The organism is uncultured Erythrobacter sp. (assembly GCF_947499705.1).
Taxonomy (GTDB): domain Bacteria; phylum Pseudomonadota; class Alphaproteobacteria; order Sphingomonadales; family Sphingomonadaceae; genus Erythrobacter.
Genome location: NZ_CANMPJ010000002.1, coordinates 1 through 112,525, shown reverse-complemented (window position 1 = coordinate 112,525; position 112,525 = coordinate 1). Strand labels below are relative to the sequence as shown.

At 60.0% G+C, this 112,525-nt stretch carries 114 protein-coding genes (1 of these 114 cut by a window edge); 59 read left to right on the top strand and 55 right to left on the bottom strand.

Features of this window, described 5'->3' with window-relative positions:
• From rpoB to Q0837_RS13315, 3 genes are all read left to right on the top strand, one after another.
• Positions 1–2,793 carry the 3' portion of a DNA-directed RNA polymerase subunit beta gene (rpoB, locus tag Q0837_RS13325; protein WP_298470162.1) on the top strand. It extends 1,404 nt beyond the left edge of the window, so 2,793 of the gene's 4,197 nt are visible here — the last part of the coding sequence; the start codon falls outside the window, past its left edge; it ends in the stop codon at positions 2,791–2,793.
• A gap of 65 nt (positions 2,794–2,858) precedes the next feature.
• Entirely contained in the window at positions 2,859–7,139 is a 4,281-nt protein-coding gene (gene rpoC / locus Q0837_RS13320; RefSeq protein WP_298470161.1) for a DNA-directed RNA polymerase subunit beta', read from the top strand.
• A 143-nt stretch (positions 7,140–7,282) separates the two neighbouring features.
• Positions 7,283–7,984: a hypothetical protein gene (locus Q0837_RS13315; protein WP_298470160.1), complete on the top strand. Its 702-nt coding sequence runs from the start codon at positions 7,283–7,285 to the stop codon at positions 7,982–7,984.
• 70 nt (positions 7,985–8,054) lie between these two features.
• Here the strand turns inward: Q0837_RS13315 and Q0837_RS13310 are convergent, their stop codons facing one another.
• A complete protein-coding gene (locus Q0837_RS13310) occupies positions 8,055–9,089 on the bottom strand; it encodes a polysaccharide lyase family 7 protein (RefSeq protein WP_298470159.1) in 1,035 nt (344 codons plus the stop codon).
• Positions 9,090–9,260: 171 nt separating this feature from the next.
• On the opposite strand from Q0837_RS13310, the gene Q0837_RS13305 reads away from it, so the two are divergent.
• On the top strand, positions 9,261–9,701 hold the full coding sequence (locus tag Q0837_RS13305) for a DNA-directed RNA polymerase subunit beta' (RefSeq protein ID WP_298470157.1): 441 nt from the start codon (positions 9,261–9,263) through the stop codon (positions 9,699–9,701).
• A gap of 18 nt (positions 9,702–9,719) precedes the next feature.
• Here Q0837_RS13305 and Q0837_RS13300 read toward each other — a convergent pair whose 3' ends face one another.
• On the bottom strand, positions 9,720–10,643 hold the full coding sequence (locus Q0837_RS13300) for a hypothetical protein (RefSeq protein ID WP_298470155.1): 924 nt from the start codon (positions 10,641–10,643) through the stop codon (positions 9,720–9,722).
• Between the two features lie 38 nt (positions 10,644–10,681).
• Between Q0837_RS13300 and gltX the strand changes: the two genes are divergently transcribed.
• On the top strand, positions 10,682–12,010 hold the full coding sequence (gltX, locus tag Q0837_RS13295) for a glutamate--tRNA ligase (protein ID WP_298470154.1): 1,329 nt from the start codon (positions 10,682–10,684) through the stop codon (positions 12,008–12,010).
• A gap of 5 nt (positions 12,011–12,015) precedes the next feature.
• On the opposite strand, the gene Q0837_RS13290 is transcribed toward gltX, so the two are convergent.
• From Q0837_RS13290 to pyk, 4 genes are all read right to left on the bottom strand, one after another.
• A complete protein-coding gene (locus Q0837_RS13290; RefSeq protein ID WP_298470152.1) occupies positions 12,016–12,699 on the bottom strand; it encodes a cytochrome b/b6 domain-containing protein in 684 nt (227 codons plus the stop codon).
• Between the two features lie 4 nt (positions 12,700–12,703).
• Entirely contained in the window at positions 12,704–13,204 is a 501-nt protein-coding gene (locus tag Q0837_RS13285) for a cytochrome c (protein ID WP_298470150.1), read from the bottom strand.
• A 144-nt stretch (positions 13,205–13,348) separates the two neighbouring features.
• Positions 13,349–13,762 (bottom strand): hypothetical protein, encoded by a 414-nt coding sequence (locus Q0837_RS13280; protein ID WP_298470148.1) that lies wholly within the window; start codon positions 13,760–13,762, stop codon positions 13,349–13,351.
• A gap of 97 nt (positions 13,763–13,859) precedes the next feature.
• Complete coding sequence (gene pyk / locus Q0837_RS13275) at positions 13,860–15,341, bottom strand: pyruvate kinase (protein WP_298470146.1); 1,482 nt, start codon at positions 15,339–15,341, stop codon at positions 13,860–13,862.
• A 75-nt stretch (positions 15,342–15,416) separates the two neighbouring features.
• Here pyk and Q0837_RS13270 point away from each other — a divergent pair, with 75 nt between their 5' ends.
• The 5 genes from Q0837_RS13270 to ruvC all read left to right on the top strand — a co-directional run bounded on the left by Q0837_RS13270 (position 15,417) and on the right by ruvC (position 17,904).
• Positions 15,417–15,734, top strand: coding sequence for a DUF1244 domain-containing protein (locus Q0837_RS13270; protein WP_298470144.1), 318 nt, complete (start codon positions 15,417–15,419; stop codon positions 15,732–15,734).
• A gap of 108 nt (positions 15,735–15,842) precedes the next feature.
• Complete coding sequence (locus tag Q0837_RS13265) at positions 15,843–16,079, top strand: DUF2312 domain-containing protein (protein WP_142787856.1); 237 nt, start codon at positions 15,843–15,845, stop codon at positions 16,077–16,079.
• 64 nt (positions 16,080–16,143) lie between these two features.
• Positions 16,144–16,491 carry a heavy metal-binding domain-containing protein gene (locus Q0837_RS13260; RefSeq protein ID WP_298470139.1) on the top strand — a complete coding sequence of 116 codons (348 nt, stop codon included), beginning with the start codon at positions 16,144–16,146 and terminating at the stop codon, positions 16,489–16,491.
• A 93-nt stretch (positions 16,492–16,584) separates the two neighbouring features.
• Positions 16,585–17,331, top strand: coding sequence for a YebC/PmpR family DNA-binding transcriptional regulator (locus Q0837_RS13255; protein WP_298470137.1), 747 nt, complete (start codon positions 16,585–16,587; stop codon positions 17,329–17,331).
• A 105-nt stretch (positions 17,332–17,436) separates the two neighbouring features.
• Positions 17,437–17,904, top strand: a complete 468-nt coding sequence (gene ruvC, locus Q0837_RS13250) for a crossover junction endodeoxyribonuclease RuvC (protein WP_298470135.1) — start codon at positions 17,437–17,439, stop codon at positions 17,902–17,904.
• Positions 17,905–17,937: 33 nt separating this feature from the next.
• Here the strand turns inward: ruvC and Q0837_RS13245 are convergent, their stop codons facing one another.
• Positions 17,938–18,225 (bottom strand): hypothetical protein, encoded by a 288-nt coding sequence (locus Q0837_RS13245; RefSeq protein ID WP_298470133.1) that lies wholly within the window; start codon positions 18,223–18,225, stop codon positions 17,938–17,940.
• A gap of 97 nt (positions 18,226–18,322) precedes the next feature.
• Here Q0837_RS13245 and Q0837_RS13240 point away from each other — a divergent pair, with 97 nt between their 5' ends.
• From Q0837_RS13240 to Q0837_RS13230, 3 genes are read left to right on the top strand one after another with little or no spacing between them, the layout of a single operon-like run.
• Complete coding sequence (locus tag Q0837_RS13240; RefSeq protein WP_298470131.1) at positions 18,323–18,679, top strand: ArsC family reductase; 357 nt, start codon at positions 18,323–18,325, stop codon at positions 18,677–18,679.
• Complete coding sequence (locus tag Q0837_RS13235) at positions 18,649–19,698, top strand: glycerophosphodiester phosphodiesterase family protein (protein ID WP_298470129.1); 1,050 nt, start codon at positions 18,649–18,651, stop codon at positions 19,696–19,698. The genes Q0837_RS13240 and Q0837_RS13235 overlap by 31 nt, the downstream gene beginning before the upstream one ends.
• A gap of 14 nt (positions 19,699–19,712) precedes the next feature.
• Complete coding sequence (locus Q0837_RS13230) at positions 19,713–20,132, top strand: thiol-disulfide oxidoreductase DCC family protein (RefSeq protein ID WP_298470127.1); 420 nt, start codon at positions 19,713–19,715, stop codon at positions 20,130–20,132.
• A gap of 6 nt (positions 20,133–20,138) precedes the next feature.
• Here Q0837_RS13230 and ubiG read toward each other — a convergent pair whose 3' ends face one another.
• A complete protein-coding gene (ubiG, locus tag Q0837_RS13225; RefSeq protein WP_298470125.1) occupies positions 20,139–20,879 on the bottom strand; it encodes a bifunctional 2-polyprenyl-6-hydroxyphenol methylase/3-demethylubiquinol 3-O-methyltransferase UbiG in 741 nt (246 codons plus the stop codon).
• Positions 20,880–20,946: 67 nt separating this feature from the next.
• On the opposite strand from ubiG, the gene Q0837_RS13220 reads away from it, so the two are divergent.
• From Q0837_RS13220 to Q0837_RS13190, 7 genes are all read left to right on the top strand, one after another.
• Positions 20,947–22,212, top strand: coding sequence for an aspartate kinase (locus tag Q0837_RS13220; RefSeq protein ID WP_298470123.1), 1,266 nt, complete (start codon positions 20,947–20,949; stop codon positions 22,210–22,212).
• A 98-nt stretch (positions 22,213–22,310) separates the two neighbouring features.
• Entirely contained in the window at positions 22,311–22,997 is a 687-nt protein-coding gene (locus tag Q0837_RS13215; RefSeq protein ID WP_298470121.1) for a helix-turn-helix domain-containing protein, read from the top strand.
• Between the two features lie 237 nt (positions 22,998–23,234).
• Positions 23,235–24,206: a sensor domain-containing diguanylate cyclase gene (locus Q0837_RS13210; protein WP_298470119.1), complete on the top strand. Its 972-nt coding sequence runs from the start codon at positions 23,235–23,237 to the stop codon at positions 24,204–24,206.
• A gap of 11 nt (positions 24,207–24,217) precedes the next feature.
• Positions 24,218–25,396, top strand: coding sequence for a formate-dependent phosphoribosylglycinamide formyltransferase (gene purT, locus Q0837_RS13205; RefSeq protein ID WP_298470117.1), 1,179 nt, complete (start codon positions 24,218–24,220; stop codon positions 25,394–25,396).
• A 20-nt stretch (positions 25,397–25,416) separates the two neighbouring features.
• Positions 25,417–26,427, top strand: coding sequence for a nitronate monooxygenase family protein (locus Q0837_RS13200; protein WP_298470115.1), 1,011 nt, complete (start codon positions 25,417–25,419; stop codon positions 26,425–26,427).
• A 1-nt stretch (position 26,428) separates the two neighbouring features.
• Positions 26,429–27,295 (top strand): formyltetrahydrofolate deformylase, encoded by an 867-nt coding sequence (gene purU / locus Q0837_RS13195; protein ID WP_298470113.1) that lies wholly within the window; start codon positions 26,429–26,431, stop codon positions 27,293–27,295.
• Between the two features lie 55 nt (positions 27,296–27,350).
• A complete protein-coding gene (locus Q0837_RS13190) occupies positions 27,351–27,752 on the top strand; it encodes a VOC family protein (protein WP_298470111.1) in 402 nt (133 codons plus the stop codon).
• On the opposite strand, the gene Q0837_RS13185 is transcribed toward Q0837_RS13190, so the two are convergent.
• Entirely contained in the window at positions 27,742–28,200 is a 459-nt protein-coding gene (locus Q0837_RS13185) for a protein tyrosine phosphatase family protein (protein ID WP_298470109.1), read from the bottom strand. The two genes, Q0837_RS13190 and Q0837_RS13185, sit on opposite strands and share 11 nt — an antisense overlap.
• Entirely contained in the window at positions 28,197–30,362 is a 2,166-nt protein-coding gene (locus Q0837_RS13180) for a PQQ-dependent dehydrogenase, methanol/ethanol family (protein ID WP_298470107.1), read from the bottom strand. The genes Q0837_RS13185 and Q0837_RS13180 overlap by 4 nt, the downstream gene beginning before the upstream one ends.
• A gap of 108 nt (positions 30,363–30,470) precedes the next feature.
• On the opposite strand from Q0837_RS13180, the gene Q0837_RS13175 reads away from it, so the two are divergent.
• Both Q0837_RS13175 and Q0837_RS13170 read left to right on the top strand, forming a co-directional pair.
• On the top strand, positions 30,471–30,938 hold the full coding sequence (locus Q0837_RS13175; protein ID WP_298470105.1) for a hypothetical protein: 468 nt from the start codon (positions 30,471–30,473) through the stop codon (positions 30,936–30,938).
• Positions 30,939–31,013: 75 nt separating this feature from the next.
• Positions 31,014–31,898 (top strand): dienelactone hydrolase family protein, encoded by an 885-nt coding sequence (locus Q0837_RS13170; protein WP_298470103.1) that lies wholly within the window; start codon positions 31,014–31,016, stop codon positions 31,896–31,898.
• Here the strand turns inward: Q0837_RS13170 and Q0837_RS13165 are convergent, their stop codons facing one another.
• Entirely contained in the window at positions 31,899–32,867 is a 969-nt protein-coding gene (locus tag Q0837_RS13165; protein ID WP_298470101.1) for a complex I NDUFA9 subunit family protein, read from the bottom strand.
• Positions 32,868–33,110: 243 nt separating this feature from the next.
• On the opposite strand from Q0837_RS13165, the gene Q0837_RS13160 reads away from it, so the two are divergent.
• Positions 33,111–34,124, top strand: coding sequence for a nodulation protein NodZ (locus Q0837_RS13160; RefSeq protein ID WP_298470100.1), 1,014 nt, complete (start codon positions 33,111–33,113; stop codon positions 34,122–34,124).
• Between the two features lie 20 nt (positions 34,125–34,144).
• On the top strand, positions 34,145–34,978 hold the full coding sequence (locus tag Q0837_RS13155) for an FkbM family methyltransferase (RefSeq protein ID WP_298470098.1): 834 nt from the start codon (positions 34,145–34,147) through the stop codon (positions 34,976–34,978).
• Here Q0837_RS13155 and Q0837_RS13150 read toward each other — a convergent pair.
• The 13 genes from Q0837_RS13150 to Q0837_RS13090 form a co-directional block, all read right to left on the bottom strand.
• On the bottom strand, positions 34,975–35,694 hold the full coding sequence (locus tag Q0837_RS13150) for a hypothetical protein (RefSeq protein ID WP_298470097.1): 720 nt from the start codon (positions 35,692–35,694) through the stop codon (positions 34,975–34,977). The two genes, Q0837_RS13155 and Q0837_RS13150, sit on opposite strands and share 4 nt — an antisense overlap.
• On the bottom strand, positions 35,691–37,085 hold the full coding sequence (locus tag Q0837_RS13145) for an O-antigen ligase (RefSeq protein WP_298470095.1): 1,395 nt from the start codon (positions 37,083–37,085) through the stop codon (positions 35,691–35,693). The genes Q0837_RS13150 and Q0837_RS13145 overlap by 4 nt, the downstream gene beginning before the upstream one ends.
• 88 nt (positions 37,086–37,173) lie before the next feature.
• Positions 37,174–37,446, bottom strand: a complete 273-nt coding sequence (locus Q0837_RS13140) for a hypothetical protein (RefSeq protein ID WP_298470093.1) — start codon at positions 37,444–37,446, stop codon at positions 37,174–37,176.
• Positions 37,447–37,590: 144 nt separating this feature from the next.
• On the bottom strand, positions 37,591–37,980 hold the full coding sequence (locus tag Q0837_RS13135) for a lasso peptide biosynthesis B2 protein (RefSeq protein ID WP_298470091.1): 390 nt from the start codon (positions 37,978–37,980) through the stop codon (positions 37,591–37,593).
• 156 nt (positions 37,981–38,136) lie between these two features.
• Entirely contained in the window at positions 38,137–38,415 is a 279-nt protein-coding gene (locus Q0837_RS13130) for a PqqD family protein (RefSeq protein ID WP_298470089.1), read from the bottom strand.
• A gap of 84 nt (positions 38,416–38,499) precedes the next feature.
• Complete coding sequence (locus tag Q0837_RS13125) at positions 38,500–39,654, bottom strand: 50S ribosomal protein L11 methyltransferase (RefSeq protein ID WP_298470087.1); 1,155 nt, start codon at positions 39,652–39,654, stop codon at positions 38,500–38,502.
• Complete coding sequence (locus Q0837_RS13120; RefSeq protein WP_298470085.1) at positions 39,651–40,535, bottom strand: hypothetical protein; 885 nt, start codon at positions 40,533–40,535, stop codon at positions 39,651–39,653. The genes Q0837_RS13125 and Q0837_RS13120 overlap by 4 nt, the downstream gene beginning before the upstream one ends.
• Positions 40,536–40,643: 108 nt before the next feature.
• Positions 40,644–40,784 carry a hypothetical protein gene (locus tag Q0837_RS13115; protein ID WP_298470083.1) on the bottom strand — a complete coding sequence of 47 codons (141 nt, stop codon included), beginning with the start codon at positions 40,782–40,784 and terminating at the stop codon, positions 40,644–40,646.
• Between the two features lie 182 nt (positions 40,785–40,966).
• The gene (locus Q0837_RS13110) at positions 40,967–41,104 is read right to left on the bottom strand and encodes a hypothetical protein (RefSeq protein ID WP_298470081.1); all 138 of its coding nucleotides are present in this window, start codon (positions 41,102–41,104) and stop codon (positions 40,967–40,969) included.
• A gap of 53 nt (positions 41,105–41,157) precedes the next feature.
• The gene (locus Q0837_RS13105; RefSeq protein ID WP_298470080.1) at positions 41,158–41,295 is read right to left on the bottom strand and encodes a hypothetical protein; all 138 of its coding nucleotides are present in this window, start codon (positions 41,293–41,295) and stop codon (positions 41,158–41,160) included.
• 10 nt (positions 41,296–41,305) lie between these two features.
• The gene (locus Q0837_RS13100; RefSeq protein ID WP_298470079.1) at positions 41,306–43,195 is read right to left on the bottom strand and encodes an asparagine synthase-related protein; all 1,890 of its coding nucleotides are present in this window, start codon (positions 43,193–43,195) and stop codon (positions 41,306–41,308) included.
• A 16-nt stretch (positions 43,196–43,211) separates the two neighbouring features.
• Positions 43,212–44,873 (bottom strand): ABC transporter ATP-binding protein, encoded by a 1,662-nt coding sequence (locus Q0837_RS13095; protein WP_298470077.1) that lies wholly within the window; start codon positions 44,871–44,873, stop codon positions 43,212–43,214.
• 7 nt (positions 44,874–44,880) lie between these two features.
• Positions 44,881–46,143: a nucleotidyltransferase family protein gene (locus Q0837_RS13090; RefSeq protein WP_298470075.1), complete on the bottom strand. Its 1,263-nt coding sequence runs from the start codon at positions 46,141–46,143 to the stop codon at positions 44,881–44,883.
• 77 nt (positions 46,144–46,220) lie between these two features.
• Between Q0837_RS13090 and rfbA the strand changes: the two genes are divergently transcribed.
• From rfbA to Q0837_RS13065, 5 genes are read left to right on the top strand one after another with little or no spacing between them, the layout of a single operon-like run.
• Positions 46,221–47,111, top strand: coding sequence for a glucose-1-phosphate thymidylyltransferase RfbA (gene rfbA / locus Q0837_RS13085; protein ID WP_298470074.1), 891 nt, complete (start codon positions 46,221–46,223; stop codon positions 47,109–47,111).
• A complete protein-coding gene (rfbC, locus tag Q0837_RS13080; protein WP_298470073.1) occupies positions 47,108–47,653 on the top strand; it encodes a dTDP-4-dehydrorhamnose 3,5-epimerase in 546 nt (181 codons plus the stop codon). The genes rfbA and rfbC overlap by 4 nt, the downstream gene beginning before the upstream one ends.
• Positions 47,650–48,507 (top strand): dTDP-4-dehydrorhamnose reductase, encoded by an 858-nt coding sequence (gene rfbD / locus Q0837_RS13075; RefSeq protein ID WP_298470072.1) that lies wholly within the window; start codon positions 47,650–47,652, stop codon positions 48,505–48,507. Before rfbC ends, rfbD begins: the two co-directional genes overlap by 4 nt.
• Complete coding sequence (gene rfbB / locus Q0837_RS13070; RefSeq protein ID WP_298470070.1) at positions 48,500–49,552, top strand: dTDP-glucose 4,6-dehydratase; 1,053 nt, start codon at positions 48,500–48,502, stop codon at positions 49,550–49,552. Before rfbD ends, rfbB begins: the two co-directional genes overlap by 8 nt.
• Positions 49,549–50,307: a sulfotransferase family 2 domain-containing protein gene (locus Q0837_RS13065; protein WP_298470068.1), complete on the top strand. Its 759-nt coding sequence runs from the start codon at positions 49,549–49,551 to the stop codon at positions 50,305–50,307. Before rfbB ends, Q0837_RS13065 begins: the two co-directional genes overlap by 4 nt.
• Here the strand turns inward: Q0837_RS13065 and Q0837_RS13060 are convergent.
• Positions 50,290–51,579 carry an oligosaccharide flippase family protein gene (locus tag Q0837_RS13060; RefSeq protein ID WP_298470067.1) on the bottom strand — a complete coding sequence of 430 codons (1,290 nt, stop codon included), beginning with the start codon at positions 51,577–51,579 and terminating at the stop codon, positions 50,290–50,292. The two genes, Q0837_RS13065 and Q0837_RS13060, sit on opposite strands and share 18 nt — an antisense overlap.
• Positions 51,580–51,708: 129 nt before the next feature.
• Between Q0837_RS13060 and Q0837_RS13055 the strand changes: the two genes are divergently transcribed.
• The gene (locus Q0837_RS13055; protein WP_298470065.1) at positions 51,709–52,344 is read left to right on the top strand and encodes a sulfotransferase family protein; all 636 of its coding nucleotides are present in this window, start codon (positions 51,709–51,711) and stop codon (positions 52,342–52,344) included.
• Here the strand turns inward: Q0837_RS13055 and Q0837_RS13050 are convergent.
• Both Q0837_RS13050 and Q0837_RS13045 read right to left on the bottom strand, forming a co-directional pair.
• Positions 52,341–55,094 carry a hypothetical protein gene (locus Q0837_RS13050; protein ID WP_298470064.1) on the bottom strand — a complete coding sequence of 918 codons (2,754 nt, stop codon included), beginning with the start codon at positions 55,092–55,094 and terminating at the stop codon, positions 52,341–52,343. The genes Q0837_RS13055 and Q0837_RS13050 overlap by 4 nt on opposite strands.
• Positions 55,094–55,363, bottom strand: a complete 270-nt coding sequence (locus Q0837_RS13045; RefSeq protein WP_298470063.1) for a hypothetical protein — start codon at positions 55,361–55,363, stop codon at positions 55,094–55,096. Before Q0837_RS13045 ends, Q0837_RS13050 begins: the two co-directional genes overlap by 1 nt.
• A gap of 210 nt (positions 55,364–55,573) precedes the next feature.
• On the opposite strand from Q0837_RS13045, the gene Q0837_RS13040 reads away from it, so the two are divergent.
• Complete coding sequence (locus tag Q0837_RS13040) at positions 55,574–56,161, top strand: acyltransferase (RefSeq protein WP_298470062.1); 588 nt, start codon at positions 55,574–55,576, stop codon at positions 56,159–56,161.
• A gap of 61 nt (positions 56,162–56,222) precedes the next feature.
• The gene (locus tag Q0837_RS13035; protein WP_298470060.1) at positions 56,223–57,605 is read left to right on the top strand and encodes an O-antigen ligase; all 1,383 of its coding nucleotides are present in this window, start codon (positions 56,223–56,225) and stop codon (positions 57,603–57,605) included.
• On the opposite strand, the gene Q0837_RS13030 is transcribed toward Q0837_RS13035, so the two are convergent.
• Genes Q0837_RS13030 through Q0837_RS13015 form a run of 4 tightly spaced genes read right to left on the bottom strand, consistent with a single transcriptional unit; the run spans position 57,602 to position 62,440 of the window.
• Positions 57,602–58,600: a glycosyltransferase family 2 protein gene (locus Q0837_RS13030; RefSeq protein ID WP_298470058.1), complete on the bottom strand. Its 999-nt coding sequence runs from the start codon at positions 58,598–58,600 to the stop codon at positions 57,602–57,604. The genes Q0837_RS13035 and Q0837_RS13030 overlap by 4 nt on opposite strands.
• A gap of 5 nt (positions 58,601–58,605) precedes the next feature.
• Positions 58,606–59,481 (bottom strand): glycosyltransferase, encoded by an 876-nt coding sequence (locus Q0837_RS13025; RefSeq protein ID WP_298470056.1) that lies wholly within the window; start codon positions 59,479–59,481, stop codon positions 58,606–58,608.
• 18 nt (positions 59,482–59,499) lie between these two features.
• Positions 59,500–61,710: a polysaccharide biosynthesis tyrosine autokinase gene (locus Q0837_RS13020; protein ID WP_298470055.1), complete on the bottom strand. Its 2,211-nt coding sequence runs from the start codon at positions 61,708–61,710 to the stop codon at positions 59,500–59,502.
• Between the two features lie 7 nt (positions 61,711–61,717).
• Positions 61,718–62,440, bottom strand: coding sequence for a polysaccharide biosynthesis/export family protein (locus tag Q0837_RS13015; RefSeq protein WP_298470053.1), 723 nt, complete (start codon positions 62,438–62,440; stop codon positions 61,718–61,720).
• A 242-nt stretch (positions 62,441–62,682) separates the two neighbouring features.
• Between Q0837_RS13015 and Q0837_RS13010 the strand changes: the two genes are divergently transcribed.
• The gene (locus tag Q0837_RS13010; RefSeq protein WP_298470051.1) at positions 62,683–63,237 is read left to right on the top strand and encodes a hypothetical protein; all 555 of its coding nucleotides are present in this window, start codon (positions 62,683–62,685) and stop codon (positions 63,235–63,237) included.
• Here the strand turns inward: Q0837_RS13010 and wecB are convergent.
• The 6 genes from wecB to Q0837_RS12980 form a co-directional block, all read right to left on the bottom strand.
• Positions 63,212–64,324: a non-hydrolyzing UDP-N-acetylglucosamine 2-epimerase gene (wecB, locus tag Q0837_RS13005; protein WP_298471748.1), complete on the bottom strand. Its 1,113-nt coding sequence runs from the start codon at positions 64,322–64,324 to the stop codon at positions 63,212–63,214. The two genes, Q0837_RS13010 and wecB, sit on opposite strands and share 26 nt — an antisense overlap.
• 26 nt (positions 64,325–64,350) lie before the next feature.
• Positions 64,351–65,652: a UDP-N-acetyl-D-mannosamine dehydrogenase gene (wecC, locus tag Q0837_RS13000; protein WP_298470049.1), complete on the bottom strand. Its 1,302-nt coding sequence runs from the start codon at positions 65,650–65,652 to the stop codon at positions 64,351–64,353.
• A 120-nt stretch (positions 65,653–65,772) separates the two neighbouring features.
• Positions 65,773–67,074 carry a Gfo/Idh/MocA family oxidoreductase gene (locus Q0837_RS12995; protein WP_298470047.1) on the bottom strand — a complete coding sequence of 434 codons (1,302 nt, stop codon included), beginning with the start codon at positions 67,072–67,074 and terminating at the stop codon, positions 65,773–65,775.
• Entirely contained in the window at positions 67,071–68,126 is a 1,056-nt protein-coding gene (locus tag Q0837_RS12990) for a Gfo/Idh/MocA family oxidoreductase (RefSeq protein ID WP_298470045.1), read from the bottom strand. Before Q0837_RS12990 ends, Q0837_RS12995 begins: the two co-directional genes overlap by 4 nt.
• A gap of 40 nt (positions 68,127–68,166) precedes the next feature.
• Complete coding sequence (locus tag Q0837_RS12985) at positions 68,167–68,649, bottom strand: glycosyltransferase (protein WP_298470043.1); 483 nt, start codon at positions 68,647–68,649, stop codon at positions 68,167–68,169.
• Complete coding sequence (locus Q0837_RS12980) at positions 68,646–69,104, bottom strand: glucuronosyltransferase (RefSeq protein WP_298470041.1); 459 nt, start codon at positions 69,102–69,104, stop codon at positions 68,646–68,648. Before Q0837_RS12980 ends, Q0837_RS12985 begins: the two co-directional genes overlap by 4 nt.
• A gap of 195 nt (positions 69,105–69,299) precedes the next feature.
• On the opposite strand from Q0837_RS12980, the gene Q0837_RS12975 reads away from it, so the two are divergent.
• From Q0837_RS12975 to Q0837_RS12955, 5 genes are read left to right on the top strand one after another with little or no spacing between them, the layout of a single operon-like run.
• On the top strand, positions 69,300–70,379 hold the full coding sequence (locus tag Q0837_RS12975) for a CaiB/BaiF CoA-transferase family protein (protein WP_298470039.1): 1,080 nt from the start codon (positions 69,300–69,302) through the stop codon (positions 70,377–70,379).
• 3 nt (positions 70,380–70,382) lie between these two features.
• The gene (locus Q0837_RS12970) at positions 70,383–70,832 is read left to right on the top strand and encodes a MaoC family dehydratase (protein WP_298470037.1); all 450 of its coding nucleotides are present in this window, start codon (positions 70,383–70,385) and stop codon (positions 70,830–70,832) included.
• Between the two features lie 55 nt (positions 70,833–70,887).
• A complete protein-coding gene (locus Q0837_RS12965) occupies positions 70,888–72,804 on the top strand; it encodes a DUF3604 domain-containing protein (RefSeq protein ID WP_298470035.1) in 1,917 nt (638 codons plus the stop codon).
• A 9-nt stretch (positions 72,805–72,813) separates the two neighbouring features.
• Positions 72,814–73,623, top strand: coding sequence for a peptidylprolyl isomerase (locus tag Q0837_RS12960; RefSeq protein WP_298470033.1), 810 nt, complete (start codon positions 72,814–72,816; stop codon positions 73,621–73,623).
• 11 nt (positions 73,624–73,634) lie between these two features.
• Positions 73,635–74,612, top strand: a complete 978-nt coding sequence (locus Q0837_RS12955; protein ID WP_298470031.1) for a HupE/UreJ family protein — start codon at positions 73,635–73,637, stop codon at positions 74,610–74,612.
• Here the strand turns inward: Q0837_RS12955 and Q0837_RS12950 are convergent.
• The 4 genes from Q0837_RS12950 to Q0837_RS12935 are packed head-to-tail and all read right to left on the bottom strand — an operon-like array spanning position 74,609 to position 78,934.
• On the bottom strand, positions 74,609–76,033 hold the full coding sequence (locus Q0837_RS12950; RefSeq protein ID WP_298470029.1) for an efflux transporter outer membrane subunit: 1,425 nt from the start codon (positions 76,031–76,033) through the stop codon (positions 74,609–74,611). The genes Q0837_RS12955 and Q0837_RS12950 overlap by 4 nt on opposite strands.
• A gap of 4 nt (positions 76,034–76,037) precedes the next feature.
• Entirely contained in the window at positions 76,038–77,051 is a 1,014-nt protein-coding gene (locus tag Q0837_RS12945; RefSeq protein WP_298470027.1) for an efflux RND transporter periplasmic adaptor subunit, read from the bottom strand.
• A gap of 21 nt (positions 77,052–77,072) precedes the next feature.
• Positions 77,073–77,822, bottom strand: a complete 750-nt coding sequence (locus Q0837_RS12940; RefSeq protein ID WP_298470025.1) for an ABC transporter ATP-binding protein — start codon at positions 77,820–77,822, stop codon at positions 77,073–77,075.
• Entirely contained in the window at positions 77,819–78,934 is a 1,116-nt protein-coding gene (locus Q0837_RS12935; RefSeq protein WP_298470023.1) for an ABC transporter permease, read from the bottom strand. The genes Q0837_RS12940 and Q0837_RS12935 overlap by 4 nt, the downstream gene beginning before the upstream one ends.
• A 127-nt stretch (positions 78,935–79,061) precedes the next feature.
• Here Q0837_RS12935 and Q0837_RS12930 point away from each other — a divergent pair, with 127 nt between their 5' ends.
• The gene (locus Q0837_RS12930) at positions 79,062–79,703 is read left to right on the top strand and encodes a TetR/AcrR family transcriptional regulator (protein WP_298470021.1); all 642 of its coding nucleotides are present in this window, start codon (positions 79,062–79,064) and stop codon (positions 79,701–79,703) included.
• Between the two features lie 114 nt (positions 79,704–79,817).
• Positions 79,818–81,779: an ATP-dependent zinc metalloprotease FtsH gene (gene ftsH, locus Q0837_RS12925; protein WP_298470019.1), complete on the top strand. Its 1,962-nt coding sequence runs from the start codon at positions 79,818–79,820 to the stop codon at positions 81,777–81,779.
• Between the two features lie 63 nt (positions 81,780–81,842).
• Here the strand turns inward: ftsH and Q0837_RS12920 are convergent, their stop codons facing one another.
• The 3 genes from Q0837_RS12920 to rpoZ form a co-directional block, all read right to left on the bottom strand.
• Entirely contained in the window at positions 81,843–83,117 is a 1,275-nt protein-coding gene (locus Q0837_RS12920; RefSeq protein ID WP_298470018.1) for a DUF3667 domain-containing protein, read from the bottom strand.
• A 90-nt stretch (positions 83,118–83,207) separates the two neighbouring features.
• Positions 83,208–83,939, bottom strand: coding sequence for a ParA family protein (locus tag Q0837_RS12915; protein ID WP_298470017.1), 732 nt, complete (start codon positions 83,937–83,939; stop codon positions 83,208–83,210).
• Between the two features lie 211 nt (positions 83,940–84,150).
• Positions 84,151–84,495 (bottom strand): DNA-directed RNA polymerase subunit omega, encoded by a 345-nt coding sequence (rpoZ, locus tag Q0837_RS12910; protein ID WP_298470016.1) that lies wholly within the window; start codon positions 84,493–84,495, stop codon positions 84,151–84,153.
• A gap of 107 nt (positions 84,496–84,602) precedes the next feature.
• Between rpoZ and Q0837_RS12905 the strand changes: the two genes are divergently transcribed.
• Positions 84,603–85,787: a phosphatidylserine/phosphatidylglycerophosphate/cardiolipin synthase family protein gene (locus Q0837_RS12905; protein WP_298470015.1), complete on the top strand. Its 1,185-nt coding sequence runs from the start codon at positions 84,603–84,605 to the stop codon at positions 85,785–85,787.
• Positions 85,788–85,790: 3 nt separating this feature from the next.
• Here Q0837_RS12905 and Q0837_RS12900 read toward each other — a convergent pair whose 3' ends face one another.
• Positions 85,791–87,299, bottom strand: a complete 1,509-nt coding sequence (locus tag Q0837_RS12900) for a replicative DNA helicase (RefSeq protein ID WP_298470014.1) — start codon at positions 87,297–87,299, stop codon at positions 85,791–85,793.
• A gap of 138 nt (positions 87,300–87,437) precedes the next feature.
• On the opposite strand from Q0837_RS12900, the gene Q0837_RS12895 reads away from it, so the two are divergent.
• From Q0837_RS12895 to Q0837_RS12885, 3 genes are read left to right on the top strand one after another with little or no spacing between them, the layout of a single operon-like run.
• A complete protein-coding gene (locus tag Q0837_RS12895) occupies positions 87,438–87,944 on the top strand; it encodes a UPF0262 family protein (RefSeq protein WP_298470012.1) in 507 nt (168 codons plus the stop codon).
• A gap of 6 nt (positions 87,945–87,950) precedes the next feature.
• Positions 87,951–88,673, top strand: coding sequence for a glycoside hydrolase family 25 protein (locus tag Q0837_RS12890; RefSeq protein ID WP_298470010.1), 723 nt, complete (start codon positions 87,951–87,953; stop codon positions 88,671–88,673).
• Positions 88,652–89,101, top strand: coding sequence for a cytidine deaminase (locus Q0837_RS12885; protein ID WP_298470008.1), 450 nt, complete (start codon positions 88,652–88,654; stop codon positions 89,099–89,101). The genes Q0837_RS12890 and Q0837_RS12885 overlap by 22 nt, the downstream gene beginning before the upstream one ends.
• Here Q0837_RS12885 and Q0837_RS12880 read toward each other — a convergent pair.
• The 3 genes from Q0837_RS12880 to Q0837_RS12870 form a co-directional block, all read right to left on the bottom strand.
• A complete protein-coding gene (locus Q0837_RS12880) occupies positions 89,098–89,799 on the bottom strand; it encodes a DUF4197 domain-containing protein (protein ID WP_298470006.1) in 702 nt (233 codons plus the stop codon). The two genes, Q0837_RS12885 and Q0837_RS12880, sit on opposite strands and share 4 nt — an antisense overlap.
• A gap of 106 nt (positions 89,800–89,905) precedes the next feature.
• Positions 89,906–91,042, bottom strand: coding sequence for a M14-type cytosolic carboxypeptidase (locus Q0837_RS12875; RefSeq protein WP_298470004.1), 1,137 nt, complete (start codon positions 91,040–91,042; stop codon positions 89,906–89,908).
• Positions 91,039–91,671, bottom strand: coding sequence for a DUF4136 domain-containing protein (locus tag Q0837_RS12870; RefSeq protein ID WP_298470002.1), 633 nt, complete (start codon positions 91,669–91,671; stop codon positions 91,039–91,041). The genes Q0837_RS12875 and Q0837_RS12870 overlap by 4 nt, the downstream gene beginning before the upstream one ends.
• 112 nt (positions 91,672–91,783) lie before the next feature.
• Between Q0837_RS12870 and galE the strand changes: the two genes are divergently transcribed.
• From galE to Q0837_RS12855, 3 genes are all read left to right on the top strand, one after another.
• Positions 91,784–92,797, top strand: coding sequence for a UDP-glucose 4-epimerase GalE (gene galE / locus Q0837_RS12865; RefSeq protein ID WP_298470000.1), 1,014 nt, complete (start codon positions 91,784–91,786; stop codon positions 92,795–92,797).
• Between the two features lie 87 nt (positions 92,798–92,884).
• Positions 92,885–93,010, top strand: a complete 126-nt coding sequence (gene ykgO / locus Q0837_RS12860) for a type B 50S ribosomal protein L36 (RefSeq protein ID WP_007165381.1) — start codon at positions 92,885–92,887, stop codon at positions 93,008–93,010.
• Positions 93,011–93,117: 107 nt separating this feature from the next.
• Positions 93,118–93,720, top strand: coding sequence for an HAD family phosphatase (locus Q0837_RS12855; protein WP_298469998.1), 603 nt, complete (start codon positions 93,118–93,120; stop codon positions 93,718–93,720).
• A 407-nt stretch (positions 93,721–94,127) separates the two neighbouring features.
• Here the strand turns inward: Q0837_RS12855 and Q0837_RS12850 are convergent, their stop codons facing one another.
• Positions 94,128–94,469 (bottom strand): hypothetical protein, encoded by a 342-nt coding sequence (locus Q0837_RS12850; RefSeq protein WP_298469996.1) that lies wholly within the window; start codon positions 94,467–94,469, stop codon positions 94,128–94,130.
• A 188-nt stretch (positions 94,470–94,657) separates the two neighbouring features.
• On the opposite strand from Q0837_RS12850, the gene Q0837_RS12845 reads away from it, so the two are divergent.
• Both Q0837_RS12845 and recQ read left to right on the top strand, forming a co-directional pair.
• Positions 94,658–95,212 carry a helix-turn-helix domain-containing protein gene (locus Q0837_RS12845; protein WP_298469994.1) on the top strand — a complete coding sequence of 185 codons (555 nt, stop codon included), beginning with the start codon at positions 94,658–94,660 and terminating at the stop codon, positions 95,210–95,212.
• Positions 95,213–95,278: 66 nt separating this feature from the next.
• Entirely contained in the window at positions 95,279–97,063 is a 1,785-nt protein-coding gene (gene recQ / locus Q0837_RS12840) for a DNA helicase RecQ (RefSeq protein ID WP_298469992.1), read from the top strand.
• A gap of 21 nt (positions 97,064–97,084) precedes the next feature.
• Here recQ and Q0837_RS12835 read toward each other — a convergent pair whose 3' ends face one another.
• The 4 genes from Q0837_RS12835 to Q0837_RS12820 all read right to left on the bottom strand — a co-directional run bounded on the left by Q0837_RS12835 (position 97,085) and on the right by Q0837_RS12820 (position 100,826).
• Positions 97,085–97,921 carry a hypothetical protein gene (locus Q0837_RS12835; RefSeq protein WP_298469990.1) on the bottom strand — a complete coding sequence of 279 codons (837 nt, stop codon included), beginning with the start codon at positions 97,919–97,921 and terminating at the stop codon, positions 97,085–97,087.
• A 123-nt stretch (positions 97,922–98,044) separates the two neighbouring features.
• Positions 98,045–98,749 carry a cyclic nucleotide-binding domain-containing protein gene (locus Q0837_RS12830; RefSeq protein ID WP_298469989.1) on the bottom strand — a complete coding sequence of 235 codons (705 nt, stop codon included), beginning with the start codon at positions 98,747–98,749 and terminating at the stop codon, positions 98,045–98,047.
• A 3-nt stretch (positions 98,750–98,752) separates the two neighbouring features.
• The gene (locus Q0837_RS12825) at positions 98,753–100,249 is read right to left on the bottom strand and encodes a YifB family Mg chelatase-like AAA ATPase (RefSeq protein WP_298469988.1); all 1,497 of its coding nucleotides are present in this window, start codon (positions 100,247–100,249) and stop codon (positions 98,753–98,755) included.
• Positions 100,250–100,280: 31 nt separating this feature from the next.
• Positions 100,281–100,826: a hypothetical protein gene (locus Q0837_RS12820; RefSeq protein WP_298469987.1), complete on the bottom strand. Its 546-nt coding sequence runs from the start codon at positions 100,824–100,826 to the stop codon at positions 100,281–100,283.
• A 159-nt stretch (positions 100,827–100,985) separates the two neighbouring features.
• On the opposite strand from Q0837_RS12820, the gene Q0837_RS12815 reads away from it, so the two are divergent.
• The 6 genes from Q0837_RS12815 to yihA all read left to right on the top strand — a co-directional run bounded on the left by Q0837_RS12815 (position 100,986) and on the right by yihA (position 105,772).
• On the top strand, positions 100,986–102,017 hold the full coding sequence (locus tag Q0837_RS12815; RefSeq protein WP_298469985.1) for an alpha/beta hydrolase: 1,032 nt from the start codon (positions 100,986–100,988) through the stop codon (positions 102,015–102,017).
• A 127-nt stretch (positions 102,018–102,144) separates the two neighbouring features.
• On the top strand, positions 102,145–102,279 hold the full coding sequence (gene rpmH, locus Q0837_RS12810) for a 50S ribosomal protein L34 (protein WP_082701027.1): 135 nt from the start codon (positions 102,145–102,147) through the stop codon (positions 102,277–102,279).
• Between the two features lie 336 nt (positions 102,280–102,615).
• Complete coding sequence (gene rnpA, locus Q0837_RS12805) at positions 102,616–103,029, top strand: ribonuclease P protein component (RefSeq protein WP_298469981.1); 414 nt, start codon at positions 102,616–102,618, stop codon at positions 103,027–103,029.
• On the top strand, positions 103,026–103,235 hold the full coding sequence (gene yidD, locus Q0837_RS12800) for a membrane protein insertion efficiency factor YidD (protein ID WP_298469978.1): 210 nt from the start codon (positions 103,026–103,028) through the stop codon (positions 103,233–103,235). Before rnpA ends, yidD begins: the two co-directional genes overlap by 4 nt.
• A gap of 75 nt (positions 103,236–103,310) precedes the next feature.
• Positions 103,311–105,089 carry a membrane protein insertase YidC gene (yidC, locus tag Q0837_RS12795; protein WP_298469976.1) on the top strand — a complete coding sequence of 593 codons (1,779 nt, stop codon included), beginning with the start codon at positions 103,311–103,313 and terminating at the stop codon, positions 105,087–105,089.
• A 20-nt stretch (positions 105,090–105,109) separates the two neighbouring features.
• Positions 105,110–105,772: a ribosome biogenesis GTP-binding protein YihA/YsxC gene (gene yihA, locus Q0837_RS12790; RefSeq protein WP_298471746.1), complete on the top strand. Its 663-nt coding sequence runs from the start codon at positions 105,110–105,112 to the stop codon at positions 105,770–105,772.
• A 68-nt stretch (positions 105,773–105,840) separates the two neighbouring features.
• Here the strand turns inward: yihA and Q0837_RS12785 are convergent, their stop codons facing one another.
• The gene (locus Q0837_RS12785; protein ID WP_298469974.1) at positions 105,841–107,229 is read right to left on the bottom strand and encodes a gamma-glutamyl-gamma-aminobutyrate hydrolase family protein; all 1,389 of its coding nucleotides are present in this window, start codon (positions 107,227–107,229) and stop codon (positions 105,841–105,843) included.
• A gap of 349 nt (positions 107,230–107,578) precedes the next feature.
• A complete protein-coding gene (locus Q0837_RS12780; RefSeq protein WP_298469972.1) occupies positions 107,579–107,995 on the bottom strand; it encodes a VOC family protein in 417 nt (138 codons plus the stop codon).
• 285 nt (positions 107,996–108,280) lie between these two features.
• Between Q0837_RS12780 and Q0837_RS12775 the strand changes: the two genes are divergently transcribed.
• The 4 genes from Q0837_RS12775 to Q0837_RS12760 are packed head-to-tail and all read left to right on the top strand — an operon-like array spanning position 108,281 to position 112,279.
• On the top strand, positions 108,281–108,943 hold the full coding sequence (locus Q0837_RS12775) for a glutathione S-transferase family protein (RefSeq protein ID WP_298469970.1): 663 nt from the start codon (positions 108,281–108,283) through the stop codon (positions 108,941–108,943).
• Entirely contained in the window at positions 108,910–109,815 is a 906-nt protein-coding gene (locus Q0837_RS12770; RefSeq protein ID WP_298469969.1) for a S1/P1 nuclease, read from the top strand. The genes Q0837_RS12775 and Q0837_RS12770 overlap by 34 nt, the downstream gene beginning before the upstream one ends.
• Positions 109,816–109,860: 45 nt before the next feature.
• Positions 109,861–111,018: a succinyl-diaminopimelate desuccinylase gene (dapE, locus tag Q0837_RS12765; RefSeq protein ID WP_298469967.1), complete on the top strand. Its 1,158-nt coding sequence runs from the start codon at positions 109,861–109,863 to the stop codon at positions 111,016–111,018.
• A 4-nt stretch (positions 111,019–111,022) separates the two neighbouring features.
• Entirely contained in the window at positions 111,023–112,279 is a 1,257-nt protein-coding gene (locus tag Q0837_RS12760; RefSeq protein WP_298469965.1) for a dicarboxylate/amino acid:cation symporter, read from the top strand.
• Positions 112,280–112,525: the final 246 nt, after the last annotated feature.

Sequence of the window (112,525 nt, the reverse complement as noted above, 5' to 3'; positions counted from 1 at the left end):
AACCGCCGGGTGCGTTCGGTCGGTGAATTGCTTGAAAACCAGTACCGTGTCGGCCTGCTGCGCATGGAACGCGCAGTGAAGGAACGCATGAGTTCGGTCGACGTGTCGACTGTCATGCCGAACGACCTGATCAACGCGAAACCGGCTGTAGCTGCGGTGCGCGAATTCTTCGGCTCTTCGCAGCTGTCGCAGTTCATGGACCAGACCAACCCGCTGTCCGAAGTCACTCACAAGCGCCGCGTTTCGGCGCTCGGCCCAGGTGGCTTGACGCGTGAGCGTGCTGGCTTCGAAGTCCGCGACGTTCACCCGACCCACTATGGCCGTATCTGCCCGATTGAAACGCCGGAAGGCCCGAATATCGGTCTGATCAACTCGCTGGCGTCGTTCTCGCGCGTCAACAAGTATGGCTTCATCGAAACGCCGTATCGCACCGTCAAGGACAACCACGTCACTGGCGAAGTGATCTACCTGTCCGCGATGGAAGAGCAGAAGCACACCGTTGCGCAGGCTTCGGCTGAGCTCAACGATGACGGCACTTTCGTCGAAGAACTGATCTCGGCGCGTCAGGCTGGCGACAACCTGATGGCTCCGAATGAGCAGATCACGCTGATGGACGTTTCGCCCAAGCAGCTCGTTTCGGTCGCCGCATCGCTTATTCCGTTCCTGGAAAACGATGACGCCAACCGCGCGCTGATGGGATCGAACATGCAGCGTCAGGCCGTGCCGCTGGTCAAGGCCGAAGCGCCTTGGGTCGGCACCGGCATGGAAGAAACCGTGGCGCGCGATTCCGGCGCTGCGATTGCTGCCAAGCGCGGCGGAATCGTCGATCAGGTCGATGCGACCCGTATCGTGATCCGCGCGCAGGGCGATGTCGAAGCCGGTCAGTCGGGCGTCGACATCTACACGCTGCAGAAATTCCAGCGCTCCAACCAGAACACCTGCATCAACCAGCGTCCGCTGGTGAAAGTGGGCGAAGTGATCGAAGCCGGCGACATCATCGCCGATGGTCCTTCGACCGACATTGGTGAGCTGGCTCTCGGCAAGAACAGCCTCGTCGCGTTCATGCCGTGGAATGGCTACAACTATGAGGATTCGATCCTCATCTCCGAACGTATCGTGAAAGACGACGTCTTCACCTCGATCCATATCGAGGAGTTCGAAGTCATGGCTCGTGATACGAAGCTTGGCCCAGAGGACATCACCCGCGACATTCCGAATGTCGGCGAGGAAGCTCTGCGCAACCTCGATGAGGCGGGCATCGTCTATATCGGTGCGGAAGTGCACCCAGGCGACATTCTGGTCGGCAAGATCACACCGAAGGGCGAAAGCCCGATGACGCCGGAAGAAAAGCTCCTCCGTGCGATCTTCGGTGAGAAGGCTTCGGATGTGCGCGACACCTCGCTGCGTCTGCCGCCGGGTGTTGCTGGGACGATCGTTGAGGTCCGTGTCTTCAACCGTCACGGTATCGAGATCGATGACCGTACCCGTGCGATCCAGAATGAGGAAATCGAGCGTCTGCGCAAGGATAGCGCCGACGAACGCAACATCCTCAACCGTGCGACCTACAACCGTCTTCGCGACATGTTGCTTGGTCAGGTGGCCTCCGCTGCGCCGAAGGGCGTGAAGAAGGGCGCCGAGATCACCGAAGACATCCTGGCCGAAATCGAGCGTCACGAATGGTTCAAGTTTGCGGTTGCCGACGATGGTCGCCAGGCGCAGCTTGAAGCGATCAAGGCACAGTATGACGAAAGCGTCGGCATGATCGACGCCAAGTTCGAGGACCGTAAGGAAAAGCTCGAACGTGGTGACGAACTTGCGCCGGGCGTGCTCAAAATGGTCAAGGTCTTCGTCGCAGTGAAGCGCAAGCTGCAGCCGGGCGACAAGATGGCCGGCCGTCACGGGAACAAGGGTGTGATTTCGCGCATCCTGCCGATCGAGGACATGCCGTTCCTCGAAGATGGGACCCCGGTCGATCTGGTGCTGAACCCACTGGGCGTGCCTTCGCGTATGAATGTCGGGCAGATCTTTGAAACCCACCTCGGTTTCGCGGCTCGCGGCCTCGGCATGGATATCGCCGACAAGCTCGAAGAGTGGAAAGCGGCCAATCCGAACGCTGCCGAAGACTACAAGAACGCCAAACCACCCGAAGCGGTCGTTGAGCGTTTGAAGGACGTCTATGGCGAGCAGTATTTCGAAGATCTCGAAAGCCGTTCGGCAGAGCAGATCGTCGAGCTGGCCGGAAACCTATCGGCTGGCGTCCCGATGGGAACGCCGGTGTTCGATGGTGCGCGTGAGCCAGACGTAACCGACATGCTGGTGAAAGCCGGTATCGACTCGTCCGGTCAGTCGACCCTGTTCGATGGCCGCACCGGCGAAGCGTTCGACCGTAAGGTGACCGTGGGCATCATCTACATGCTCAAACTGCACCACCTGGTCGACGACAAGATCCACGCCCGTTCGATCGGCCCATACTCGCTCGTCACCCAGCAGCCGCTGGGCGGTAAGGCGCAGTTCGGCGGACAGCGCTTCGGTGAGATGGAGGTCTGGGCATTGCAGGCATACGGCGCCGCCTACACCTTGCAGGAAATGCTCACCGTCAAGTCGGACGACGTGGTCGGACGGACCAAGGTCTACGAAGCGATCGTCAAAGGCGACGACACCTTCGAAGCGGGCATTCCGGAGAGCTTCAACGTTCTCGTCAAGGAAATGCGCTCGCTGGGCCTCAATGTCGAACTCAAGTCGATCAGCGACGGCGAGGACGACGACGATCAGTGGCCGGAGGCAGCGGAATAACGGGAGCGAGCTTCGGCTCCTCCCACCTCCGCTCCTAGGAATTCACCCGCAAGGGAATTTGAAAAATGAACGAACTGACCAAATTCACCAACCAGCTGGCCAAGCCGGAAACCTTCGACCAGATCCAGATCGGGATCGCCTCGCCAGAGCGCATCCGTTCGTGGTCGTTCGGCGAGATCAAGAAGCCGGAAACCATCAACTACCGCACGTTCAAGCCTGAGCGTGACGGCCTGTTCTGCGCGCGCATCTTCGGTCCGGTGAAGGACTACGAGTGCCTGTGCGGCAAGTACAAGCGGATGAAGTACAAGGGCGTCGTCTGCGAGAAGTGCGGCGTCGAAGTCACCGTCACCAAGGTGCGCCGTGAACGCATGGGCCATATCGAGCTGGCCGCGCCGGTCGCTCACATCTGGTTCCTCAAGTCGCTGCCTTCGCGCATCGGCCTGCTGCTCGACATTCAGCTCAAACAGCTCGAGCGCATTCTCTACTTCGAAAGCTATGTGGTGATCGAGCCGGGCCTGACCCCGCTTGAGAAGTTCCAGCTGCTGACCGAAGACGAGCTGCTCGAAGCGCAGGACGAATATGGCGAAGACGCGTTCTCGGCCGATATCGGTGCCGAGGCGGTCAAGGTCATGCTGATGGATCTCGACCTTGAGCAAGAACGCGACGATCTGATGGAAGAGCTGGCGACTACCAAGTCGACACTCAAGCCGAAGAAGATCATCAAGCGCCTGAAGGTCGTCGAAAGCTTCATCGATTCCGGCAACCGCCCGGAATGGATGATCCTCGAAGTGATCCCTGTGATCCCGCCTGAACTGCGCCCGCTGGTGCCGCTGGATGGTGGCCGTTTCGCGACCTCGGATCTCAACGATCTCTATCGCCGCGTCATCAACCGCAACAACCGTTTGAAGCGCCTGATCGAACTGCGCGCGCCGGACATCATCGTCCGCAACGAAAAGCGTATGCTTCAGGAAGCCGTTGACGCGCTGTTCGACAATGGTCGCCGTGGCCGGGTCATCACCGGCGCGAACAAGCGTCCGCTGAAGTCGCTGTCCGACATGCTCAAGGGTAAGCAGGGCCGTTTCCGTCAGAACCTTCTGGGTAAGCGCGTCGATTATTCCGGCCGTTCGGTGATCGTGACCGGTCCGGAGCTTAAGCTGCACCAGTGCGGCCTGCCAAAGAAGATGGCACTCGAACTGTTCAAGCCGTTCATCTACGCCCGCCTGGATGCGAAGGGTCTTTCGATGACCCTCAAGCAAGCGAAGAAGTGGGTCGAGAAAGAGCGCAAGGAAGTCTGGGACATCCTCGACGAAGTGATCCGCGAGCACCCGGTTCTGCTGAACCGCGCGCCGACGCTTCACCGTCTTGGCATTCAGGCATTCGAGCCCGTGCTGATCGAAGGTAAGGCGATCCAGCTTCACCCGCTGGTTTGCTCGGCTTTCAACGCCGACTTCGACGGTGACCAAATGGCTGTCCACGTTCCGCTGTCGCTCGAAGCGCAGCTGGAAGCGCGCGTGCTGATGATGTCGACGAACAACATCCTCTCGCCCGCCAACGGCAAGCCGATCATCGTGCCTTCGCAGGATATGGTTCTGGGTCTCTACTACCTCTCCATGGAGCGGCAGGAGAAGACACCGGAATTCCTCGAAAACGAAGACGGCACCAAGGTCGAGAAACTGCCTCGCTTCGCCGATATGGCCGAAGTGCACCAGGCGCTCGAAACAAAGTCTGTCACGCTCCACACCAAGATCCTCGCCCGCGTTCCGCAGGCCGATGAGGATGGCAATGTGGTGATGACACGCTTCGAAACGACGCCGGGGCGGATGCTGATCGGTGAATGTCTGCCAAAGAACCACAAGGTTCCATTTGACATCATCAACCGTCTGCTCACCAAGCGTGAGATCGGCGACGTGATCGACCAGGTTTATCGTCACACCGGTCAGAAGGACACCGTGCTGTTCGCCGACGCCATCATGGTTCTCGGCTTCCGCCACGCGTTCAAGGCCGGGATCAGCTTCGGTAAGGATGACATGATCATCCCAGATGCGAAGATCAAACTGGTCGATGAGACCAAGGATCTGGTTGCTGGCTATGAGCAACAGTATCAGGACGGTCTGATCACGCAGCAAGAGAAGTACAACAAGGTGATCGACGCCTGGAGCCGTTGCGGCGACCAGGTTGCCGACGCCATGATGGACGAGATTAAGGCCAAGCCGATCGACAAGGACGGCAAGGAAGCGCAGATCAACTCGATCTACATGATGAGCCACTCCGGTGCGCGTGGTTCGCCCGCGCAGATGAAGCAGCTCGCCGGTATGCGCGGTCTGATGGCCAAGCCTTCGGGCGAGATCATCGAGACGCCGATTATCTCGAACTTCAAGGAAGGTCTGACCGTTCTTGAATACTTCAACTCAACCCACGGCGCGCGTAAGGGCCTCGCCGACACCGCTCTGAAGACGGCGAACTCGGGTTACCTGACCCGCCGTCTGGTTGACGTGTCGCAAGACTGCACGATCGTAGTCGAGGACTGCAAGACCGAGAACGCGCTGGAAATGCGCGCTATCGTTCAGGGTGGTTCGGTGATTGCTTCGCTTGGCGAGCGTATTCTGGGCCGCACGCTGGCCGAGGACATCGTCAACGCGTCGACCGGTGAAGTCATCGTCAAGGCCGGTACTCTTGTCGACGAGCCGATGGTGAAGGAAATCGAAGCGGCTGAAACCCAGTCTGCCAAGATCCGTTCACCGCTGGTCTGTGAAGCTGACCAGGGCGTTTGCGGCACATGCTATGGCCGTGACCTTGCTCGCGGTACGCCGGTCAATATCGGCGAAGCTGTAGGTGTTATCGCCGCTCAGTCGATCGGTGAGCCGGGCACTCAGCTGACGATGCGGACGTTCCACATCGGCGGCGCGGCTCAGCTCAATGAAACCAGCCATCTCGAGGCGATCTCGGATGGTAAGGTCGAATTGCGCGATATGCCGACCATCACCGACAAGAAGGGCCGGATCCTGTCGCTGGCACGTAACGGTGAAATTGCCGTGATCGATGCCGAGGGCCGCGAACGTGAAATGCACAAAGTGCCTTACGGTACTGTCATCATGTTCAAGGACGGACAGAAGGTGAAGGAAGGTGAGCGGCTCGCAGAATGGGATCCGTTCACCCTGCCGATCATCACCGAACAGTCGGGTGTGGTGAAGTATCAGGACCTTATCGAAGGCACCACGCTCGAAGAGCAGACCGATGACGCGACGGGTATTGCCCAGCGAGTCGTGACCGAAAACCGGGCAACTGGCCGGAAGAAGAAGGAAGAGCTGCGTCCGCGTATGACTCTTCTCGGCGAAGGTCAGACCGAAGAAGGCGAAACCGAAGCGCAGCGTTACATGCTGGCTCCGGGTACGACCCTGTCGGTTGAAGATGGCCAGACGGTTGATGCTGGTGACATTCTTGCGCGTGCTTCGCGCGAGGCTGCCAAGACCCGCGACATCACCGGCGGTCTGCCGCGTGTAGCCGAACTGTTCGAAGCGCGTTTGCCAAAGGACATGTCCGTCATCGCCAAGATTTCGGGCAAGATCGAGTTCGTTCGCGAATACAAGGCGAAGCGCAAGATCGCGATCATTCCCGAGGAAGGTGATGCAGTCGAGTACCTGATCCCCAAGACCAAGGTGATCGACGTGCAGGAAGGCGACTTCGTGAAGAAGGGCGATACGCTCATCTCAGGTTCGCCGAACCCGCACGACATCCTCGAAGTGATGGGGATCGAAGCGCTGGCTGAGTATCTCGTCAACGAGATCCAGGAAGTCTACCGACTGCAGGGCGTGAAGATCAACGACAAGCACATCGAGGTGATCGTTCGCCAGATGCTGCAGAAGGTTGAGATCACCAATGGCGGCGACACAACGCTGCTACCCGGCGAGCAGGTCGATCTGGCCGAGATGCTCGAATACAATGCGAAGCTCGGCAAGGGTAAGCAGCCAGCCGAGGGCACGCCGGTTCTGCTCGGCATCACCAAGGCGTCGCTGCAGACCCGCAGCTTCATCTCGGCAGCCTCGTTCCAGGAAACCACTCGCGTGCTCACGCAGGCGGCGGTCGAAGGGAAGCAGGACACGCTGATCGGTCTCAAGGAGAACGTGATCGTGGGCCGTCTGATCCCGGCAGGTACGGGTGCAGGCATGAACCGCATGCGCGTCACCGCGTCGAGCCGTGATGCCGCGCTCAAGGCCGCTTGGAAGAAGCAGCAAGAAAAGCTGGCAGTTGCGAATGCTGTCGAGCCAGAGCCTGCAGCCGATCCGGTTTCGAGCGAAGAAGCGATGAAAGCTGCAATGGGCGGCGGCGAGGCCCCGGCAGCGGAGTAAGCCTCACCGCGTCATCCGACGCTGAATGAAAAGACCCCCGCTGAAGCGCAAAGCTTCGGCGGGGTTTTTCTTTGCCTGTTCAGCAACGAGGCGGGTTTGCCGCTTCATATCGTTGGTCGTCTTCGAAGAAGGGGAGAACAGGAATGAAAGTCTTTGTTGGAATCGCAGCCATCGCCAGTTTCGTGCTGCCAGCAGTCGCCAACGCCCAAGTCGTCGTGACCGGAGCGCGGCAGGATCGGAGCAGCGTAAACCAATATCTGGGCAAAGATGTCTCCGCGATAGGGCTCACACGGCAGGCTGATTTCTTTGTTAAGCCACTCTTTGTCAGTTCGGATTCGCGTGACCGCGAAGCACGCCAGGCTGAAGTGACTGCTATGCTGCGCGCGACTATCGCGGCGGCGCAGCAGCAAGGCATTTCGCTGGTGGCAGGGCAATACACTCTCGAACCTGTAACCGCTGACAGATTGGACAAGCTCACGTTTGGCAGTGGATCAAGGCCGGATACGACCCGTGTGACCATCTATGCGCGGTTGCCTGTTGGCGGTGAAATCAAAAGCGCCGACGAGGCAAATGAGCGGATAGACCCGTTCGTCAAATCGGTCGTTGCCAATGGCCGGTCCTATATTGATACCGGGCGGACGAGCCTGGCAATCACCGACCCTGACCAATATCGGCTGGATGTGGTCAAGACAGTCGCGCGCGAAGCGAAGAGCTACGCAGCGCAATTCGGGTCTGACTACGGAGTTTCCATCGATGGGCTGGATTCAGACCTCTATTGGAAACAGGCCAGCGAGACCGAGGTGTTCCTCTACATCGAACACAGCTTCTCGATAAAGCCAAAGTGATCTTTGGACAGGCGAGACCAGTCGCCGTGCCATTCAAGGCGCGGCGATCGGTCTCGTCCGAAAGCGAACGCTACTTGGAAGCTTGTTGGGGTGGGTTCGAATCGCTCAGGACCAGCCGCGAGAAAGACACCTGAGCGTAGTCGCCGTTCGCCTTGTCGATGTCCCAATCGCCAGTTCCAGCGCACGCCGCATACCAGTTGCCGCCGCCGCTCTTGGTGCTGCACTGATTGTATGCGCCCGCTTTGAAATAGAGCGAGTCCCCGCCATAGGCGTAGGGATTGTCCTTCTCATCAGCCCCGCGAACCAGACTGCGGCTTTGGGTCACGGTGCCAAGCCGCTCGTTCTGGAACGTTACATACATCGTGTTGCGATGGACGTTGATGGTGTAGCTGAATTCCTCGCCCAGCTTGATTCCGGCGTCTCCGGGGTCCTCGGTGTCGTTCCAATTTCCGCCAAAGACCGGGACTGACAGATCGTTGCGGTCCGGATCGTCCTTGGCGAGATTGCGCTCATAGTTCCAGAACACCCGCCCGGATTCGTGGCCGGGATACTTCTTGTAGTAGATTTTGATGGGCTCGTTGCCGTAGCCAAAGCCGCTCTTCGTGCTCTTGTATTTGACCGCGTGTATCTGCCCGACAACCACGGAATAGGCGGCCTTGGCAGTGGGCTCTCCAGCATTCAAAGCAACGTGGTCAACGCGCAAAGTGGCATCGAGGCGCCCACCGACCGATGCAAATTTGTCGGATCCCTTGCGTGCTTCAACCGCGAAGTTGTTGCCCGGATCGTGCGTGCCGATCTTGGTGTTCGAGCCCCGAAGCATTTGGCGCAGTTCGCTGCGGGTGTTTGATGAGTTCGCGGTCGTTATCGCCTTGTTCGGAGCGGTGAAGACCATGCGTCCCTGATCGTCGAGGTAGAAGAAATCGGGGTGCTGGTATGACTTGAGCTTGGCGACCGAGATCTCGTCCGGCTTGTTGTCGGAGTTCTGATCGTCGGGAAGCGTGATCTTCCAATAGCTGAGATCGAAGGCGCTGGCTGGTGGTGGTGTGGAGTGGTCGTCCGCATAAGCCACGCCGCCCAAACCAATCGCGGCAACCGCAGCTGTCATCAAAAGAAATCGCATATCGCCTAGCGTCCCCGTGTCTATCGTCGAGCAAATCTTTGGCGCATCAAACCTGAATGAACAATGGAGAGTGAGATATCGCTATTGCGAAGCGATTGCATTAAAGCTACGGCAGCGTTGCTCACTCCCTAACCCGCAGTGCGACTCAGGAATTGTATGACTCAGCAACACACCCCATCGGCCCATTCCAGCTCTATCGTTGCGCAACTGGCTGAACCGCCCAGAATTGCCAGCATCGGCCCAATTGCCGCTCGCTTTCTATATTCGCTGAGATTGATCGCCTTGCATGAACGGGCGCGGCGCGATCCTGTGCCTGAACTCGCCGTCCGTTTGGGCAGCGTGGAAACCGCAGCGAAGTCGCTCACATTGGCTCACACCATCGGGTCCGTGTGGCCCGAGAACATCCAGGTCTCGCGGTTTTGCTGTCAGTTGCTGACTCACGATGAAGCGTCTATCGGCGCGATGATCGATGCGGCAGGCGCGCAAGATCGCACGGCGTTTGAAGGCTCAATCGAGGGGCTCATCCGTCCGGATCGCTTGCACCGGTTGTGGGATGCGGTGCTGGCGCTGATCGCGGCAGAGCATCGAGCCACTTGAAACCCCCCAAAACAAGATTCACTTTTGATGCCGATATTCGTCATGTGCTGCCTGAATTGCGGAGCGTCCAGTCAGCTTTTTGGCCCCTTTCGGCTTAAACTCAAACTCTTGAATGGCCGCCGCAAATTGCTCGGTCGCACAGGTCTCAAGTTCGACTGGTGTGAGCTCTTTGCCAGTCACGCACCTGAACCTGCCGATATGCACAGGCGTTAGGTTGGTCGGTTCTGGATTAGGGTTCTCTTCCAGAAGCAGTGTCTCAAGCTGACTCCCAAAAAATTCCGCATTTTCCTTTGCATCGGGTTCTTTGGGTAAATGTGCCTCCTTCATGACGAAGCGGAGATGCTTGAGACCCTCAGGGTAGTAACCAAGCTCACGAAGCGCATTCACAGCCCGCATGTTCATCCAGAACCATGTCTCTAGATCATCGGAATTAGTGCCTGTCGGTCGCTTCCAACCGGTGGTCTGCTTCACGAATTCAGCTTGATAACGGATCTTCCGGGGCCAATCCTCATCGGTTTGCCAAGTTGCCTGCAGCAATGCGCCAAGTTGTTCGCCAACCGGGCGTCCGATAGCGCGCTTGAGCCAAAAAAGGCGGAATCGAGGAGTGTCAATCTCACGCATCGATTGATACTCAGGCGTTGCAATGGCCTTAGCCAGCAACGCCAGTTCATCTTCTTCGAACTTGTCCTCGAACAGAATGAGTCCGTTGTCGGGGCATTCCGGGATCGGCCAAATCGCCAGTGCTCCATATGGCTTGCCGTCGGCCCTTTGGCCCCAAGTGGAATTGCTGGCCACAACTTGTGCCTTGAACTTTTCGCCACCTATTGGGCACTCGAATTTCTCTTCAAAAAATGTCGTGGCTTGGGCGCTTCCAAGAGCAAACATCGAGATACCAACCGCAGCAAGTCCACTGCAGAAGCCGACATTCATCGAGTAATTCATGGCTTTCTCCTTTGCCCAAAACAATCTAGCGGACCAATATGATCTCCACCACACGCTTTGCACCGTCGCCAACCGGGCGCCTTCATGTCGGCAATATTCGAACGGCGCTCCACAACTGGATGCTTGCCCAAAAGTCTGGTGGGCAATTCATCCTGCGCATCGACGACACCGACGCTGCACGGTCGAAAGAAGAATATGTCGATGCGATCCGCGAAGATCTGGCCTGGCTTGGGATAACGGCCGACCGGGAAGAGCGACAGTCGGAGCGGCTCGATCGCTACGAAGCGGCGTTCAACGCCCTGCGCGACGCGGGGCGGATCTACCGAGCGTACGAGACTCAGCAGGAGCTTGAACTCAAGCGCAAAGTGCTGCTCGGTCGCGGACTTCCTCCGATCTACGATCGCGGGGCCTTGGACCTGACCGACGCAGATCGCGCTGCAAAGGAAGCCGAGGGCGTTCAGCCTCATTGGCGCTTCAAGCTTGATCATGGCGAGCCGATCCAATGGGAAGATGGCGTACGGGGCACGGCCAAATTCGATCCAGCCCAGCTTTCCGATCCGGTGATCCGCCGCGCCGATGGTTCATGGCTCTACATGCTTCCAAGCACAGTCGACGATGTCGATATGGGTGTCACGCAAGTGCTCCGCGGAGAGGACCACGTGTCCAACACGGCAGTGCAAATCCAGATGTTCACTGCGATGGACGCGGCACCGCCCAGCTTTGCACATGAAGCCTTGCTGGTTGGCAAGGAGGGTAAGCTCTCCAAGCGTCTCGGCTCGCTTGGCTGCGATGCCTTTCGGGAGCGCGGGATCGAGCCCGAAGCGATCATCGCCTTGCTGTCCCGGCTCGGCACTTCGAAGCCGGTTGAGCCGATTGCGGATCGTCAGGTGCTGCTCGACACATTTGATCTCTCCACATTCGGCCGGGCACCGGCAAAATTCGACGATGCCGATCTTGAGCGGATCAACACTGCGATCGTCCACGCTATGCCGTTCGATGCGGTGAAAGATCGCCTGCCGGAAGGCATCGACGAGGCTGGCTGGCATGCGGTGCAGCCCAACATCTCCACCGTCGGCGAAGTTGGCGAGTGGTGGCGTTTGGTCACAGGTCCGATCGAACAGCCTGAGTTTTCCGAAGAGGATCGCGCGTACCTGACGGAAGCAGCGCAAACTCTGACGTGGAGCGATGATCCATGGAACGCTCTGACATCGGCATTGAAGGACAAGACGGGACGCAAGGGGAAGGGGCTTTTCCTGCCCTTGCGCCAAGCGCTCACCGGGATGAACCACGGCCCTGACATGGGCGAATTGTTGCCGCTTATTGGCGAAAACGAAGCGAGGGTTAGGCTAGCACGCGCAGCTGGCTAAACGCGTCAGCTCAGCGGCGGGCCCCCGTTCGCTACCCACATGACTAGACCTGCTGAAATGGCCGCGGTGACCAGCGCTTTGCCCCAAGGCACCGCACCTATGCCCTCGACGCCGCCAGTTACTGCCTTCTGCCCGCTTACCATCGGGCCTGTCAGATTGTTGCGCTTCACAATCGCATAGAACAGGATTGCCGCCAGATGCAGTCCGACAAGCACTACGACGACATCGAAAAACGTCTCATGCCAATCGGTCAACATATCTGCAGTCATCACTCCAACCAGCGAGTTTAGCGGCCCAGTCGCGCCGTCGAACGGGTCACCTGCGAACAGACCCATGCCGACCTGCGCAAGCATGGCGAGCAACAGAGCGATCACACTCAAAGCCCCGAGCGGGTTGTGCCCTATCGTCTTCGCGCCGCCGCCTCTCAGGTACGCCAACACCGCACCCGGACCGCGCACGAAGCTGGCAAAGCGCGCCGTGCGAGATCCGACGAAGCCCCAGATGATCCGGAAGGCGAGCAGGCCAAGCAAGATCAGCCCGAACCGTTTATGCCATGCCCATTCCGAATTTTCGGCAGTCCACCACATCGCTGGGATCAGGACAGCAAATCCCCAATGGCACAGCCGCAGCGGCAGGTCCCACACCGTGACGGTGTGATCAGGCGGCGTCGGTATCGCCGTCTCGGTCATGGTGTCAGTCGTCGTCGACGCGGAATTGATCGTGGCAACCCTTGCACGATTTGCCGAGCTCGCCGGCTGCTGCCTGGAATGTAGCTACGTCGCCAGACTGCGCTGCGGTGATGAGCCCTTCGCTCGTTTCGATCAGCTTCTGATGCGCGGCGGTGAAGTCTTCGGGTTTCTCCCAGATTGTCGCCAGCGCTTCGGTGTCGAAGCCTGCATCCATCCCTGTGCCTTCGGGGAAGTGATCGCCGATCTTTTGCGCATTGGCGTTGATCGTGGTCGCCGATGCCTCGAGCACCGCAAAGTCCGGGCTGTCGCCTTCCAACTGTCCGCGGATCGCCTTGAACGCGTCGCCGATCTCTTCGAAATTGGTCTGACGCACATCGATGATCGCCGGTTCTTCCGCGCCGGCTGCTTCTGGTTCGGAACCATCGGTCGCTTCGCCCCCGCAAGCGGAAAGCAAAGCCACGCAAGCGGCAGCGGTAAGAGTGCGTTGAGAGAAGGATCGTAGCATCGTTGGGCTCCTGCGTTGAACTTGCGGGGGGATGCTAAGCACTTTGACGCGCAAGGCAAATTCTCATTTTGCGGGGTACTGACCCATCAACCTAATCAGGCGTGCTCGCTGACTGCGACCAGCCAAAAGGCGGTCAAGCGGGCACTAGCGAGCTATCGCTTTTGCAACCTTTGTCGGCAGCTCGGCGAGACATGCGGCGAAGGACCGCTCAATCGCCTCGCTGAAGAATCCGAGATTTCCATCGGTGATGTAGCCCGTATAACCGGAATCGCACAGCTTCGCGCTCGTCAAAACCTTGCCCAGCCGATCGATTTCAAGCTCTTGGTGGCGCTGCACTTCGATATTGATATTGAAGCTGCATGCTTTGGACCACACGCCAAGACTGTTGGGGATCCCGAGCACATTGACGTCAGCGAACAGGACAAAATCAGCCCTCGACCGCTTCAATTTCAGATCTCTGGCTTTGGCAAGCTCAGTCATTGCCTCCGAAACGAGCTTATCGTTGATGCCGCAATTCTCGGTGTCCTGAATGTCCTCAACCGCCAGCTGCAAAGACATTGGCCTTGCTTGCGCAACTGCAGGGCTGACGATCAACGCCGTGATTGCCAGGATCTTCGGAGCTGCGCGAACAGCAATGCCCAGAATGTTCGGAGCCTTAGCCCTCATGCTTTTCCAGTTCGTCACCAGCCAGCGTAACAACATTCAGAAGATTGGTTGAGCCGGGCGTACCAAACGGCACCCCGGCAAGCGCAATCAAGCGGCTGCCGGCTTTGCCGAAGCCGTGCCGCAGCGCCATGCGCTTGCCCTTGGCAATCATCTCTTCGAAGCTGCCGATGTCCTTCGTCGCCACCGCATGCGCGCCCCACAGCAAAGCCACTCTGCGCGCTGTTCGCATTGATGGAGTGAGCACCAGCATGGGCGTATCGGGGCGCTCGCGGGCAACCCGGCGCGCTGTCGAGCCAGAAGATGTAAAAACGGTGATCGCGCTGATCGGGACGGTATCCGCAATGGTCATACAGGCATGTGCCAACGCATCGGATGTGGTGGCATCGGGCGGCGTTTCGAGGAAGCGGACGCGGTCCTTATACCCTTCGTCGCGCTCCACCTGTGCAGCGATAGAATTCATCATTGCGACCGACTCTTCCGGCCAATCGCCAGCCGCGCTCTCGGCGGACAGCATCACCGCATCGGCCCCGTCATAGACCGCGTTGGCAACGTCTGAGACTTCGGCGCGGGTTGGTGTGGGGCTCTCGATCATCGATTCGAGCATTTGGGTTGCGACAATCACCGGCTTGCCCGCCGTGCGACTGGCATTGACCATCCGCTTTTGCAGCGGCGGCACTTCGTGGGGTTCAAGCTCGACCCCCAGATCGCCGCGCGCGACCATGATCCCGTCGGCCAGTTCGATGATCTCGCCAAGGCGTTTGACCGCCTGCGGTTTCTCGATCTTGGCGCACAGGGCAGGGCCTTGCCCGCCAGTCGCTCCGATCAGCTTGCGCGCTTCGGCAAGATCCTCGGGCCGCTGAACGAAGCTGAGTGCAATCCAGTCTGCACCATGCTCGACTGCGAAGGACAGATCCTTTCGATCCTTGTCAGTGAGGGCGGGGATCGGAACTTCGGCATCGGGCACGTTTACGCCCTTGCGGTCCGAGATCACACCGCCGACCTCGGCGCTGCAGAAGATGCGGTTCTCGTCGGCTTCCTTGACCACCAGCCTGATCTTGCCGTCATTGATCAGCAGTCGCTGGCCGCGCTCCAGGATGCCAAACAGTTCGGGATGCGGCAGATAGACGCGCGTTTCGTCTCCCGGCGTTTCATCGCGGTCGAGCGTAAAATGGCCCGAATGGCGGATCACCGCGCTGCCATCTTTGAACGTGCCGACGCGCAGTTTCGGACCTTGGAGGTCGGCCAGGATCGCAATCGGGCGCGCAAATTCCTTTTCTAAGCTGCGTATCGCAGTGATCGCTTTTTCATGATCGGCATGGCTGCCATGGCTCATGTTCACGCGGAACGCATCGGCCCCCGCCTTAAACAGCTTGCGCAGCATTTCGGGCGAGCGGCTCGCCGGCCCGATTGTCGCCAAAATCTTGACCTTGCGACCGCGTGGGTCGATCCTTGTCGCATCTTGTTTGGCCATAGAACCCTAAAGACCCCTCCGTCCGGTTAATAGGAGCTATGACACAGCCGTTTTGCAACTCAAGGAATAGTCGCCATGAATTCGATTTCAGACCCGCTTGATGAACTCGGCGATGCGCAGGCCGCCGCGGCATTCCGCCGCCTCGTGCGCCACCTTCGCCATCGCCACGATGCTCAGAATATCGAATTGATGGGGTTGGCCGGTTTTTGCCGCAACTGCCTCGCCGACTGGATCCGCGACGCAGGTTACGATGGAGACAAGGCCGCTGCACGCGGATTGATCCACGGGATGCCGATGGAAGAGTGGAAAGCGACGAAGCAACAGCCCGCCACCGAAGAACAGATCGCAGCAATGGAGCGCAGCCTCACGCGCAACAAGCCCGATTTGCGCTGAGTTTTTCCACCTTGTGGCTGGTTTTGTGGAAAGCGCTCTTTTGCGCTCGCACCTGTCCGCGTATCCGGAGCTTTAAGTGATTCTCACCCAACCGGAGACATAAACGAGATGGCCGAAGCCACAGATGACCGCCTGCGCCTGCTGATCGAGCGCATTGAACGTCTTGAAGAAGAGAAGAAGGGCATCGCCGACGATATTCGTGATGTCTATGCCGAAGCAAAAGCGGTCGGCTACGACGCCAAGATCATGCGTCAGATCGTGCGTCTGCGTAAGATGAAGCCCGACGATCGCAGCGAGCAGGAAATCATCCTCGAAACTTATAAGGCCGCGCTTGGCATGGGCTGATCCGCTATTGAATTCTCGCCTCTCTGTATTAGATTGATAACACACCAGAAAGAGGAGAGAATCTATGGCAGGCGACTGGAAAGACGCACGCGGCGTCATCGTCAGCACCACCCCGACGATTGAGGGTCATCCGATCCAGGAATATGCAGGGATCGTCACCGGCGAAGTGATCGTCGGTGCGAACCTGTTTCGCGATCTGTTTGCGAATATCCGCGACATCGTAGGCGGGCGTTCGGGCAGCTACGAGCGAATTCTGGCGGATGCTCGTAATCAGGCGATCGAGGAATTGCAGGCTGAGGCTGCTGCCAAGGGCTGCAATGCGGTGGTCGGGATCGATCTCGACTACGAGGTGATCGGTGACACCGGATCGATGCTGATGGTCTCGGCCAGCGGGACGGCTGTGAAGCTCTAAAGCACCTCACTGGCTCATACACATTGTTGAAGCGCACGCTGGGCTGGGCTAGGCCTCGCGCGACTTCAATCCGCGAAAATTCGAAGAGTACCCATGGCAGGCCATTCCAAATTCAAGAACATCATGCACCGCAAGGGTGCGCAGGACAAAAAGCGTTCCAACCTGTTTTCCAAGCTCAGCCGTGAAATCACGGTCGCCGCGAAGATGGGTGCGCCCGATCCAGACATGAATCCGCGCCTGCGCTTGGCGGTCAACAACGCCAAGTCGCAATCGATGCCCAAGGACAATATCCAGCGCGCTATCGATAAGGCGACCACGGGAGATGACGAAAATTTCGAAGAAGTCCGCTACGAAGGCTACGGCCCGGGCGGCAGCGCGATCATTGTTGAAACGCTGACCGACAACCGCAATCGCACGGCCACTGCTGTTCGCACAGCATTCAGCAAGAACGGCGGAAATCTTGGCACCGAAGGATCAGTTCAGCACGGCTTCGAACGGCTTGGCCTGATTGAATACCCGGCAAGCGCTGGCGATGAAGACACCGTCTTCGAAGCCGCGATGGAAGCCGGGGCCGAAGACATCGAAAGCTCGGATGATGGCCATACGATCTGGACCGCTGCCGACGATTTGCACCAAGTCGCGGGCGATATCGAGAAGGCGCTGGGCGAAGCGGAGAACGTAAAGCTCGCCTGGAAGCCCAACATCACCGTTGAGATGGACGAAAAAGGCGCGGGCACTCTGCTGAAGCTGATCGACACGCTTGACGATGATGACGATGTGCAGACGGTGTGGGGCAATTACGAGATCCCCGATGCGGTGATGGAGAAGCTCGACGCTTGAGGCTGCGCGACTGGCTCTTTGCGTTGGCGCTAGGGGCCACGTTTCTCTTGGCGATTGCGTGGCGGCTCGGTTGGCTCGTCTTTCTGTGAGCCGGACAAAAGCGATATGATCATCCTCGGCCTTGACCCCTCGCTCTCTTGCACTGGCTGGGGCGTGATCCGGGCTGAGGGATCGCGCATTACCCATATTGCCAATGGGGAGATCGCGACTTCAGCGCGTGCTCCGATGGTCGATCGACTGGCCGATCTTCACCGCATCGTGTCTGGAGTGATTGCACAGCACCGGCCCGAGCGCGCCGCCTGTGAGGAAGTGTTCGTCAACAAGAACCCGCAATCGACGCTCAAACTCGCACAGGCGCGCGGAGCGGTGCTTGCTGCCTGCGGCGCAGTAGGCTTGCCGGTGGAGGAACACGCGGCGCGGGCAGTCAAGAAATCGGTGGTGGGAACAGGCGCTGCCGAAAAAGCGCAAGTTCAGGCCATGCTCAGGATCTTGCTGCCAGGTGTCGATGTGGCTGGAGCGGATGCTGCAGACGCTCTGGCGGTCGCGATAGCGGACGCGCATTTGAAGCGGTGAGGGCACCGCCTAAACTACACAACGGAGGTCAGTTCAGTTGGCGCCCGGGGATTGGTTGTCGTTACCATCATCGTCGAGATCGACCACGATCACGATGATCCCAGTTAGCCAAAGTCCTGCTAGCAGAATGCCGATGATATCGCCGGGTTCACCGCCAAGGCCTTCGCCGTCCGCAGAGCGTCCTGCACCAGGCCCTACCTGCGCGCTGGTGTACAGCGATGAACTATCGCCGGCGCGCGTATTCGCCTGCGCTGCGACCGGTGCCAAAAGAAGACCCGTCGCTGCCAAGGCAGTCATCAGTTTCTGTGCGACTTTCGACATATCAACTCCAATCTATCGTGACGGGATACGCTGAAACACTCTAAGAACCGTTAACCAATGCGTTCTAGCGGTCGAAACTTGCGGCAAAGAGAAGAATATGACGATCCATCTGTACGGAATCCCCAATTGCGACACTGTGAAAAAGGCGCGGAAATGGCTCGAAACACGCGAGCTTGAATACGCCTTTCACGACTTCAAGAAAGAAGGCGTTGATCCGGAGAATTTGCAGGAATGGATCGCAGACAAGGGCGTGGACGTGGTGCTCAACCGCCGCGGAACGACCTTTCGCAAGCTTTCCGATGCCGACAAGGCGGATATTGATGACGCCAAGGCTGTAACACTCCTGCAAGAGCATACCTCCATGATCAAGCGCCCGGTGGTCGTTCACGCGGGCGGCATATTGATCGGTTTCAAGGAAGAAGAATGGTCCGCAACCCTCTCGTCGCATTCTTGATCGGCTTGGCTGCGCTCGCTGCTCCCATCATGGCGCAGGCACAAGATAAGCCGCTGATCATCGCCCATCGGGGTGCGTCAGGTGATCGGCCTGAGCACACGCTCGCCGCCTATGAACTCGCGATCGATCAAGGCGCCGATTACATCGAACCCGATCTGGTTGCGACCAAGGATCTCGTGCTTGTGGCTCGCCATGAGACCGAGCTTTCGGGCACGACCGATGTCGCCAGCCGCGAGGAATTCGAAGACCGTCGCCGCGAAAAGACGATTGGCGAGCGCCGAGTGGCTGGGTGGTTTGCGGAGGACTTCACACTTGCCGAACTGCGGACGCTGCGTGCGCGCGAGCGTGTGCCGAGCGCGCGGCCAGCCAACATCGCCTATAACGGCCTGTATCAGATCCCGACCTTCGAAGAGGTCGTCCAACTCGTCCGCGCGAAGGAAGCAGAGACCGGGCGGTCGATTGGCCTGTATCCGGAGCTGAAGATCCCCACATGGCTGCTGCAGGAAGAGGGCATCGACACGGTCGATCTGCTGGTGACGCAGCTGCGCGACCTGAATCTCGACGGAGCTGACGACAAGGTGTTCGTGCAGATATTCGAAGTTGGCCCGTTGCAGCGGCTCGACCGGCTGATCGACACCAAACTTGTCTTGCTTGTCGCTCCCGAGGGCGGACCGTTTGACGAACCCGACATGCGCTGGACGGACATCCTCTCGCCGACTGGCCTCACAGAAGTGGCGGCCTATGCCGATGGTATCGGCCCGTGGCTCGGCCATGTGCTCGAAGAGGACGGCACGCCGACCACCTTGGTGAACAATGCGCATGCCGTAGGGCTGAAAGTGCACCCCTGGACTCTGCGCAAGGAGAACGGTTTCCTGCCGGCGGCCTTGCAAACCAGCGGCGGACCGGCGGCTGACGGCCAGTACCGACTGCTGTGGTCGAATGCGATCAAGAGCGGGGCGGACGGCTTCTTTACCGACAATGTTGGCGAGTTCGTCCAAATGGTAAGGGACGGCGAGTAGCCACTCGGAACGCTATGGAAATCCCGCGCGATCATCCAATCATCGTATTCGACGGCATGTGCGTGCTGTGTTCGGCCAACGCCCAATTTGTGCTCAAGAACGACCGTGAGGCAAAATTCCGGCTCTCGGCAATGCAGGACGAGGCTGGCGCTCAGATCATGCGCGAGAATGGCATTGATCCCGCTGATCCAGAGAGCTTTGTGCTGATTGATGCAGCCCAAGACGGCGGACGTGTTTGGAAGAACAGCGATGCTGTCTTGCATATGTGGAGCGAGCTTGGCTGGCCGTGGCGATTGGGCGCAGCCTTCAAGCTTATCCCAAGGGCGATCCGTGATCCGCTCTATCTGCTGATCGCGCGCAACCGCTACAAATGGTTCGGCGTGCGCGAAACCTGCTGGGTGCCAACAGCGGAGCAAGCAAAGCGGGTCTTGTAGGGCCGCTTAAGCCGGGCGTTTTGCACTCAGGATGTAATTTAGAGATTCGTCGCTGGCGAGGTGCAGGCCCTTGCCCGGGCGATAGGCGATCCCGCTCCGTTCCGTCACCTCAAGGCCTACCTCAGCAAGCATGCCCTCCAACTCTTCAGGCGTGACGAAATCACTCCAGTGGTGCGTGCCTTTCGGGACGTATCCAATGGCTTCAGCCGCCCCGACCAAAAGCAAACGTGATGCAGCGGTTCGGTTGGGGGTCGACATGACCAGCAGTCCGTCCGGCGCCAGCCGCGCTGCAACGTCTGTAAGGAACTGGCGCTTGTCAGCGACATGCTCGATCACTTCAACACAAGTCACCAGATCGAATGTGCCGATATCAAGGCTCGCGACTTCACCTGCCATATAGCGGATATCTAGCCCCATCGCCTCTGCATGGGTGCTGGCGACGGACACATTCTCCGCCGCCGCATCGACTCCTGTCACGTCTCCGCCAAGGCGAGCGAGCGGCTCGCACAGCAGACCCGCGCCGCACCCGATGTCGAGCGCGCTCTTGCCAGCGAGCGGCTTCACCGTTTGCCTGTCAGCGTCCCAATGCGCATCAATCGCAGACCTGATGAACTCCAACCGCACCGGGTTCACCTGATGCAGCGAGGCCATCTTACCCTTCGGGTTCCACCAATCGCGCGCGAGCGATGCGAAATGCTCAGCTTCCTCCGGGCGGATGGTTACATTTGATACGTTTGCGTTTCCCATTGCGCGACCTTAACAGCGCCGTTCGGCACTCACCAGCAGGAGCTTGAGCACCTTGGCGCGCATAGTCATGAAATTTGGCGGAACCTCGATGGCGGGAACCGAACGGATTCGCCGTGTGGCCAATATTGTGCGCAAACAGGCGGCGGGCGGCAACGAAGTGGCTGTCGTTGTGAGCGCGATGGCAGGCGAGACCGACCGTCTGGTGAACTTCTGCCGTGAAGCCAACGCGCTTTACGATCCGGCTGAATACGACGTCGTTGTATCCAGCGGTGAACAGGTGACCAGCGGATTGCTGGCGCTGACGCTGCAATCGCTGGGCTGCAAGGCGCGCAGCTGGCTCGGCTGGCAAATGCCGGTGAAGACGATTGAGGCGCATTCAAAAGCGCGCGTCGAGACGATTGATGCCCCTGAAATGAACGCCAGTATGGCGGATGGCGAGATTGCAGTCATTCCGGGCTTTCAAGGCGTCAGCGAAGAAGGCCGTATCACCACGATGGGGCGCGGCGGGTCCGACACTTCTGCCGTAGCTATTGCAGCGGCAGTGAAAGCGGATCGCTGCGACATCTATACCGATGTTGACGGGGTCTACACGACCGACCCCCGCATCGTTGCCAAAGCGCGCAAGCTCAAAGCCGTGACCTACGAAGAGATGCTCGAACTCGCTTCTGTCGGGGCCAAGGTGTTGCAGACCCGCTCGGTCGGGCTGGCGATGAAGGAAGGCGTGCGACTGCAAGTGCTTTCAAGTTTTGTCGGTGACGATGCGATTTCGGCGGACGAATTGCCTGGCACGCTGATCGTGTCGGATGAAGAAATGGACGAATTGGTGGAGAAGGGCCTGATGGAACGTCAGCTTGTGACCGGAATTGCGCACGACAAGAATGAAGCAAAGATCATCTTGACCCGCGTGCCAGACAAGCCGGGCGCGGTGGCGCATATCTTTGAGCCGCTCGCCGATGCCAGCATCAATGTCGACATGATCATTCAGAACGTTGGCCGCGACAAAGGCGAGACAGACGTGACCTTTACGGTGCCACAAGCGGACTTGGCGCGTGCACAGGCGCTGCTGGAAGATCGCAGTGACGATATTGGATACAACCGGATCATAACTGACAGCCATATCGCTAAGATCAGCGTGGTCGGCGTCGGTATGAAAAGCCATGCAGGTGTCGCGAGCACGATGTTTCGCGCCTTGTCTGATCGGGGCATCAACATTCAGGCGATCTCTACTTCCGAGATCAAGGTTAGCGTGCTGATCGACGAGGACGAGACCGAGCTGGCAGTGCGCGTATTGCACACGGCATACGGGCTGGACGCGGTCGACGAACCAGCCTGACCGCGCGCAGCGCTCAATCCATCGACGTTAGGGATATCCGCTAACCTAAACTTAACTATCAGCGTCAACTTTCGAGTCTCCATCAAGGAGATGCCCCCATGGTGCTTAAAGCCCATCTCGATCCGATTGACCTCAGCGATAGCAAACGGCGCCAGCCGCGCCGTGCCTTGCAACTCGAAACCAGCGGGGTTCTACCCGGCGGTCTCGAGGCCAATGTTACCGTCCACAACATCTCGGCGGCAGGGCTCCTGCTCGAAACCGAAATGCCTCTGTCCGAAGGCGAGAAATTCGCGATTGAACTGCCTGAGATTGGGAGGGTCGATGCGGAGATCGTCTGGGTCAGCGGCGATCTGTACGGTTGTGCCTTTGAAATGGCCCTGGGTCAGTCGGCGCTTGCCGCGACGCAATTGCGCGCCGATGCCCCGCAAAGCCGAAGCGCGGAGCCCGGGATGCTTCAGATGCCGCCTTCGGCAAACGGCATTGCCATTGAGCCATTCGGGATCAAACTCAACCGCCTGAGGCGTGAGCGCGGGATGACGCTTGCGCAGGTGGCCGACGCTCTCGGTGTCAGCAAGCCTACCGTTTGGGCATGGGAGAAAGGCAAGGCCCGCCCCGTGCCAGAGCGGCTGGATGCGATTGCCGAAGCCCTGGGCGTATCGACCGCCGAACTGGGTGAAGCCGCACAGACCGGTGAGGTCGCCGCAGTGGTCGAAGAGTGCCGCATACGTATTGCCACGGTTTGTGGAACTGAGCCTCAAAGAATACGTATCATGATTGAGGTCTGAGAGGCCTTTAGTAAAAAATACTTAGGTAAATCTGTCACGAATCAAAAAACATGGTAAAGGTTTTTCATAGTCGATTCGAATTAGTTGAGTTCAATTAACAAGACTAACATCATATTGATCAAGTATAGGGAAATTGGGGAATTTCTCTGAAAGGCTCGATCAAGTTAGTTTTACTTGAAATTGATTGATGACGAATCGGCTTGGCAATCTTACAGCCGGGGGCAAATCGGCATGAAAATGGGTCTAAGTGCTGCAGAAGGCATGATTCTGCACGGTCTGCTGGAAGAGGCAGCGGGCGACATAGTTGTAAAACTGGATAAACAGGGTTTCATCATTCACGCTTCTGCGAATTTCGCGGAACTGGGTTTCGATCTCTCGTTGTTACTGCTTCTTCCGCACGTCACGGATTTGGCTGAGCGCAGCCACGATCAAGATGTCAGCGACTACACCGGCGCGGTGTTGTCTGGTCGCGCTCTCGGTGGATGGGTCGAGTTTCCCGCGATTACGCCTGAAGCGCCGGAAGGACCGGGTTCTGCAAACAGCCAACGCTGGTATGCTTTGAGCCTGAGGCCGATCCTCGACGAGGAAGGTGAGCCGAATGGTGCGATCGGCCTGATGCGCTCGGTCCAGCACCTTCGCGCTCTTGAAGGCGAACTGCACGCATCGGTGATGACCGACCCGCTCACGGGCCTCGCCAACCGGCACGCCTTTTGCGCCAGCTTACGGCGTCATCTCACATCAGGCGGCAGTCATACCGTTGCGATCTTCGCGATCGACCGGATGCGTGCCCTCTACATGCAATATGGCCAGCGTACCGCTGATGATATCCAGTGGGGCTTCGCCAAATTCCTCGATACGATGATCCTGCCAGGGCAGGAACTGGCGCAGCTTGACGAGGAGCGCTTTGCGGTGATCATGCCGGAAATGACCACGCGGGCTGCCAATGCATGGGCTGACGATGTGCTTGAGACATTCGCCAGCTTGGCAATGGACTCTTCATCGCGCTCCGCGAAGCTGTCAGCCAGCGCTGGCATTGCTCGTATCGAGTGCACGGTTGATTGGACCCTTCGCCAAGCCGAATTGGCGCTGGTCATGGCACGTGCAGGTGGCGGAATGCGGGTTGGCAAATGCCGTCAGCTTTCGGCCAATGATCATCGTGCAGCACAAACCGCTGAGCAACTGCTTGGAGTCGCCGCCGCCGCCCGCTAGGGCCTCGGCACATGGCACATATTGCAACGATCATGCTGCTCGGCGCGGGCGAGCTCGGCCGCGAACTCGTAATCTCTGCAAAGCGGCTCGGCGCGCGAGTGATAGCCTGCGATGCCTATGCAGGTGCGCCGGCGATGCAGCTCGCCGATGAGAGTGAAGTCTTCTCAATGCTCGACGCCGACGCCCTGCGCGCCGCCGTTTTGAAGCACAAGCCGGACCTGATCGTTCCGGAAATCGAAGCAATCCGAACCGAGGTCCTGGCGGAGTTCGAAGCGGAAGGCTTTAACGTCGTCCCATCTGCGCGCGCTGCTCAGCTCACTATGAACCGCGACGCCATTCGCGATCTGGCCGCCGAAGAGCTGGGCTTGAACACTTCACGTTATCGCTATGCGGAAACTTTCGAAGAGGTTCGCTCGGCTGCGGAGCACACTGGGTTTCCCTGCGTGATCAAGCCGGTCATGTCATCGTCGGGCAAAGGCCAGAGCAAAGTCGATAGTTCGGCCGATCTGGAGGCGGCCTGGACCTATGCGACTGAAAACATGCGCGGCGACCGCGCGCGCGTGATTGTCGAGCAGTTTATCGATTTCGACTATGAGATCACCCTGCTGACCGTGCGTCACGCAAGCGGGATAGCCTTCTGCCCGCCCATCGGCCATCGGCAGGAGCGCGGGGATTATCAGGAGAGTTGGCAACCTGCGGCGATGAACACGGCAGCGATCGAGAAGGCGCAGCCCATGGCTGCTGAGGTTGTCGAAGCGCTAAAGGGTGACGGGCGAGGCTGGGGCCTGTTCGGGGTCGAGTTTTTTATCCGCGGCGAGGAAGTGATCTTCTCCGAACTTTCCCCGCGTCCGCACGACACGGGAATGGTGACACTGGCTTCGCAGCACCTGACCCAATTCGATTTGCACGCAAGGGCGATCTTGGGCCTCCCGATACCAGCGGAGATTTCTGGCCGTCCTTCTGCGTCGGCGGTCATCCTTGCCGACCGCGACAGCGAGAGCTTTGCTTTCGAAGGCCTTGATGAAGCACTCGGCGTTGACGAGTCGGCCGATGTTCGGATTTTCGGCAAACCTGTGACACGGCCCTACCGCCGGATGGGAGTTGCGCTGGCCAGTGCCGACACCACAGACGCCGCCCGCTCGCTTGCTAAATCGGCCGCAAGCAAGGTGCGGATTGCCTATCGCGACTGAGCGCCCTAATCGCTGCTCCCATGACTGACTTTCCAAAATCCGCCGAACTGATGAAGCGCGGCACCGACTTCCTTGGGTGCGAGCACGCGGTCCTCTGCGGCGCAATGAGTTGGGTGTCCGAGCGCAATCTGGTTTCCGCCATTTCCAATGCGGGCGGGTTTGGCGTGATTGCCTGCGGAGCGATGACGCCCAACCTGCTCGACACCGAGATTGCCGAGACCAAAGCGCGCACCGACAAGCCTTTTGGCGTCAACCTGATCACCATGCACCCGCAATTGTTCGACCTGATCGATGTCTGCAGCAAACATGGGGTCTCCCATGTCGTGCTGGCCGGCGGCATTCCGCCGAAGGGCAGCGTCGAGGCGATCAAGGAATTCGGTGCCAAAGTCATCGTGTTCGCCCCCACCCTCGCGCTTGCCAAAAAGCTGCTCCGCTCTGGCGGCGATGCGCTGGTGATCGAGGGTATGGAAGCAGGCGGGCATATCGGCCCGGTTTCGACCAGCGTGTTGGCGCAGGAATTCCTGCCCGAGCTCGCTCAAGACCACGTCGTTTTCGTCGCGGGAGGCATTGGCCGGGGTGAGGCGATTGCGAGCTATCTTGAGATGGGAGCCTGCGGGGTCCAGCTTGGAACACGCTTCGCTTGCGCCAGTGAAAGCATCGCGCACCCCGATTTCAAGAAGGCGTTCTTCCGCGCCAAGGCCCGCGATGCCGAAGCCAGCGTGCAAGTCGATCCGCGCCTTCCCGTGATCCCGGTCCGTGCCTTGAAAAACAAAGGCACCGAGGAATTCACCGCGAAGCAGATTGAAGTCGCAGGCAAGCTCGACCGTGAAGAAGTCGATATGGGCGAAGCGCAACTGCAGATCGAACACTTCTGGGCCGGGGCGCTGCGCCGGGCCGTGATCGACGGTGATGTTGAAGGCGGATCGCTGATGGCCGGGCAATCGGTCGGGATGGTCAAATCCGAAGAGCCGGTTGCCGATATCATCGCGCAACTGATGAACGAGTGCGAAAGCGCGTTGTCAGGGCGGTAAGATGGCCGAGACTGTGATTCTGACACTAGGCTGCCCTGATCGGCCTGGCATTACGGCGCGGGTCACGGCGTTCCTGTTCGAGCGCGGCTGCAACATTCTGGAAGCGCAGCAATTCAATGATCGCGGCGACAATGGCGGCAGCGACCGGTTCTTCATGCGCGTCGCTTTCGATCCCGATGGCCAATCGCGCGAGCAATTGCGCACAGAATTTACGGCATTCGCCGAAGAGTTCGACATGCGCTGGAAGCTGTCACTGCAGGATCGCCCGCGCCGCGTTTTGATCATGGTCAGCAAGGCGGACCACTGCCTTGTCGATCTGCTCTATCGTTGGCGCACGGGTGAGCTGAACATCGATCCCGTGGCGATAGTCTCCAACCATCCACGTGATAAAGCTATCCGGACAGATATCGGCGAAATCCCGTTCCACCATGTCCCTGTGACGCCTGAAACGAAGCCTGAGGCCGAAGCGGAGTTGCGGCGAATTGCCGAACAATCGCAGGCCGAATTGATCGTGCTTGCGCGCTACATGCAAATCTTCTCGGACGATCAATCAGCCCACTTCGCGGGGCGCTGCATCAACATCCACCACAGCTTCCTGCCCGGCTTCAAAGGCGCAAGGCCATACCACCAGGCCCATGAGCGCGGGGTCAAGATCATTGGAGCAACTGCGCATTTTGTCACAGCCGACCTCGATGAAGGGCCGATCATCCATCAGGATGTCGAACGTATCAGCCATGCCGATAGCCCCGGTGATCTGGTGCGAAAAGGCCGCGACATCGAACGCCGCGTTCTGGCTGAGGCCGTTCGGTTGTTCGTCGAAGAGCGTGTGCTGCTGAATGGCGGGCGGACTGTCGTGTTCCGGGGCTGAATGCATAACCAATTCGGCTGTTGTTCTTCGTGCTACAATCTGATCTGTTGATCTGATGATTGTAGAGCGCCTCGACCATGTGAATATCATCACCGACCGGCTGGCAGAGACTGCTCGGTTTTATGCTGAACTGCTCGATCTTGAAGAGCGCGATGGCCCGCCGCCGATGAAGCCGGACCAGGTTCGCTGGATGTTTGACAGCTCAGGCCAAGCGATTCTGCATCTCAACTCGGTCGACTTTCCGCGCGTGTATGACCGCGCTGTCGGTCCGGGTGCGGAGACAGGCGCGATCCATCATGTCGCCTTGCGATGCGGTGAGTTTGAGACGGTCAAGGAAAGGCTGGATGCGCGGCAAGCGGACTATCAAGTCAATGATGTTCCATCGATCGGCCTCAAGCAGATCTTCACGACCGATCCGAACAATGTGCTGCTCGAGCTGAATTTCTTCACTGGCTAAGCAGCTTTTGCCAAGGCAGCGTGCGCGGATCATCGCTTTCGAGCGGGTTCCAGATTTCGGCCATCCGCGCCTGTGCTTCGTGTTCGGAAACGCCATTATCCAAATCGAGCAAGTAGAAGAACGCGGCCACGCGGTAATTCATGATGCAGTGAACGTGCACCGGGGATTGTACGCGATCCAGGACAGCGCGTAGCTCGTTCACATGGCTGCGAGTGGGCGCGTCGAACGGGACCGGGATGTGAGTGTATTCGATGCCGCTGCCTTCGAGCAGCGCGCGCTCGTCTGCCAAAGCTTCGGGATGATCGTCGAGCGCCAGATTTACGACATGGCGGACACCAATCGCAGCAAGGCGGTCAACATCATTCGCCTCGAGCTTACCCGAGGTCGTGACCCTTTCGTCACGCCTCTGCCAGTTGCGGATATCGCTTGGATCGGGCGCTTCGCTCAACGACGCGCCACCTGCCCGCCGCCCTCTATTGCCTTGTCCTCATTCGCCCGGTGGATCACGAATGCGCGGATCGCTTCGATCTCTTCCTTCGAAAGCGAGCCTTCGAAAGCGACCATGCCGTTATCCTTGAGGATGCCGTCATGCACCACCGCTTGCCACGTCTGCGCGTTGCCCAGCGCGCCTGAGCGCCGGAGGTCCGGTAGCAGTGTCGAGCCAACGGCTCCCGGGGCGTGGCAGACGGCGCAGTAGCGAGCGTATTTTTCGCCGCCGAGCGCGATGGTTTCTGCCGAAGCGCGGCTGGCTGGTGGGTCAAGCGGTAGGCTGGCGAGCTCCATTTCAGCTGGCAGTTCACCATCGGCTCCGAGCTTGAAAACGAGCAGGCGTGAAACATTGCGAACCGGCCCCTGATCCTTGATCAACTCGCCATCGGCGGTGATCGCATAGGCGCCGCCCCATCCGGCCAGCACCGCGACATATTGCTCGCCATCGACCGTGTAGGTGATCGGCGGTGCAACCACACCCGTTTGCGCGGCAAAGCTCCAGAGCTTCTCGCCGGATGCAGCGTTGTAGGCGGCGAATTCGCTAGACGAATTGCCTTGGAAAACGAGGCCGCCGCCCGTCGCGAGTAGCCCGCCATTCCATGGACCGGGGAACTCGACCGTCCAGCGCGCTTCCTGCGCCACCGGGTCCCACGCCATCAGCTTGCCTTTGACGGTGCCGTAGACTTGCCGCCGAATGCCGAGATCGGGCGGCAGATCGCCCGCGCCAAGATTGAAGCCAACATTGAAGCCGCGCGCAGTGTCGGGCTTCCAGTTGGCTTCGGGCGCATAGATCGTCGCGGCTTCGAACGCCGGGATGTAGACGAGATTTTCGCCCGGATGGTATGCCATCGGGTGCCAGTTGTGTCCGCCCAGGGGACCCGGCATCACCATGGCTGGCTGTCCGGTCACGTCGATCCGTGTCTCCGGATTGAAGATCGGACGGCCATCTTCGTCGATCCCTTCGGCCCAGTTCTGCGGAATGTATTCTTCGGCGCTCAGAAACTCGCCCGTCGCGCGGTCGAGCACATAGAAGAACCCGTTCTTGGGTGCTTGCATAATGACCTGCCGTTCGTTCCCGTCGATCTCCATGTCCGCGAGGATCATGTGCTGCGTCGCGGTGTAGTCCCAAGTCTCGCCGGGAGTTGTCTGGTAGTGCCAGACATATTCGCCACTATCCGGCCGGATCGCGACGATGCTGGACAGATAGAGGTTGTCGCCTTCGCCGGTCCCGTCTTCGCCCGGTGAACGATAGGCGCGGTTCCATGGGGAGCCGTTGCCGACGCCGATATAGAGCAGGTCCAGATCGGGATCGTAGGCCATCGAATCCCATACCGTGCCGCCCCCGCCGATCGCATCCGATCCGGCCAGCACGTCGGTGTTCCACGTCTCGGCGGCTGCTTGCAGATACTCGGCAGAACTCTCGTCTTCGGTGCCTTCGGGGACGGTATAAAACCGCCACAATTCATCGCCATCGGCAGCATCGTAAGCTGCGACATAGCCGCGCACGCCAAACTCTGCTCCGCCATTACCGATGATCACCTTGCCATCGATCACGCGCGGCGCGCCGGTGACGGTGTAGGCCTGGTCCTGATCGACTGTGACCTTCTCCCAATTCACCGCACCGCTTTCGCGATCCAGCGAGACCAGCCGACCATCGAGCGTTCCGAGAAACAGATCGTCTCCCCATGCCGCGACACCGCGATTGACCACATCGCAGCAAGCCTTGACGGCGGTTTCACCGGGGACTTCGGGATCGTATTCCCATAGCGGCTCGCCGGTTGCTGCGTCGAATGCCTTCACCTTGCTCCAGGCGGTGGTGAGGTAAAGCTTGCCATCCAACGCCAGCGGAGTGGCTTCCTGACCGCGCGCTGTGTCCATATCGGCGAACCATGCGAGACCCAGATCGCCGACTGTTTCCGCGTTCACCTGATCGAGCGGGGAGAAACGCTGTTCGGAATATGTGCGCCCATGGGTGATCCAATTGGCATCGTCATCGCCCGCACCGATCAACGCAGCCGCATCCACTCCGCCAGCGCTTTCGCCGCCGAACAAATCGCCGCATCCGGCCAGTCCAAGCGTAGCGAGCAGCGCTGCGGGCAGCACCCAATATTTGGTCTGCATGAAATCCCTCTCCCTTATGCACATGTTGCCGCGATGATCCGCGCTTGTCCATTCCCGGAAAATCAGTCTATGATTCAATCAGAGGGCGCGATCACAGGGGAGTGCATCATGAGCGATAAAGCAATTCAGGAAAGCGGCGCGAAAAAGGCGCTGTCGCGTCGGCAGTTCGGCGCGATCACCGGCGCAGTCGCAGTCGCTGCGGGAACACCGGGCATCGCACAGGCGGCCAATTCGACAGCCTCTGCCCAGCTCAAGGAAAAAACGGTCAGCGTTGCTCGCGCCAGCGGTGCGGTGAACGGATACTTCATTCACCCCAGCAAGGGTGCGAACCCTGCGGTCTTGTCGTGGCGCGATGGCGGAGCATTGGCTGAGAGCAGCCGCAATGCAGCTCGTCGTCTGGCCAAACAGGGCTATGCAGTTCTCGTACTGGATCGCGACAGCGGTGATGCGGGCGCGATCGAAGGTGATGCCGATGCCGCGGTGAAGTGGCTCGAGGCCCAGCCGCACATCGATGAAAAGCGCATCGGTACGCCGGAATGGGCTGAACAGCGCATCGAGAACGGCGCACGAAACTAAGTTGCCGGGCGCGTCTGCTCGGCTCGGATAGAGTTCTATCGGGATACGCTTTCCGAGAAATTGGGGAGACGCACGATGTGCGATGAAGCCAAGCTGGAAAAATGGGCGCGCGAGGCAATCTCGCGCCGCCAATTCGGTGCGCTAACGGGCGTGGCCGCGCTCGCGGCATGTGCACCGGGTGAAGCGTCATCGAATGATGCGGAGCCTGTGCCGACGGTCGATCTTACCGAGACTGCGGTGACGTTCGATACTGCCGACGGGACGATGGACGCCTTTTTCGTTCATCCGACAGAGGGCGCGCATCCCGGCGTGATCTTCTGGCCAGATATTGCCAGCATCCGCGAATCCAAGCGCAACATGGCACGGCGACTGGCGGGAGAGGGATACGCGGTTCTGGTGCTGAACCCCTATTATCGCGATGTCGCAGGCGAGCAATATCCCGACTTTGCGACCTTCGCGGCCGATGGTGGTTTCCAGAAAGTGCGTCCGTGGCGCGGCAAGCTCGATGCTGACACGATTGGCAGTGATGCGGTCGCTGCAGCCGCTTGGCTCGATGGACAAGCGGCGGTCGATACATCCAAAGGTATCGGCACCGAAGGGTACTGCATGGGCGGCCCCTTCACCGTCTGGAGCGCAGCTGCAGTGCCTGAACGGATCAAGGCAGCGGCCAGCTTCCATGGCGGCGGGCTAGTGCGCGAGGACTACGACAAGAGCCCGCACAAGGTTCTGACCGGCACGCAGGCGAGTTATCTCAACGCGGTGGCGCAAGATGACGATGCCGAAGCGCCCGAAGAGAAGGTCGCTTTCGCTGAAGCAGCGGAAGCCGCCGGACGTCCAATTACGACCAAAGTGTATGAAGGCGATCACGGTTGGACCGTGCCCGACAGCCCAGCCTATGCGAAGCCTGCTGCTGAGCTAGCCTATGCCGATTTGCTGGAGCTGTATTCGGGCTCGCTTTGATCAGCTTGCTTTGCCGCGCTCCTTCGCGCGTTCATTGCTGAGCCCGAAACGTCCAAACTTGCGATAGCGCTCCATCCATTTGTCGAGGAACAACCCGAGTGCGCGCGGCTCAATGCCGAGTTCTTCAAAGGTCCGATGCTCACCTGAAACCGTGCTGCCGGGCTTGAGCAGCGTCCATTGGTCGCGGCTCATCGGAGTGAGCGGCATGGCAGCGAACAGGCCGGAGACGCCGTCGGGCATGGCGAGGAAACGCCGTTCGCGCCCCTGTGCCTCTGCGATGCGCTGATTGATCTCCATCATCGAAAGCTGCTCGGGTCCGCCAAGTTCGTAGATATGCCCGCCATGTTCGGCTGGGTTCTCCAGAGCGACGGCCACCGCTTCGGCGACATCATCGACATAGACCAGCTGCAGTTTCGCCTCTGGGCCAAACACCGGCAGAACCGGCATCATCTCGATCATCTGACCGAACATGTTGAGAAAGTTATCGTCCTTCCCAAACACGATCGACGGACGCAGGATCGTGGCGTCAGGAAAGGCTTCCAGCACTTTCTCTTCGCCCAGCGCTTTGCCGCGAGCATAGACAGCACTCGAATTCGCATCCGGTCCGATGGCGCTGACATGGACGAAGCCTTTCACGCCGTTCGCCTTGGCGATGCGGGCCATATTACCAGGCGCTTCACCCATCAATTCCTCAAGATCGCCTGTAAAGGCACCGACGAGGTTCACCACATAGTCCGCACCATGAAGAGCAGCCTTGAGGCTTTCCTCTTTCGTGATGTCGCAGCGGGCGAATTGCAGCTGGCCGAGATTGGCCAGCGGCTTCAGCATATGGCCCTTTTCCGGATTGCGGCTGGCGATCCGCAATCGCGCGCCGCGTTCCAGCAGGCTTTGCGCGACATAATTGCCAATATAGCCGCCTCCGCCAAATACGGTGACGAATTTGTCAGTGAGCGGCGAATTCTTGGTCATGGCCTTTGGTGATCCCGGAATCTTTTGAAGATTGCTGGTTGCCCCATGCTTCAATGCGGCAAAATCGGCAAGCGTTCCCGGCGCATCAATTGTTCGATTCAAGTGAAGCGACGGCTGTTGCGAGAGTAGGCAATTCTCTTGCCAGTATGAAATCATACTAGTGAAGACCCGGAGCAACTACGCTCGACCCAAACCGGGCGTGGATATCCGTGTTTGCCCCTACCAAGGGCCGTGAATTCGGCTATGGCCGAAGCATGGCGATCAATTGGCGGAGCCGGTGATTTGACCGCAAATGAAGAGCGGGCGCTGGTGATCAAGGCGAAGGGTGGACTGGGTAACCGCATGCTGTCGGCGGTGACTGGTTGCGTGCTCGCTGAGCTCAACGGTCGCACTCCCTACATCGATTGGCGCGATGGCATGTATGTGCCGCCGGGAGAGAACCTTTACCCCTTGCTGTTCGATGCGAGCTGGATGGGCGATCTGACAGCGTTCGACAATGCCACCGACGTCGCTCCGACACCGTGGTCCGGCCACATGGACGAACAACCGGTCGACATCATTCGCCGGGATTTCCCGAACGGGCACCGTAATCCGCTGCTCTACCGAAAACTGTCGATCGATCTCGTTGGGCCGGACCCGAGCGCCAAAGTGGGCGTGTTCTGGTCCTACCTGCCAAAGTTCAAGCGCCTCGCTTCGCGTATGGCCGCGCATCCGGGCTTTTCCGGCCGCGACATCGACCAGATCACGAGCGATCTCTTGGACCGTTTCTTCCGCCCGGTCGAAGAGGTGCGGCGCGAAGTCGACCGGATATTTGAAGGGCAGTCGGGCCCCGTCATCGGGGTGCATATCCGTTTCACCGACCGCAAGGCTCCCTTGCCAAAGATCATGCGTGAGCTGGAACGGCTCGCATCGGAATCGCCCGAAGCCGCGATCTTTCTCGCCACCGATAGTGCCGAGGCGCAGGACGCCGTGATGTCACGCTTCCCCGCCACGCTCACAATCGACAAAGCTCTCGCCAGCGATGATACCGCGCTGCACTTTTCCTCCGAAGGGTTCAGCGACCCCATTACCGAAGCGCGAAATGCGTTGATCGATATGATGGCACTGGCTCGCTGCGATAGTCTACTGCACTCTCGCCACTCTACGTTTTCAGTGACTGCCGCGCTGCTGGGCAGGATACCCAAGGCCAGGCAGGTCGATGTCGACCGGTTCAACGCCAAAGTCGCCATCAAACAATTCATTCAGGCCCGAACCTGACCGATCCCCAAGGAAGCACCATGTCATCGAACCTCAGAGCCTTTGCGAAGAAAGTCCTTCCCGGACCGCTGCGAAATTTCGCGAAGGGCATATGGGAAACCTATAAACTGTCGCAGGACAAGGCGAGTTTCCTCCAAAGCTTTCCCGGAACGCCCTATGTCGTGGTCGGCAAGGACGAGATCGCTCGTCTCCAAGGCAAGGGCTATAACGGGCAAATTGGGCAGGATTACTTCCTGGATCTTCTGTTCGAGAATGAGACTGGCCGCTTCCTCGATATCGGTGCGAACAATCCATTTGCGAACAGCAACACCCATTTCTTCGAACAGAAGGGGTGGAGCGGTTTCGCCTTCGATCCGATGAAGTCGCTGGTCGAGAAATGGAGCGAGCGGCCAGGCACGACGTTCGTCAATGCCGGCATCAGCGACCGTTCCGAGACGCGCACGTTCATTGAAATCAAGCCGCGCGTCGGCTGGGAACACCAGTTGTCATCGTTCCGCGAATTCGTGCGCGCCGAAGACATGCATGAGTTCGACTACCTCGAATACCCGGTCGAATGCGGCCCGATTTCGAAGTTCGTGCCCGAAGGGGAGGCATTCGATTTCGCTTCGATCGATGTCGAAGGGGCTGAGGCGCTGATCCTGACCGGGTTCGATTTCGAGAATGCCGCGCCAAAGGCGATAATGCTCGAGAATGTGCAGGAAATGGGCGGGCTAGATGAGCACCGGCATACGCTGACGAAGCATGGCTATCGTGTGGTCGCGCGGCTTAACGCTTCGGACGATCTGTTCGTGCATGAAAGCCACACAATCCCTGCGGCATTTGAAACAGCGGTGGCGCGTTACAATCGCGGCTAGCACTGCTCCGCGAAGGCGGCGCTGAAGCGCTCGGCTTGCGCCGCGTCGCGATTATTCAGCATTTTCGTGGTTCGGTCGATCGCCTGGCAGTCGAACTGCGCACCTTGCTCCGCCGCATCGATCACGATTGCTGTGAACGCCTCAGGCGGGATCGCACGTGCGCCGCGGCGCAGGAAGTATTCGTGCCAGCGTTCCCCGCCGCGGACAATCTCTGTGAAGGTCGACCGCGCTTCGCCATCGGGATTGACAAAGGTCCGGGTGCCAAGCTCTGCGAGCACTTCGTCTTCGGTGCGGCTGTTTAGGAGCAGCGCAGCATAGCGCCTCGCCGCCTCGGCTTCATCGCCCGCAGCCAATGCGAGCTCGAGCATCGCCTGCTGCGAAAGAATGTCGCGCCAGCCGCGCCGCGCCGCGAGCTGCACGGTAACGGCGCTCTGTTCGACCTGCTCGGCTTTGAATTGGGCATTGGCGAGCAAGCGCATGTGCTGTGCGGGCACCGGACGGCGCTCGATCAGGCGCTCGGCCTCAGCAAGAGCGCGCTCGGCATCATCACCGAGAATCGCGTTCGAGGCGATGCGCGCCTGAGCAAATGCGCGAAATGGTTCGGGCACCATCGTGGCCAACGGAGGCGATACACGCGCCTGCCGATCAACCTGAGCGGCAGCTGTTACAAGCGCCAAGGCAATCAGGATGCCGATCCAGACAATCCGCCCGATCATCGCGTCGGCTCCCTATCCGGCGCGCTCGCTACTCGGGCGAGCAGTAACAGCGCAAATGCGGCAACGGCCAGCATTGTCTGGTTGCGCAGCGGGTAGTCGGTGATCGATTGCAAGGCGACCGCCAGCAGCAATGCACCGCATCCCCACGCAGGCCAGCAGAATTGCGAGCGTCCTGCTTTCCAGCTGAGCCAGCCCACCAACAGTAGCCACCCGGCGGCAATTCCGAGACCCGGAATGCCCGCTTCGATAGCAAGCTCGAGATAATCGTTATGCGCTCGCCCGGCGCGCCGTTTGGTCAGGAATTCGAGGGATTCGTCGACCTGGAAGACCTCGTCGAAGGTCCCCATTCCTGCACCCACGGGCCAGAACCGGTCGGCGGAGTAGGCAGCATCCTCCCAGATATAGACGCGTGCATCATCGGTCGCCTCAAATCGCTCGATAGTTTCGCCGATACGGCCGGGGGCAATGGCCACGACCGACCCGATTGCGATCACTGCAAGCGCGATGCCCCCAAAGACAGCGAGTGATCCTCGCCCGGAGCCACCGCCGGATCGTGCGCCGCGCCATGCCCAGAATGCACGGGCCAGTCCCAAGGCGATCGGGATTGCGGCGAGGACGAATGCGGTGCGCGACCTCGTTAGAACCACGGCAAGCAGCAGCAGCGCGCAGATACCAAGCCGCACCGGCAATCCTGCAGGGTGAGGCCGTGCCAATGGCAGCGGAAGCAGTGCAGCAAGCGTCAATGCTCCGACAAGGAAGACACCGGTCGAGTTGCGGTTGGCAAATGTGCCGTAGAGCAAACCTGTCGGTCCGCGTTCCGCAAAAATCACCGCCGAATTGCCGCCACTTAGCACTTGCAGCACACCAAGCGCGAAACAGGCGAGCCCTAGCGCTACGATCAACCAGCCGACTGTCATCAAATGGCGTCGCGGGATGGTCCAGCCCACAGCCAGCACGGTCAGCGGCACGATCAATCCAGTGAGCGCCACCAATGTGCGCGCAGGATCGACGCTTGCAGCCCTCCAGCCACCAGAGCCAATGGCTTCGAGCGATTGAGCCACTAGATCACGTCCGGGCAATCCGCCCCACACTGCTTGGGGAAGCGGTATCAGGAAAAGCGCCGGGAGCAGAAGGCTGAGCGCCGTCAAAATGCGTAAGGGTAGGGGACTGCTCTTCCAGAACGTGAGAAACGCATCGCGGTGAAGGGCGAGAATACCAAGTGCGGTGATCTGGACCAGCAGGTTGGCGAGCCCATATCGAACACCGCCACCGCCGAAAACGAAAGCGACGATCAGCAATGCGCAGGTTGCGAGCAGCGGGCGCGGCCGAAGGAATCCGCTGGTTGGCGCAGAGCTGTTTGAACTGCCGAGTTTTCGGGTCTGTGCTGACATCTACCGCTCAAATGAAAAAGCGCACGGCAATCGATACCGCGCGCTTATCAATTTGGCGACTGACCGGGTGGGTCAATCTGGTGATTGTTCAGTTGGCGCCTGGCGACTGATTGTCTTCATCGTCGATGATGATGATGATGCCTGCGATCACCGCAGCGCCGAAGAGAATGATCAGGATACCTGAGGTACCCTTCAGCTCTTCACCGTCAGCCGAGCGGCCTACGCCTGGCTGCGATACAGCCGAACCGGAATAAAATGTGCTGCTGTCGCCGGCACGGGTGTTAGCCTGTGCAGCAATCGGCGCAAAGGCCAAGCCTGCCGCTGCTGCGGTCATGGCGAGACGAGAGGCGAATTTCATCATCTATGGGCCCTTTTCAAAAACCTACGTAAAAGCTCTTAGTGCAGTGCAACACGTTTGACAACCATACAATAAAGACAATGTCATAAGGAACTCCTACCAGGCCCGGAGCGAGGCAAAATGGCAGCTTGAGGCCCGGATTTGCGCTCAATCGCTCGGTTGAGCAGGAGTTTTTTCGGCGGAATCTTCGCTCATCAGCACCGAGAAATGCGCCACATCCCCCCCTGTGACGATCGTTTCACCGTGAACAAGCCATGCATGCGCTCCAAACTCACCGCCTTCGGGGCGTTCGACTCCGATTCGAATCTCGGTGGCGATGCCCTTCGTTGACAACCAGCGTTGCGCGGCGATGGCCTGAGGCAGACAGTCACTGCGCCAAGGCATATAGCGCGCGCAGAAAGTGACAATAAAACCAATCCGATAGATCAATTCTTTGGCTTCTGGGGCCCGGTCGCTTCGCGCGGCATGATCGATCGAGGATTTGTTCAGACGCCGAATGTCGTGGGCGCCAATGCTGCTCATTGCCTTGCGAGCCATCGCCAATTCCCAGACACCGCGCACAATCAAGTGCGGCCACTTGATCAGATCGCGTCTGCGCGGCTTTTTGGATGAATCGGTCATTGAGGCTGACAGTTGAAGCGCCGCGCGGGCTGTCTGGCAAGTGTCGTCGCGGCGCTTGCGGTCCGACCGTTCTTAGGCCTTCGTCACTAACCCTTGCTCTTCAAGCTCGCCCAAGAACCGTCGAAGGTCATCTTCGACCGTTGAAGCGTCGACGTCGTATTCCGCTGTGATCTGCTTCACAATCTCGCTAGGTGAGCTGCCGGATTTGAGGCCCTCCCACAGGAAAGTCCCGATTGTGTCGAGCCCGTAATAGGTGCCATTGCCCATGTGCAGGATCACGGTCTCATCGCCGACCTGATTCGCCACGGCGTCATCGCTGACGCTCCAGTGATGATCGAGAATGTCGGTCACGCTTCCATTTCCCCCGGAATAACCCCAAACTTTGTCCTTGCGCCTTTCGCCAGAGTTTCGGCGCGGTTGTAAAGAGCACCCATCCTAATATCGTCGCATAAGATTGGCTACGTGGTCCAGAGCGTGCTGGAAATCGGGGAAATGGCTAGCATGCCGATCCTGCAACAGCTCCGCGATCTCGCCCAAAGTCCGCCCGTCGCCGATCAGGTCAAGGCAATCCCGGTCGATTTGAACTGCCAGTGTCGGTTCCGGCACGTGCTGGTTGGAGCCCGGCCTGAGGGTCGCAGGCGGAATGACCTTTCGTTTGAAAGTCGACTGTTGAAACGCCTGCCGGGTTGCGCCGGAATTGCCATCACGCACCTTGCAGTCCCACGTCCAGATGTAGTCCTGTTCGAGAAGTCGAGCCCGGATTCGAGCCGACACGGTGTCATTCGCTTTTACCTTCACAGGCTCAGCAAACGGCAAGAACATCTGGCCGTAGACAAGAGGGGGTTCCCCCGGCGCATTCGAGTAGGTCAGTCCTTCGTCGATTTCGGCATCGAACCAGACCAGCAAGCCATGCGCAGTGTTGTCGGTGGATGCAGTCAATTCTACCATGCCGTCGACATTTGGGTCGGTCATGCTGCGATAATCGAGCGCCACGAGATCGCGCGGCTCGGACAAGAGCGCGCTCGGCTTGAAGTAGACCTTGCTGCTGTCGTTGATCGCGAATCGTTGCCCCGCCTTCAGGTCGAGGCCGAACCGGTTTGCGGTCCAAGGCGAATGCGCCGATTGATAGGTCTTGGGCGAACGGGCCAGCGCCACGCGCAGCATGTCGCGCATCGGCAGCAGCTTGCCGCCTTTTGCCAGCAACCGGTTCCGAGCATCCTCGATCGCGGCGATGTGGCTTTCGAACAGTGGCATCGTGCCTCTGAGATCCGAAATGATGACGTCCGCCTTCTTTTCCGGCTCGAAATTGGTCGAGAGGTCGCGGACAATTGTGATCTTGTCAGCACAGCCATTCGCTTCCGCCAGTTCACGTAGCAGCTCGATACTGCTGTCGGTTTCGATCGCAATGACGGAGCCAGCTCCGTATTTGCAGGCGAGCAGCGCAAAAATCCCGAATCCTGCGCCAATATCGATGACAGTGCAGCCCGGCGTGACCGCGCGTTTAAGCGCTTCGGCATAGATCGACATGCGCGGTTCGCAATCGACCATGTCTCCATAATCGGCGATACTGTATCCGGAGGGAACGCTCATCCGTTTGAACTCACAGTTCGATCCTCTCCATTCTGGTCGGCTTGCCCATGAATACGGGCCAGTATCTCCTTATGTACCTTTGGGAGAACGTTGAAATCCCAAGGGTAAGACAATTCATAGCCGGGAACCTCGCGAGCAATATGCGAGATCTTTTCCATCCGCTTTGCTGCGGCGTCAGCGTCATCCTTGTCCAGCGCGAAGCTGTTTTCAATCAAGCCGATGCAGGTGTGGCCTGGGCTGAGCGTCCTGGAACCAACTTGTCCGTCTCCGTCATCGTCGACGAGGAAGAAAAACCCACCGAGCGGGATTGGAGACAAATCGGCATCATCCAGCGCAGGCAGGCTCAGCCGCTTCTTGTCCGAGTAGTGTGCCATTGGCGCTGACAACACATCGTCGCCGAGCACCGCTGCAATCGATTCGGGATAGAGCCTCAGGCTGGGATAGACCGACCGACCGCAAAACCCGTTTGGAGACGGCGCAAGAATGGCTGCATCGTCTCCGACCAGCCGATGGCCCGCATTGTGTAGGCTGGCGGCGAGGGTCGATTTTCCGGCGCCGGTCTCGCCAAGGAACACTGCAAGTCGCCCGGCAATTTCGACTGCACTGGCGTGGATTATGAGCTCACCCGCGCCTGCCAGGATGCGAGGAGCGACATGATCATAGAGCAGGTGAGTGAGGGCTTCCGATGTTGTGTCAGCGCCGACATCGAAAATGGTCACGAGCTTGCGTGCGAAGCAGACTTCGAAGCGAGCGACGTTATCGAACGAGATGCAATAGGCATCGCCGACGCGCGAGATGCTCGAGGGATACTCGGTCGGGTTTGGGACTATTGGGAGCGGGCGACCGCGTCGCTTCGTCTCATCAGCGCTTTCGCGGACCATTTGCCAAGCAGAAAGCACGCCAGACCCGAAAGGGCTGGAATTAGAACGGAAAGCCTCCTCGGAAACCGAGGGACTAGAATTTGATGATGTCACTCAAATCGGCGAGCGTTATGGGCGACGCCTGACACCCATCATGCCCGGGCCTGTTTCAAACAGCGGGCCGCTGCCAGCAGCGGTAAGCTGCGAGAAAGCGCCATAGGTCACCAGCTTGGGTGAGGAGTATGGCTTGCTGTCAGTCCGGTCGGTCATAAATACTCCGTGAATCAATCCGGCGCGCCTGAAGCGGCCTGTTCGATTAGGTAGTTACCGCAATGCACAAGATTACGCAATCACTGATTCTTAAGGTTGAATCAGCGGCTACGCGCCCTTGAAACTGTGTCTTCACGAAACCGATAGCGCACTAAGGTTCACAAAGTGTTTCGTTGTTAAGGCTAGGCGCGGCGCATCATCGCCATTCGCATACCGGCTTCGACCACCGTGCCGCTACCGCCAGAGGTCAGCTGCGAAAACGCACCGATGACAGCGACCCTCGGCGAAGCGTAGGGCTTCTTCTTGTTGCGATCGACCATATCCGTTCTCCCTCACACTCGGGGCGCCCGGCACAGCTTTACTCAGCGGTTGATCAGGGGCGCCGGTTGGGATTCATGTTTGCACCCGTCTCGGTCTGCAGCCCGCTTCCGCCAGCGGTGAGCTTAGAAAACGCGCCGAAGATAGACAATATCGGCTGTTGGTAGGGCTTTTTTGCGATCCGGTCAGTCATGTTTTTTTCCTTATGTTTTCTTTCGAAAGTCGACTCGCCCCCATGTCGACAACCAATTCGCAAGGTATCTGGCGGAGAGACGGTGCGCAATTGTATCATCCTCCGAATCGTCGATTTCCGCCGGATTTAGCGACCTTTTACAAATGTACTGCCCAACTGTGCTTTCGAAGCTGTTGTCTGACTGAGCGGATGCGCTCTGCCAAAGGCCCGACGTAAAATCCCAACCTAGGTGTTCCTTTCCGGCTCGCCAGCGGACCGAATCGGGCAGACAGCCCTCCATCGACCGGCGCAGGATCGTCTTTGGCCAGCCGCCTTTCTGAAGCTGATCGGCGGGCAGCGAGAGACAGAACTCCATCACCCGGCGATCCAGAAATGGGTCGCGCGGCTCGATCGCCATCGCGCTTGCAACCCTGTCGTATCGTTCGCGCGCGACTGTGACATAGGGGTGGAGCATGCGCCGTGCCCGATCCGCTTGCCCGTCGCCCGTCGGCATCGTGACATGCGCGGCGTTTCGTTGCTTGCGTTCTTCGATGCCGATGCGGGCGGCGAAATCGGGATCGAGCAGCGAAGTCACGTGCGCAGCCGCGTTGCCGCGACGCCTCATAAGAGCACGCCTGGCTTCGCGAAGTGATTTCGGGACGAATGTCTGACCGGCTCCACGAAGCAACGTTTTCCAAGCGGGGTCCGGGTGTTCCCAGAATCGCTCTTCTCCGGTCGCTTCCTTCCAAGCCTGAATGAAGTGACCCCGGCGGAGATGCCATGCGATCAAGTTCTGCGTGCCGAGCGTTGTGTCGCCACCGACCCCGTCCAGCACGACCTTTCGCCCTTCTCGGCTGGCAGCCAGATACACGGCGAAAAGCAGCGTCATATGCCCGTCGAAGGGTTCGATGCAGTCACGAACAAGCCTTTGCAGGTCCTCGCGATAGGCATCCATATCGGCGAGTGACACGGATTGCGGATCGATGTGGTCGATTATCTGGGCGGCTTTGATCGTCCGCGTTTCGCGGCAATCCTCGTCGGTGCCGATGGCGGAGAATGTCTCAAGTGGGGGCTGACCGCTCTGCTTGAGCAATTGCGAGGCAACGGCGGTGACCGATCCAGAATCCATGCCGCCGGACAGCATCGATCCAACCGGGTCCGGCGAACGCAATCGCGCCCGCACAGCATCTGTGAACACGTCAAGAAACGCCTCGGCATAGGCTCCATCATTCGGAAGTTTCAGCAATGGCTGAGGAGCGAGGTCACCATATTTCCAGATCCGCAGTCCGTCATCGCGCAGGATCATTGCATGGGCGGGCGGCAAGCGGTGAATGCCATCGAAAAATGTCGAGGTAAGGTCGTAGGCCTCCAGATCTTCCAGAAAGTCCCCAATCCGGCCTTCATTTATCCGGCGCGGAACGTCGGGGTGTCGCAAGATCGCTTCCGGCTCAGTTGCAAACGCGAACAGCTTTCCCGGCTCGAGGTGGTAGTTAAGTTGCCGCATCCCGATGAGGTCGCGGGCACAGAGGAGCAATTCTTCGCGCGGGTCCCAGATCGCGAAGGCAAAATCGCCGAGCAGATGATCGGCGCAGCCGGTGCCCCATTTCAGGTAGGCGCGCAGGATCAACTCGCCATCGCCTATCGCATCGGGCGTCCCGATGGAGGCAATCAAATCTTCACGATTATCGAGCCTCGCATCGGCTGTGATCGTACAGCCGGTCGGTTGGTGTGTGAGCGGCAGTGTCTCGGTCAGGGCCTCGGGCGTGGTGGCGAGCAGCGTGTGGCCGAATGCTGTCGAACCGCTGAGCCATGCATTGCTCCGGTCGGGGCCGCGCTGCTCAAGCGCAGCGACCATTCCGCCCAGTTCGGCTTCACCTACCGGCTTCCCATTGAGCGCTACGATCCCGCAAATGCCGCTCATATCCGCCTCCCGCCGGTCAGGCCGCGCCGCGCTCGGCGTCGCCCGACGGCACGAAGCCTAGCAGGCTTGCTTCGATCACGCGGTCTGCCAAAGCAAGGCTGGCAGGGCGGTGGGTGATCAGGATGACCGTGCGATCCTTGAGGCTGCGAATGCAAGCCTCGATGAAAGCGGCTTCGCCTTCGATGTCATACATGCTGGTCGCTTCGTCGAAGATGTAGATTGGCGGGTCGCGGTAGAGTGCGCGGGCCAGAGCGATCCGTTGTCCCTGGCCGCCCGAAAGGCGAATGCCGTTATCGCCGATCTCGGTTTCCAGCCCGCGTGGCAGTCGTTCGATAAAGTCCCAGGCCTGAGAAAGTCGCGCTGCCCGCTCGATGGCGGCCATATCGGTCTCGTCTGCTCCGAAGGCGATATTCTCTGCGATAGTGCCATCGAACAACAATGCGCGCTGGGGCACATAGCCAAATTGCTGTCGCAGATCCTGAACCTGAAGCTCGGAAATGTCAGTCCCATCGAGCGCAATGCGCCCGTCATCAGGATCGTAAAACCGCAGTAGCAGGCGGATTAGCGTTGATTTGCCAATCCCGTTCTCACCGGTCAGCGCGACGATTTCTCCCGGTTCGATTGTCAGGTTAAGATCGCGCAGCACTGGATCGCGGCCCGGATAGGCGAAACTGACATTTTCGAACGCAATCCCGCCAGTCGCGCGCTCCAGCAGCTTGGTTGCGGCATATCCCGGCTCGATCTCCTTGGCGAACACCCCTTCGAGGCGCGCAAGGGCGCCCTTGGCCACCTGAAACTGACCATAAATGTTCGCGAGGTTGCCGACCGGGCGTGTAAGCAATGCGGCATAGAGCAGAAACGCGAACAATTCGCTTGGCTCGCGGGTGCCACTTTCGAGCTGTTCGCTGCCGATCATCAGGATTGCGATTGCAGCGCTGGCAGCAATTAAGGCCACAATCGGTCCGATAAAGGACACCATCCGGGCTTGCGAAACACTCAGCTGCCGGGTCTCTTCGACCGCATCGTCATATTTGCTCTGATGATGTTGCTCTGCGGCAAACACCTTGATCGCTGGCAGCATATGGAGATCGGATTCGGCGGTGGAGATCACCTCGACATAGGCTTTGCGATAGCGGCGAGAGAGAACCCGCAGTCGTCGTCCGACCAGCTTCATGACGATGTAAAACAGCGGCACCAGCACTGGCACCACGAGCGCCATGGTCGGATCGATCAGGAACAGCAGGATGACAGCGCCGCCGGCGGTGATCAGCATCGACGGGACCATCGCCAGTGTCGATGTGAGAAATGCGCTGAGTGTGTCGACTTCGTACACCATTAGCGCCAGCAGATCTCCGCTGCGGCTGCGGTCGTGATAGGAGATCGGCATGGATTGCAGCCGACCATAGGTTTCCTTGCGCAGCGCCGCGAGGATCCGACCTGACGCAATTTCCGACAGGATGGCGACCAGAATGGTGATCGCTGTCATCGCCACCAGCGCGATGGCCAGCAACATCACTGTCTGATTGAGATCGACCGCTTCCTCACCAATCACGCCGCCAAGGAATTGCCCGGCAAGCCAAGGCAGGGCGAGAGCGGCCAGCGAGCTGAGCAGCGAGAGTGCGCTGATCAGCGCAAGCCATCCTTTGAACTCCTTGGCCCAGCGCATGAGAAAACCCATTCCCATGTCAGGTTCTGCCCCCGATAAATTTGCCTAGACCTGAGAATAGCCGGCGAATGTGCAGCACGGCTAGCGGCCAGCTCTCCGCATCGGGAAAACGCTCGCGGACCAGATCTTCGCTCGGAATGAGTTTGAAGGTGATCAACCGAAGCTTGTCACGCCAAGACGGGCTTGCGGCAAGATCCAGCTTCAGCCTGTGCGTGCTCGATCCGCTCATCAGGTAATCGGTAAGCTGCGTGTCGCCTGCTTGCTGTTTCAACTGTGCCAGAACTGCCTCAGGCACTGGCGTGTTCAGGCAGCGCTGAGCCAAATCCAGCCCCGACAGAATTATGTCCGAAGAGGCGCTATCCGACGCGTTTTGAACGAGTTCCTCCCAATGCGAGGGTTCAAACGAGGATGTAAGCAGGTCAATATCGACCGCCCAGATCAAGCGATCATTTTCGAACAATCGCTCTTTGCCGATCAAATATCCGAACTTCGCATGCTGCGCCCGGTTGAGGCAGATCAGAATGAGGTTATCGACCGGCCCAATGCTCGCGGCGTTAGGCGACAATTTGGGGAGCTGTTGAATGCGCCGCCTCGGGGCATTCGCTTCGAGTAGCTCAGACACCGCCGAACTGGCGCTGATCCGCCAGTGCAAATCAATTGTGTGATCGAAGCCGAAATCTGTGCCGGAGCTCCAGGCCTCCTGGAGCGGCCTGGCATCGTTGCACAGCCTAAAGCCAGCGGCCGCAAAGACAGCTCTCGCCTTCACCCTGTTGCCGTCTTCAATCAGCAGGTCGCTATCGCCCCGGCGGCGGAGCGCGGGGTTGGGATAGTGCGAATAGGCGAGCGCGGTGCCTTTCAGGATCAACGCCTGGATGCCCGCTGCGTGCAGGGCGTCGACCAGCTCCGCGACCAATTTGGCGTGGCTGAGCTCCCAAAAGGACTGAACGCGCGCTTCCTGTTTGATCGCCTCTGCCAGCTCAGCGGGCCAGTCGGGCAGGCCGGGAGCCGCTTCGACAAGCAGCAGCGCTATCCCGTGGAAGGTAACGCGCAAGGCGGCTTCATCCGGGGAAACCTGCAGGTCCGCTGGCCAATCGGGGACGGGCTGCGAGCGCAGGAAACACTGCACGCAGCGTGCCAGATACTGATCGAAAGCGTCGGTCTTCATTGTCGTTCTGACTTCGGCAATCGCCCCTTGATCCTCAGGTTGCTCGCACATGCGGCATTTGTCGGGCTTTGGCCAGTGGACAAGCCTTGGCGCGAACACCAGCGGAAGTGCAGACATTAGCCATTGACCCTACGGAGCCATGCTGCAATGCGCCAAACCTCTCGCAGGGACCACCCACAGGACGGAAAAAGACAGTGGCACAACCACGCAAAGGGATCATCCTTGCCGGAGGATCGGGCACGCGGCTTTACCCGTTGACCAAAGGCGTTTCGAAGCAGCTGATGCCGATCTTCGACAAGCCGATGATCTACTATCCGCTGAGCACGCTGATGCTCGCGGGGATCAAGGACATCCTGATCATCACCACGCCAGAGGATGCGTCGCAGTTCCAGCGCGTGCTGGGCGATGGCTCTGATTTCGGGGTTTCGCTGAGCTACGCCCAGCAGCCCAAGCCGGAAGGTCTGGCGCAGGCGTTCCACATCGGCGCAGGCTTTGTGCGCGGCGGGCCGAGCGCTTTGATCCTTGGCGACAATATCTTTTACGGGCACGGCCTGCCTGCGTTGCTGAACAATGCGAATGGCCGTGACAGCGGCTCCACCGTGTTCGCCTACCGGGTCAACGATCCGCAGGCGTTTGGCGTTGTCGAGTTCGACAAGGATGGCCGGGCCATTTCGATCGAAGAAAAGCCTGTTCAGCCGAAATCGAACTACGCGGTCACGGGCCTCTATTTCTACGACGACACTGTGGTTGATCGCGCCCGCGATTTGCAGCCTTCGCCGCGCGGTGAGCTCGAAATCACCGACCTCAACCGACTCTATCTCGACGAAGGTTCTATGTCGGTTGAGATCATGGGACGCGGCTTCGCGTGGCTCGACACGGGCACGCATTCTTCGCTGCTTGATGCCGCGACTTATGTCCGGATCACGGAAGAGCGACAGGGCCTCAAGATCGCCTGTCCTGAAGAAATCGCCTGGCGGCAGGGCTTCATCAACGACGATCAACTGGTCAAAATCGCTGAGCCACTGCGTAAGTCTGGCTATGGCGAGTATTTGCTTGGCCTGCTCGAAAATCCGGTGCTTTCGTGAAGATCGTTGAAACCGCCATTCCAGACCTTCTGATCATCGAGCCGCGCGCGTTCGGCGATGATCGCGGGTTTTTTATGGAAACATGGAACGAGGAAAATTTCCGCGAGGCAGGACTGGACCTCAAATGGGTGCAGGACAATCACAGCCATTCGCAGAAAGGCGTGCTGCGCGGACTGCATTTCCAGAATCCCGGTGAGCAGGGAAAGCTGGTGCGCGTGTCGCGCGGCGCAGTGTTCGATGTCGCGGTCGATCTCCGAAAATCCTCGGAGCATTTCGGCAAGTGGGTTGGAGTGGAGCTGACGGCAGAGAACAAGCGGATGTTCTGGGTGCCTGAGGGCTTCGCGCACGGGTTCCTGACGCTGAGCGACGACACCGATTTCATGTACAAATGCACCGCGCCATACTCGCCGCAAACCGAGCATACTCTGGCGTGGGATGATCCGGCGGTCGGGGTCGATTGGCCCGATCTGGGTATGGAACCGATCATTTCGGAGAAGGACAAGGTCGGCCAGACGCTCGCCGAAGTAGAGGCCTTCGCATGAAGGTTCTGATCACCGGAGCGGGCGGTCAACTGGGCGGCGCATTGCAGCGCCTTGCTCCCGATTGGGCCGAGCTCAATGCGATTGATGTCGACGATGTCGACCTGACCGATATTCCGATGCTCCGCGCTCGGCTAGTGGTCGAAGCGCCCGATGTGATCCTGAACGCCGCCGCTTACACCGCCGTCGACAAGGCCGAGAGCGACGAAGAAACCGCGCGCGAGATCAACTCCGATGCGGTGCTGGCCATGGCCGAAGCGATGGAAGAGCAGGGCGGCAAGCTGGTCCATGTCTCGACCGATTTTGTGTTCGATGGCAAATCGCCGCGCGCCTATCGTCCGGATGATGAGCGGGCTCCAATCTCGGCCTATGGGCGGACCAAGGCCGAAGGCGAAGATCACCTGCGCGAAAGTGACCTGCTGATCCGCACCGCTTGGGTCTACGAAGCGGGCGGAGCGAACTTCGTGCGGACGATGATCCGTCTGATGAATGAGCGGGATGAGCTGGGTGTGGTGTCCGATCAGATCGGTTCACCGACGTGGGCCACAGGCCTGGCACAGACGATTTGGGATCTGGTTGAGAAAGGCGCGAGCGGCACGTTTCATCACAGCGACCATGGCGAGGTGAGCTGGTATGATTTCGCCGTCGCTATTGCCGAGGAAGGCCACGCGCTTGGCCTGATCGAGAGCGTTCCGACGATCAAACCGATCACCACCGCCGACTACCCAACTCCGGCAGCGCGTCCTGCGTTTTCGCTGCTGGATTGCAGCAAGACCCGCGAAGCTCTAGGCGACCAACCGGTCCCTTGGCGCACCAATCTGCGCCTCATGCTCGAACAGGAAAAGGCCCTTGGCTAATCTACTCGTCACCGGCGGTGCCGGCTTTATCGGCGGCAATTTCGTCCATTACTGGAATGCGCAGCACCCGGGCGATTCCGTGATTGTCCTGGATGCACTGACCTATGCGGGTAACGAATCCACCCTGGAAGGCGCCGACAACTGCACGCTGGTGGAAGGCGACATTCGCAATCAAGATCTGGTTGAGACGCTCCTGCGCGAGCACGGCATCTCTACCATCGTCCACTTCGCAGCAGAGAGTCACGTCGACCGCTCGATCAGCGGACCGGACGCCTTCATCGATACCAACATTCTCGGCACCAACAGTTTGCTCAAGGCAGCGCGGGCCGTATGGCTCGATGGCGATGGCAAGGATCACCGGTTCCACCACATCTCTACCGATGAGGTGTTCGGTTCACTCGGTGCGGACGATCCTGCGTTCAGTGAGACAACGGCGTATGCGCCCAACTCGCCCTATTCGGCGTCAAAGGCCGCCTCGGATCACCTGGTTCGCGCCTATCACCACACATACGGGCTGGAGGTTACGACCAGCAATTGTTCGAACAATTACGGACCGTACCAATATCCGGAAAAGCTGATCCCGTTGTTCCTGCTTAATGCCCTGTCGGGCAAGCCACTGCCGATTTATGGCGACGGTATGAATGTGCGCGACTGGCTGCATGTCGAGGATCACTGCCGAGGGATCGAAGCGTGCCTTGAGCGCGGCAAACCGGGCGAGACATACAATATTGGCGGCGGCGCGGAACTTCCAAATATGGAAGTGATCGACGCGATTTGCCGCGAGGCTGACCGCGCGTTCGAAGAGATCGACGGTCTGGCTGCCCGCTACCCAGATGCGCCTGCGGCCAAGGGCGAGAAGAGCGAAACGCTCAAGACTTTTGTCACCGACCGCGCCGGCCATGACCGCCGCTACGCCATCGATGAAACCAAGGCGCGCGGCGAACTCGATTACGCGCCCAATTGGGGCTTCGACGAAGGGCTGCGTCAGACCTTGCGCTGGTATCTAGACCGCGAAGACTGGTGGCGGCCGCTGTTGTCGGCATGAGGCTCGCGGAGCTCTCAAACAAGCTGGCTCGGATCACCAACAGAGCCGGGTTCGAGGTTTCGCTGCGCCGGGTTCTGCGCTCCACCCAGCGGCGGCGGGTGGTTTACTTCCTACATATCGGCAAGGCTGCCGGGTCGCAGGTCAAGCAGATGATGGCGCAAGTTAACCGCCAAGGCGGCAACGTGCACATGAAGGCGCAGTCGCACGATGTGACGCTGGCCGATCTGCCTGAGCCTTCGGACTACTTCTTTTCGATCCGCGATCCGATCTCGCGGTTTCGCTCCGGCTTCTATTCTCGCAAACGGCGCGGGCGTCCGCTCAACGATATTGCCTGGACGCCGCACGAAGAAACAGCGTTTGCCAATTTTGAACACGCTGCCGATCTGGCCGAGGCTCTGTTCGCTCCGGGCGAGCAAGGGTTGAAAGCCGCCTCCGCGATGAAATCGATCCGGCACACTGCGCAGGACCAGATCGATTGGTTCGCGCTGGCAGGTGATATTTTCACGGTGCGCCCGCCGGTCTGGGTGCTGCGGCAGGAGCATCTGGAAGCTGATCTCAAGGTGCTGATCGAGCGGCTCGGTCTCGACTTCACCCCTGAGCCGCGCCGCGATACCAAGGGCGCGCATGCCAACGACTATTCTGGCATCCCTGAGCTGACCGAGACAGGGATCGCCAATCTCAAGCTCTGGTACGCGCAGGATTTTGCGTTCTACGAAGCGGTCGAAACCTGGATGGCGTTAGAGCGCGGCGAGTAATCGGCGCAGAACGAGCAGCGCTCCGGCATTGCGAAGAATTGCTCCAACAGCCGAACCAATCGCTGCGGCCACCATTCCATAAGTTGGCAGCAACCAAAGCAGCAATCCGACACAGATGATCACGGTGCCGATCTCGATTATCAGCACCACCCGCTCACGCTTCATCATCGTTAGCGCCGCCCCGGCAGGACCCGCTGCGACGTTGATGAACTGTCCGACGGCCAGAATGCGCAGTGCGTCGGCGCCCTGAGTGAATTCCTCACCGAAGAGTGAAAGGATCGGCTCGGCTGCAAAGATGATGGCCAGCAGCAGCGGAGCGACTATGCCGATTCCCATTACGCTGGTTGTGCGCACAGTCTTCCAGGCGGCGCTCGCATCGCTCTGATCAAAGGCTGTCGCGAGGCGTGGGCCGGCCATGAGCGCAAAGCTGCTGTTGACGATCGAGAAGAGCAGGCAAATCTGGAAACCGACGCGGTAAATCCCTGCCTCGGCAGCGTCGCGATACGCAGTGAGCAGAAAGAGTCCAAGCCAATCGCTGAGCGCAACGAGCACGCTGAAGGCAGCGATGAACAGGCCAGTGCTGAGCGCAACGTCCCCCGTTTCTCGCTCCGCAGCGCGCATTGCGCGTCGCACCAAAACAACAGCGGCTAGAGCTACAATGGAGACCCCAATCAGATACGCCGCTGAAGGAGCTAAGTCGGCTAAGGCAACGCCCGAGGCCAGAAGCGCTCCGATGGCTACAATCGCGATGGTCGTGTAGCCGACACCATCGAGCGACTGGGATACGAGCACGCTGCCTTTGGCCCGGAGCAGGGAACTGCACGCGCGGATCAAAGGGAGGGCGATAATTGTGGGAGCCAGAAGACGAAGGTGCCATGCAACTTCAGGCTCTTCCAGCACGTGAACCGCGATCGGTTCGGCAACCAGCCAAGCCACTATCGCCAACGGCACACTCACCAGCAATTGCCGACTGCGTGCCTTAGCGAAGAAATTGAGCGCGGCACCGGGCCGGTCTTTCGCAAAGGCGGCACTGGCACTGCGCACGATCAACCGGTCGAGCCCTTGTGTCGCAATCAGAGCAAGAATTGTCACCGTCGCCAGTGCCAATTGGAAGTGCCCGAAGGTCTCCGCGCCAAACATCCGCGCGATCACCCATGTCATCGCGAAGGCTGATACAGCTCCGGCGGCGCGCATCGTCAGCCCCAGCAGCAGTTCGAAGCGCAGCCCTTTCAAAGGAATACGGCCAAGCCTTTGCGAAATCGGGTTCGGCATGCCGCGTTTGGTTCCACTGTCCACAAGGTTGAGGCCCGGTATGGGCGTATGCGAGCCGCCTGCGGCTTGGCAAGGGCGCTCACTGTTGTAGGTGGAGGACAAATACGAACAAACGCGTAAGGCCCAGCGATGTCGGAACCCCATTCGGGAAAAGTCTTTTGCATCGGATTTCAGAAAACCGGGACGTCTTCGCTGCGCGATGCGCTGGCGAAGATCGGATACCGGGTGTGCGGCGTGTTTGGCCGCGATGTGCCGCTTGAGGAACTACGCGCCACATTCGTTGAGCGCGGGCTGGAAATTGCCAAGGAATACGATGCGGTCGAAGACATGCCGTGGCCGCTGATGTTCCGCGAGCTGGATCAGGCTTTTCCCGGCTCGAAGTTCATACTCACCATTCGTGAGACCGATCGCTGGTATCGTTCGATCGCCAATCACTTCGGACCTAACCCCTACCATATCCAGCAGCTGACCTACGGCGATGACGCGCCCGCACCGGTCGGTCATGAGGCGCGCTATCGCGAGGTCTATGACGCGCATAACGAGGCGGTCCGCGCTTACTTTGCGGACCGCCCCGATGACTTGCTGGAATTCTGGCTGGAGCGCGGCCATGGCTGGGATGAGCTCGGCGCATTCTTAAGCCGGGATGACATTCCGACCGGCCAGTTTGTCCACACCAATTCGCAAAAGCAGCGCGGCAAACTGATAAATCGGATTCGCGGACGGCTGATCCGGATGGGCGTGCCGCTCAAATCGATGGACGGTTAGCTTTCCGCGACTGCGTCGGCTGCGAGCTGGCGGACGAGTTGGAGGTTGCCCGGGAAGGCGCCCTCTTCGATCACGGCGACGCGGCGAACGGTGGCATTCATCGTCCCCGATCCGCGCCCGATCCGGATTTGGCTGCGCCCAGACAGGTCGAGCCCTTCCATCAGCATTATCACTTCGCCAGCGCCGTTCACCGCATTGTGGACCTCGCCGCGCGTTGCTCGGACCTCACCGTTGACGCGAACGGTTGCCTGGTGCGCCACGCCGCTGCCCGACTGGTATTGGACATAGGTTGTGTTGGCATCGTCAGAGATAAACACGCCTGGATCGGCAGGATCGTTGACGGTCACAGCCATTGCGATGGTGAATGTGCCGCCGGCAATCGCCTGCAACACGAAGTCGTTATTCCCGTCGAAGATAGCTCCGGCTAAATCGACCGATGGCTTGCGCGAATTGACCGATTGCCTGTGGTCGTTGCCTGCGGTGGAACGGTCGGACGAAACCCAAGGTGAGCCATTCGCTGCCGTTGTATAATCATGAAAACCTGATTGCCCGCCTGCTGCGCTGATCAAGGCAATCAGATCGCCTTCGGGATCAGTGCTGCCGCTGCCGCCCGTGCTTTCGGTGAAAGCGGTGGCTTCGATCGCGATGGCTCCGGGGGCGGAGAGCGCGGGGAACTGAGAGCCGGAGATGTCCGAAGGCAGGATCGGCTCGAACCCGCTTGCAAGCAGATCAGGCGTCGGGGTGAAATCACCTGCCGCTGGATCGACAAACAGGCTGCTCGCATTGCCGCCAAACGCAACCCGGGTCGCGCCCGAAGGCTTGGTCGATCCGTCATGGAGGTGGATCGCATCGATGGTCAGGTCGGGCAGTGGAGAGCCAGCATAGACAAGCGCGCTCGCGATGTTGTTGGCGAACAGGCAATAGGGATCAGCGGTAAAACCGGGATTGTCCGAGCGCAGCAGCCAGCGCTGGTTGGCGTGGGTGTTGTGCGCAATCACGACATGGCTAGCCGCCAGATTGGTTCGGCCGAACTGCGATGAGTTTGCCTCCGGATCGTAGTATCCGTCGACACCGGGGCGAATGTAAAACGCATTGCCCAGAACCATGAGATCGCGTTCCGCGGCTATGCCTCCCGCTGCTGTAGGTGAGATGAAGATCAGCTGCGCCTGAACATCGACGCCGGTGTTGAAGGCGATGATCGCGTTCTCAAGTGTACCGGTTGCATGCTGGTAAAAGTCGCCATGACGATCGAACATCGCGGCGATGGTGAGCGGTGTGGTCAGCACATCTTGCGGGTCGAATCCTGTGCCCTTGCCGTCCACAATCGAGCCTGCACAGCAGCGGATATTGGCAAAGCTCGGATCGGTGAGTGTGGCAGACCAACCGCTGTCGAGCGCGGCGAGATCATTGTTTACCCAGTCCAGGAGGTCCTGGAATGTGTAACCATCTCCGACCAGGCCGAGGAAATATTCTTCCTGATTTCCACATTCGAACGTGGCGCTGTTCGCGCCCCAGCGAGCCGTCCAGAGCGCAATCCCGGCGTCGGCGGTTCCGTCGCGTTCAATCGTCGCGGTGGCTTCGGTGCCAGAATAGGAGATTTCCACGCATGGGTGATCGCGATACCAGAAACCGCCCCGGTGATTGGTGAGCCGGTTGAACACCGCGCAGGTGACGTCGCCGAACACATCATAGGTCATGTTGGTGAGCGTGCAGCCGCGCACGAGCGTTGCTTGTCCGCAAACGCCGGACAACTCGGAGATGTCGCACTCGGTGAAGTAGGGATTGCCGTCGATCCGCCAGCCAAAGTGGTCGGGCGGTCCGCCGCGCAGCATCTCATAGCGTCCCAATGGGTCAGTCGACGTAATCGTGATTCCGTCACACCAGAAATTGCCGTTGAAGCTGTCAATTTCGACCACGTGGCGGAAATCGAGTGTCAGGTCCGATCCCATCAGACGGATCGGTGACCGGGCAGGGACAATCTTGGCGTTGGCATCGTCGATGTAGCCGTCTTTGCCGATTGAGCACCCGGGGACACCGGCGCGGATATTGCACCAGCCTTTCTGGTCCCACCGTGTCGGTGTGCTGTCGCCAATATCGTATTTGCCCGGCTCAGCGAGTGTGACGAGATAGTTCTCCCACCCCTGCGACTTGGCATGATCGATCGCCGCTACGATGCTTTGATAGGTTGAGCCGGAGGATTCGGGCACGCCGGGCGCGACACTAAGCTGGCCATCATACAGATCGTTTTGCGGGGCAAAGAGATAGGGGCCGATGACCCGGCTTTGCATTGTCGCATCGCGCGGGGTCGCCTCGACATAGAGATGCGCATAGCCGCTTGATTGAGGGGGTTTGCGCAGCCGTACCCACCAACCGAAATAGGTCTGCGGCTGGCCGTTCACATCGACAAAGCTGTGAAGGCTCGGCGCATCGAGTGTTACGCTGCTGCCTTCGAGGTGAAAGGTAACTCCGCTGAGGCCGAGAGCGTCATGAAGCGAGCCGCCATCATTTGCCGCTGCGAAGACTCCGACGTCGAGCGTATCGGTGAAGTGCTGTTTGGGCGGTGTGATCAATTGCAGGGCTGGCTTGGCGCTCAACCGCTCCGGGTCGCTCGGAATGGCAGAAAAGCCGCTCCCTTCAGACCCGTCCCACGCGGCGGACGGTGCAAGAAGCGGAGGCACTCCTTCGGCAACTCCGCCTTGGAGCAGCGCGGTCGAAAGATTGGAGACAACACCAAGACCCAGCCAACTCATCAGGCGAGGCCTACCAGATCGGCTGCCGTGGTGCCACTGGCGCGCACAGCGCGCATGCGTACGGGAAGCACGGTGCCTGCTACGACATTGCGAAAGGTCACATCGACATCGGCATCGACTGGACGCGCAGTGATGTTGCCTCCTGTGCCGACATAGACGGCCTTGGTCGCACCGGGCAGGTCGGCATTATCATTGGGCGCGATCTCGAACGCGGTCTTGGCCGGAGCGATCAGACTATCGCTAGAATTTTCGAAAGGATCAAACGGCATTGCAAACCTCCATTGGCTGAAATTTGAAGATTGAATAACCAAATAGGTTATATGTAGGAAAATGAATTCTTCAACTGGTCAATATTCGCATCCAAGAACGTCGCCGATTAGGCGAGTGGGGATTGCGGCAAGGGCTACTGGACTTCCCTCTGCCTGCTGACCTAAGCCCAAGCGAAAGCGAGTGAGATGTTCTCCAAGGAGGCAGGGGCGATGAGCGATACCGAAATGGTGCGAAAGAATGCTCCGGCACGGTCGCAGCGCGGATTGCGGCTGATCGCGTCCCTGTTCGATCCCCGCGCGTGGCTCCACCTCGTCAAGATCGTCAATTTCTACAATTACAGCCACGTTGCCCCGCTGCGGAAGGTGACTTTCGCAGGCGAACGCAATGTCAGCCCCGATGCGGTGTTCCAGAACCCTGAGCGGATATTCATCGGCCACCGAGCGCGCATCGGTTCGCGCTGCCATTTGTGGGCGGGGCCACAAGATGGTCAGATCCGGATCGGCGACGACGTGCTCTTTGGCCCCGATGTGCTGCTGACTGCCGCCAGCTATCGCCACGATCTTGGCCATCCCGTGACGAAGCAGCCGATGGGGGAGGGCGACATAATTATCGGCAATGATGTGTGGTTCGCGACCCGCGCGGTGGTTCTGCCGGGCACGACGATCGGCGACGGATCGATTGTGGCCGCAGGTGCCGTGGTAAAAGGCGATTTCCCGCCCATGAGCATTATCGCAGGGGCGCCCGCAAAGGTGGTGAGTGAGCGAGTCATCGGCGCAGTTGAAGCAGGTGCCGGATAATCCGCTCTTCGCACCTGCGGCATGCTTGATCGGCGGCTGAAACCGTCTACCGTTCAGCGCTGTGGCTACTGCACACCGCCCTTACTACGCGCCTCCTCCGATAAGCAGGCATTCGCACGCTTCCTCTAGCGATCTGCCGGTCTATTTCGCCGTGTTGCTGGGGTACATCCTGCTGCTCCCGCCGCAGCTCAATACGACAATCCTGGGTTCGGTCCTGCCGCCGTACCGGTTCTTCCTGATCCCGGCGACGCTTTACGTCTTTGGCAGTATTTTCGGCGGACGGTTGCGACTGACCTGGCCAGATTTCTTCGTAGCAGGAGCCGCAGCGTGGACGTCATTTGCGCTGTTCATGACCAGCAAACAGATTGACGCCTTCACGTCCAGCTTTGCCCAAGTGAGCGACACCGCGCTCGCCTATTTCTTTGCGCGTGCGGTGTTTCGATCGCTCCGCGATGTGCGACTATTCCTGCTTCTGATGTTGCCGGGCCTCGCCATCATGGCAGGGATACTCGTCTTCGAATCGCTTACCCACAATCACATCCTTCAACCGTTCGTGAGCCAGTTCACCGGGCAATCGGTGAACATGCGGATCGACGAACGGCTCGGCTTCATGCGGGCTAGAGGCCCGTTCCCGCACCCAATCCTGGCCGGGATATTCTTTGCCAGTTTTCTGCCGCTCTATTGGCTCTCCGGTATTCGAGGATGGCCATTCTTTATTGGTATCCTCGCATCGGTCGCGAGTTTCTTCACCGTTAGCTCTGCTGCTCTGTTGGCGCTGGCTGCCGGAACCGGGCTGGTCGTCTACAATTTCGTCAGCGAACGGATCGCCAATCTGTCATGGAAGTTTTTCTTCCTGATCGGCGTTTTGGTGACATTCGTGCTGGAGTTCGGGACAAAAGCTGGCGCATTCAGCATGCTGATGCGGTTCGCGTCGCTGAACTCCTACAGCGCCTATAACCGCGTACTCATCTGGCGTTACGGCACGGAGAATGTGGAGAAGAATCCCTGGTTCGGGATCGGCTATGCTGAGTGGGAACGTCCCGATTGGATGAAGGGTTCGATCGATCACTATTGGCTGTTGCAGGCGATTCAGTTCGGGCTCATTCCGCCTTTGTTGATTGCCATGGCCTGCGCGGTCGGGATCTATGTCCTTGCGCAGCGCAGCTCGCATTCGAACCCGATCGATGCGCGGTTCGAACGCGGCGTTGCGATTGCCATGGCGGTGTTTGCCTTTGGGGTGGTTTCTGTAGCGATCTGGCTATCCGCGCAAGCTTGGTTCTTCATGCTGCTCGGGATCACTGTTAGCCTTGGCTATGCGGAGCGGCATCGCATCGCACCGCGCGGCCCGATGCCGGTTGACGCAATGCGACTGGCGGAACATCAAAGCCTGCCTAGTCCGAGACCTTTGCCAGCAGAAGTCGGCGACAATTCGGAAATTCGCTAACCGCGATTGCCTTTGAGCCTCGCGAGCAAACCTCGCTCCCGGTCGTAGCCGTGCAGCCAGAGATGCGGACGAAGCGCAACATCCCGGTAGCCATCTGCCATTGCTGACAGGCGCGGTCGCCACTTACCCAGCAACCGTCCCGCAGCGACCCTTTCGAATGCAGCCAGCCAGACCAGGAACCGCGCCAGAAAACTCTTTGGCACGGACCAGTGGCTCCGGACGAACTCCGCCGTGCCGGCCGCGCGGTAGAGCATCCTAAGTGGTGACAGGCCCTGACCATGAGCGACTGCATGATGGCCGCGCGCCTCTGCGATCCGCCAGAAGCGATGACCGAGCTTTTGCAGCCGGTAGTACAGATCGACTTCCTCGCAATAGAGGAAGTAGCGCTCGTCAAACCCGCTGACCTGTTCCCAAGCGCTGCGGTCAAACATCACGAACCCGCCTACGAGAACTTCGACTTCGGCATCGCGATCGATGCCGCGCATTTCGCTGTTCCCGATGATCGAACGACCCATCGCGGTGCTCACGAATTCGATCAGCGAGGGCATCGCAATCGCATTGCCGCTATCGGGGCTGCCGCCTGCATCGACCGTCACGCCGCCCCAAGCAGCCGCCTCAGGATGTGCCGCCGCCCCTTCGAGGAGAGCGTCAATCGCGTCCGGCTCCAATTCCATGTCGGGGTTGAGCAGCAGAAACCTGTCAGAACGCGCGTGTGAGGCAAGCCAGTTATTCCCCGCTGCAAACCCGACATTGCCTTTGCTTTCGACGATACGAACGTCCGGGTATTGGCTGCGGACCAGAGTTTCGGTCGTGCTGTCGCCATTGTCGACGAGCAGAACTTCATGGCTGTGCCGCCTGCAGGCAGGGCCGATGGAGTCGAGGCAGGCGGCGATCAGGTCGGTCGAGTTAAAAGCGACGATCAGGATCGAAACCGCAATCTCGGTATCGACTTCCCGGTCTACCTCGAATTTTCCCGATGGGGCGTTGGCGTCCATCGCGGTCAGACGTCGCGCGCGGTCAGGTCGCGCTCCCATTCGATTGTGTCGCTGCGGCGCTTGGTCCAGTACCCTCGAACGCGCGCGACCGCCTTGATGCCGAGATACACCGCCACATCGAATATCGTTGCGCCATCCTTCAACGCCGTGCGGATGTCGCCTGCCTGGTTTGAGCCGCCAAAATGCGGGCTTGGATGGAGTCGCAGAACCTCCTCGACGCCAAGCCTGCGGCGTGTTTCGACCCGGATTTGGTCGATGGCGCGGCGCGGCGGAGAGACCGTGAAGCTTACCGGATTGCCATTGGCATCCTCGGCAATGTTGCGGCGCTCGCCTTCGCGGAAACGCGAGTGGACCCAGATGTCGTCACCGGTGATCAGGGGGAAGTCGCCAATCGCTTCGTGGCCCGCCTGCGAGATGCCGAAGCAGCCCGATCCCACCATGTCGCGCTTCACATAGGGCTGGGTCAGCCACACACGGTAGTAAGCGCGGATCAGAGCGTTGGCCCGCGACAGGTCCATTTCGAGACGCGGAGATGCAGCCATCACGCCCGGCTGGCGGAGCGTCTCTGCCAACGCTTCGAGAGACGCATAATTGCAACGCACATCGGCGTCGAGATAGATGCGCGGGAAGTGTTTCGCTTCCGCATTCGCGGCATTCATCGCCTTGGTTTTCGAACCCTGTGGCAAATCGAGCACCAGAGCATCTGGCGCTGTCTCGCGCGCGATCTCGACCGTGCGATCGATGCACCCATTGGCCGCCACGATGATCTGCGCGCGGTCCTGATCGGGCGCGTCCGCCAACACCGTTTCAAGGCAGCGAGCGATGACCGACTCTTCATTGTGAGCTGGGATGATAATCGTGAAGGGGGCAGGTTGGGTCACGCGACCACTCCGGTCTGGTTACTTGTCCTGCCCGTACTGATAATAACCGTACTGGTAGTCGTAGCTCTGGCCTGCTTCCAGCGCGCGATACTTCGTCAGGATCACACCCAGGATATGGCCGCCTGCACCGCGTACGCGCTTGATCGCGGCCTTCGCCTGACCAAAATGCACCTTGTTGGCTTCCAGTACGAAGATCGTGCCATCGACCATCCGCGACAGCAGGGGCGCGTCGGCAAGGCCCATGACCGGGCAGGTATCGAAGATGATCAGACCGTATTCGTGACGGTTCTTCTCGATGAACTCGCGCATCTGCGGCGATGCGAGCAGCTCGGTCGGGTTCGGGCTGATCGATCCCACGGGAAGGATTTCGAGGTTTTCGTGCAGGCCTTTGACGACTGCGGATTGCAGATCGGTGTGGCCCAGGACGACTTCGACCAGACCAGCTTGAGGATCCTCGATATCGAGAAGACGCGCAACCGAAGGACGGCGAAGATCGGCGTCGATCAACAGGGTTTTGCGGCCAAGGCTCGCGAACAGTTCTGCGAGGATCACAGCCGTGGTCGACTTGCCTTCTGACGCCTGACTGCTCGTCAACTGGATCACGTTCTGGTTGCGCGGCAGGGCAAAATCGATCGCAGATCGGATCGACGCGTACGCCTCCATCAGGGCGCTGAAGCGGTTGGTCTCTTCCTTCTCGAGATCACGCGATTCCACGAATGGTGTGTGGCCAAGCATCGGCAGGCCGATCTTGTCTTCTACCTCTTCGAGCGAGCGGATCCGGTCGTCAAATGTCTCGCGCAGAACGGCGAGGCCGCCAGCCATGGCGACGCCAAAGACGAGGGCAAGCATCAGGTTGCGGGTCAGGCTCGGTGAGTACGCTCCGCCCGGCACAGTTGCCGGATCGAGCTTGCTGAGCGTGCCAGCATCGACATTCGCTGCGGTGCTGATCGTGTTGTAGCGATCCAGCAGTGCCTTCAGTTGGTCACGCAGCGCCTGCGCTTCGCGTTCGAGGACGCTGTACTGAACCTGTTTGTCCTGCTCGACCAAGGTCTCGCCGGTGAGCGCATTGAGCTCACGTTCGAGCGCCTGCTCCTGATTGCGCGCGACGGTGTACTCGTTGCGCACCGTCGCCTTGATGTCGGCGCTGCTGCTTTCGATCTGGCGATCAAGTGTCGCGATCTTCGCGTTGATGTTGACGATCTGCGGGAACTGATCGTTGTAGCGCTGCCGCAACTCGATCAGCTCGTTCTGGAGCGACGTCCGCTCTGAGACGAGCCCTTGCAGCACGGGATTGCTTTGCACTTCTGGCAGCTGACCAGCGGGGAGGTTCTGGATTGCACGCCAGCGCTGCTCGGCATCGATACGCTTGGCTTTCGCTTCGGAAACGCGCTGGTTGATGCTGGAGAGATTGGCGGTTGTGAGGGTGACGATCCCGCCGCCATCGTCGGCACCAGCGCTCGGCTGAACTATGATCCCGCTATTGCGCGCATAGGCGTTGGATGCTTGCTCGGCATCTTGCAGCTTGGTGCGGATCGACTGAATCTGTTCCTGCAGATACTCCTGTGCGTATTCGCTTTCGGCGATGCCTTCGCGGGTGTCCGATGCGACAAAGGCGTCAGCGTAGGCGTTGGCCATTTCAGCAGCGAGCACCGGATTGTCCGAGCGATAGGTGATCGTCAAAATCCAGCTGTCGCCCGGCAAGTCAGCTTCGACCGACCCCATCAGGATCGACGCTGCCATCGCTTCTTTGCTCTTGCGCCACGCTTCATCGTTCATGTTGGGCGGGCGGCTTTCGTCGACATCCTCGCCGAGGAGATCGTAACGCTCACCGAGGTTGAGGTCCGCTGCAACCGTGCTCGCGAGATTTCGGCTCTGGATAATGGCCAGCTGGGTGCCGAGAAAATCGAAGATCTGGTTACTCGCCAGACCTTGGTCGATGTCCTGACCTTCAACGATGTATGACCCGTAAGGCTCAACCTTCACTGTCGCCTGCGCCTGATACATCGGCGTGGCCATCAGCGTATAAACAAACCCGCCAATCAGCGCGAGCGTGATCACCGCCGCAAACAGCCAGCGCTGACGGAACAAGATCCCGCGGATCGCGGAGACATCGATCAATTTTGGACGCGGCTGCTGATAATGCGCGAGCTGGTTCTCAGGCAGGTACGGGTCCAACCACGTTCCACGACCCTCCGGTTCGGGGGTCTGGATGATCGAGCGGTCGTTCATAGGTTTATCAGTTGTTGTTCACGGCCACTGTCGCGAAGACACCGAGAGCCGGAATTGCTTTCAGAGCGTCTTGCCAGAAAACCGAAAGGCCATCGGTGCCGACGACAACACGGTCGTTGGGTTCGAGCACAGGGTCGAGCATTGTGCCCTGACTGACAGCACCATAGTCGAACTTGGCGACGTAGATTTGGTCGCCGCGCGTGCGGAATACCGCGACCTGGCTACGCTTGGCGACGCGCTCTGTACCTTCGGCCATTGCGATCGCTGATGAGAGACGCGCACCGGGTTCGAACGGATAGACGCCCGGTGTGGTCACAGCGCCTTCAACCGTCACGAGGTGCGAGGCATATTCAGCGACGTTGACAGCAACCATCGGCGACTTCAGCCCGGCTGCGGCGAGCCGGCGGGCCACGTCGGTTTCAAATTGTTGTGCGGTCATCCCTGCAGCGGGGATCGATCCCAGCAACGGAAGCGAGACATTGCCTTCGACGCCGACCTGGACGAGCTCCATCGAGAAGTCGGGCTCACGGAAGACATTGACCGAAATCTTGTCAGTTGGGCGCAGCAAGTAAGTCTTGGGCCGTGCGACGGAGAAACCGTCTTGTCCCAGAGCGCTTACCGGCTGCGATGCAGCCACGCCAACGACCGGTTCAGGCGTCGAAGAACACCCGGCCAGCGAAAGCCCTGCCAATCCAGAAGCAAACAGGAAATTTAGAGCCCTAGGACGCATTACGTAATCCCTCCAACCAATACGGGAAAAGCCTTAGACGCGCCTCTGCCGCAGTGCAACAGAGACACTCACAAAACTGGGCACGGGCGACCGCTGACTGCGCTGGGACGATATGTCGCAAAAAACGTGGGGCTTCAGCGGCGTGCGGCGATTGCGGCGAGTGGTGCCGATGCTATGTCTTGTGCCAAGCCCTTCGAGCCATACTCGCGAAAGCCGACTGCATGCCTTCACCCGGACCGTCTATGCTGAGCCTTGTAGCGGCTGCGCTCTATGGGGGAGTGGTTTTGTCATGTCTTGCTTCACTCGCGACCGCGCTGCTCAAGCGCCAAATCCCAGCCCATTGGCGGAGTTGGGGACTGCTGGCGCTGCTGTTCTCGGTATTGGCTGTGCTGCGGGTGCTCAATCTGGAGGAGATATGGCGGGATGAACTGCGCGAGATGCTGCTCGCGACCGACAGCTACGATGACCGGCGGGGCTTTCAGGGCATAATCGTCTTGGTGATTGCCGGGCTTGTCGGAGCGGCGGGATTTTTCTGGATATTCAGGAAAGCGCGCGGCGCACGTGGACGGCGCAATTTCACGGTGATCGCCGCGCAGGCGGCGGGGATGGCAATGGCCGCCCTGATCGCCGTTCGGATTGTTTCGTTCAGCGCGCTCGACAAGCTGCTGTTCGGCCCGCTGAAGCTCAATTGGATCATCGATATTGGTGCGTCGGTATTGGTCGCTGGATGCGCGGTCTACTACGTTTGGGTCGTGGTCCAAGGCGCGGCAATCAGGCCGCGTGACACTCGGCGATGATGTCAGCAATTTGCTGGCTGGCGGTGCCATCACCGTAGGGATTGTGGGCCTTTGCCATGCTTTCGTAAGCGGCTGGATTGTCGAGCAGGCGGCTGACCTCCGACACGATTTGCGCGGTATTCGCCCCGGTTAGCAGGGCGGTCCCCGCTGTGATGCCTTCAGGGCGCTCGGTCGTGTCGCGCATTACGAGCACTGGCTTGCCGAGGCTCGGAGCCTCCTCCTGAATACCGCCGGAATCCGTGAGCACGATCTCCGCCGCTTCCATCATCGCGACGAAGTTGAGGTAGTCGAGCGGCTCGATCAGCGCGACATTCGCGATGTCCGACAGAGCGGGCTGCATGACTTCGGCGACGTTCGGATTGGGATGCATCGGATAGATGAGCGCTGTGTCTTCGCGGCTGGCAAGCTGCCGCAGGGCTGAGGCAATCTGCTTCATCCCTTCGCCAAAGTTCTCGCGCCGGTGGGCGGTGACAGCGATAATCCGCTTGCCTTCGAACCGCTGTTTGAGCGGTGTGATCGCCGGGGCAAGCGAAGGGTCGGCAGCGATCTTGGCGCGGGCTGCGAGCAGCGCGTCGATCACTGTGTTGCCAGTGATGTGGATCGCGCTTTCCGGGACATTCTCGGCGCGCAAGGCGGCGGCGGCGTTTTCGGTCGGAGCGAAGTGCAAATCGGCCACTGCGCCTGTCACCTTTCGGTTCACTTCCTCGGGCCAGGGCGCGTAAATGTCGCCGCTGCGCAATCCTGCTTCGACGTGGCCAACAGGGATCCGGCGGAAGTAGCAGGCGAGCGTCGCCATCATCGTCGTCAGCGTATCGCCGTGGACTAAGACACGGTCCGGCTTTTCGGCGTCGAGCGCTTCGCCAAAACGGGTTATGATGCGCGCAGACAAGGCATCGAGGCTCTGGCCCGGCTGCATCAGGTCGAGATCGATATCCGGCTCGATTCCCGCCATCTGCATGACCTGATCGAGCATTTCGCGGTGCTGCGCTGTGACTGCGACACGCACATCGAAGCGGTCAGCTTTGCGCAATGCCTGCACCACCGGGAACATCTTGATCGCTTCGGGCCGCGTGCCGAAGGTCACCATGATACGCGGTCGGTTCACCGCCGCATTCACCGCTTCATCATGCCGCGCGTATCATACACCAGCTTGCCCGCGAGATCGGCGGGGGTGAGGTGTTTGAAGGCGGTGTGGTCGACAAGCACAACGATCACTTCGGCGGTGCTGAGAGCTTCGTCAAGACTGGCGAGTTGCGCTCCGGTGCCGGTGAAACCGGCGGGCAGTTCTTCGGCGAAAGGCTCTACCACCATGATCCGCTGTCCGCGTGTCTTGGCGAGGTCCAGCGCGATCTCCAGCGCAGGACTTTCGCGGAAATCGTCGATATCGGGTTTGAATGCCAGACCGAGCAATGCGACCTTGCCCGGCACTGCATCGAGCAAGGCCCGAATTCGCCGTTCGGAGTACACCGCTTTGAAATCATTGACTTCACGCGCCGTGCGGATCAGCCGCGCGACCTTGGGCGCGCTGGAGACCAGGAACCACGGATCGACCGCAATGCAATGTCCGCCGACGCCGGGACCGGGTTGCAGGATGTTCACGCGCGGGTGCCGATTGGCGAGCGCGATCACGTCCCACACATCGACGCCGAGGTCGTCGGCGATCACGCTGAGTTCGTTGGCAAAGGCGATGTTCACGTCACGGAAGCTGTTCTCGGTCAGCTTGACTGTTTCGGCGACGCGAGCATTGGTGGTTAGGCAGTCGCCTTCAACGAAGCTGGAATAGAGCGCCTTGGCTCGCTCGGCGCAGTCTGGCGTGATTCCGCCGATGACGCGGTCATTCTGCACCAGTTCGCGCACGATCTTGCCGGGCAGAACCCTTTCGGGACAATAGGCTACGGCAATATCGCCCGCTTCCTGCGAGCCATACACTGGAAGCTTCAGATCTGGACGCATTTCAGCGAGGATGTGCGCCACTCGCTCGGTCGTGCCGACCGGCGAGGTGCTTTCGACAATCACACAGGCGCCCGGTAGGATTTTCGGCGCGATGGCGCGCGCTGCAGCCTCGACGTAGCTGATATCCGGAGTGTTTTCCTCAGTCAGCGGTGTTGGGACCGCGATCATGTAGAAATGCGCAGCAGGAACTTCAGTTGAGGCCGTCAGACGACCGGAATCAGACGCCTCACGCACCAATCGGTCGAGATCTCGCTCTTCGATGTGGACGCCGCCGCCATTGACAGTTTCGACCACCTTTTCAGAGACATCGACGCCGCAGACATTCCAGCCATAACTCGCCAGAACGGCTGCTGTTGGCAGGCCGATATAGCCGAGCCCGATGACCGCAACCTGATGGTCAGGCGCTGGCTGCGTCTTGGCATCCGGCCCGAAAGCCGAGGCGGTGTCGAAAGGTGCGTTCATGTGCTCAATTGTCCTCGCGGGATTTGCGCGGGACATTGGGCGCTAAGTGCTTAAGATCGCGTTAGGCTTGTTCTGGAATCGTCACTTTTTATCGGCGCAAAGTGAAGGAACGATCGTCCTCTAATGGCGGTGCAACCGTTCGATCAGCTTTTCCGCCAATCTGCTGAGTGCGCCCGGACCGGGATAGGCCCGGGATCGGTCGCTGTCGGCAGCGAAGGTTTCAAGCGGCGGCATCGCGCAACTTGTCTTCAGCTCGATTGGCCGCCCTTCGGTGCCGGCACGGTGCATCGCCATGGTCAATTCGTTGACGTGCATCACGAAGTCGGGGGGAAGGGGACTTTCGCCGCCGGTCTCAATCGCTTTCGCCAGAAGGGCAGGCCCGAGGCACTTGTCCTGTGCGCCGAGCTGGCTCTTCTTTTGCCGCTGGACCCACGCCTTGGGACTGAATCCTCGGCGCGGCGCGCCGGGATCTGCTGGGCGTTTAACAAGCGGTACGCGCTTGCCCCCGACCCCGAAGATTTTCCGCAGCATCCCGCTGGAGCGAACGGCTCTCGCTTTGCGGGCATTGAGGGAAAGCTGGGTGAACGGTTCAAAATAGACCGGATTTTGGAAATGGCGGTAAGTGTCCGTCCACAGCTCGCCCTTGTCGCCGATCACTCTGAATCGTTGATCGTAAGGCGCAGAGATCGACATTGTGACGCGCGCAGTCACACCGCTTTCAAAGTCGAGACACGCCACGGAAAAGTCAGCGGAATCGGGCGGCTGAAGTGCCACATCCCCGGCCTTGTCGGGCACCGTCGCCTTGGAGAATGCCGTAATGCGCGCGACCGGGCCGAACATGGCGACCAGCCATGTGAGATAATAGCCGGCATGCTCGACGGTGCACCCGTGCTCATATTCGTCTTTCCACGGCCAAGGCGCGCCGGTTTTCGACCTCCAACCTTCCGGTTTCATGAGGTAAATCGGATTGTCGTCGAACTCGGCATAGACAACGCGCGGCGTTCCGACGACGCCATCGCGGACGGCGCGGCGCATGGTACTGACGGTGTCGGAAAGCATGTTGCAGGGGGCAGACGACAGATAGAGACCTCGTTCAGCGGCAAGCGCGAAGAGCGCCTGAACCTCTTCGGGGTCCTCCGTCACTGGCTTCTCGGTGTAGACGTGCTTCCCCGCTTCGAGCGCCGAGCGGATGATCTCGGCATGACTGTCGATGGACGTGAAGTTCAGAACGAGTTCGACCTCGGGGTCGGCCAGAATCGCTTCGAAATTGTCATAGACGTGCACGCCATAGGCTTCGGAGACAGACTTGGTTCGATCCGGCTTCAGGTCCGTGACACCCTTCAGCTCCAGGATCGGATGTTGATCCCAGGTGCTCATGTAGTGATCGAAGACATAGCCGCAGCCGACAATTGCAGTTTTCACGAAGCGTCTCTTTCGTCGAGCAGGCGGTCCATCAATTCGGTCAGAGCCAGGCTTTCGGACAGGGGCATGCGCGGGCTTTCGAGGTCGCCCGCCACGATCCGGGCCATCACTTCTTCCGCTTGATAGCCGTAGCCATTGCTCCGGCTGGCAGCGGAAATCCTGCGGCGCCCTTTTCGGTCCATCAGCGGCATCAAGATACGCTGCGCGCTCTGTCCCAATCCGGTCTCGCGCAGGTCGGCAAGTTTGCCGGGCGATCCACCCTCACCGCGCGCTTTGTATTGCTTCAGATGGAGCGCGGATGGTCGCCAGATGCGACCTTCAAAGCGCAACGAACCCTTGTCACCGAGGATTTCCAACGAGTTGGGCGCGGTCGTCGTCAGGCTTGCGCGTATCTGGGAGATCGCGCCGCCGGGATGGCGCAGTTGAACCCCAGTTTCTTCATCGGCACCGGATTGGCCCCGGCGGATGATGGCGGAGGATTTGTCCGGAAAGCCGAGGAAATGCGCCGCCAGCGAAAGCGGGTAGATCCCGCGCTGCCGCAAGGCGCCGCCGCCGTTCGGATCGTAGAGCGACCCTCCGGGCTTGGTGGCGATACAGACCTCACCGCGCAGAAGGCGCGGGGTTCCGATTGCGCCCGAAGCGATGAGCTTGGCCGCTTCGATGACGTTGGGCTGAAAGCGCGTCCACATCGCTTCCATCGCGAAGACCTTCCGTTCCCGGGCGGCGTCGACAATGCGCTGCGCATCGGCGAAGCTGGAGGCGAAGGGTTTCTCGACGAGGACCGGGATGCCGGCTTCGAGCGCGGCGACGGCGTTGTCCGCATGAGCATGCGCCGGGGTCGCGATATATACCGCGTCCGCTCCCGTAGCAGCAGCGTCTTCAAGGCTCGAAAATCCGACCGGAGCGCCAATGCGCTGCGCAAAGGCATCGGCACGGGATTGGTCGCGGCTGAGTGTCCAGGCAAGAGAAGCCCCTTCGACCGCACCCAGGCCAAGGGCGAACTTCCTGGCAACGTCGCCGGTCCCCCAGATGCCCCATCGAAACGCTGTCATGCGACCCGCCCTTTGCCGATACTGTGACTACTGCAAGCCATTACAGATTTCCCGTCTCGATAAAGCGCGTGATCGCCGACTGGAGCTGCTCTGCAGGCGGGGAAGGTGGCTTCGTGACCTCATTGAGGGAAAGCCCCTCGCAGATGCGATCTGCAAGTTCGGTCTCGTCCATCGCGACGAGAATTCCGGGCCTTCCCTCCAGATTGCGGACGGTGGCAAGTTGGTGGTCGTTGCGGTGTTCGCCGAGTGCGGCGCGCCGGGGCATCAGCAGGACTGGTTTGCCAAAGCGAGCTGCCGTCAGGACGGTGCCGATCCCGGCATGGCTGACGATCAGGCTCGATTGCTCGACCATCTCTTCGAAATCGGCTGGCGCAATCTTGATGCGCGCCTCCATATGCCGGGGGCTGTAGCTGCCCTTGCCAGTTTGCGCGATGATCGGCTGGTCAAGATCAGGCGCGAGCTTGTCCATCGCCTCGATAAGCCGGTCGAAACCGAGTTGCATGCCGACCGTAACGAGGATCACAGCACGGCTCCGAAATAGCGCGGGCTCGGCTCGGCGGCGAGATGCTCCCACTGGGTGAGGCATTCATGCGCGAATTTCCTGGAGAGTTTGCCGCACATCGAAAGCTGCTCACCATTGGCGACACTGTCGATCCAGAGTGTTTTCGCACCGATCATGCGCCCGAACAGAATGCAGAAAAAACCGGGGGCCGCGCCAGTCGAAATCACGACATCGGGGCGGATCTTGAGGATAATCCAGGCTGCAACGAATGCGCACATGACGGATCGCAGCGGCATATTCTGGTTGCAGTCGGGAAGCGTTTCGGCGTTCTCGATCCCATGCTGTTTCGGCAGTAGCGGCTCTGTGGTCGCAAAGCGCACGTCAAACTTCTCAAGCGCAGGCCTTAGAAGCATCATTTGCTCCCAATGGCCGCCGCCCGAAGCTGCGGCAAGCACTGTCCGTTGGCTCGTGCTCACTCATCGACCTCATTGGTTCTACAGCTGGTGCGCAGGGCGCTAACATTTTGATACGCAAATTCGCGTAGCAACGCCGCCGGTGTGGTGCAACGCACAACGCATGGCCGGTTCACAGGCTGGTTCACAGGTCCGGTTCTCAAGTCTTGCCAGTCTGTCGCTTGCGCGCCACAGGATGTGGCAAGGGAGAGTTGACAGATGAACCAGGCGAGCGGGCCGCTGACCGGCCTCAAGGTGATCGAATTTGCAGGGATCGGGCCGGGGCCGCATGTTGCGATGTTGCTGGCAGATTTGGGTGCGGAAGTGGTTCGGATCGACCGTCCCGGCAGCGCGGTGAGCAACCCCGTGGTCGAGCGCGCGCGGCACCGTGTGGCGGTCGATCTCAAGAGCAACGAAGGCAAGGCCTTCTGCCGCGATGCCTGCGCCAAGGCCGATGTGCTGATCGAAGGTTTCCGCCCCGGCGTGATGGAGCGGCTTGGTCTGGGCCCGGACGAATTGCTCGGCGCAAATGAGCGCCTTGTCTACGCCCGCATGACCGGCTGGGGTCAGGATGGGCCGCTGTCACAGGCCGCCGGGCACGACATCAACTATATCGCGATCACCGGCGCGCTCTCGGCAGTTGGCCGGGCAGGAGAAACCGCCGTCCCGCCGCAGAACCTTGTCGGCGATTTCGGCGGCGGGTCGATGTATTGCGCGTTCGGCATCCTCGCCGCGCTGTATGAGCGCGAACGCTCGGGCAAGGGGCAGGTTGTCGATGCTGCAATCGTCGACGGCGCGACCAGCCTGATGAGCTTTTTCTTCGGTGCAGGCGGCAGGGCCTTCCTCACCACTGAACGCGGCAAGGGCATGCTTGGGGGAGCTGCGCATTTCTACCGCTGTTTCGAATGTGCTGACGGCAAGGAAGTGTCCGTCGGCGCGATTGAGCCGCAATTCTATGCCGAGTTGCTGGCGAAGTCTGGCGCCCCGGCAGAGCTGGCCGACGGTCAGATGAACCCCGCAAATTGGGACGAATATGCGGAGAAGCTCGCCGCCTTGTTCAAGACCAGGCCTCAGGCGGAATGGACCCGATTGCTCGAAGGATCGGACGCCTGCTTCGCGCCGGTGCTCGAATTGGACGAAGCGCGCGATCACCCTCACATGAAAGCGCGTGAGACCTTCGTTCAGCACGAAGGCGAATGGCACACCGCGCCCGCTCCGCGTTTTGATCGGACGCCGGGTGTGCTTCGTTCGAGCGATGACAACGGCGCGGCAGTGGTCGCGAGCTGGACGAAAGGCTGACCCATGGCAGGCAAGTTCTTCGATGAATGGCAGGTCGGCGAAACGATCGAGCACGAAATCCGCCGTACCGTGACCGAGACCGACAATCTGCTGTTCTCGACCATGACGCACAATCCGCAGCCGCTGCATCTCGATGTTGAGGCAGCTAAGGAAAGCGGGTTCGGGCAAATCCTTGTGAATTCGACCTTCACGTTTTCGCTGCTGGTGGGGCTGTCGGTGGGTGACACCACGCTCGGCACGCTCGTTGCCAATCTCGGCTTCAACAATGTCGTGACGCCTAACCCGGTTTTCATCGGCGACACGATGCGGGCGCGCAGCGAAGTGAAGGAACTGCGCGAAAGCAAGTCGCGCCCGGAAGCCGGCATCGTCACCTTCACGCACGAACTGATCAATCAGAAAGACGAAGTCGTCTGTCGATGCGAACGTACCGCTTTGCTCAAAAGGTCTGCTTGACGAACCTATTCCTCCCGACGCACACTTGGCGCGGAGAGAGTTGAAGGGAGGACGCATGCGGAAAGCATGGAACACGCTCGCGCTGGCGGGTGTTGCGGCATTGGGGTTGGCTGCTTGCGATGGACTGACATCTGTCGACGAGGCGCAAAGCGGCGATGGCGAGGGCACGATCGAACTCGCTGAGTTTCCTGACCGTCCCTATTGGGGTGACACCCACCTTCACACAGACAACTCAGTCGACGCGTTCGGCTTTGGCGTGCGGCTCGGCCCGGAAGAGGCGCTTCGCTTCGCCAGCGGAGAGGAAGTCACCGCGACGACCGGTGCCAAGGCGAAGCTCGCCCGGCCACTCGATTTCCTTGTGATCGCAGACCACTCCGATGGACTGGGGGCGACCCGGCGGCTCTATGACGCACCGCGTCTTGGCGTAGTGGCGATGGGCGATGATACGCTGCTGCGCTGGTACGACATGATGCACGAAAGCCCCGAGCAATCGCAGTTGGCGATTGCCGAGCTTATTACGGCGGCAGCGAACGGCACTTTGCCTGAGGCGTTGACGGATCCCGAGCAGCAGAGGGAAGCGACGACCGAAATCTGGAACGGCCATCTCGACACGCTTGATCGCTACAATCAGCCTGGCGAATTCACCGCGCTGGCTGGCTTCGAGTGGACGCGCATGCCCGACGGCAATAATCTACACCGCGTCGTGATGTTCCGTGATGGCTCCGACAGGACCAAACAGGTGCTACCATTCCCAGGCATTGGCAGTACAGCCGAGCAACTCTGGGACTACATGGCCTCATATGCCGAGAGCACGGGCGGCCAGGCGCTTGCGATCCCGCACAATTCGAACCTGTCCAACGGGCTGATGTTCGAGATGACGATGCCCGACGGCTCTCCGATGACGGCGGAGTATGCCAGCAAGCGCGCGGCCGCAGAGCCAGTCGTTGAAGTGACCCAGATCAAGGGAGACAGCGAAACGCATCCCTTCCTCTCGCCCAATGACGAAATGGCAGGATACGGTGTTCAAGGCTGGGAGCTCGGCAACCTGCCGCTCACCGCCAAGACCGAAGACGATATGCTCGCAGGCAATTACGTGCGCGAGGCGCTGAAGCGCGGGCTGTCGCTCGAAGAACAATTGGGCGTGAACCCCTATGCGTTCGGCATGATCGGGTCGACCGATAGCCACACCTCGCTGGCGACGGGCGATGAAGACAATTTCTGGGGCAAGCACAGCGGCAACGAGCAAGCGAACACCGAGCGCGCCAATCAGGCTCAGAACCTCGGCACGCGCGTTGGCCGGTTCGGCTGGCACTATCTCGCGGGCGGCTATGCAGCTGCCTGGGCGCGGGGCAATACGCGAGCGGAAATCTTCGACGCCTTCGCCCGGCGCGAAGTCTATGCCACTACCGGCCCACGCATGAGCGTGCGAGTGTTCGGCGGGTTCGACTTTACCGAGGCCGATTGGGACAATGACTGGGTCCGCAAAGGGTATTCGGACGGCGTACCGATGGGCGGCGAACTGACCGATGGCGGCATGCCCCCGCAGATGATGATCAGCGCATTGAAAGACCCCGATGGCGCCAATCTTGACCGGGTGCAGGTGGTAAAAGGTTGGCTCGACAGCTCGGGCGAGCTGCGCGAGCAGGTCTATGATGTCGTGTGGAGCGATATGGAGAGCCGTGCGCTATCGGGCGGCAACGTCCCGGCTGTCGGCGACACCGTGAACCGCGAAGAGGCAACCTACACCAACGATATCGGCGCAGCGGAACTGCGGGCGGTGTGGACCGATCCCGATTACGAGTCGGGCCAGCGCGCATTCTACTATGTCCGCGTGATCGAGATTCCGACCCCGCGCTGGACGCTGTTTGACGCAGTGCAGTTCGGGATCACGCTCAGCGATGATGCTATGGCGAACTCGGTTGCGCAGGAACGTGCCTACACATCGCCGATCTGGCTGAAGCCCAGCGCCTGAGGTTGCTGAATGACATTGCCGGGCTGGACCCGCGAGCCGCTGGTCCATTTTCTCGTTGCCGGATTTGTCCTGTTCGCGCTGCTCGGCTGGCGCGGCGAGCCGGTTGATCCTGCCAGCAGGCTGATCGAGGTCGACCGCGACACGCAGGCACAGCTTGCCTTGCGGTTCGAGCGGACGATGGGCCGTGCACCGACCGATGCCGAACTCGATGCAAAGATCGAGCGCTTCGTCCGTGATGAGGTGCTGCACCGGGAGGCGCTAAGGCTCGGGCTGGATCAGGGCGATGCTGTGGTCCGCCAGCGGATGGTGGCCAAGATGGACATGTCGGCCAGTGCTGCTGCGGAGGGCGCGGAACCAGACGAGGCGGCATTGCGGGCATTCTTTGAGGAAAATCGGGCACGGTATTCCGGTGCGGGAGAGGTCAGTTTCGACCAGCTCTACTTTGGCGACGAGAACAGCGCGCGCGCCGCTCTGGCTAACCTGAATTCGCAGTCCGATTGGCAGAGTATTGGCGAACCGATCAGCTTGCCTGCGACAATGGACGATGTGTCTTCGAGCGAAGTCGAGAAGCGTTTTGGCGAGGCGTTCGCGGGCCAGCTTTCCGAGCTTGATTCATCCGGCGAATGGTCCGCGCCGATCCAGTCTGGCTTTGGCTGGCACTTGGTTCGTCTCCGCAACCGTGCTTCCGGCGACGGGCCAGACTTCGAAGCGATCCGCGATCGCGTGGAAAACGACTGGCGCAGCGAAGAAATCGCGCAGCGCAAGGAGCGCGCCTTCCAGGTCTTGCGCGATGGCTACCGGGTCGAGATCGATCGGTGATTCGTTGGCTCGTGGCTCTCCTCCTTGCGGTGGTGGCTGCGCCTCTCGCTGCCGATGAACTCCGGCCTGCTGTCGTCGAACTAACCGAACGAGAAGCAGGCCAGTGGACGCTCGAATGGAAACTGCCTGTCGCCGCCACGCCCGGGCAATCGGCGGCGATGCTTGCGCGGCCGGTCATTCCCAATGTCTGCACGATGGAAGGTGAGCCGGTTCAGCGCGCTGCGCCGCTCGCTCTCTATGGTAGCACGCGGTTGCAATGCTCGGGGGCGCTTGCGGATCAGAGCTTTGGCCTCACAGAACTGCTCGGTAGCGCCGATGCGATTGCGCGGATGGTGCCGCTGGATGGCGAAGTGCAGAGCTTTCGGCTGACCGCTGCTGAGCCAATTGCGACCATCGCTGCTGCGCCTGATCGCTGGCAGGTTGCGCGCGATTACTTTTTGATCGGCACCGAGCATATCCTGCTCGGCTGGGACCATCTGCTGTTCGTGATCGCGCTGGTGCTGCTTGTCGGCAAGACATGGCCGGTAGTGAAGGCCGCGACGGCCTTCACCGTGGCGCACTCCATCACCTTGGTCGCTACCACGCTGGGTTATGCAGGCCTGCCAAGCCGCGCGGTCGAAGCGCTCATTGCGCTGTCGATTGTGTTCCTCGCAGTAGAGCTGGCCGGCAAGCTGCGCGAACCGGATCGCGAAACCTGGACACGCCGCGCGCCATGGCTGGTCGCCTTTGCTTTTGGCTTGCTGCACGGTTTTGGATTTGCAGGAGCGTTAGCGGAAATTGGCCTGCCTCAAGGCGAAATTGCAGCCGCACTCGTCGCCTTCAATGTCGGTGTCGAAGCCGGGCAATTGCTGGTGATCGCAGCGGTTCTGGCGCTGCTCGCTGTGATCAACCGCGCGCTCCCCGTGATCGAAGGCCCAGCCATCCGCGCCGCGACCTATGGAATTGGCATCATCGGCAGCTTCTGGATGTTCGAGCGCGTGCTGCTTTAGCTCGTTTCGCCAAAGTCCTCGCCGCCCAAGGCCTGCCATAGCAATATCCGCGCCCGCTGTGCCCGGCCCAGGACCGCCGCTGCACGCTCTCCGCTGGCATCGGCAGCGCGGCGTGCTTCCAGCACTGTCAGGAAATCGGCAAGGCCCGCGCGGTAGCGGGTGTTGGCAAGCCGGGCCGCGCGCTCCAATTCGTCGCGTTCCTGCAGCGCCAGCTTCGCTTCGGCATCGCTTGCTTCGATCAGGCCATAAGCCGTCTCGGCATCGCCTAGCGCCTGGTAAACCGTGCCGCGATATGCCGCGAAGGCTGCTTTCTTGTTCGCGGCGGCGCCATCGATCTCGGCTTCGATCCGCCCGAAATCGAGCAATGGCCCGGCAACACCTGCCGTGAGCGTGCCCACAATGGAATCCTCGTCGAACAGATCACCGGGGCTGAAGGCCAGCAGTCCCACAACCGCCGAAAGGGTTAGCTGCGGGAAGCGCGATCGCGCAGTTGCAGCAAGGTCTTCGTCGGTCGCGGCGAGTTCTGCAGTAGCGGCAACCACGTCAGGGCGGTTGGCCAGCAATTCGGATGGGAGCGATGCCGGAGGCTGAGCCGGTTCAAGAAAGGGCCTACCTTGCGCCAAGGCGGCATTGACGCTTTGACCGTCGATCCCGGCCAGCGTGACCAGTCGCCCGATGATCCGCGCGCGGTCGCTTTCCAGAGAGGCAAGGCGCGAGCGTGAAGCGCTGGCGGCGGCTTCGGCGCGCACCCGGTCGAACCCCGGAGCCAACCCGGCATCTTCGCGCGCTTTGGCGAGATCGGCGAGCTGCTGTGCAGCGAGCACATCTTCTTTCAGCGCATCTGCGCGCGCCGACAGGGTTCGCCAATCCACCACGTTGCCTGCAATTTCCGAGATGAGCGCAATCCGGACCGCGCTAGCCGAAGCAGTTGCGGCGTCGATCCGGGCAAGAGCGGCGCGTTCTTGCGCCCGCAAACGCCCGAACAGGTCGGCGTCCCAGCTGGCGACAAGGTTCGCTCCGTAGGACACCTGCTCCGCGTCGATGAAGCCGCCTTGGCCTGCGCCATCGCCGAATTGGTTGGGATTGATCCGGTTGCCAACTACTGAACCATCGGCGCTGACACTTGGGAGACGGTTTGCTCCAGCCCCGCGTGCGCGCGCACGAGCCGTCTCTATCCGAGCTGCTGCTTCGCCAAGGCTCGGCGAGTTTTCGAGTGCTTGCGCGGCGAGTTCCAGAAATGCCGGGTCTCGCGACGGCAGCAGAGCGCTGAGAGAAGCGCTGGTTTGGCCGTCGGGTGCGTAGAGATAGTTGGCCGGCAATTGGGGCGTCGGGGTCGCGATTTCCGGAGCAGGCCCGGCGACGCATGCGCCAAGCGCGGCGGTCAGTGCGAGCGCTGATAGTATTCGGGAAAACCGGAGCATCGATCTATTCCCCGCTCGCTGGTTGCTGTGCCGGTGTCTCTTCGCCCGACGTCTTGGCCGGGATGAAAGCGTCGACTTGCTGGCCGACGCGGAACGCTTCGTTCTGCGGGAGCGCGTAGATTACCTGCAGCACGCGGACATCGACCCGCTCGGCTGCCGTGTTGGTAAGCTGCCGCTTTGGCACGACTTGCGGTTCGGCGCGGACGAACTTCGCCTTCACTTGGACCTCAGCAGCGCCGCGAGGGGAGACAGTTGCATCTGCGCCCAGATCGACGCGCGCTGCCTCGTTTTCGTCGATATCGACACGGACATGCAGCGGGTTGGTCTGGCCCATCTGGATGAAGGGTGAGGCGTTCCCGCCGCCTTGCGTCGCGACAAATTCGCCAGGCCGAATGTTCACTGCCAGGATCTCGCCCGAGATCGGCGCGCGCACGACCAGTCGCTCGATTTCGGTGCGAGCACTCGCGGCTGAAGCCTGTGCTGCGGAGAGACGAGCCTGCGCGACCTTCAGCCTACTGGCGGCAGCGGCAGCTTCGCCTTCGGCGCGGATCACTTCGGAGCGGCTGACCGCTGCGGGATCATCGAGATTGCGGAACAATGCCAGCTGCTGACCAGCAGTATCGCGAGCCGTACGCGCTTCGTTGATCGCTGCCCGGGCCTCGGCAATCGCGGCGTTGGCCTCTTGCAGTCGAGCGCGGGCGGCGCGGCCATCGACTAGAAACAGTGGCTGGCCCTTCTCGACCATGTCGCCTGTCTGGACGCGCAGATCGGTGACCAAGCCGGATAGTGCCGAACCAATATCGATGATTTCGCTGGCCGGTTCTACCAGACCTGCTCCTGCAACGCGGGCCGAATTGGCGAGCTCGCCAGTGGCCTTGGGCGGCTGCTTGTCCGGCTCGGTCGTCTCCCGGTCCGGCAGATCGCTGAAGATATAGATCGCCGCACCGACGATACCGATCAGCGCGATGATCGGCAGTACCTGGCGCGAAAAGCTGAAGTTTTGGGGAAGGAGGGCCATTGTTTGTGTCCGTCTTGGGGATCAGTGGTCGTCCGGCATTTCGGTGCCGTCATGGGTGACGCGGCCGTCCTCGAGCACGAGGATGCGGTCGGCGAGATCGAAGATACGGTTGTCGTGGGTCACGATGATGCAGGCGCGATCGGGGGCGACGGCGACTTCGCGAAGCAAGTCCATCACCCGGCGGCCCGAATTGGCATCGAGTGCGGCAGTTGGCTCGTCGCACACCACCAGTCGCGGCTCGTGAACCAAAGCGCGGGCGATGGCGACGCGTTGCTGCTGACCGCCAGATAACTGGTTGGGGAGCTTATCCGCCTGATCGCCGATATTGAGCTTTTCAAGCAGTTCCTTCGCCTTGGCGCGGGCTTCCGCGATCGGCACTCCCTTTGCGATCAAGGGCACGGCGGCATTGGCGGCAGCGTCGATCGAAGGGATCAGATTGTACTGCTGGAAAATGAAGCCGATATTGTTGAGGCGGAAATTGACCAGTTCGGTGTCTGACAGGCTGTAAATGTCGGTGCCGAACACTTTCACTTCGCCATCGGTCGGCCACAAGATGCCGCACATGATGGAGATCAGCGTGGTCTTGCCCGATCCGCTCTCGCCGACGACGTAAGTCATCTCACCTGATTTAATGTCGGTATCGATGCCGTGCAGCACGCGGATGGTTGACTGACCCGCCTGAAAATCGCGCACGATCCCGCGCGCGCAAATCGCGGCTTCCGGTGCGCAGCCTCCGATGGCGCTTGTGTCCATGGTTTCTATCTCGCTCACCGGAACACCGCCGCAGGTTCAGTGCTGAGCACGCTGCGCAAGGCGATCCAGCCCGTGATCGCGAGGATCACAATGACCGACACCAGACTGACCAGCGGTATCTGCCAGGGGATATAGAACCCCTTGAAGAACGGATTGCCTGAAAAGCCCCATAGGAAAAGGACCGTTCCGATCACTCCGAAGGCATAGCCGATTGCTCCCACCAAAGCCGCTTGGGAGGCGACCATGCCCACGATCTTGCGGTTGGTGACACCGATGGCCTTGAGCGCGCCGAACTGCTTGATGTTGTCGCGGATGAAGAGGCTGAAGGTCAGCCCGACAATCGCAACACCGACCACGAAGCCAAGCACCACCGTTATCCCGAAGTTCGTCGGGATGCCGGTGTTTTCGATGATGAAGTCGACGCCGGATTGGGCAAAGTCTTCGCGCAGGACAGCTTTCAGTCCTGTCTGCTCTTCGATCCGGGCGGCAACCTCTGTGGCGGAGGAACCTTCGCTCACACCGGCAAGCACAAAGCTCAGTCGGTTGCGCGTACCCGGCACGTAATTCAGCGCGCGGCTGTATTTGGTATAGAGCGTGACCTGACTGGTGAAGCTAGGGATGGAGTCGGCCACGCCGCGGATGACCGCGCGCTGGTCGTTCAATTCGAGCCGCTGATCGATCGGATCGAGGCCATTCTCGAACAGATTGCCGATGCCGACATCGTCGATGATCACAGAATCCGGCTCCGACAGGACGTCTTTCGATCCTTCGACCATACGCTCTGGCAGGCCGATCAACGTCGCGTCGTCGACACCGATGATCGCCACACCTTCGAGATCGCCAGTGCTGGTGCGAACTGCAGCGGCTGCGCGCAGGTGAGGAACAGCCCATTCCACGCCGCGCACTGAGCGCACTTCGTCGAGCGCGGTCGATGGCATTTCAAACTTCACGTCAGTGGTGCGACTGACTGGGTCCATCACCCAGATTTCCGCTTCGGGCGCGTTGAACACGCCGCTGGCGCCGCGTTCCACCAGGTTCACGAAAATGGTCAGCTGCTGCGTGATCAACAGTGTCGAAAAGGCGATGCCAAACAGCAAGCCGTAGAATTTCTGACTATCGCCCGTCAGCATTCTGATCGCAATCCAGAGCACGTTGGGGAACCTTTGCTTGGGGGAAGGGGTTGCTTTGGTAAGGTAGAGAGATCAATATTGAACGGTCGCGTTTAATTGAACGGAGCCGTTCACTTTGTCAAGTAGCTTGTCACCCAACGTCAAAAAGCGGCTCGGTCGGCCTTCCGATCAGGCCAAGCGCGAGGCGATTGTCGAAGCCGCCGCGCAGAGTTTTATGAACGTTGGATTCGCGGCCACGTCGATCGAGCAGGTCGCTGCCGATGCGGGCGTATCCAAGGTTACGATCTACAATCACTTCGGCGACAAGCGTGCTCTGTTCGTCGCGGCTGTTGAGCGCGAATGCCAGAAAATGCGCGGCTATTTTACAATCGACGTGATGCCCGCCGGATCGATTCGCGACCGCCTGACCACAATCGGCAAAGCCATGTTCGCATTCCTCTCACGCCCCGAAATGATCCAGTTCGAACGCCGCATTGCAGCCGAGACCGAAAGCGAGCCTGCGGTTGGATTTGCGTTCCTCGAAGCGGGGCCTTGGCGCATGAAGGAGGACTTCAGCGCTTTCTTGCAACATGCGGCAGAATGCGGCGAACTCAATGTCGACGACACCTATCTGGCCGCCGAACAATTCGTCTCGATGTGCAAGGGAATGGGCGATCTGGAGCACCGCTTTGGCTCTCAGGTCTCCAAGGAAGACAGCGAGAAACGCATTGCCGGGGCAGTCGATGTTTTCCTCGCTGCCTATGCAGCCGAACCGGCCCAGCACGCGTAGATCGATAAATCGCACTACTGTGTTCGGAAATTCGCACCAAACACTCGGCCCCGCATTATCTTGCCATTCACCCGTGCTCTCCTACATTAGCCGGGTGAGAAAGGAACTATCCGCATGAGCGAGCAGAACGATCCGCAACAAGAGCCACCCGAGGGTCAGAACCCGTGGGTGAAGCAATTGATGATCTGGGGCGGCATTTTCCTCGCGCTGCTGCTGGTGGTTTCCCTATTCGGCAATGCCGGGCAGAGCACCGGCACGTCGATCACCTATTCGGAATTCCGCGACGCTGTGACCGAAGGCAAGGTCGAAGAAGTGCAGTTGGGGCAGGACCTCATCACCGGCACGCTCAAGAATAACGAGCCGTTCTCGACCATCCCGGTTCCGACAGACACCAAGATTACGGAACTGCTCGAAGAGAACGACGTCAAGTTCTCGGGTAAGGAACGCGATCAGCCCAATATGCTGCTCTACATCCTGATCCAGTCGTTGCCCTTCATTCTGATCCTCGGCATCGCGTTCTTCGCGCTGCGGCAGGTGCAGAAAGGCGGCGGAGGCGGCGCGATGGGCTTTGGCAAGTCCAAGGCCAAGATGCTGACCGAACGCTCTGGCCGTGTGACCTTCGACGATGTCGCCGGTATTGATGAAGCGCGCGAAGAGCTGGAAGAAGTCGTCGAGTTCCTCAAAGATCCGCAACGCTTTTCAAAGCTCGGTGGTCAGATTCCGAAGGGCGCGTTGCTCGTCGGCTCGCCCGGTACTGGTAAGACACTGCTCGCCCGCGCGATCGCAGGCGAAGCGGGTGTACCGTTCTTCACGATCTCGGGTTCGGACTTTGTCGAAATGTTTGTCGGCGTCGGCGCGAGCCGCGTGCGCGACATGTTCGAACAGGCCAAGAAGAACGCGCCGTGCATCGTCTTCATCGACGAAATCGACGCCGTCGGCCGTTCGCGTGGCCATGGACTCGGCAACTCGAACGACGAGCGCGAGCAAACGCTCAACCAGCTGCTGGTCGAGATGGACGGTTTCGAAGCGAACGAAGGCATTATTATTGTCGCGGCGACCAACCGCCCCGACGTGCTTGACCCTGCGCTGCTGCGTCCGGGCCGGTTCGACCGCCAGGTTGTGGTGCCGATTCCAGATATCGATGGCCGCGAGAAAATTCTCGGCGTTCACATGAAGAAGGTGCCGCTGGCTCCCGACGTGAACCCGCGCACTATTGCGCGCGGCACGCCGGGTTTCTCAGGCGCCGATCTCGCCAACCTCGTCAACGAGGCAGCCTTGCTCGCAGCGCGTCGTAACAAGCGCCTTGTCGCGATGCAGGAATTCGAGGACGCGAAGGATAAGGTCATGATGGGCGCAGAGCGTCGCAGCATGGTCATGACCGACGATGAGAAGAAGATGACCGCCTATCACGAAGCGGGCCACGCGCTGGTCAGCGTCAACGAAGAGGCGTCGGACCCGATCCACAAGGCGACCATTATCCCGCGCGGCCGTGCGCTGGGCATGGTGATGCGCCTGCCGGAACGCGACAATTACTCATATCACCGCGACAAGATGCACGCGAACCTCGCGGTCGCGATGGGTGGCCGCGTCGCCGAAGACATCATCTTCGGACACGACAAGGTATCGTCCGGTGCGTCGAGCGATATTCAGTATGCGACCGATCTGGCGCGCAACATGGTCACCAAATGGGGCATGAGCGAGAAGCTCGGGCCGCTGATGTACGAGCAGAGCCAGGAAGGCTATCTCGGCATGGGCCAGACCTCGCGCACGATGGCCGGTGCAGAAACCAACAAGATGATCGATGCCGAGATCAAGGATCTGGTCGAAGGCGGTCTGAAGCGCGCCGAGGACATCCTGAAGAGTCAGGAAGACAAGCTTCATCTGCTCGCGCAAGCGTTGCTCGAATACGAAACGCTGACCGGCGATGAGATCACGACCCTGCTCGACACCGGCAAGATCGACCGTCCGGATGAGCCCAAGGGACCGAGCATCACTCCGCCGACCCATGGCTCCGCTATCCCGAAAGCGGGCAAACGCTTTGGCGGCAGCGGTGATGAGGCCCCGCAGGGGGCCTAAGGCTTAGAACTTGCGAAATTGAAGGCGTCCGGAGGCGATCCGGGCGCCTTTTTCGTGCGCGGTTCAAAATGCGCCCAGTACCAGTAGCGCTTGCAGGAACAGCACCAGAATTATGATGATGCACACCAGGAGCACCAAGAAGCGCCAAATCGTCGAGAAACGCGAAAGGTCATAGGTGTGCTTCAGGTGTTTGTAGACATGCAGCGGGGCGACTGTCGCGAAGATCGTGAATGCCCAGCCTCCTGTGCCGTCGAGAGAGCTAGCGGCGAGCAGTGAGATCACAATGAACAAGAGCGACATGAAGCTAAGCGAGTAGGTCACGAAAATGGCGTGATCGTATGCCTTGAAGCGCCGTCGCCAGGCGAATGTCAGCCAAACGAACGGGATTGATAGCGGGATCAGCAACCAGCTGAATTTATAGCCATTCGCCTGGAGCTTGTAGAGCATCAGGCTAGGGTTCTTGTTCCACTTGTCCAGGAGTGAATCCAGAAAACCGACGCCAGTCTCGGAAACCTTCAGGGAACCATCTTCCGTTGTGACGAAGAGATTCGCATCTCCAAGCTGCTGCAGACGCGTGATGCCATCTTCAGCCGATGCGATCTCTGCTGCCAGGTTGGCTCGTTCGGAAGACCCTTCGGGCAAAGTTTCCAGCCTCGCTTTTGCCGCGCTTAACTGGTCCTCGCCCGCCGCCTCTAGGTCGCCGAACAACTCTGTTTCGCCCGAAGCCAGCATACGAGTGAGATTTTGTCCGCGCGTTTCGAGCAAGGCGAGATCGGATTCCAGCCCCTCGCGGCGAGTCTCCAGTTCCGCTCGGCGAGCCTCATCAAGATCGGGTTTGGCCAGTTCTTTATCGACCTCCGCGATTTGCGCCGTGACTACGCGGCTCTCAGCTTCGACCATGTCCGTGACCTGCGCACGGGTGTCGCCAACAAGATCGGTTGGTGCGGTCAGCCCGACTGCCTGGAACACCGCAAACATCGCGAACACGCTGAACAGGAACATCGCCATCGGACTGACGAACTTGGCGCGCTCGCCATCGATATAGCGGCGGGTAAGCTTGCCCGGTTTGAAAACCAGCAGAGGCAGTGTGTGCCACAGCTTTCCGTCGAGATGGAGCACGCCGTGGATCAGATCGTGCATGATCGCCGATATGGTGCGGTGGATGTGGCGCTTTTGCCCGCAATCGGGGCAATAGGTCGCAGTGACCGTGGCCCCGCAATTTGAGCAGGCAGTGGGGTCGGCTGAATGTCCGCTGCCTTCCCCATGAGCAGGTTCGACCGCGCGTCCAGCCAGCGCGCCTTCAATCGCTCCACCGATGCCTTCGGTCACATCGCTCATCGAAACAGGCCCCTTGTGCTGCAAAGCCCATAAGCCGGGCAGCGGCTGCGATGCAATGCGCCGTCTGTGCTGAAGCTCTATTCGGAGCGCTTACTTCTTTGCGAGCTTGCGTTCGATCGCGGTCCACAATTGCGCGAAGCCACGCGCGGCTGGTGAACGCGGCGCGAACTCACCGACCGGTTTACGCTCGACTGCGCATTGCTCGATTGCGCTGGCGAGCGGGATGACGGGCCATTTCCTGTTGGCCTCGCGCGCCTCGCGGTGCAGCGTCCGGCGCATGTCGATCATCGACAGGACCGGCAGGATGGGAGGATGGCTTTTGCCGCTGCCCCGCACTTCCTCGACCACCTGATCAAGCGCCCGCGTCGAAAGCGGCGATGGCGGTAGCGGAACAATCACGAGGTCGGCTGCGCGCATCACCTGCGTGCTGATTTCGTTGAGCACCGGCGGGCAATCAAAGATGATGCGGTCATATTCCTTGGTCAGCTGCTCGGTCAGCTTGGCCAGCCGTTTCTTCTTGCCGATCCGGTCGAATTGCCGCCCGAGCGTCCGGATGCTCTCATCGGCGGGAAGCAGGTCGAGATTGGCGTAATCGGTTTTCTGGATCAGCTTGGATGGCTGGCGATCAGCCGAGAACACCGATTCCGCTGTGCGCTTCTTCTTCGGATCGACGCCGAGCAGATAGCCCGAACCATTCGACGCATCGAGGTCCCACAGCAGAGTCTTGCGGCGCGAAATGCTGGCGGCGCACCAGGCAAGGTTGACCGCAAAGGTCGTTTTGCCGACGCCGCCTTTCACACTGTAGATCGCAATCGATGCCATGGTGTTCGCTATTAAGTCCTTCGCCGATCAGCTTTATGACGGTTTGGTTACAAGAGACGGTGTTACACGCACGGCAAATTCAGGCAAGACCTGCGATGCCGCGTTAGAATAGTGTCACGTCGCGCACGAAAAAGGCCGCCAAAGTGGCGGCCTTTTCCAAAACGGGACAGTTTCTGTCTCTTGCGCTGGCGGCTGGGCCTGCGCCGCAAAATCAGCCTTCGTAGTCGGCCCCGATCGAGGTCGAACGGGTCGGCGCCGATGCGGTGATGCGCAGCGCTTCGGCCGACTGGCTCAGCGAACCGATGTCATCCGCTTCGTCTTCATCGTCCGGCAGAATCTTCTGCAGGCCGGTTACGAGCGACTCGCTCAGTTCCTTCGGCTTGATGGTCTGTTCCGCAATCTCACGCAGAGCCACAACCGGGTTCTTATCCCGGTCGCGTTCGAGCGTCAGTTCGCTGCCACCGGAGATCTCACGCGCACGCTGTGCGGCAAGCAATACGAGGTCGAACCGGTTGGGAACCTTGTCGACGCAATCTTCAACGGTAACGCGTGCCATCGTGGGCCTCTTGAATCTGAATTGTCTGAAAGAGCGCTGCACCTAGGCACGAGGGGGCGCAGAGTCAAGAAATTGCAACTTCGCACGCAGTCGCGCATTGGCTGATTATGGATATGGGAAATGCCCCCGACCCGGCCACGACGCCGCAAAGCGATTATCAGGATGCGGATAGCTTTCAGCTGGAGGCGCAGGGCCATGCCTTCACGTTTTATCCGCGCGGCTCGGATCGTCTGGCGGCCCTGATCGACCACATCGAATGCGCGCAGTGTTCAGTCTATGTATTCTATTACATGTTCCAGCACGACCATGCGGGAACACGGGTAAGGGACGCGCTGATTGAGGCCGTGAAGCGCGGTGTGGAAGTCCACCTGATCATAGATGCTTTCGGCAGTGACGCGCCCGATCACTTCTTCGACCCGTTGGTCGAAGCGGGCGGGCATTTCTCGGTCTTTTCGCCGCGCTGGAACGTTCGATACCTGATCCGTAACCACCAGAAATTCGTGATCGCCGACGGGGCCCGAGTGATGACGGGCGGCGCGAACGTGTCCGACCAATACTACGATACGCCCGAGAACAACGGCTGGTGCGACATCGGCGTCGCGATCGAAGGTCCAGTTGTCGATCGGTTCGTCCGCTGGTTTGCTTTGCTGCGTGCCTGGGTGGAAGGCGAGGGGTCTCAGTTTCGCCTGCTGCGCCGCATGGTGAAAAACTGGGATGCGGGTGATGGGCCGGTGCAATTGTTGGTTGGCGGCCCTCTGGTTCGCCGCGGCAATTGGGCCTGGCGCTTCAGGCAAGACCTCACCAAAGGGCGAAAGCTCGACACGGTCAGTGCCTATTTCTCGCCGCCGCGCAGCCTTCAGCGGTTGATGGCGCGGATTGCACGGCGGGGCGAGGCACGGATCATCACCGCTGGCAAATCGGATATAGACGCCACCATCGACGTCGCGCGGCTGCTCTATAAGAAGCTGCTGCGTGCAGGCGCCGACATTTACGAGTACCAGCCGAGCAAGCTGCATATGAAGCTGCTGATCGTCGACGATGTCTGCTATTTTGGTAGTGCCAATCTCGACAGACGCTCAATCAGGATCAATGTTGAGTTGATGGTGCGGGTCGAAGATGCGGCTTTGGCGAGGCGCCTTCGCGAATTCGTTGATCATCTCGAAGCGGCGAGCATCCACGTAACCGATGAGTGGTATGGCGAGCGCGCAACTCTGTTTAATCGGTTTCGCTGGACGATCAGTCACCTGATCGCATTGGCCGATTATCGGATTACGCGAACGCTCAACGGCTGAGCTCTACTCATAACCCCAATCCGAATAGTCTTTCATATTCGGCGAGGTGAACTTGGTGAACTCGCTCTGGAACAGCAGCGGGACGTTGCCGGTTGAGCCGTGGCGTTGTTTGGCGATGTTGACCGAGGCCTTGTTTTTCAGTTCCTCGTATTTCTCTTCCCAGGCGCGATACTTTTCGACCGCTTCGACGCTGCTCGCTTCGGTTGGGAAATCGGGCTTGATCGCCTCGAGGTAATAGTCGTCGCGGTAGACGAACCAGACCATATCGGCGTCCTGCTCGATCGAGCCGGACTCTCTGAGGTCGGACAGCATCGGGCGCTTGTCCTCACGCTGCTCGACTGCACGGCTGAGCTGCGAGAGCGCTATGACCGGGACGCTGAGTTCCTTGGCCAGTGTCTTCAGACCACGGCTGATCTCCGAGATTTCGTTGACGCGGTTGTCATTGGCGCGGCCAGAGCCCTGCAACAATTGCAGATAGTCGACCACGATCAGCCCGATATCGTGCCGTCGTTTCAGACGCCGCGCGCGTGTCCGAAGCGCGCCGATGGTGAGTGCCGGCGTGTCGTCGATATACAGCGGCAATTCGGCAAGCCGCTGGCTTGCAAAGCTGAGCTTCTGAAAGTCATCCCGGCTCATCTTACCGCTACGCAGCGCCTCGGAACTAATCTCGGCCTGCTCGGCGAGGATACGTGTGGCGAGCTGGTCCGCGCTCATTTCAAGGCTGAAGAAAGCTGCTGGAGCGCCATAGTTGAACTCGCCGCCATCGCGCTGCCACTCGAGATGCGCTTCCGCGCAGTTGAACGCGATATTGGTGGCGAGCGAGGTCTTGCCCATACCGGGACGTCCGGCGAGGATGATCAGGTCGGATTCGTGGAGGCCCGATGTTTTCTGGTCAATCGAGTCGAGGCCGGTCGTCTTGCCCGACAGGCCCCCGCCCGAATTCATCGCGGCTTCCGCCATCTTGATCGCGGTCAGCGCCGCATCGCGGAAGCTGGCGGCCTCGCTGCCGGTCGCGGCCCCTTCGGCAACCTTGAACAGGTCGGCTTCGGCCTGAGAAATCCGGTCCATCGGATCGACTTCTTCCGAGGTATCGAGTGCCCCTTCGACCAACCCGCGCCCCACGCTTACGAGTTCGCGCAGCAGTGCCAGATCGTAGATTTGCTGCGCCAGTTCGCGCGGGGCGAGCAAGCCTGCGCCGTTGGCCGTGAGCTGCGCGAGGTAGCTCGTGCCGCCCAGTTCCTTCAGCGCTTCATCGGCTTCGAAATAGGGGCGCAATGTCACCGGCGATGCGGTCGCGTTGCGCTCGATCAGCGTGAGCACCCGCTCAAAGATCCGATCATGCAGCGGCTCAAAGAAATGATCTGGCCGGATCGGCGTTTGCAGCTCTTCGATCACGCGATTGTCGATCAGGACCGCGCCCAGAAACGCCGCCTCGGCTTCGAGATTCGAAGGCAATTTGCGTGCGGTCGTCGAATCGCCTTCGACGAGTTGGAGCTTTTCAGGTTCGGCCATGGGCGCCTGATGCTCTTACAAACCCGATTAAGGCAACCGCTTTTGGAGGTTAATTTTTTTGCGGACGCTGTGGATAGCGGGGATGGTTGTCGGAAGAGCTTGAAGTGCAACCCCGCCATCTGCGAAGGCGCGAATGTCATGGTCGAAATACCGCCTGATTCCGCGAGCTCGTTTCGCATTGCCCACATCGCTCTCGATGAAGAGACGATCCTGTGGCGCAATGCCGATGTCGAACAGGAACGGCGCGTCGCGATTTACGATCTGATCGAGGAAAACACGTTCAAGCCGGTGCGCAGCGCGGAGCGGGGTGCGAATGGCCCCTATCGCTTACAATTGGCAGTGCGCGACGGACGGCTGGCAATGGATATCAGCGATACCGACGAGGATTTGCTTGAGACGCTGCTGATTGGGCTGGCGCGTTTCCGCCGTCCGATCCGCGAGTATTTTGCAATCTGCGATTCGTATTACCAGGCGATCCGCAAGGCGACCCCGTCGGAGATCGAGACGATCGACATGGCCCGGCGCGGCATTCACAACAATGCGGCCGAGCTGCTGCAGGAACGGCTCGAAGGCAAGGTCGAGACCGATTTTGCCACCGCGCGGCGTCTCTTCACGCTGATTTGCGTGCTACACATCAAAGGCTAGGCACAGATGGCGCGCAGACGATCAAGCCGCAAAAAGGGCGGCACGCTGCGCCGCTGGATTTGGCGCAGCATCGCATTGCTAGCGCTGGTCGGCATCGCGTTCGCGGCCTGGTTCTGGTGGGACATGCGCACCTGGCGCCCCTCCGAAGAACTGTATCCCGAGCAAGGCGCTGTCATCCCGAGCGAGGTGAACGGGATCAATTTCACGACGCTCAAAGCCGTCGGAGCGCAGTTCGCCTATCTCGACCTGCAACCAGCCTCGCGTGCGCTGGATGATGATTTCGCCAGTCGGTTTGCGCAGGCGAAGGAATCGGGGCTCGAAGTGGGAGTGGTCCTGCTGTTCGATCCTTGTCTGCGGGCGGATCCGCAATCGAAGCGATTTACCCGGATGGTGCCGCGCAATGCGAAACTGCTTCCTCCCGCCATCGCGCTTGAGGCGACCGGTGATCAATGCGCCGAACCGGTGAGCGATGCGGCGGTCGAAAGCGAACTGCTGACATTGGTCAACCAGATCGAGATGCACGCCGGGAAGCCGGTGGTGCTGAAGCTGGGCAAGGCGTTCGAGCAGCGCCATCGCACCGCGCGGAGCCTGGCACGCGACCTGTGGCTGACGCGTGACCGCGCACGCCCCGATTACGCGCCGCGCCCTTGGCTGCTATGGAGCGCCAACAGTCAATTGGTGAGCGAGGCGGCTGAGGAGCCGCTCGAATGGGTGGTGGTGCAGAGATGACGTTGGATGAGAAGACCGAAGCGAAGCTGATTGCCGCTGCACACGAAGCAGCAGGTCACGCCTACGCGCCTTATTCGGACTATCAGGTCGGCGCGGCGCTGTTGTTCGATGATGGCGCGGTGATCACCGGCAGCAATGTCGAAAATTCCAGCTATGGTCTCGCTCTGTGCGCAGAAACGGTCGCGATTGCGCGGGCGCTAGGCGAAGGACGCCGCGGCGGTTTGCAAGCGGTCGCGGTGGTTGGCCCCGAGGACAAAGGCGATGGTTCGCCGATCACGCCATGCGGACGCTGCCGTCAGGTGGTCAACGAGCTTGCACAGCTCGGCGGCACCGATCCGGTGGTACTGTGCGTCGGTTCCGATGAAGTGCGCCGCGTCGCGCTATCGACGCTGTTGCCGCACGCTTTCGGTCCAGCTCATCTCGCTTAGCTGCCGAGGATATCGCCTAACGCGCCGCCGAGATTCTTGAGCGGGTTCTTGCGGAATGTGCGCTCTTCACTGCCGACATAAGAAAAGATGCCGTCGAGCCCCTGATCGGTGACAGACCGGTTGATGCTTTCCCGGTTCAGCCCGGCCGCACGGATGAAGCTGTGCTTCTCGGCGAGGCCGTCGAATTGCTCATAGACGCCGACTTTCTCCAGCGCGCTATCAACCAGCGGTTCGAGTTTCGTATGCAGCGCATCGTTCGATGACTGACGCAGATACTGCGTGCCGCCATCGTCTTCGCGGATGATCCCCGGCGCGTCGCTGAAGGAGAGGTTGTCGATCGCGTCTCGGAAGATTGGCTTGGCTTCACCCGCTGCCACACCCGCCGCGTCGTTGATGTTGCGCGTAAGGCCATCGAGGATGCCGAGTCGATTGCCAGCATTCAGCAATCCGCCGAGCAATCCTCCACTGCTCTTCCCGACAATCGGTAGCCCGATGCGAACGTCTTTGTCATCGTAAAACGCGCCGGGCTTCGCCAACTTGTCGAGCGCGCTGTCGGTCGCCTTGCCGAGGATCGAGGAGAGGCCAAGCTTGCCCAGTCCCTGCGCGTTGGCTGCTGAAGGGAGCAATGCGAACAACCCGGTCGCGCTGGCTCCTGCAATCAGGGTGCGGCGATTGATGCGATATGTGTCCCGGTTCATGGCTTGTGTCCCTCTCAATTTGTGCAGAGGGAATATAGCACAATTCCGGTCGCAAAGCTGAACCCGGCTGCCTGAACTTGTAAAAGCTCGTTACCGGCAGCGCGTCCTATTCGGCATCCTCCAACCACTCCACCAGCGCAGCAAGACAATCGCGCGCCAGCAATTTGCAACGCTCTGGTGACCAGCCTTGCTCGGGCTCGGGGAAGTCGGCGAGATCCTTGTACGGCATCTCCAGCGTCATCGCGCAGGTGCCGAAGCGTTCGGCGACCTGATTGGTGCTGATGCCGAGATTGGCGCGTCCTGCCGGGGTTTTGGGGTAGCCCAACTCGGTCTGAAAATCGGGTGTGCGACGATCGAGGATGTGCTGGTAGCGATAGTATTGCTCGCCCAATTCGTCGGTCCAACTGGGTATGCCTTCGAACCCGGCAAGGAACACCGCCGGGATTGCTTCATCGCCGTGAACATCCATCGCAAAGTCGACGCCCGTCCGGTCCATCGCACCGCGAATGGCGAGCACTTCGGGTGATTTGTCCGCTGACGGTTCGGCCCATTCGCGGTTGAGGTTGGTGCCGACCGCGTTGGTACGCAAATGCCCGCGCCGCGATCCATCGGGGTTGCAGTTGGGCACGATATGCAGGCGGCAATGCTTGCGCAGCGCACGCGCAACCGGGTCCGAGGGATCGGTCAGGCACTCCAGCGCGCCTTCCATCCACCATTCAGCCTGCGTTTCGCCGGGGTGCTGGCGCGCATAGAGCCATACCTGCTTGTCGCCTTCGCCCATCTCCAGCATGTCGAGCGGTTGGCCATCGAGCGTGGTTGTAAGACGGACGAGATCGACGCCTTCGCTCGCAGCGGCTTCGGCGACGAGATCATGATGCCGCTCCAACGAATACGGCGCGAAATAGGCGAAATAGGCCACGCTCGATGCAGGCGTGTAGTGGATCGTCAGCGTGCCGTCTGCTTCATCCTTGTCGAAGGAACTGGCCGCGCGTGCCCAATATTCCCGATCTTCCGAGACGCAGGCGTCATAGTTGGGCCAGCCACCGGGATAGGCGCTTTTTTTAAGACCGGTCAGCTTGAGCGTAACCTCTTCGCCAGCCGTACAAGTCACCCGAAAGTGAAACCACTGGGCAAACTCGCTCATGTGGTCTTTGGGGATCGCCAGGCGCGCCGTGCGTCCTTCGACAGCCAGAACCTCTATATTACCGCTGTCGAACGCAGCGTCGATGGAAATGTCGTTCATTGGGTTCCTTCAAGCTCATCGACCGCGATGGTTACGGTCTCGCCGTTGCCGCCGGGAAAGTCTTTGAACAGGGCAGCGGCCAGCGCATTGGCATTGGCTGCGGCCGGCGCATAGGGGGAATCGAGGCTTGTCGCCAATTCGGCCCGCCCTTCCCACAGCGTTGCGCCGCTGGAGCGGGAGGAAATGCGCACCGAAAGCTGGGTTACTTCGCGCGGGCCGTTACCACCGCCGCCCAGATTGATGCCGATGCCCAGACCGACGCCGGAACCGAAAGAGCCGGTCCCGGCGCTTCCACCGACGGTCACAGGTGAGCGCCTGCCTGCGCCATCGATCTGGCTGCGTTCGATCCGGACCGTGGCCACCTGATCGGTCGCATCGCCGCCAGCGGGCTGATAGCCAAGCTCTCCCAGCTGCGCCGCGACGGCATCGCGGTAGAGGCTGGTGCGCAGGTTTTCAGGAGTGGTGGGATCGACAATAGTCGCAATCGTGCCCGAGCCAAGCCCCGCCGGATCTTCCGCCAGAAACCGGGTGACTTCGACCGGGCCGGTATACGTTCCGGCGCAAGCAGGCAAAGCAAGCACGGTAAGTGCAGCGGCGACAACGCGTAAGCGGGGTAGGGGGTACGGCATGGAAGGTTCCTCTCGTGCCCGACCTATATAGAGCCGGCGGCAGTGTGCAAAATGGAGCATTGCATACGATTTCCGTAATTCATCCGTGATTTTTCTCTGCTAGGGGCGCGCCATGTCTGAGAATAGCAAACCCTCCGTACTGGTGACCGGCGGTGCCGGATATATCGGCAGCCACGCTGTGCTGGCCCTTGTCGATGCGGGATGGCCTGTGGCCGTGATCGACAATCTCACCACCGGTTTTCGTTTTGCGGTGCCCGATGGCGTGCCGCTGTATGAAGGCGATATCGAAGATGCCGCGCTGCTCGCGCGCATTTTCGAAGAGCAAGGGACACGGGCGATCATGCATTTCGCCGGATCGATTGTGGTGCCTGAAAGCGTCGAAAACCCGCTCAAGTACTACTCGAACAACACGGCAAGGAGCCGCGCGCTGATTGAAGCGGCGGTGACAGCTGGCGTGCCGCATTTCATCTTTTCCTCGACTGCCGCAACCTATGGTGTGCCCGAGGTTTCGCCGGTGCGCGAAGATACGCCGCAGCGTCCGATCAATCCCTACGGCTGGTCGAAACTGATGACCGAGCAGATGCTAGGCGACACGGTCGCGGCGCATCCGATGAATTATTGCGCGCTCAGGTATTTCAATGTTGCCGGCGCCGATCCACGCGCACGCTCGGGCCAGTCGACGGCGGGGGCGACCCATTTGATCAAAGTTGCGGTCGAGGCGGCATTGGGCAAGCGCGACAGCGTCGCCGTGTTCGGCACCGATTACGATACGCCCGATGGCACCGGGGTGCGCGATTACATCCATGTCAGCGATCTGGCGGCGGCGCATGTGCTCGCGCTGGAGGCGCTGATCGAGCAGCCCGAGCGCTCTCTTACGATGAATTGCGGCTATGGGCGCGGCTTCTCCGTCCTCGAAGTGCTCGATGCCGTTGATCGCGTAACCAACATGACGATCGAGCGGAAAATGGAGCCTCGGCGTGCAGGCGATCCTGCTTCATTGATTTCCGACCCATCGCGGATTCGTGAAACCCTGCCTTGGCAGCCGCAGCATGCCGATCTCGACACGATCATCGGCCATGCGCTCGCGTGGGAGCGAAAGCTGTCCGAGATCAGGGGAAATGGTTGACGAATCTGCGCTCCCACCATATGTGCCCGGCAGAAATTCCGCGCGTCGGACCGATTCCGGCGCGCTTTGTTATTTGAGAGACATTCGATGAAGATCCGCAACAGCCTCAAGTCGCTGAAGAACCGCCACCGCGATTGCCGCGTCATTCGCCGCCGTGGTCGCACCTATGTCATCAACAAGACCAACCGTCGTTTCAAAGCCCGCCAGGGTTAAGTGACGTGTTGATTGCGTCCGGTTAGCCGGACGCTTGCAGCGGCCCGCCTCCATCTGGAGCGCGGGCCGCAGTCATTTGGGGCTATGGCTTTTCAGGAGTGTGCGAGTTGCAAAAAGCGGTTGTGTTCGATGTCGGGCGGGTGCTGTTTCATTGGCAGCTGCGCGCGCTGTTCGAGAAGCTGATAGAGGACGAAGGCGAGCTCGACTGGTTCCTCGCCAACGTCGTGACTGAGGAATGGCACTTTGAGCATGATCGGGGCTGCCCACTCGCCGAGATGGTGCCCGAGCGGATTGCTCAATTTCCGGACTACGAGACGCATATCCACGCCTACGCGACGCGCTTCAATGAAACGGTGCCCGGTCCGGTCGAGGGCTCTCATGACATTGTGCGCCGACTGCATGCTAGCGGCGTGCCGTTGTTCTGCCTGACCAATTTTGGGCACGAATTCTGGGCAACTTTCCGCCCGACCGAACCGATCTTCGACCTGTTTGAGGATATCATCGTCTCCGGGACAGAGAAGGTCGCAAAGCCTGAGGCGCGCATCTACGAGATCGTCGAAGAGCGCAGCGGCAGGCCGGGGGAGGCGCTGTTCTTCACCGATGACAATCCCGACAACATCGCAGCCGCCAAAGCGCGCGGGTGGGATGCGCATTTGTTTACGGGTGCAGGGGCACTGGAAGCGCAGTTAAAGGGCGCAGGGTTCTTGTGAGTCTTTGATTTCCGCAGCGCATCCGCGCCGCGATTTCCTCGCTCATGCGACCTAAAGGTCGCGTCGCTGCGGGCGGGCGGTTGCCCTTGCGGTCGCTTCGCGACCGAGCTCCGCGTCACGATAGCTAGGTTGCGCTGGATCGCCGCCGCAGGCGTCGCAAGCGCGACTGCGCGCCCGAGCCTATGCGAGGAGAGCCAAGGCGGACGGATGTCCGCCGCCCGGCGCTTGAGGGCGAAAACAACCACTCCGAGGAATTCGAACGCCGGATGGCGTGCGGAAAACAAACACTCCCAAAACAAAAACCCCCGGTGCAGCCTGGGGATGCTGCGCCGGGGGTAGATAGGGCCGCCCGATGTGGAGAGTTATCGGGCGGTCACGGTATTGGTCGGCGTAAGGGGCCTAAAGCCTCAGTTGCCGTTGCACTTCGCCAGCTTGTCCGCTTCGAGCTCTTTGCCCTTGGCGACGAAGCTCTTCACTTCGCCGAACTCACGGGCGAGGCCGCGGCAGATGCGCATTGGGCGCGAGGTGCCTTTGTTGGCAACGCAGGTTTCACCCTTGCATGCCCATGCGACGCCGCCTGCGACGGCGCGGCTTTCGTCAGCCGGAGCCGCGAGGGTAGCGGTGTAGTACGGGCCGGTCTTGGCTTCGGCGGCGACAGGGGCAGTCGCTGCGCCGAAGGTCAGGCCGGTGTAAACCAGCGCCATGGCGAAAACGGTGAAGCGGCCGGTGCGGGGGAGGGAGAGGGTCATCGCATTGGTCCTTTCTAGGGTCCTTCTGGGGAGTTTCGGTAACTCGTATTGTGCAGTTCTAAGTTTCTTTTCGAAACCAGTTGCGAATCACTACCTATGTGATTAGGTTTCAGGTTGCAACTAGAAACTGAAATTTTTTTGGTCCTCGCGCCGAAACAGGTTAGAAAGGTTGCGGGGAAAGGACTGATATGGGCGATATAAGAGAACCACTACGCGAACTGATCGAGTGCGGATTGCCGCAAGCTCTTGAAGTCATGGGTGAACGTTGGTCATTCATGATTCTTCGGGCGAGCTTTAACGGGCTCAAGCATTTCGAGGAATTTTTGAGCGAACTCGGAATCGCTCGCAATATTCTGTCGAACAGACTCGCGAAACTGGTCGAACACGGCATCCTGAAACGCGAACCGTGCGAGGATGACCGGCGCAAAATCGAATATCGACTCACCGACAAAGGCTTCGATCTGCTCCCTGCGATGATTGCGCTGCGGCAATGGGGCCAGAAATATGGTGCCGAGTTTGTGGCTGAAGATCCGGTGCTAGTGGATCAGGCAGACCGCCTGCCGATCGGACCGGTTTCGATCCTGGCGCATGATGGCCGCATCCTGAGCCATGAAGACCTCTGGATGGTCCGCCGCGCCGATGTCGGCAAGCGCACCGATGGCACGATCGCCGAATGCTGCGGAAAACTGCATGCTGGCGACGTGGTCGATCTGGAAAACGCCAAGAAGGCAGTGGCGGGCTAACAGGCGGTTCGGTACGAGCGGTCATTCACCGCCGTATTCGAAAATTGGGCAGGACCCCGCCACCCCATGACAATTGCCGTCCGTGCAGACCTGCACGACATCCTGCGCGAGACGTTCGGCTTTGCGGGCTTTCGCGGTCAGCAGGAAGCGGTCATCGACCGGGTCATGCGCGGCGAAAACACGCTCGCATTGATGCCTACCGGCGCGGGCAAGTCGCTTTGTTACCAGCTCCCGGCGCTCGCGCGGCAAGGCACCGCGATTGTCGTCTCTCCCCTGATCGCACTGATGCACGATCAGATTCGCGCGGCCAATGCAGTGGGAATCAGCGCCGCTTCCATGACATCGGCGGATGCAGACAATGCCGCGACTGCCGACAGGATGCGCAGCGGGGAACTCGATCTTCTCTATGTCGCTCCTGAACGGGCCACGACCTCAGGCTTTCAGGCGCTGCTGAGCGCTTCGGATATTGCCCTCTTCGCCATCGACGAGGCGCATTGCGTGTCGGAATGGGGGCACGATTTCCGCCCTGACTATCGCGGGTTGCGTCCGCTTCTCGACCGGTTTGAGCATGTCCCGCGCCTGGCATTGACCGCAACCGCCGACCAGACAACCCGCGTCGATATTCTCCGGCAATTGGGCCTTCCCGACGAAGGGATGATCGTCGCCGGGTTCGACCGGCCCAATATCCGTTATGGCATCGCACCGCGCGACAATATCGGCCGGCAGTTGACCGAATTCCTCAGCCGAAATCCGGGAGCCGGGATCGTCTACGCGACCAGCCGCAAGGGCGCCGAGGACATCGCCGCGCGAATTGGCGATATGGGCCGCTCCGTAGGGGTCTATCACGCCGGATTGCCGCCAGAGGTTCGCGCGAAGTCGCAAGCCGACTTTGTCCGCTCCGAAGACATGGTGATGGTCGCGACCATCGCATTCGGGATGGGCATCGACAAGCCCGACGTTCGTTTCGTCGTCCATGCCGGGCTGCCGAAATCGGTCGAGGCCTATTATCAGGAAACCGGCCGTGCGGGCCGCGATGGCGACCCGTCAGAAGCGCAACTGTTCTGGAGTGCGAATGATTTCTCCAAAGCGCGGCAATGGCTCGGCGATATCGAGGAACACCGGCTCGCAAGCGAACGCGCGCGGTTGAATGCGCTGGCTGCGCTGGTCGAAAGCCCGACCTGCCGCCGCGCGATCCTGTTGAAGCATTTCGGCGAGAATCCGCCCGAAACCTGCGGCAATTGCGACAATTGCGAAAGCCCGCCGCAAGTGCTCGACGTGACGCAGATTGCGCAGAAGCTACTCAGCGCAGTCTACCGCACTGGTCAGAGTTTCGGCATCGGCCATATCGAGAAGGTGCTGCTGGGCCGGGACGATGATCGCGTGCGCCAGCGCGGGCATGACAGCCTTTCGGTGTTCGGTATCCTCGGCGAAGAGGACGCTCGGTTGCTCCGACCGGTGATGCGCGCGCTGATGGCGCATGAAATGCTCACCACCACCGAACATGGCGGACTGGCGCTGGGCGAAATGGCGCGTCCAGTGCTGAAGGGCGAACGTGAGGTCACAATCGCCGAACCACCGAAGAAGAAGCGCCGCCAGCGCGGCGGGAGGGGAGGCTCGCAAGCCAACCCCGTGGGCGACCCGCTGTTCGACGCGCTGCGAGCCAAACGCGCCGAACTCGCCAAGGCGAACAACGTCCCCGCCTATGTCATCTTCCACGACAGCGTCCTGCGCGCGATGGCGGCTCAGAAACCGACGACTCTGGCAGCGATGGGCGAGCTATCAGGCGTGGGCGCGAAGAAGCTCGACACTTACGGCGAGGCGTTTTGCGAAGTGGTGCAGCAGTTCGCCTGAGGCAGCGTACGCAAGCCGATATCAGTAGCGGATCGTGACCCGGTAGCTCGCCCCTTGATCGACCAGGTTGGTGATCCGGAACCCAGCACGGCTGAAATTCCTGTTCACCGCCAAGAGTGCGCGCTGCAATTGCGGGCGAGCGGCTTCGAGCGACGATTTGATCTGCGGCACTACGGAATAGGCAATGTCCTCTTCCACCTTGTCCGAGATTGAATTGCATGATCGCCGCGCGATGTTGCACAGGCGATTGTCGAGACTGACCGACGAGCGGAAATTGGCTTTGACCTCACCGTAGGTCAGCCTGCCATTGCGCACGATCACCGGCGCCCACACGCGCAGGATCGCGTTGTTGATATTCGCATTCCGGTTCACATCCAGCCGGCATTCTTCCCATCTGCGGCGGATAACGCCGCGGCGGGTCACGCATTTGCCTTGCACCTCGCTGCCCGAACTTTCGAAATTGAATTGAAGGTTCAGATTGCTGTTCCGCTGCGCTGCAAGCGATGCGCGGATCGAAGACGTGTTGAAATCGGAGATGTAGAACCGCAGGTGTCGGCCACCGGCCTGATTGATCGTGATGCTTTGTTCGGGGACATTGAACCTCGAAACGACCTCTGCATTGTTGCCCACGCGCAGAGCGACATAGCTGTCTTGCTGGAGGAATGACCCGCCATTGCGCGCACCCAGATTATCGATGTGAATTCGGGTGCGACTCAATTGCTGATTGAGCACATTCTGAATTGCAGATTTCTGGATCGTGAAGGTCTGGGTCTGCGTTCGAGTTTGAGCAAGAGCAGGGGCAGCGCAAACAAGACTGGCGCATAGTGCGGTGGACAAGAATAGGGACGGGCGGTTCATTGTAACGCTCCAACTAGGGTGTTTGGAGCGTGGATGGTGTCAGCAGAATTGAATTGGGGCTTCGGTGCAGCCCCTCAATTTTTCAGTTGCGGCTACCCAATTTTCACCGATCGATACGGGGTTTCATTCAACCCCATCCAACATCTCTGCCGTTTCTGCGGTCGCAGGCATCGCATCGTCGGGACGGTAGCTGGTCTTGAGTTTCTGGGCGAGGTCGCGGGTCAGCAGCGCGCCCAGGGCATTGCCGAGATTGGGGTATCTGTCGCTCAGCTGTCTTAGTGCGTCACTGTCCCATTCAACATAGCGCACTCCTTGCGGCGCGACCGAGGTGGTGGTCGTTTTGCGATTGAGAACGTAGGCAACCTCGCCGACGAAATTGCCTTCGGGCAGGCGGAACTGGCGGCCGTATTTCTCGACCGAGATGATCCCTTCGAAGATGTAGAACAGCGCCCCTGATGGCTCATCCTCGCGGGTCAACAGAGTGCCCTCCGGATCGTCGGCGCGGTGCCATTGCGCGATCCGGGCGAGGCGGCGGAATTGGCCGGGGGTGAGCGTGTCGAAAGCGTCGAACAACTGCTTTTCATCGGGCGAAAGCGTGAACGTGGTCCGCTCCAGCATGATCTGGCCGAGCACCCAGAGATTTATCGCCACCATCAGCAGACTGGTGACGATCGCATCCCATAGCGGCGGGGAGGGGACGATGTAGTAGTAGGCGATGTAGACGAAGGTGGAGATCACTATGAGAAGCCGCAGCTTCAGCTCGTCGCGGATAGCATAGGCAAGCAGCAGAAGGCCCGCGCCGACATAGATCAGCCACCAGAGGTCCACGGTTCACCGCACCCCAACGAATTGCCGATAGCTCAGCGCTTCGGCAATATGCGCGCGGCTGACTTCTTCTGCGCCTGCAAGGTCCGCAATTGTCCGCGCGACCCGGAGCATTCGCGTATAGCCTCGCGCAGACAGTCGCAGCTTCTCCGCCGCCTGCATCAGCAGCGCTTTGCCTGCCTCGTCGGGTGCGGCGAAGCGCTCCAGTTTCTCCCCTTCCAACTCCGCGTTGGAGCGCACACCGCGTGCCGTTCCCAGCGTCCGCGCAGCCGCTACCCGGCGCGCGACGTCTGCGCTCCCTTCGGCAGGCGGTGGGAGGCCTAGGTCCATGGCGCTGACGGCGGCGACTTCGACATGCAGGTCGATCCGGTCGAGCAGCGGGCCGGAAAGCCGCGCAGTGTATTCGCTCGCGCAGCGTGGGCCGCGCGCGCAGACATGGCCGGGTTCGCCCGCATGCCCGCAGCGGCATGGGTTCATGGCCGCGATCAACTGTACCCGCGCTGGGAAGGTCACATGCGCATTGGCGCGGGCGACATCGACTTGCCCGGTCTCGAGCGGCTGGCGCAGCGAGTCGAGCACCGGGCGCTGAAATTCGGGCAGTTCGTCGAGAAAGAGCACGCCGAGATGCGCGAGGCTGACTTCCCCAGGGCGCACCTTCAAACCGCCGCCTGTCAACGCGGCCATGCTGGCGCTGTGATGAGGTGCTCTAAAGGGACGGGCGCGGCTGATCGTGCCATCGTCGAGCATCCCCGCGACCGATTGCACCATCGAGACCTCAAGCGCTTCGGTCGGCGTCAGTTCCGGCAGGATACCCGGCAGGCAGCTGGCGAGCAGGCTTTTGCCCGATCCCGGCGGGCCGACCATCAACAGATTGTGCCCGCCTGCGGCCGCAATCTCCAAAGCGCGTTTGGCAGTTTCCTGTCCTTTGACCTGTTTGAGATCGGTAACGGGCGGCGGTTCGGCGACATCGCCGCGCACAGGATCGGGCAGAACTTGGCTACCTTTCAGGTGCCCAAGCAATCCGCTGAGATCGCTCGGGGCGAGCACCGGCACGCCGCTCGCCCATTTCGCTTCGGAGCCTTGTTCGGCTGGGCAAATCAATCCGAGATCGGCCTCACTTGCATGCAAAGCCGCAATCAGCACTCCCGGTGAGGCGACCACGCGGCCATCGAGCGACAATTCGCCCACCGCGATCCAGTCAGTCAGCTGTTCGGCATCGGTCACGCCCATCGCCGCGAGCAAGGCCAGTGCGATCGGCAGATCATAATGCGACCCGTCCTTGGGCAGATCGGCAGGCGACAAGTTGATGGTGATCCGCTTGGGCGGCAGCGCGAGGCCCATTGCGGCGAGCGCGGCCTGCACCCGCTCGCGGCTTTCGCTCACCGCCTTATCAGGCAGCCCGACAATGGAAAAACGCGGCAGGCCCGATGCGACCTGGCATTGTACTTCGACGCTGCGCGCTTCGAGGCCGAGATATGCGACCGTCCTGACCAATGCGACCATTCAAAAACCCTCGGGAGTCAGGACCGTCTTGTCAGTCGGTCGAGACGAAATGTCGGTATGCTTCCCCGCTGCCGAGGCTGGCGATGCAGGTGTTGAGGCTGGAAACCGCGCCGCTCGCGTCGGGCATGGAGATGCTTTCGATTTCTCCGTCATCGGAGTCGACCAGCACCATGGTGCGGGTGCGGGACAGCTCGTTGGTGAACCGCGCGCGCTGCTCTCCGGCGGAATTGGCGGGGCTGAGAATCAATGCCGAGCGCGTTGGACTGTCGAGCAGCTTTTCGCTCACCGCCAGATTGTGCCGCGCGATCATCGCGCCATCGGACCCCATCAGCTTCACGCCTGATACCCGTGCGGCGTTCTGATACAGGCCATCGCTGGGATAAAAGTTCTTGCGCACTTCCACCCTGCCATCGGGCCACAGCAGGATGCCGACCTTCACGTCGTAGCCTTCGTCCTGCGCCTTGGGCGTCATATGCGCTGTCATACAGTGGATCGTGCCTTCGCTGCCGATAACCCATCCGCCGGCGGAGACTTGCATCGCTGCGGCACCGAGCACCGCAATCATTGCTGAAGTCATGGTGAACCCCCTCTTCGTGTTTGCGTAAACGCTGCACGACCCGCTCGCAGTGTGCCGGGTTAAGCATAAATTGTCGAGGCACTAGGTTCGAAAACTAAAGGGTTTCGCAAGTATAAAAATTCGCGATTCCTAAAAGACACCGGGTGCATTTCGGTGTCCATGAGAATTCTGGCCACCCTGTTTGCTGCACTTCAGCTTGCTCTGCTGCCCTCGATGGCCGCAGCGCAGGATTATGCCGGTGCGCGGACGGTTTCTACTGAAGCCTGGGTGGAAGAATGGGATCCTGCCTCGCAGCGTTGGGTGCGCGTCGCAGAGGATCCGGCTGAACTGCGCGCTTCGGGTCCGCACAGTGTGGTGACTACGCACATCGTCAATGGTGTGGTGGTTGCGCAAGATCAGAACACGTCGCGCTATGCCCAGTCATTCACAGCTCCGGTTGTGGGGCCGCAGATGGCAGCGACCGTCGCCGAATACGGGCCGTTCCGCGTGATTGATAACAAGCGGGCCGCAATTGTTGGGCCGACCGACCGGATGAGCCCAGCATGGTTCGATGCGATGCTGCGCGACAATCCGGGACTTGAAGTGCTCGAAATGGTCGAGGCACCGGGCACCAATCACGACATTGCCAACCTTGCTGTCGGTCGCCGGATTCGGGATGCGGGCCTGCGCACCCATGTGCCGGACGGTGGTTCGGTTCGTTCAGGTGCGGTGGAGCTGTTCCTCGCCGGAACACGCAAGTCGATGGATGACGGGGCCGAGTTTGCGGTCCATTCGTGGCTCGACAATTATGGCCGCGAACCCGACGATTTCTCTCCCGATCATCAGGCAAACCGGATGTATCTCGATTATTATATCGAGATGGGGATGAGCGAGAAGCAAGCGCGTGAATTCTACGCGATGACCAATTCGGTGCCGCATCGCAGCGCCCTATGGCTTGGCGCCGATGAGATGCGCAAATGGGTCGGCCCGTCGCAGAAAGCCGTCCCCGCACGCCGGGCGCTTGAAGTCGACGCGCAGCCTGCACCGATCTATGCGCGGCTCGATCAGCCGATTGAAATGCCGATCATCGATTTGACCATTCATGTGCAACTCGCGCAGCTGGTGGCGCCAGTAACCGGACCGAGCATCAATTACGCCGACATCAGCGCCTATTCGATTGCGCGGCTGGACGTCGATTTGCTTGACTCGTGAACGCCATTCCCATAGTGGCGCGCGCCTGATCAGGTTGCTTTAATCAGCAGCCAGTAACTCAAGGTCGCAGCACCGGGGCGCATTCAAACGCACCAGAGCCAGACCAAACCAGATATTCGAGGACGAAATGAAGCGGACTTTCCAGCCTAGCAATCTCGTGCGCAAGCGTCGCCACGGCTTTTTCGCACGCAAGGCAACTGTCGGCGGCCGCAAACTGCTGCGCGCCCGTCGCCGTCGCGGACGCAAGAAGCTTACTGCGTGAGTTTCTTCCGTTTGTGATTGCGCACCCGCATCCGCGGGCGCGATGTCCTCGCGTTTTTTGTTTTCACCCTCAGACGCCGGGCGCGGGCCATCCGGCCCGCTTGGCTTCCGGCCTAACCGGCCGACGCGCGGTCGCGCTTGCGGGCTCCCATTGGGAGCCCGTCTCATTTCTACGCCAATAGCTTGGTGGCGGAGCACGGCCCTTAGGGCCGCAAGGGCGACTGCCCGCCCGCAGCGATGCGACCTTCAGGTCGCGTGAGCGAGGAAATCGCGGCGCGGATGCGCTGCGTAAAACTAAAGACTCCGCGCCCGGCCCCACTTCCTCTAACACCCTGACATGATCTCGACCCTCACCAAGCGCGCCGACTTCCTCGCGGCCAATAAGGGACTGCGCAATGCGCGGCCCGGCTTTGTGCTGCTGACACGGCCCAATGGCGGGGAAGGGATGCGCTACGGGATCACCGTTACAAAGAAGATCGGCAACGCCGTGGTCCGCAACCGGATGAAGCGGCGGTTTCGCGAACTTCTTCGGGCGGCATTGCCTCAGCACGGCCTCCCAGATCACGATCATGTTCTGATCGGACGCAGCGGCGGGATTGAGCGCGATTTTCAGACTATGGTAGCGGACCTTGAACGCGCCCTTGAAAAAGCGCGCGAAGGCAAAGGCGATCCCTCTCGCGGTCGACGTCCACGGCGCGGGAATCGGCAGGGAAGTCAGAACGCCGCTCGCCAACAGAACGCCCACCCATGAAGCATGTCTTCATCTTCATCGCGCGCGCGTGGCAATGGGGGCCATCGCGCATTTTACCGCCCACTTGCCGCTACGCGCCATCATGCAGTGAATACGCCGTTCAAGCCCTGCAAAAATATGGCGCTATCAAGGGTGGATGGCTGGCGACAAAGCGGCTAATGCGCTGCCACCCTTGGGGAGGGCATGGGCATGATCCGGTTCCGTAGTGGTTACACTGCGCGGCGTAGTGCCTATATAACACACCTCAGTTTCACACGCAGTCGTCACATCAGGGTTTAATCTTGGACAATCAGCGCAATTTGTTGCTCGCCGTCGCGCTTTCGGGCTTGCTCATCCTCGGATGGGATTTCGCGATGCGGGCGTTCTATCCCGAGGCCTCGCTTACCGCGCCGACCGAGCAGGTTGAGCCTGCCGCGCAGGCCAGTGCAGGCGATGCGCCGGGCACCACGACCGTCGCGGCCGATCTTGGCGAAGGTGAGACACTTGCCGGTCCGGTCGATCTGTCGGCAGCGCTAGCCAATCCGCAGCGGGTTGTGATCGACACGCCGAAGCTGGCCGGTTCGATCAATCTCGTCGGCGCGCGGATCGACGATATCGTGCTCAAGGATTACCGCCAGAGCGTCGAAAAGGACAGCGGCCCGGTTCGCCTGTTCGCACCCGAGCGCACCGATGATCAGTATTTTGCCGAGTTCGGCTTCATCACCGGCGGTCAGCGTATGCCCAGCAGCGCGGTGTGGCAGGCTGACGGTGAAAAGCTGACCCCGCAAACTCCGGTCACTCTCAGCCGCACTGGCGAAGACGGCCTGACCTACTTGGTAAAGCTCTCGATTGATGCCAATTACATGATCGCAGCCGAGCAATCGGTAACGAACGGTTCGGAAGCGGCGGCGATTATTCAGCCGTTTGCGCTGATCAATCGCTCCAGCGAGAACGCTTCGCCTGACGAGTTCATCGCCCATGCCGGCCCAGTTGGTGTGTTCGGCGGCACTCTGCATGATCCGAACAGCTACGAAGAACTGGCGGAAATCGGTCGAGATACGCCGGAAGGTGCTGCGGACTGGCTCGGCTTTACCGACCGCTACTGGCACTCGGCCCTGATCCCCGGAGACGGCGATGTCGACAATGCGGGCTTCCGTTCGCTGGGCGATGATCTGTTCCGCACCGATGTTCTGTACGAAGCGGTGACCGTCCCGGCTGGCGGCAGCGTGACGCAGTCGACGCAGCTCTTCGCTGGCGCCAAGGACAGCGTGATCCTCGATCAATACGAAGACAGTGGCATCACCTATTTCGGCAAGGCGATTTCGTGGGGCTGGTTCGAGTGGTTCGAAAAGCCGCTGCTGTGGCTGCTGCGGACACTCAATGGCTGGATCGGCAATTTCGGCATCGCCATCATCGCGCTGACCTTCATCATTCGCGGATTGCTGTTCCCGATTGCGCAAAAGCAATTCGCCAGCATGGCACAGATGAAAGCTGTGCAGCCGAAGATGAAGGCGATCCAGGAACGCTACAAGGACGACAAGCAGCAGCAGCAGCAAAAGATCATGGAGCTGTACAAGGAGGAGAAGGTCAATCCGCTCGCCGGGTGCCTGCCTTTGATCATCCAGATCCCGATCTTCTTCGCACTCTACAAGGTGCTGATCCTCGCGATCGAGATGCGGCACGAACCGTTCCTCTACATTCGCGACCTGACCGCGCCCGACCCGGCGACAATTCTCAACCTGTTTGGCCTGTTGCCATTCGAAGTGTCGGGCATTCTGGGAATCGGCATTCTCGCCGTTCTGCTGGGCGTTACGATGTGGCTTACGTTCAAGATGAACCCGAGCGCGATGGATCCGATGCAGCAGCAGATATTCAATTTCATGCCGTGGATCCTGATGTTCGTCATGGCGCCGTTTATGGCCGGCCTGCTGCTCTACTGGGTAACCTCGAACATCCTGACGCTGGCGCAGCAAAGCTATCTCTATTCCAAGCACCCGCAATTGCGTGCAGCGGCTGAGAAAGAGAAAGCGGAGATGGCCAAGAAGGCTGAGCGAGAGAAGGCGGAGAAGGGCGAAGCGTGACCTCGCCGGACCCAACCGAACTGGAAGAACGCGAACAGCAGCTCCGCGAAGACGCCGCCGCGCGCCTGTTTTCAGGCCGTGTGGATTTCCTGCTGTCCGCGCCGCAGCTGAAGTTCCTGCCCGACCCGACAGTCCCGGAGATCGCATTTTGTGGGCGCTCCAATGTCGGCAAGAGCTCGCTGCTCAACGCACTGACCGGTCGCAAGGCGATCGCCCGCGCTTCGGTGACGCCGGGCCGCACTCAAGAACTCAACTTCTTCGAAGTGGGCGAGCCGACACAGTTCCGGCTGGTCGACATGCCCGGCTACGGCTTTGCCAAGGCGCCCAAGCCGGTGGTCGAAAAATGGAAGAAGCTGGTGCGCAGCTATCTGCGCGGTCGGCCGGTGCTCGCGCGCAACCTCGTGCTGATCGACAGCCGCCACGGCGTGAAAGACGTCGACCGCGAGATGATGACGATGCTTGATGAAGCGGCGGTCGGATACCGCATCGTCCTGACCAAGACCGACAAGATCAAGGCGAGTGACCTCGAAAAGGTCGCGGGCCGCGTCGCCGATGAAGCCCGCAAACACCCCGCAGCCTATCCCGAACTGCACCTCACCAGCAGCGAAAAGGGCATGGGTATCGCGGCGTTGAGAGCGGCAGTGGTTGCAGATGCCTTGGGTGAGGGGTGGTTTGCGGGCTAAAGGTTGATCGCTGAAGGTGGAGCGAACTTAAGACGCGAAAGGACTGAAGCCTGGAACGTCAGCCGTCGCTATGACCATGCAAGCACGACCTTCTTCGTCTCAGCGTTACAGTACTTTCGAAACTCCGGACGGCTGTTCATGAAGGCAATGACAGGTGCCTTGGTAAGTGTGTCGGGTTCCTGCTCCTCGCCTGGCTGTGCAACAACGCGGAAGCGCGACAACGGTGCGCCGACAGCCAGATTATAAAGTTCGACTGGGGTTAGGAAAAGCTTGCCCTTGCGGCCACGGTCAAACAAGTATTTGCGGACCGCTTGCTCGCTCATCGTAAACGTGTCGGTAGCAGTATCATCTGTGTGCTTGGCAATCTTGCTTGCCCCCGGGCCACGCCCTGTAGCCCCGGTGTGCGTTCGGTTGGCTCCTGCGAAGGTCACGTTAGTTACAGACGATGATTTCACCGCTTTGCGGTCGGCATGCTTTGATCCGAGAAGTTCTTCCATCGCATCCTTGTGGGTGCGATATGCATTTCCTGCCTCAACCATCCACTGGATCAGCCTGAGGTTCGCCAGACGGGAAAGCGGATGCTCACCGCCTGCAACCGGGAGCTGATATTCTGGATGCCATTGAACGCCCATCACCGGCGCTCCGTGTCGGCTTTCCACGGCCTCGGGCGTCTTGAGCTTCGAATTGTCCATCGCGCTCATCTCAAGCATGTTGTTCGGGTCGATGAAATAGGGCCGCCCCGGGACACCCGTTCGGGTTCCCATGGCACCCGTGCGAATAGCGGCCCAATGGACGCTGTTGACGTTGAGTTCAGTTGGACCGTGCGGCCTGGTCTCCGGTGTTTTGTGCTTCGGGTCAGTATAAGAACTTCGCGCCGGAGCCTTCCCCAGTTTTGGCGCCAGCGCACTCTGGAGCATGCTGCCTGGACGGATCTGGGCCCCGTGCTTGAACTCGGTGCGCACGTTATCCATGTTTCCGGCGTGGCGCTTGCGGTTGGCGTCTCTGCGACCCGAACTAAGGATCTTCCCTTCGTGATCGAGCGCCGCGAGCTCCACGGTCTGGCCGCCATAATTCTCCACCAAGCGCCATGATCCGCCGCAGAGCGCGAGGATCGGCATTCCGAGTGTTCTGGCTTGCTCGATGAGATCGAGTTCGGAGGTTGCTCGTTCGGCAGCATATGCCGACGTGCTGCCACCACGCGGCGCATTGGAAGGCGCCTTTCCGGCTACAGGAATCTGCGTGGCATTGGCGTGCGGGCCGCCGGGAATGACCAGCAGGTCCATATCCTTTAGTTCGCCTTTCGTCAGTCCCGTCGCGGTATCTGCGCCCGCCCATGCGAGGGTGAAAACCTGAACTTTGTCCGCCAGGCCGGGGTGTTGGAAGACCGCCAGATCGCCCGCATGCGCGGTGTTTCTGCCGTCCCGTCGCCAAGCGACGCCTACTTTGACCTTCGGCATGGCTGGGATTCTCCTCTGGCTGACTGACGTGTGAGTATTGTAACGCAGAAGCGCCCGCAGGTACACGTAAATGTCGGTTGATATTCGAGAGGTGGCGGGTCAAATATTGAACTCCACTTGACGGGTTCAATAAATTATGAAGCGGACCGCAATAACATTCTCTTCGTGTCGATCTGAGCTCTACCGCGAATCGATTAGGTTCGAAGACACTATCGGTTACTGCAGAGGATTTGCATGATGCGCGAGCACGCAGCCTCTTGTCTCAGTCGTCAATTTGGCCAAACCTCGAGAACGAGTTGTTTGAGCAATGGCTGCAACTGGACCGTAAGCGCTCAGCCCGCGATCCTTCTCACGTCGCAAACAGCTGCCCCATATCCGCCATCGCCTTGAACTCGAGCGCGTTGCCAGCCGGATCGCGCAGGAACATTGTCGCTTGCTCGCCCGGCTCGCCCTTGAACCGCACGGTGGGTTCTATCACAAACTCGGTGCCCGCCGCTGTCAGCCGCTCGGCCAACGCTTCCCAAGCCTCCATGTCCAGCACCAGACCGAAATGCGGGACCGGCACATTGTGCCCGTCGACTGCATTGCTAGTTCGGTCGCCCGCGTTGGTGGAAAGGTGCGCCACGATCTGATGACCGTGGAAATCGAAGTCGATCCATTCGTCTGAACTGCGACCCTCCGCGCAGCCCATCACCTCGCAATAGAACCGGCGGGCGGCGGCAAGATCGTCGACGGGAAAGGCGAGATGGAATGGCGGCAGTGTCATGATGCGCAGTCATACCTCCTAGCGGTTCAGTGCCAAACCGATTTCCTACCTCGCATATTTGGACCATGTAACGACATCGCCATGGCGGCCGAAACCCGGGAAAGTGTTGGAGAATTGTCAATTTCGTTTTCCCGGATTTACGCTCTGAAAAGAAAGCGAAAAACTGCTCCAACGAAGAGTGACACAGTGTCACTTGTGTCAACTTCGACGTTCAGTCTCGACAGTGATAGGCTGAACAACTAGGTCAAGGCCATCCCAAGGCCCAGCAAGGTGGAGCAAGGCCCCATGAAGCTCATTATCGGTAACAAAAACTATTCGAGCTGGTCGATGCGCGGCTGGCTGGCGGTCAAGCAATCGGGCCTGCATTTCGAAGAGATAACCGTGCCGATCCTGGGCGAGCATTGGGACAAGCAAAAGCAGGAAATGGGCGATGTACAGCCTTCCAGCGGCAAGGTGCCGATCCTGTGGGACAATGAAACGGTGATTTGGGATAGCCTCGCGATCCTCGAATATTGCGCTGACAAGGTTGGGCGCGACCGGTTCTGGCCAAAGGACGAATCTGCTCGGGGCATGGCCCGGTCGATGGTCGCCGAGATGCATTCTTCCTTTGCCGCTCTGCGCAGTGATCTGCCGATGAATGTTCGGCGGCGCGTGCAGCTCGAAAAGATCTCCGATGAAGCCAAGCACGACATAGTCCGCGTTCTGGGCCTGTGGGCGGAAGCGCGGGCACGGCATGGCAAGGCCGGTCCGTTCCTGTTCGGCACCTACGGCGCAGCGGACATCTTCTTTGCTCCGGTGGTCTCGCGCTTCATGACCTATGGCATCGGCGTGCCGGGCTTCGCGCAGAGTTACATGCAGGCAATGTGGGAACATGCCTGGACACAGGAATGGATTGGTGCGGCAGAGGATGAGCAATGGGTGATCGAGCAATACGACACGGTCGCCTGAGCGCTGTAACTGCGGCGCTGTGTGCGCTGGTGTTGCTGCTCCCTGTCCCGGCGCAGGCATGGGGATTCTACACCCACGAAAAGACGGCCGAGATCGCCGAGGCGAATGTGTCGCCTCAGGTGCGCGCAAAAATCCGGCGATTGATGCGTGCCGAGAAGATGCTCGGAACGCCAGAGTGCGACCTTGCGACTATCGAGGATGCAAGCGTCTGGCCAGATTGCGTGCGGCGAACGCGCTGGCGCTGGGGCTACACCGCTGCCTGGCATTACCGCACGACGCCGATCTGCGAGGCGTATAATCCGCGCGCAAATTGCTCAGGCGGCAATTGCGTTACCGCGCAGATTGAGCGCAATCACCGAATTCTTGCCGACGAAAGCCTGCCCGATCATATCCGTTTGGAAGCGCTCGCTTTCATGGTGCATTTCGCGGGTGACATTCACATGCCGCTGCATTCTGGCGACAAGAATGATCGGGGCGGCAATGACCGCGAGACTGATTACGGGATTGTACCGAGCCTCAACCTGCATTGGATCTGGGACGGACCGCTTGCCGAGCGCGCGATCAGCGATCCGGCCGATCCGGTAGTGCGGCGCTATTCGCCAGCCGAGCGCGCCGATTTGGGTGGCGGTGCACCAACCGATTGGGGCCGTGAGAGCTGGGCGATCAGCCGCGATTTCATCTACCCGACCGCCTTCGACACGGACAATGTTTGCGGGCAGGAGCTGCCAGGCAAGACCGCGCTTTCGCAGGACGACATCGTGCGCGGCGTGCCCATCGCCAAGCGCCGGGTGCAACAGGCAGGCATCCGCATCGCCGAGCTGCTCGAAAGCGCCTTTGCGCCCGGACCGCTGCTCGAGCCGGAGCGGCAGTGACGGTCGCTGCTTGCGATTAAGCTTGTGCCTGCTAACCCAACGCCAATGTCCAAAGTCCTCGACTTAGCCAAACGCCTGATCGCCGCTCCCAGCGTAACCCCCGCCACCGGCGCGGTGTTCGATGAGATGCAGGCAATGCTCGCGCCGCTTGGGTTCGACATTCACCGCTTCCAGCGGGGCGATGGCGAGGAGGGCAGTGAGGAAGCGCCGGTCGAAAACCTGTTTGCGATCCGGCGCGGTCCGGAAGGGTCGAAGCATCTCGCATTCGCAGGCCACCTCGATGTGGTCCCGCCGGGCGAGGGCTGGGCGAGCGACCCGTTTGAACCGACTGAGCGAGGGGAACTGCTCTACGGACGCGGCGCGGTCGACATGAAGAGCGCCATCGCCGCGATGGTTGCAGCGGTCGCCGATGTGCCGCATGATGCTGGGACGATCAGCTTCATCATCACAGGTGACGAAGAAGGCCCCGCACTCCACGGCACCCGCGCACTGATCGACTATATGCGCGCCGAAGGTATCCAGCCCGATCTGTGCCTCGTCGGTGAACCGACAAGCGTCCACCAGCTGGGCGATATGATGAAGATCGGTCGGCGCGGGTCGGTCAATATCTGGCTGAAGGTCGAAGGCACGCAGGGCCACGTCGCCTACCCGCACCTCGCCGACAATCCGATTCCGAAGCTGGTCGCGATCCTTGCCGAACTCGATTCTCTTGTGCTCGACACGGGCACAGACTGGTTCCAGCCGAGCAATCTCGAAATCACAGAGCTCGAAGTGGGCAACCGCGCGCACAACGTCATCCCCGCAGAGGCGAAGGCACGTATCTCAATCCGGTTCAACGATCTGCACACCGGCGCAAGTCTGTCCGAACGGGTTGGAGCCATCGCCGAAAAGCATGGCGGCACCGCGCTTCCGATTATCTCAGGTGAGCCATTTCTCACCGAACCCGGCGCATTCTCCAATATGCTCGCCGAGGCGATCGAAGCCGAGACCGGCAATAAGCCCGAGCAATCGACCACTGGCGGTACTTCCGATGCGCGATTCCTGCGCAATGTCTGCCCGGTGATCGAATTCGGACTCTGCAATGCCACGATGCACAAGCGCGATGAAGCGGTAGCCATCCCCGACCTTGATGCGCTAGCCCGGATATACACACGCGCGGCGCTGGGGGCGCTCGCACTCGAGACAGAACAAGAAGGGGCGTGAGCCGATGAAAGCCTGGTTTGCAATTCCGCTGTGGCAGCGGGTTATCGGTGCGCTGATCCTCGGCATCATCGTCGGCTACATCTGGGGGCCGGGGGCGGCGAGCATCAAGATCGTCGGCGACATTTTCATCGCCTTCATCAAGATGTTGGTCGTTCCGCTGATCTTCTTCAGCCTTGTCGCAGGCGTCGCGAGTATCGGCGACCTGCGAAAACTTGGCAGCGTCGGCTGGCGAGCGCTGCTGATCTTCGTCGTGACCGGCCAGATGGCAGTCTGGCTGGGCCTCGGCATTGGCACATTGGTGCAGCCCGGAGCGGGCCTCGATGTGTCGAATATGAACCTCGACGCCGACGCGCTGGAACGCGCGCAGAGCCGTCAGGAAGAGGCGGTCACCGTCCAGCAAATGATCCTGGAGATGGTGCCCTCCAGCCCGGTTCAGGTGATGGCGGACGTCAATGTCCTGCCGCTGATCATCTTCTCACTGCTAATCGGCATCGGCATCCTGATGGCCAAGGAAGATGGCGAGCCGGTGCTCAAGATCTTCGAGAGCGGCAGCGTCATCATGCAGAAAGTCACCATGGTGGTGATGGAACTGACCCCGTTCGGCGTTTTCGCGCTGATGGCGTGGGTTGCGGGCACGCTCGGCGTCGACGCTCTGCAAGCGCTCGGGATCGTGGTGATCCTCAACTATCTCGGCTGCTTCCTGATCATCGGACTGATTTATGGCGGGATGATCAAGTTCATCGCCAAGCTGCCGGTTATCGACTTCTTCCGGGGCATTATCGACGCGATGGCGGTGAGCTACTCGACGGCAAGCTCGAACGCGACGCTGCCAGTGACCCTGCGCTGCGTGCGGCGGAACCTTGGTGTTTCGAACTCGGTCGCGAGTTTCGTCGTGTCGCTCGGTGCAACGATCAATATGAACGGCACCGCGATGTATCTGGGCCTCGCGACCCTGTTCGGCGCGCAGGTGTTCGGCGTGGATCTGAGCTGGGGCGACTATGTGATGATCTCGGTGCTCGGCACGCTCGGCGCGATAGGCGCGGCGGGCATTCCGGGTTCGGGACTGATCATGATGGTGCTTGTGTTCGGCGCGGTCGGCGTTCCGCTGGAAACCATCGCGCTTGTCGCGGGCATTGATCGGATTATGGACATGATGCGGACGACGACCAACGTCAGCGGCGATGCGGCGGTGGCGACGACAGTGGCGAGCCTGACGGGCGAGATCGACGAAGCCGAGCTGATCTCGGCGGATGATGTTTAGGGGGACTCGTCATCCCCGCGAAGGCGGGGATCCAGTGCGGAGCCATTGACCTTGCGTTCTAGATTCCCGCCTTCGCGAGAATGGCTAGTTTATTTTGCTACGATCCTTGAAATTGGCACTGGTCCAGATCATTTCGTTAATGAAGGATAGGCCATCCTTCACAAGGTAAACATAGACCCACATAGACCCACATAGACCCACATAGACCCACATAGACCCACATAGACCCACATAGACCCACATAGA

Bases quoted from the DNA above. Each gene is read 5' to 3' on its own strand.
- rpmH (WP_082701027.1), top strand. From the start codon at position 102,145: ATGAAGCGGACTTTCCAGCCTAGCAATCTCGTGCGCAAGCGTCGCCAC.
- Q0837_RS13315 (WP_298470160.1), top strand. From the start codon at position 7,283: ATGAAAGTCTTTGTTGGAATCGCAGCCATCGCCAGTTTCGTGCTGCCA.
- Q0837_RS12975 (WP_298470039.1), top strand. From the start codon at position 69,300: ATGAACCAGGCGAGCGGGCCGCTGACCGGCCTCAAGGTGATCGAATTT.
- Q0837_RS13050 (WP_298470064.1), bottom strand. From the start codon at position 55,094: ATGAGTTGGCTGGGTCTTGGTGTTGTCTCCAATCTTTCGACCGCGCTG.
- Q0837_RS12870 (WP_298470002.1), bottom strand. From the start codon at position 91,671: ATGCCGTACCCCCTACCCCGCTTACGCGTTGTCGCCGCTGCACTTACC.
- Q0837_RS13300 (WP_298470155.1), bottom strand. From the start codon at position 10,643: ATGAATTACTCGATGAATGTCGGCTTCTGCAGTGGACTTGCTGCGGTT.
- Q0837_RS13060 (WP_298470067.1), bottom strand. From the start codon at position 51,579: ATGCCGAACCCGATTTCGCAAAGGCTTGGCCGTATTCCTTTGAAAGGG.
- Q0837_RS13310 (WP_298470159.1), bottom strand. From the start codon at position 9,089: ATGACAGCTGCGGTTGCCGCGATTGGTTTGGGCGGCGTGGCTTATGCG.
- Q0837_RS13090 (WP_298470075.1), bottom strand. From the start codon at position 46,143: ATGTCTGCACTTCCGCTGGTGTTCGCGCCAAGGCTTGTCCACTGGCCA.
- galE (WP_298470000.1), top strand. From the start codon at position 91,784: ATGTCTGAGAATAGCAAACCCTCCGTACTGGTGACCGGCGGTGCCGGA.
- Q0837_RS13065 (WP_298470068.1), top strand. From the start codon at position 49,549: ATGAGGCTCGCGGAGCTCTCAAACAAGCTGGCTCGGATCACCAACAGA.
- Q0837_RS12820 (WP_298469987.1), bottom strand. From the start codon at position 100,826: ATGACTTCAGCAATGATTGCGGTGCTCGGTGCCGCAGCGATGCAAGTC.
- Q0837_RS13115 (WP_298470083.1), bottom strand. From the start codon at position 40,784: ATGACCGACCGGACTGACAGCAAGCCATACTCCTCACCCAAGCTGGTG.
- Q0837_RS12845 (WP_298469994.1), top strand. From the start codon at position 94,658: ATGGGCGATATAAGAGAACCACTACGCGAACTGATCGAGTGCGGATTG.
- Q0837_RS12835 (WP_298469990.1), bottom strand. From the start codon at position 97,921: ATGAACCGCCCGTCCCTATTCTTGTCCACCGCACTATGCGCCAGTCTT.
- Q0837_RS13045 (WP_298470063.1), bottom strand. From the start codon at position 55,363: ATGCCGTTTGATCCTTTCGAAAATTCTAGCGATAGTCTGATCGCTCCG.
- Q0837_RS13170 (WP_298470103.1), top strand. From the start codon at position 31,014: ATGTGCGATGAAGCCAAGCTGGAAAAATGGGCGCGCGAGGCAATCTCG.
- Q0837_RS13220 (WP_298470123.1), top strand. From the start codon at position 20,947: ATGAAATTTGGCGGAACCTCGATGGCGGGAACCGAACGGATTCGCCGT.
- Q0837_RS13305 (WP_298470157.1), top strand. From the start codon at position 9,261: ATGACTCAGCAACACACCCCATCGGCCCATTCCAGCTCTATCGTTGCG.
- Q0837_RS12990 (WP_298470045.1), bottom strand. From the start codon at position 68,126: ATGACAGCGTTTCGATGGGGCATCTGGGGGACCGGCGACGTTGCCAGG.
- Q0837_RS13290 (WP_298470152.1), bottom strand. From the start codon at position 12,699: ATGACCGAGACGGCGATACCGACGCCGCCTGATCACACCGTCACGGTG.
- Q0837_RS13255 (WP_298470137.1), top strand. From the start codon at position 16,585: ATGGCAGGCCATTCCAAATTCAAGAACATCATGCACCGCAAGGGTGCG.
- Q0837_RS13150 (WP_298470097.1), bottom strand. From the start codon at position 35,694: ATGATCGGGCGGATTGTCTGGATCGGCATCCTGATTGCCTTGGCGCTT.
- Q0837_RS12825 (WP_298469988.1), bottom strand. From the start codon at position 100,249: ATGGTCGCATTGGTCAGGACGGTCGCATATCTCGGCCTCGAAGCGCGC.
- Q0837_RS13020 (WP_298470055.1), bottom strand. From the start codon at position 61,710: ATGAACGACCGCTCGATCATCCAGACCCCCGAACCGGAGGGTCGTGGA.
- recQ (WP_298469992.1), top strand. From the start codon at position 95,279: ATGACAATTGCCGTCCGTGCAGACCTGCACGACATCCTGCGCGAGACG.
- Q0837_RS13240 (WP_298470131.1), top strand. From the start codon at position 18,323: ATGACGATCCATCTGTACGGAATCCCCAATTGCGACACTGTGAAAAAG.
- rfbD (WP_298470072.1), top strand. From the start codon at position 47,650: ATGAAGGTTCTGATCACCGGAGCGGGCGGTCAACTGGGCGGCGCATTG.
- wecB (WP_298471748.1), bottom strand. From the start codon at position 64,324: ATGGTGACCTTCGGCACGCGGCCCGAAGCGATCAAGATGTTCCCGGTG.
- Q0837_RS13055 (WP_298470065.1), top strand. From the start codon at position 51,709: ATGTCGGAACCCCATTCGGGAAAAGTCTTTTGCATCGGATTTCAGAAA.
- Q0837_RS12890 (WP_298470010.1), top strand. From the start codon at position 87,951: ATGGCGCGCAGACGATCAAGCCGCAAAAAGGGCGGCACGCTGCGCCGC.
- Q0837_RS13105 (WP_298470080.1), bottom strand. From the start codon at position 41,295: ATGACTGACCGGATCGCAAAAAAGCCCTACCAACAGCCGATATTGTCT.
- Q0837_RS13285 (WP_298470150.1), bottom strand. From the start codon at position 13,204: ATGCTACGATCCTTCTCTCAACGCACTCTTACCGCTGCCGCTTGCGTG.
- yidD (WP_298469978.1), top strand. From the start codon at position 103,026: ATGAAGCATGTCTTCATCTTCATCGCGCGCGCGTGGCAATGGGGGCCA.
- Q0837_RS13040 (WP_298470062.1), top strand. From the start codon at position 55,574: ATGAGCGATACCGAAATGGTGCGAAAGAATGCTCCGGCACGGTCGCAG.
- Q0837_RS13210 (WP_298470119.1), top strand. From the start codon at position 23,235: ATGGGTCTAAGTGCTGCAGAAGGCATGATTCTGCACGGTCTGCTGGAA.
- Q0837_RS13030 (WP_298470058.1), bottom strand. From the start codon at position 58,600: ATGGACGCCAACGCCCCATCGGGAAAATTCGAGGTAGACCGGGAAGTC.
- Q0837_RS12945 (WP_298470027.1), bottom strand. From the start codon at position 77,051: ATGGCCCTCCTTCCCCAAAACTTCAGCTTTTCGCGCCAGGTACTGCCG.
- Q0837_RS13110 (WP_298470081.1), bottom strand. From the start codon at position 41,104: ATGGTCGATCGCAACAAGAAGAAGCCCTACGCTTCGCCGAGGGTCGCT.
- Q0837_RS12785 (WP_298469974.1), bottom strand. From the start codon at position 107,229: ATGCCGAAGGTCAAAGTAGGCGTCGCTTGGCGACGGGACGGCAGAAAC.
- Q0837_RS12900 (WP_298470014.1), bottom strand. From the start codon at position 87,299: ATGGCCGAACCTGAAAAGCTCCAACTCGTCGAAGGCGATTCGACGACC.
- Q0837_RS12815 (WP_298469985.1), top strand. From the start codon at position 100,986: ATGAGAATTCTGGCCACCCTGTTTGCTGCACTTCAGCTTGCTCTGCTG.
- ftsH (WP_298470019.1), top strand. From the start codon at position 79,818: ATGAGCGAGCAGAACGATCCGCAACAAGAGCCACCCGAGGGTCAGAAC.
- gltX (WP_298470154.1), top strand. From the start codon at position 10,682: ATGATCTCCACCACACGCTTTGCACCGTCGCCAACCGGGCGCCTTCAT.
- Q0837_RS12885 (WP_298470008.1), top strand. From the start codon at position 88,652: ATGGGTGGTGGTGCAGAGATGACGTTGGATGAGAAGACCGAAGCGAAG.
- Q0837_RS13100 (WP_298470079.1), bottom strand. From the start codon at position 43,195: ATGAGCGGCATTTGCGGGATCGTAGCGCTCAATGGGAAGCCGGTAGGT.
- Q0837_RS13155 (WP_298470098.1), top strand. From the start codon at position 34,145: ATGTCATCGAACCTCAGAGCCTTTGCGAAGAAAGTCCTTCCCGGACCG.
- purU (WP_298470113.1), top strand. From the start codon at position 26,429: ATGGCCGAGACTGTGATTCTGACACTAGGCTGCCCTGATCGGCCTGGC.
- rnpA (WP_298469981.1), top strand. From the start codon at position 102,616: ATGATCTCGACCCTCACCAAGCGCGCCGACTTCCTCGCGGCCAATAAG.
- Q0837_RS12950 (WP_298470029.1), bottom strand. From the start codon at position 76,033: ATGCTCCGGTTTTCCCGAATACTATCAGCGCTCGCACTGACCGCCGCG.
- Q0837_RS12960 (WP_298470033.1), top strand. From the start codon at position 72,814: ATGACATTGCCGGGCTGGACCCGCGAGCCGCTGGTCCATTTTCTCGTT.
- wecC (WP_298470049.1), bottom strand. From the start codon at position 65,652: ATGAACGCACCTTTCGACACCGCCTCGGCTTTCGGGCCGGATGCCAAG.
- Q0837_RS13260 (WP_298470139.1), top strand. From the start codon at position 16,144: ATGGCAGGCGACTGGAAAGACGCACGCGGCGTCATCGTCAGCACCACC.
- Q0837_RS12775 (WP_298469970.1), top strand. From the start codon at position 108,281: ATGAAGCTCATTATCGGTAACAAAAACTATTCGAGCTGGTCGATGCGC.
- Q0837_RS12780 (WP_298469972.1), bottom strand. From the start codon at position 107,995: ATGACACTGCCGCCATTCCATCTCGCCTTTCCCGTCGACGATCTTGCC.
- ruvC (WP_298470135.1), top strand. From the start codon at position 17,437: ATGATCATCCTCGGCCTTGACCCCTCGCTCTCTTGCACTGGCTGGGGC.
- dapE (WP_298469967.1), top strand. From the start codon at position 109,861: ATGTCCAAAGTCCTCGACTTAGCCAAACGCCTGATCGCCGCTCCCAGC.
- Q0837_RS13280 (WP_298470148.1), bottom strand. From the start codon at position 13,762: ATGTCTTTGCAGCTGGCGGTTGAGGACATTCAGGACACCGAGAATTGC.
- Q0837_RS12905 (WP_298470015.1), top strand. From the start codon at position 84,603: ATGGATATGGGAAATGCCCCCGACCCGGCCACGACGCCGCAAAGCGAT.
- Q0837_RS12880 (WP_298470006.1), bottom strand. From the start codon at position 89,799: ATGAACCGGGACACATATCGCATCAATCGCCGCACCCTGATTGCAGGA.
- ubiG (WP_298470125.1), bottom strand. From the start codon at position 20,879: ATGGGAAACGCAAACGTATCAAATGTAACCATCCGCCCGGAGGAAGCT.
- rpoZ (WP_298470016.1), bottom strand. From the start codon at position 84,495: ATGGCACGCGTTACCGTTGAAGATTGCGTCGACAAGGTTCCCAACCGG.
- Q0837_RS13265 (WP_142787856.1), top strand. From the start codon at position 15,843: ATGGCCGAAGCCACAGATGACCGCCTGCGCCTGCTGATCGAGCGCATT.
- Q0837_RS13235 (WP_298470129.1), top strand. From the start codon at position 18,649: ATGGTCCGCAACCCTCTCGTCGCATTCTTGATCGGCTTGGCTGCGCTC.
- Q0837_RS13175 (WP_298470105.1), top strand. From the start codon at position 30,471: ATGAGCGATAAAGCAATTCAGGAAAGCGGCGCGAAAAAGGCGCTGTCG.
- Q0837_RS13215 (WP_298470121.1), top strand. From the start codon at position 22,311: ATGGTGCTTAAAGCCCATCTCGATCCGATTGACCTCAGCGATAGCAAA.
- Q0837_RS12915 (WP_298470017.1), bottom strand. From the start codon at position 83,939: ATGGCATCGATTGCGATCTACAGTGTGAAAGGCGGCGTCGGCAAAACG.
- Q0837_RS12760 (WP_298469965.1), top strand. From the start codon at position 111,023: ATGAAAGCCTGGTTTGCAATTCCGCTGTGGCAGCGGGTTATCGGTGCG.
- Q0837_RS13095 (WP_298470077.1), bottom strand. From the start codon at position 44,873: ATGGGTTTTCTCATGCGCTGGGCCAAGGAGTTCAAAGGATGGCTTGCG.
- Q0837_RS12970 (WP_298470037.1), top strand. From the start codon at position 70,383: ATGGCAGGCAAGTTCTTCGATGAATGGCAGGTCGGCGAAACGATCGAG.
- ykgO (WP_007165381.1), top strand. From the start codon at position 92,885: ATGAAGATCCGCAACAGCCTCAAGTCGCTGAAGAACCGCCACCGCGAT.
- Q0837_RS13190 (WP_298470111.1), top strand. From the start codon at position 27,351: ATGATTGTAGAGCGCCTCGACCATGTGAATATCATCACCGACCGGCTG.
- Q0837_RS13010 (WP_298470051.1), top strand. From the start codon at position 62,683: ATGCTGAGCCTTGTAGCGGCTGCGCTCTATGGGGGAGTGGTTTTGTCA.
- rpoC (WP_298470161.1), top strand. From the start codon at position 2,859: ATGAACGAACTGACCAAATTCACCAACCAGCTGGCCAAGCCGGAAACC.
- Q0837_RS13270 (WP_298470144.1), top strand. From the start codon at position 15,417: ATGAATTCGATTTCAGACCCGCTTGATGAACTCGGCGATGCGCAGGCC.
- Q0837_RS12895 (WP_298470012.1), top strand. From the start codon at position 87,438: ATGGTCGAAATACCGCCTGATTCCGCGAGCTCGTTTCGCATTGCCCAC.
- Q0837_RS13160 (WP_298470100.1), top strand. From the start codon at position 33,111: ATGGCCGAAGCATGGCGATCAATTGGCGGAGCCGGTGATTTGACCGCA.
- Q0837_RS13015 (WP_298470053.1), bottom strand. From the start codon at position 62,440: ATGCGTCCTAGGGCTCTAAATTTCCTGTTTGCTTCTGGATTGGCAGGG.
- Q0837_RS13145 (WP_298470095.1), bottom strand. From the start codon at position 37,085: ATGTCAGCACAGACCCGAAAACTCGGCAGTTCAAACAGCTCTGCGCCA.
- Q0837_RS13165 (WP_298470101.1), bottom strand. From the start codon at position 32,867: ATGACCAAGAATTCGCCGCTCACTGACAAATTCGTCACCGTATTTGGC.
- Q0837_RS13180 (WP_298470107.1), bottom strand. From the start codon at position 30,362: ATGCAGACCAAATATTGGGTGCTGCCCGCAGCGCTGCTCGCTACGCTT.
- Q0837_RS13230 (WP_298470127.1), top strand. From the start codon at position 19,713: ATGGAAATCCCGCGCGATCATCCAATCATCGTATTCGACGGCATGTGC.
- Q0837_RS12850 (WP_298469996.1), bottom strand. From the start codon at position 94,469: ATGACCCTCTCCCTCCCCCGCACCGGCCGCTTCACCGTTTTCGCCATG.
- Q0837_RS12920 (WP_298470018.1), bottom strand. From the start codon at position 83,117: ATGAGCGATGTGACCGAAGGCATCGGTGGAGCGATTGAAGGCGCGCTG.
- Q0837_RS13245 (WP_298470133.1), bottom strand. From the start codon at position 18,225: ATGTCGAAAGTCGCACAGAAACTGATGACTGCCTTGGCAGCGACGGGT.
- Q0837_RS13120 (WP_298470085.1), bottom strand. From the start codon at position 40,535: ATGGTCCGCGAAAGCGCTGATGAGACGAAGCGACGCGGTCGCCCGCTC.
- Q0837_RS13200 (WP_298470115.1), top strand. From the start codon at position 25,417: ATGACTGACTTTCCAAAATCCGCCGAACTGATGAAGCGCGGCACCGAC.
- Q0837_RS12875 (WP_298470004.1), bottom strand. From the start codon at position 91,042: ATGAACGACATTTCCATCGACGCTGCGTTCGACAGCGGTAATATAGAG.
- purT (WP_298470117.1), top strand. From the start codon at position 24,218: ATGGCACATATTGCAACGATCATGCTGCTCGGCGCGGGCGAGCTCGGC.
- Q0837_RS13125 (WP_298470087.1), bottom strand. From the start codon at position 39,654: ATGAGCGTTCCCTCCGGATACAGTATCGCCGATTATGGAGACATGGTC.
- Q0837_RS12965 (WP_298470035.1), top strand. From the start codon at position 70,888: ATGCGGAAAGCATGGAACACGCTCGCGCTGGCGGGTGTTGCGGCATTG.
- Q0837_RS13140 (WP_298470093.1), bottom strand. From the start codon at position 37,446: ATGATGAAATTCGCCTCTCGTCTCGCCATGACCGCAGCAGCGGCAGGC.
- Q0837_RS13135 (WP_298470091.1), bottom strand. From the start codon at position 37,980: ATGGCTCGCAAGGCAATGAGCAGCATTGGCGCCCACGACATTCGGCGT.
- Q0837_RS12935 (WP_298470023.1), bottom strand. From the start codon at position 78,934: ATGCTGACGGGCGATAGTCAGAAATTCTACGGCTTGCTGTTTGGCATC.
- pyk (WP_298470146.1), bottom strand. From the start codon at position 15,341: ATGGCCAAACAAGATGCGACAAGGATCGACCCACGCGGTCGCAAGGTC.
- Q0837_RS12770 (WP_298469969.1), top strand. From the start codon at position 108,910: ATGGGTGATCGAGCAATACGACACGGTCGCCTGAGCGCTGTAACTGCG.